This window comes from Streptomyces sp. ADI95-17, assembly GCF_003846175.1.
Classification (GTDB): domain Bacteria; phylum Actinomycetota; class Actinomycetes; order Streptomycetales; family Streptomycetaceae; genus Streptomyces; species Streptomyces sanglieri.
In genome coordinates, this window is the sequence record NZ_ML123044.1 from 1,647,427 (window position 1) to 1,734,426 (window position 87,000).

Consider the following 87,000-nt stretch of genomic DNA (forward strand, 5'->3'; position numbering starts at 1 on the left):
GGGCGGGGGAAGCCGGGGGCGGGGAAGCCGGGGCGCTGCCGGGCGTATTGCCCGGCGTACGGGGCGTGGCCGGGGAGGCCGGGGCGCCGCCCGCGCAGCCCGCGAGGACCGAGCCCGCGGCGAGTGCCACCACCGCGTGGCGCACCTTCACCGGGCGTCCCGCAGCCGTGCGGCGATGTCCGCGAAGCCGCGGCGCTCCGCGTGCTCCAGCGCGGTCGTCCCGTCGCCGTCCGGCAGGTCCACATCGGCACCGGCCGCCAGCAGGAGCTCGATGACCTCCTGGTGCGCGCGGCCGCCGTCGCCGAGGATCACGGCCTCCAGCAGGGCCGTCCAGCCCAGCCGGTTGACGTGGTCGACGTCGATGTCGGTGACCCGGAGCAGCTCCCGTACGTAGGCGGCGTGGCCGCGCTCGCTCGCCGGGATCAGCACGATGCCGCCGAAGCGGTTGCGGAGCTTCAGATCGGGGCCGGCCGGCAGCAGCACGTGCAGCATCCGAACGCTGCCGGTGACCCCGGTCGCCAGCCAGGGGCTCTCCTCGCGCCGGTCCTGGGCGTCGGGGTCCGCACCCGCCCCGACCAGCAGCCGGGCGGCCTCGACGTGGTCGCCGTGGACGGCGAGGAGCAGCGGGGTGCGCAACTCCTCGTCGCGGCAGTCGACCCGGGCGCCGCCCTCGATCGCGGACCGCACCCGGTGGGTGTCACCGGTGCGTGCGGCGTCGAGCAGTTGTCGATCGAGGGCGTTCATCTCGTACTCCTGTTGCGGGGCGTGCTCGACGGGGTGGACTGCCCGCTACCGGGCGAGGGAGGCGACGCCGGCCTGGGCGAACTTCTCGTCCAGGTCGCCCGACGGGGCGCCGGCCACACCGATGCCAGCGATCGGGGCGCCGCTGACCTGGACCGGGGCGCCGCCGGCGAGGAACAGGGTGCCGGGGATGTCCTTCAGGGTGGGGGCGTTGGCCAGGCGCTTGGCGAGCTCGGAGGTGGGGGCGTTCCAGGAGACGGCGGTGAACGCCTTCTTCTGGGCCGCTTCGTAGGACTGCGGGCCGGCGCCGTCGCCGCGCAGGGTGACGACGGTGTTGCCGTTGCGGTCGACGACTGCGACGGAGACCCGCTGGTTCTCCTTCTTCGCGGCGTCGAGGGTCGCCCGGGCGGCCTTGGTGGCGGCGGCCACGGTCAGGTGAGTGGTCTGCTGAAGGTTGTCGTTCGCGGCGTCGGCCTTGACGGCGGCGGCGGGGGCGGCGGCCGGGGTGGAGGCGTTGGCGGACATGGCGCCGAAGGTGCCCGCGCCGAGGGCGGCGACGGCGACGGCACCGGTCAGGACGCGGGTGCGCAGCGACAGCTTCTTCATGGTGGGCTCCTCAGCAGCGGTGGATCAGGGTGTGTGTGGGGCGGTGGACGAGCTTGTTCGGCCCCGGTTCCAATCCTCCGGCCGCGACCGGCACCGCACCGTCGACGGACCGGCTCGACGCCGCACGCGGGACGGTCGACGGCCCCATCAGCCGATCGGCTGATGCGGGGGTGGTCGTCCGGGGTGACCATGGGGACATCCGGGGTGACCATGAGGACATCCGTGCAGCTCGGCGGCGCCGCTGACGGTGAGGAGCGAGAGGTACGACGTGGAGCACCGAAGCCGACCGGCACCCGGCGCGGGCACGGACACGGGCCTGGCCCCGGAAGCGGGCAGAACGCCCGGGAACGCGGTCCGGGACCGGGCCGGCGACCCGGACGCCCGGTGGCTCACGGCTCTGATGCACGCCGCGTTCTTCCTGCTGCTCGGCGCCTCGCTCACCCGCTTCCTGCTGCGCCACCCCGGCGAGGCCCGCACCCCGTGGATCATCGCGCTCTCCGTCGCCATCGCCGTGCTGTACGTGATCGGGCCGGTGCTCGGCTCGCGCCCGACGCCACGCTCGCTGGTGTGGCTGGGGGTACTGGTCGCCGTGTGGATGGTGCTGGTCGTCCTCGCGCCGAGCTTCGCGTGGTGCGCGGTGCCGCTCTTCTTCACCGGGCTGCGCATCCTCCCGCCGCGCGCCGCACTCGCGCTGGTCGCCCTGCTCACGCTGTTCGTCGTGGCCGCCCAACTCCGGCTGGCCGAGGGCTTCGACCCGAATCTGGTGCTCGCCCCGCCCGCCGTCGCGGCGGTCGCCACGGCGGTCTTCGTCCATATGCAGCGCCAGGCCGTGCGCCAGCGCGAACTGTCCGAGCGGCAGCGCGAACTCATCGACGACCTGCTGCGCACCCGCCGCGAACTGGCCGCCACCGAACGCCGCGAGGGAACCCTCGCCGAACGCCAGCGGCTCTCCATGGAGATCCACGACACCCTCGCGCAGGGCCTGTCCAGCCAGCAGATGCTGCTCCAGGCCGCCGACCGCACCTGGGACGCCGACCCGGCGACCGCCCGCCGCCATGTCCGTACGGCCACCGGCATCGCGGAACGCAACCTGGCCGAGGCCCGCCGCTTCGTCCACGACCTCGCGCCGGCCGATCTCGCGGAGGGCGGCGGCCTGGAGGCGGCCCTGCACGCGCTGGCCGCCCGCGAGACGGCGCAGGGGCAGGGGCGGCTCACCGTCCGCTGCCATGTGGAGGGCGAGCGGCACACCGCGCTGCCGGACCGGGTGCAGTCCGCGCTGCTGCGCATCGCACAGGGCGCGCTGGCCAATGTGAAGGAGCACGCGAACGCGACGGAGGCGGCGCTGACGCTGACCCACCTCGACGACCGGGTCGTCCTGGACATCGCCGACAACGGGCAGGGCTTCGTACCCACCGGACGCACCGGGACCGCCGGCAGCGTGCGCGGTCACGGGCTGCCCGCCATCCGGGCCCGGCTGCACCAGCTCGGCGGCACACTGACGATCGAGTCGGTGCCGGGCGAGGGTACGGTGCTGTCCGCCGCCGTCCCCGTCACCGCCACCAGCCCGCCGACCCCCCCGGAGGACCTCGTATGACCGCGACGCCGCCCGTACGCATCCTGCTCTGCGACGACCACGTCGTCGTACGCGCCGGCCTCCTCGCCCTCCTCGGCAGCGAACCGGACATCGAGGTCGTCGGCGAGGCCGGCAGCGGTGAGGAGGCGGTCGCCCTGGCCGCCAAGCTCACCCCGGACGTCGTCCTGATGGACCTCCAGCTCGGCGAGGGCATCGACGGCGTGGAGGCCACCCGCCGCATCGCCGCCACCGGCGTCCACGTGCTGGTTCTCACCACGTACGACACGGACGCCGACATCACCCGGGCCATCGAGGCGGGCGCCACCGGCTATCTGCTGAAGGCCGAGCGCCCCGAGGAGCTCTTCGCCGCGATCCGCTCGGCGGCCCAGGGCCGCACGACGCTGTCCCCGCCGGTGGCCAGCCGGGTCATGGCCCGGATGCGCAAGCCCCTGCCCACCCTCACCGAACGCGAGCTCGACATCCTGGCCCAGCTCTCCCAGGGCCTGGGCAACCGCGACATCGCCCGCGCCCTGTTCATCAGCGAGGCCACGGTCAAGACCCACCTCGGCCGGATCTACGACAAGCTCGGCGTCGACACCCGGGCGGGCGCCGTGGCCGTGGCGAAGGAACAGCGGCTGCTGCCGTAGGGCCCGCAGCCCTCCCGGCGCGGCTGCTGCCGTAGGGCCCGCAGCCTCCCGGCGAGGCTGCTGCCGTGGGGGCCGAAGCCTCCCGGCGCGGGCGCGCCTTCGGGCATGACACCATCGAAGCGTGCTCGACATCGGCTACTCCCTCTCCCGACGCTTCCCCGATCCTCCGCAGACCGACTACCGCCGCGCGGACGTCCACGCCCTGCGGCACGATCTGTTCTCCGGGGACGTCTACCTCGCGGACACCAAGGAGGACCGCGAGGTGTCCACCGCCTGGGGATGGGTGCCGGTGCTCGACTTCGCGTGGGCGCTGTGCGACATCGTCGAGCAGATCGACCAGGACCCGCGCGGCAACCGCTCGCACCGACAGCAGTTCGCCGAGCTGGACTTCACCGAGTCGTCCGACCGGATGCTCTTCGAGCGCCGCTTCGGCTGGGTCGACGTCGAGGCCGACTGGATGCCCGGCGAGGAGCCCCCGCTCACCTTCAGCCACTCGCTGCTGCGCCGCGAGGCCCGCGACTTCCTGCACGACCTGATCGCCGACCTCGCCGACATGCACGAGGGTCTCGCCGACAACCCCGTGATCTGGGACCTCCAGGCCCGCTTCCCCCGTATCTGAACCCCGTATCCGGACCCCGCGTCCGGGTCGGCCCGGCGGGCTATGCCTCCACCCGCACCCCGATCTGCGCCGCGAACGCCGGCGCCAGCTCCATCAGCTGCGCCGGGCTGATCACCGCACCGGCCAGCCGCTCCACCCCACGCGCGATGTCCAGCTCGGCGACCGTGCGCAGGTCCACCGACTCCATCCGTACGGAGCTGAAGTCGGCCCGCTTCAGCACACAGTCGCGGAACTCCACCCGCACCAGCTGCGCGTCCCCGAAATCCGGCTCGGACAGCACACAGCCCTCGAAGACCACGTCCTTCAGCCGCGCCTTCCGCAGATTCAGGTAGTCGATCTTCCCGCCGCGCACCAGCACCCGCTCCAGCACCGCACCGTGCAGCTGCACCCCGCCCAGCCGTGCGTCCACCACCTCCACATCGCGCAGCGACGCCCCTGCGAGATCGGTGCCCACGCCCCGTACGCCAGTCAGCACCGAATCGATGAAACGGGCCCTGACCAGCTCCGTACGGTCAATCGCGCAGCCGTCCAGCGCGCAGTCCATGAACCGGGCCCCCGGACCCGACTCGTCCGCGAGATCGGCCCCGTCGAACCGCACACCGTCGTAGTCGCCGTCCGGCTCCAGCCCTCCCCCGTCGTACGGAACGAGCGGTGGGAGCCGCACCTGGGGCCGCCGGGCCGCCGCGATGGTGTCCGTCTTCCTGCTGCTGTTGCTGCGTGCCATGCCCTCCATCGTGACCCATGCCACTGACAACGCCCCCGGGCCGCTCCGCAGGCGAAGCGCCCGGCAGCTTCACGGACAGGGAGCAGCCTGGTCTCAAGCAGACGTGCGGCCGCCGGACGCACCGCCCAGCTCCGCCAACGCCCCGTCCGTCAGCCGGTACACCGTCCACTCGTCCTGCGGCCGCGCGCCCAGCGACTCGTAGAACGCGATGGACGGGGCGTTCCAGTTCAGCACCGACCACTCCAGACGCCCGTAGCCCCGCTCCGCACAGATCCGTGCCAGCTCGGCCAGCAGCGCCTTCCCGTGCCCGCCGCCGCGCCGCTCCGGACGCACGTACAGGTCCTCCAGGTAGATCCCGTGCACCCCGCGCCAGGTCGAGAAGTTCAGGAACCACAGCGCGAACCCGGCCACCTCGCCGTCGTCGGACTCCGCGATGTGCGCGTACGCGGCGGGCCGCTCGCCGAACAGCGCTTCATGCAGCTGCTCCTCGGTGGCCTCGGCCTCGTGCAGGGCCTTCTCGTATTCGGCCAGCTCACGAACCATGGCGTGGATGACGGGGACATCGGCGGGGGCAGCGGTACGAATCATGGGGGCAGCGTAAGCACCGGCCCGTACGCCGCCGACCCCGCCCCGTCCGGAATGTCGATCACGCCGACGACCACCGGGCCGTGCGTCAATCGGATATGACTCCGAGCAGCCCCGCACCGCCCACCCGGCAACGCACCACCGCCGGCTCGTGGCCCCGCAGCGTCGGATCATGGATCCGCAGCGCGCCCGGCACGTACATCTGGCTGGTCGCGCTCTTCGTCACCACGGTCATCGTCCACCAGATGTCACCGGACTTCGAAGAGGACTTCCTGCGCCAGCGCTCGACCAACATCCACGAGCTCACCCAGGACCCGCTGCGCGTCCTGGCCACCAGCGCGTTCTGGATCGACGGCGGCCGCTGGATCCCGTACGCCGTGCTGTACACCGTCTTCCACGCCCCCGCCGAGCGCTGGCTCGGCACCCTGCGCTGGCTCGCCGTCGTCGTACTGGCGCACGTCCTCGCCTCCCTCGTCAGCGAAGGCGTACTGGCCTGGGCGATCCGGCACGGGCACGTGCCCTGGTCGGCGGCGAACACCCTCGATGTCGGCGTCAGTTACGCGCTCGCGGGGGTCATCGCCGTGCTCACGTACCGCATCCCGCAGCCCTGGCGGTACGTGTACCTCTTCGCCGTACTCGTCTTCTACGGCATCCCGCTCGTCACCGGCCGCTCCTTCACCGACCTCGGCCACTTCACCGCCGTGCTCATCGGCCTCGCCTGTTACCCGCTGACACCGGCCAGGCCCCGGCACAGGACGGAAGCACCGAAGGCGCAGTAACGTCCCGGCACAGGACGGAAGCACCGAAGGCGCAGTAACGTCCCGCCGCAGGACAACGCAGTGAAAGCCGGGGACATCCCAGAGCCAGGGAAACCCCAGAGCCAGGAACACCCCAGAGCCAGGCCACACACCACAGGGCTTCACACCGGACAAAGCAGGGGCAACATGAGCACCGTCAGCACAGTCAACGGCGGCATATCGTTCTGGTACGCGGACCAAGGCACCCCGCTCGCCCGGGAGCCGCTGCCCGGCGACGCCACCGCCGATATCTGCATCGTCGGGGGCGGATACACCGGCCTGTGGACCGCCTACTACCTCAAGAAGGCCGTCCCCTTCCTCAACATCACCGTGCTGGAAGCCAAGTTCTGCGGATACGGCGCCTCCGGGCGCAACGGCGGCTGGCTCTACAACGGCATCGCGGGCCGTGACCGTTACGCGAAACTCCACGGCCACGAGGCGGCCGTCCGGCTCCAGCAGGCGATGAACGAGACGGTCGACGAGGTCGTCCGAGTGGCCGCCGAGGAGGACATCGACGCCGACATCCATCGGGGTGGCGTCCTCGAAGTCGCCTACACGCCCGCGCAGCTGGCCAGGCTCAAGGACTTCCACTCCGTCGAGATCGCCTTCGGCGAGACCGACCGCGTCCTGCGCGGCGCCCGCGAGACCTGCGAACGCGTCAACATCACGGGAGCCGTCGGCTCCAGCTGGACCCCGCACGGCGCCCGGCTGCACCCGGTCAAGCTCGTCAAGGGGCTCGCCGCGACCGTCGAGGCGCTCGGCGTCACCATCCACGAGTCGACACCCGTCACGGAGATCAAGCCCAAGCACGCGCACACCCCGTACGGCACCGTCCGCGCCCCGTACATCCTGCGCTGCACCGAGGGCTTCACCGCGAACCTCAAGGGCCAGCGGCGCACCTGGCTCCCCATGAACTCCTCGATGATCGCCACCGAACCGCTCCCCCGGTCCGTCTGGGACACCATCGGCTGGGACGGCCGCGAGACCCTCGGCGACATGGCCCACGCCTACATGTACGCCCAGCGCACCGCCGACGACCGCATCGCGCTCGGCGGCCGGGGCGTCCCCTACCGCTTCGGCTCGGGCACCGACAACGACGGCCGCACCCAGCCCGCCACCATCGAGGCCCTCCGCGACATCCTCGTCCGCCTCTTCCCCACCACCGCGGGTGCCCGCATCGACCACGCCTGGTCCGGGGTCCTCGGCGTCCCCCGCGACTGGTGCGCCACCGTCACCCTCGACCGCTCCACCGGGCTCGGCTGGGCGGGCGGCTACGTCGGCTCCGGCGTCGCCACCACCAACCTCGCCGCCCGCACCCTGCGCGACCTGATCCAGCAGGACTCCGGCCAGTCGGGGCCCACCGAACTGACCGCCCTCCCCTGGGTCGGCCACAAGGTCCGCCGCTGGGAACCGGAACCCTTCCGCTGGCTCGGCGTCCACAGCATGTACGCGGCCTACCGCGCCGCCGACCGCCGCGAACTCACCTCCCCGCGCCCCGGCACGGACCCCGTCGCGAAGGCCGCGGACCGGCTGGCCGGCCGCCACTGACCGGAAGCACGGACGGGCACCCGCCACCGGTTGGTGACGGGTGCCCGTGGTTCGTTCGGTCAGCTCCGAGGGAGCCGTGTCACTTCATGTGGCAGATGCTCTTGCCGTGACACGGCTTGGGCTTCGGCTTCGGCTTGCACTTCTTGTCGTGCTTGTCGTGCTTGTCGTGGCACGGCTTGGGCTTCGGCTTCGGCTTGGGCTTCGGCTTCGGCTTGCACTTCTTGTCGTACTTGTCGTGCTTGTCGTGGCACGGCTTGGGCTTCGGCTTGCACTTCTTGTCGTGCTTGCTGTCGCACGGCTTCTTCGCGTCCTTCGCGACAGAGATGCAGGCCTGGTCCTGGTTCGACCGCACGGTCCCGTTCTCGGCGGTGGCCACCGCCCGGTTGACGACCTCACCGCGCCGGGCGTCGGCGGCCGTGACCCGGTAGGTGCCGGTACAGGTGGTGCTGTCACCGGACCGCCCGGCGGGGGCGAGAGTGGTCGCCTCGCAGGTCACACCGGTCACCCGGTCGTCGGTGACCGAGACCCCCGTCAGCTCCTGCGAACCGGTGTTGGTGACGGTGTACGCGTACGTCACCTCGTCGCCCACCTCGTACTTGTGCGAGTCGTCCACCGTCTTCGTCAGCAGCAGCCCCGGCTCGGTCTCGGCCTCGGTCCGCAGCCGGACGCTGTCCGGCTCCGACTCCACCTCCCGGGAGCCGGACCGCCCGTGCGCGGCGGCCATGTTGACGACCGTCCCCCGCGCGGCGTCCGCCCTCCCACCGGCGTACGCATCCGAGTTACGGCCATCGGCCGGCCGTGGACCTCGGGGACTGCGGGGACTGCGGGGACTCCGGGGACGGGCGAACGGCGGAACGAGGGGCCGGGGGCCGGGGGCACGCACCGGACCGGTGATCCGCCAGTACCTCCCCGATCGCGTGCCGCGAGCGGGGCGGCGAGCCGGGGATCCGTGTGCCGGCAGCAGGGCAACTGGATCAACGCGACGAGCAGGCCGCAGGTGGGGTCACCGCGTCGGTGTCGATCGCCCCCGCCGGCGCGGCGATCGCGTGCAGGGCGGTGACGAACCCGGCCGGGTCGACGGCGACGCGGCGTGGACCGGCGATGCGCTCCACGTCTCGCCCGCCCCAGCGGCCCGTTCCGGCGCCCGCCTCAGCGGCCCGTCCCCGTGCCCGGCCGCTGCCCGTCCCCCCGTGCGCCGATCATGCCGAGTGCGTCGATCGTGGCCGGGGAGAGCATCGAGTCGTCCAGTCCGGCCAACGGCACCCAGGCGACGGCGCTCGTCGAGTCATCGGTCCTGGTGACGGCCGGCGGGCCGGGCCTGAGCTCGACACGGTAGAAGAGCCCCACCAGATTCCAGTCGCTCCCGAGCCGGTGGGCCGTGTACGCCCGCGCGTCCACCAGCCGGGCGTCGAGGAGTTCGAGGCCGGTCTCCTCGTACAGCTCGCGCTCCAATGTCTCCCGCGGCTGCTCACCCGGGTCGATCCCGCCACCGGGCAGGTGCCAGAGGCCGGGCTCGAAGACCGGGGAGGCCGCGGAGAGCCGGGTCAGCAGCAACTGCTCCTGCACGGTGGCGATCGCGTACGCAGATACGCGCGGACGGACATGGCTTTCCACGGTTCCTCCGGTCTCCGAGCCCTCGAACTGTCCCGGTCGGACTGCACGTTAAGCGAATCCGCCCGCCCTGGTGCGGCCGCGCGTCGCCTTCTTCCCAGACACAACGCGTGACGGCCGGTGTGCGGACGCCCTCAAGGGTGGGGCACCCGCACACCGGCCGTCCCGCCGGAATCAGGCGACGAGCCCGGGCTCCTCCTCCGCCGGAGCCGCGGCGGTCCCGGACTCGGCGCCGGGCTCGGGCCGGGTGTCGCGCATGACCAGGGCGGCCAGGACCGCGGCCGCGAGAACCTTGATCGCGCTGATGGTGAAGGGGGTCGACATCGAGGAGGTGAAGACGTCCCGGGCGGCCCGGATCAGGCCGGCTTCATCGCCCGCCTCCTGCCCGCCGCCCAGCAGGCCGCGGCCGAACACGACCACCTCGCCGACTCCTTCGCCACCCCTTCGGACACCGACCCCGAGGAGATCCGCGACGCGAAGTTCACCTACGGCCTGGAGGTCGTCCTGGACGGACTGGCGATGCGACTCCCGCCCCGGTAGCAACCCCGGCAACCGACCCGACCGCCACCCCGACGACCACCCCGGCAACGACCTCCGACAACTGAACAAAGGTTCAGTACCCGCGTGCATTGACACAGGCGGCCCCCACTCCAAATACTGACTACTCATTCAGTAAGGAGCCTGTGCAGTGCCTGGAGCCACCATGTCGGATTCCCTCGCCGACCCCACCGCCCCCACTCTGACCACCGGCGGGGAAGCCCTGGTCCGGGCGCTCGCCGCACACGGCGTGACCAGGGCGTTCGGCATCCCCGGCACCCACAACCTGGAGATCTACCGGCACCTGGCCGCGCACCGGATCGAGCACCTCAACCCCCGCCACGAGCAGGGCGCGGGCTACGCCGCCGACGCCTACGCCCGGGTCAGCGGCCGGCCCGGCGTGGCGATCACCACCACCGGACCGGCCCTGCTGAACATCGCGGCCGCCGTGGGCCAGGCGTACTCCGACAGCGTCCCGCTGCTCGTCGTCTCACCGGGCATGCCGCTGCGCCACCCCCGGCAGTCGACCGGCCTGCTGCACGAGATGCGCAGCCAGACCGAGGCGCTGCGGGGCATCGCGGCCGTCAGCCACCGGGTGTCCTCGGTCGAGGAGATCGGCGTGGCGGTCGCCCGCGCCTTCACCCTCTTCCGTTCGGGGCGCCCCCGCCCCGTGCACATCGAGGTCCCGCTGGACCTGCTCACCGCCGCGGAACCGGCCGGCCCGGTACGCACCGCCCCGCCGGCCTCCCCCGCGACGGCGGACCCGGACGCCCTCGCGGCGGCCGCCGAGGCACTGCGCTCGGCCGCCCGGCCCGTGATCATGCTCGGCGGCGGTGCGCGCGGCGCCGCCGACGAGTGCCTGCGGCTGGCCGAGAAACTGGGCGCCCCCGTGGTGACCTCCGCCAACGGCAAGGGGATCGTCGCGGAGACCCACCCGCTGTCGCTCGGCGTCTCGCTGCACAGCGGGGCCGTCCGGCGCCGGCTGGCCGAGTGCGACGTGCTGCTCGCCGTCGGCACGGAACTCGCCGAGTCCGACCTGTGGGAGCCCCTGCCCGCGCTCCCCGGCACGCTCGTCCGGGCCGACATCGATCCGGCCCAGATGTACGCGGGACCACCTGCGGACATCCCCCTGCTCGGCGACGCCCGCCACACCGTGCGCGCCCTCCTCGACGCCCTGCCGAGCGTCCCGGCGCCCGCCACCGACACCGTTCACCGGGCCGTCGCCGCACTGCGCGAGGAACGGAACGCCGAGACCCGCAGCGAGGACGCGCCCCTGCTGCCGTACCTGGCGGCCATCAGGGCGGTGCTCCCGGCGGACGCGGTGCTCACCTCCGACAGCGCCCAGTGCTGCTACTACGGCGCGATCCCGCACCTGCCCGTCGCCCCGGAGGGCCGCTATCTGCACCCGACGGGCTTCGGCACGCTCGGCTACGCGCTGCCCGCCGCCATCGGCGCGAAGACCGCGGACCCCGCCCGTCCGGTCGTCGCCCTGAGCGGCGACGGCGGCCTCCAGTTCTCCGTACAGGAACTGGCCACCGCCGTACAGCTGCGACTCCCCCTTCCGGTCGTGGTCTTCGACAACGGCGGCTACGGCGAGATCCGCGACGAGATGGTGTCCCGCGGCGACCACCCCACCGCGGTCGACCTGCCGCCGGTCGACCTGCCCGCCCTGGCCCGCGCCTACGGCGGCCACGGCGTACGGGCCGACTCGCCCGAGGCGCTCGCCGGGGCACTGCGCCACGCCCTGAACACCCCCGGCCCCACCCTCATCACCGTCCCCCTCACCCCCGCCCCCGTCCCCGCCTCCGAGGAGCTCCCCCGATGACCGCCTCCGCCAACGCCTCCACCACCACCCCTCCCCTGATCTCCCTCACCTGGACCGACCAGGAGACCGGACGCCAGGGGCACCTGGTCATCGACCGCCTGGTGCGCGGCGTCTCCAGCGGCGGACTGCGGATGCGCTCCGGCTGCACGCTGGAGGAGGTCACCGGCCTGGCCCGCGGCATGACGATGAAGGAGGCACTGCACTACGACCCGCAGGGCCGCTACATCCCGCTGGGCGGCGCCAAGGGCGGCATCGACTGCGACCCCCGCGACCCCGCCGCCTACGGCGTCCTCGTCCGCTACCTGCGCGCCGTACGCCCCTACATCGAGCACTTCTGGACCACCGGCGAGGACCTCGGCCTCACCCAGGACCTGGTCGACCGGGCGGCCGCCGAGGCGGGCCTGGTCTCGTCCATCCAGGCGGTCTACCCGCTCCTGGACGACGAGGAGGCCGCCCGGCGGCGCCTCGCCGACGCGTTCGCCATCGACGTGGACGGCATCGGCCTGGACGAGCTGGTCGGCGGCTGCGGCGTCGCCGAATCGGTGCTCACCGCCCTGGACCGGGCCGGCGTCGCCCACCGGGACACCCGCGTCGCGGTGCAGGGCCTCGGCACCATGGGCGGCGCCACCGCCCGCTTCCTGGCCCGCGCCGGGCTGCGCGTCGTCGCCGTCGCCGACATCAAGGGCACCATCGCCAACCCCGCGGGCCTGGACGTCGAGGCACTGCTCGCCGCCCGCGACGGCCACGGCACCGTGGACCGCGCCGCCCTGCGCGCCGAGGACCGCGAACTCCCGGCCGACGCCTGGCTGACCGCCGACGCCGAGGTCCTGGTGCCGGCCGCCGTCTCGTACGCCGTGGACGCCGCCAACCAGGCGGGCATCACCGCCCGTTGGATCGTCGAGGCCGCCAACATGCCGGTGGTTCCGGAGGCGGAGACGCTGCTGGCCGCCCGCGGCATCACCGTACTGCCGGACGTCGTCGTCAACTCCGGTACGAACGCCTGGTGGTGGTGGACCCTGTTCGGTGACATCGGCGCCGACGCCGACGAGGCGTTCGCCTACACCCGCCGGTCGATGCGCGCCCTGGTCGACCAGATGCTGGCCCGCGCCGAGGCCGGGAACAGCACCCCCCGGGCCGCCGCACACGCCCTGGCCGCCGACCGGCTCCCGGTCGTCACCGAACGCTTCGGACAGTTCCGCGAACAGTCCGCATACGCCAACTGAGGTCAGCGGGGGCGCGGTCCGGGGATACGGACGCCTGCGGCGCGGAGCCTGGCCTCGACGAGCGTGGCCAGCCGGGCCGCCGCAGGCGCCTCTTCCTCACCGTGACGGGCGATCATCTCGTACCGGGTCGCGGACTCGGTACGGGCCTGCAGGCCGGTCACGATCTTGAGCTGTGCGGGGCTGGCGAGATAGTGGTCGGCCATGGCGGTGGCGAGTTCGGCGATGCGGGGGTCATCGGGCTCCCAGGCCGCGCATTCGGCGGCGCGCTTGCTCAGGGCGACGAACCGGGGGTCCCGCAGGGCGTGTTCGACATGGGCGAGGTGGTCGTCGAAGCCCTCGGGAACCAGGGCCCTGGCGAGCACCAGGCCCTCCCGGGCGGCCGCCACCTCCTCCGCGGTGAAGCCGAGGCCGGGCATCCGCTCCAGCAGTGCCACGGCACGGTCGGGCAGCAGCGCCCGGTTGCCGTCGCCGAACCGGTGCAGCGTGTCGCGCCTAGCAGCCAACTCCTCTATCCGTTCGGTGAGTTGCCGTTCGACATCGACGAGCGCGGCGGCGAACCGCGCGGCGTCGGCATCGAGCAGCTCCCCGATCTCGGCCAGCGGGACCCCGGCGGCGGCCAGCGTGCGGGCCTGCACCAGTCGCAGCAAGTCGGCCGAGCCGTAGCGTCGATAGCCGGAGCTGTCGCGCTCCGGCTCCTCGACCAGGCCGAGCTTGTGGTAGTGCCGCACCGTCTTCACCGTGACGCCGACGAAGGCCGCCGCCTGCCCGATCGTGACTCCATTGCTCATCCGCCAAGCCTGCCTCGCGCCCGGACCCGGCGTGGCACGGATTCGCCTGCCGCCCGACGCGAGTCCGCGAGGAAACACCTCTCCAGGCTTACGGGGCACAGGTGTTCAGCCCGCCGGCCGAGCCGGATCGGCCGGCCCGTCGCAGAACACCTCGTCCACGAGCCGCTGCGTCGCCTGCTGGAATGCCACGGCGTGCGACAGCGCGGCATCGTCCACGTAGTTCAGCGTGCCGGTCAGGGTCCTGCTGCCGTCGGGCGTGCTGTACATCAGCGCCGCATGGCCGGCGGCGCCGCCGTTGTGGGTGATGACGGTGCCACCACGGCCCGTGTCCTGCACGAACACCCCCAGGCCGTACCCCATGCCCGGAATGGGCGTCGGGTGCGGCGTGCACATCTCGGCCAGCAGCTCGGCCGGCAGGAGCTTGCCGCTCACCAGCGCGGAGATGAACGTGTGCAGGTCCCGGGAGGTCGAGATCATGTCGCCACCGCTGGAGATCCAGGAGGGATTCAGGCTGGTGACGTCGACCGTCCGCTCCTCACCGGCGTCCTCGTACCGGTAGTAGGCGTGGGCGTGCGGCTCTGCGATCTCCGTTCCGGTGGTGGGCACCGCGGTGCCCGACAGCCCGAGCGGTCCCAGGATCAGCCGCCGCATCTCCTCGGTGACCGAGCGGCCGGTGGCCTGCTCGATCAGCAGCCTGGCCAGCACGTAGTTGGTGTTGGAGTAGCTCCAGTCCGCCCCCGGCTCGAACCGCGCCGGCCTGGACAGCGCCAGCCGCACCAGCTCCGCCGGCCGATAGGTCCTGAAGCGGTTGTCCACCCACTCCTTGCCCGCGGTGGTGGCCGGGATCCCCGCCACCACCGTCCCGTCCTCGTAGTACTCGCCGGTGAAGTTGAAGATCCCGCTGGTGTGCTGGAGCAGCATCCGCACCGTGATCCGCCCGTCCACCCCGAACCCGGGCAGACAACCGGCCACCGGGGCGTCCAGCTCGACCCTGCCCTCGGCCACCAGCCGCAGCACCAGGGCCGCGATGAAGGTCTTGGTGCTGCTGCCGATCCGGACGTACCCGTCCACCGGCGGCTTCGCGGGCCCGCCCAGCTCGCTCACTCCGGCGCTGCCGACCCACTCACCCCGCTCGTCGTGCACGCGCAGCGTGATCCCGGTGATACCTGAGTCGACGATCTCCTCCAGGACCTTCCGAAGCCCCGGCCGCTCCTGCCCGGCATCGGCATCGGCATCGGCATCGGCATCGGCATCGAGCGTGCTTCTGTTCTGGCCGGAAAGGTTGGTGGACATGGTGGTTGCTCCCTTGGATCCGCCGTACCCGGATCGGCGCCCGTAGCGGCCTGCCGATGCGCCGAGCGTCCACCCTGACCCGAGGTCAACCTCAACCGTGATCCGGCTCACACCCATGGGGTTCGGCCGAGGGACACAAAAAGGCCCAGGTCAGATGTGCTCTGTCCTGGGCCTTCATGGAGCCCCCTGTCGGATTCGAACCGACGACCTACGCATTACAAGTGCGTTGCTCTGGCCAACTGAGCTAAGGAGGCGTGCCGGAGCAGTGTAACCAACACCGCACCCGAGCGGTCCCGAAATTTCGCGGGCGTCGAACTACTGACAGATTCGAAATGGCCAGGTAGCGTCGCTGAAGGTTCGTTCAAGTGGACCAGACCACTCCCGCACTCGGATCGTCCGGCACGTTCCTGCCGGTGGAGGAGAAGATTCAGCATGGCCAGTGTCACGTTCGACAAGGCGTCCCGCGTCTACCCCGGCTCCACGAAGCCGGCCGTGGACCAGCTTGAGATCGACATCGCGGACGGTGAGTTCCTCGTCCTCGTCGGTCCTTCCGGTTGTGGCAAGTCGACCTCCCTGCGCATGCTCGCGGGTCTTGAGGACGTCAACGGCGGCGCGATCCGCATCGGTGACCGCGACGTCACGCACCTGCCCCCGAAGGACCGGGACATCGCCATGGTGTTCCAGAACTACGCGCTGTACCCGCACATGACCGTCGCGGACAACATGGGCTTCGCGCTCAAGATCGCCGGTGTCAACAAGACCGAGATCCGGGCGAAGGTCGAAGAGGCCGCCAAGATGCTGGACCTCACCGAGTACCTGGACCGCAAGCCGAAGGCGCTCTCCGGTGGTCAGCGCCAGCGTGTCGCGATGGGCCGTGCCATCGTCCGTGAGCCGCAGGTCTTCCTCATGGACGAGCCGCTGTCGAACCTCGACGCCAAGCTCCGTGTCTCCACCCGTACGCAGATCGCCTCGCTCCAGCGCCGCCTGGGCATCACGACCGTGTATGTCACGCACGACCAGGTCGAGGCCCTGACCATGGGCGACCGGGTCGCGGTCCTCAAGGACGGTCTGCTCCAGCAGGTCGACTCGCCGCGCAACATGTACGACAAGCCGGCGAACCTCTTCGTGGCCGGGTTCATCGGCTCCCCCGCCATGAACCTGATCGAGGTCCCGATCACCGACGGCGGTGTGAAGTTCGGCAACAGCGTCGTCCCGGTCTCCCGCGAGGCGCTCTCCGCCGCCGCGGACAAGGGTGACACCACCGTCACGGTCGGCATCCGTCCCGAGCACTTCGACATCGTCGAGCACGGCGGTGCCGCCGCGAAGTCCCTCTCGAAGGACAGCGCCGACGCCCCGGCCGGCCTCGCCGTCTCGGTCAACGTCGTCGAGGAGCTCGGCGCCGACGGCTTCGTCTACGGCTCGGCGCGGGTCGGCGGCGAGGACAAGGACCTGGTCGTCCGCGTCGGCGGCCGCGCCGTCCCGGAGAAGGGCACCAAGCTGCACGTCGTGCCGCGCCCGGACGAGCTGCACGTCTTCTCGACCTCGACGGGTGCCCGTCTCACCGACTGACGCCCCGCGCACCCGCACCACGGCGGCCCCGCACGTTCTTCGTGCGGGGCCGTTCGCGCGCCACGGGACGCCCGGGGGTTTGGACCCGTACGGCGCCGGATTCCCCGGCACACCGGTCATTTCGGCTCGGTTCGTCAACGCCGAATTCGAAAAGCACCCTCGAACCATCCCTCTCAAGAGTGACGAATTGTCGCCATATCATCACTGCCCGCTACGCTCGCTGCGTGACCCACACTGCGCGCCGCATCGGCCGATCCCTCGCCTTCGTCCTGCCCGTCGTGATGGTCCTCTCCGGGACCCTCGCCGTCACCAGCGTGCCGTGGGCAGCGCACGGCTCCGAGCCGCAGGTGCTGACCGCTTCGGCCCACGACATCTCCAAGCGTGCCAAGACGCGCACCCCGCAGGACGCCCTCCGCGACCGGCTGCTCCTGGAGCTCCGGGAGAAGGACCCGACGGTCGCGCTCACCGACCTCCAGCGCTCCGTCGAGGGCCGCCCCTCGCTCGCCCGGCACTGCATGTCGATCGCCAAAGCACTGGGCCGCGCCGCCGTCGAGAAGTACGGCCCCACCCACGCCCACCGCTTCTCGCGCCCCGTCTGCGACACGTCCTTCGCCTCGGGCGTCGCCCAGTTCAGCTGACCGACCGCTCCGGGCACCGCATATCGTGCCTGGCATGCATACGTATCCGACGCAGGCCGTGGTCCTGGCAGGTGGCCAGGGGTCGCGGCTGCGCCCGTACACCGATGACCGCCCCAAGCCGATGGTCGAGATCCCGGGCACCGGGACGCCGATCATCGGCCATCAGCTTTCCTGGCTGGCCGCCGAAGGCGTGACCGACGCCGTGGTGTCGTGCGGTCATCTCGCCGAGGTGCTGCAGGAGTGGCTGGACTCGGCGGTGCTGCCGCTGCGCGTGACGACCGTCGTGGAGTCCGAGCCGCTGGGCCGCGGCGGCGGGCTGAAGTACGCCGCCGCCCGGCTCCCCGACCCCGAACAGCCCTGGTACGCCACCAACGGCGACATCTGGACGCGCTTCTCCCTGCGCGAGATGGCCGCGTTCCACACCGAACGCGATGCGACCGCCACCCTGGCCCTGGCCCGTCCCCGCATCCCCTGGGGTGCCGTGGAGACCGACGCGTTCGGGCACATCACCGACTTCATCGAGTCGCCGCCGTCGCCGTATCTGATCAACGCCGGCGTGTACGTCTTCTCCCCGGAATTCACGACGCTGCTGCCGGACCTGGGCGACCACGAGCGGACGACGTTCCCCCGGCTGGCCCGCGAGCGCAGGCTGGCCGGGTACCCGCTCCCGCACGGCGCCTACTGGCGGGCCATCGACACGGCGAAGGACCTCACCGAGGCCGCCAAGGAACTCGGGCAGTAGCACCACGGCACCACGCTTCGCAGCGGAAGGGGCGGTCACCGGTACGGGGATACCGGTGACCGCCCCTTCCGTCCCGTACGGCCGGCGGCTCAGCCGAGCAGGCCGCCGATGGGGTTCTGCCCGCCGCCCGACGTGCCGCCGGACGTACCGTCGCCGTCCGAGCCGCCGGTGGAGCCGCCGCCCGTGCCGGTGGAACCGGACGACGACGGGCCGGAGCTGCTGGACGGGGGCGGCTGCGGGGCCGTCTGCTGCGGGACCTGCCGCCCGGTGCCCTGGGTCTGGCTGGGCTGGCCGGCGCCGGCCGCCTGACCGGACTCGCGGACGGTGCCCGCGGCGGGCGTGGACGGCGCGGTGGACGGCGTCGTGGCGGCGCTGCTCCGGGACGGCACGGGGCGCTGCCCCTCCGGGGAGTGCGAGGCCCGGCCGCCGCGGGACTCCTGCGGGAGCGGGGAGCCGGGGAGCTGGTTGGTCGGGTCGGTGTTCGGGCCGGGCACGGTGACCACCCCGGAGGACCGGACCGCGCCACCGAGCACCGCGCCCACCAGCAGGGTGAGACCGACGACGACGGAGGCGACCACGGCGCCCCGGCGCAGCACCCGGCGGCGCAGGTCCCAGATCGCCGAGCGCGGGCCGAGCCTGCGCCAGGCCTCGCCGGCGAGCCGTCCGTCGACGGAGTAGACGGGCGCGCCCGCGATGATCAGCGGGCTCCAGGCGGCGAGGTAGATGATGTCGGGCGCGTCGTAGGCGGCGACGGTGCGCCAGCTCACGGTGACCAGCAGGGCGGCGGACAGCAGCGCGCCGAACGAGGCGGCGACCCGCTGCCAGAGGCCGAGGACGGTGAGGACGCCGACGACGACCTGGAGGAAGGCGACGGTGAGTCCGGCGCCGACGGGGTGGGAGAGCGCGAAGTCGCGCAGCGGCTCGGCCAGCGCCCAGGGGTGCAGCGAGTTCAGCCACTTGACCATGGAGCCGCGGTCGCCGCCGTCGAAGTAGACCGGGTCGCACAGCTTGCCCATGCCGGCGTAGATGGAGATGAAGCCGAGGAAGACGCGCAGCGGGAGCAGCACGACGCCGAGGTTCATCCGGCGGCCGGGGTAGTACGCGTGCCGGACCGAGTCGGTGCTCTGGCGCCCGCTCCGGGCCTCGCTCTCCTCGTCGAACCCGTCCTCGTCGTCGTACGCCTCCGGTGCGTACGGCGCGCCGTAGTCGTCGAAGGCGCCGACCGCCCGGCGCATGGGCGGCAGCAGCGGTCCGTTGCCGTAGTGGCCCGGCTGGTGGGGGGCGGTGACGACGGGGTTGGGCTGGGTCTCTTCGAGGAGGTCCATGAGCTGGGTGCCGCCCGTGCCGGGGCCGCCGTCGCGCTCCGGGGCCGCGTAGGGGTCGTACCCGGCCGGGGCCGGGCGGCCCGCGGTGGAGTTCCGCATGGCCTGGAGGAGCCCGGTGGCGCCGGGGTCGCCGGGGGCGGACCTGCCGCTCCACACGACGGGCGAGCGCCTGCCGCGGGCCGCTCCTGCTCCGCTCATGGCGGGGATCCTGGGCGCGCCGGCGGGGGCCGGACCGCGCAGCCGCGGGCGCTGGCCCGGTGCGAGCTGCACCCGGAAGCTGGCGTGGTTGACGATGACCTGCGCAGGGTCGCAGTCCACCTTGGTCATGCTCAGGGGGGGTTGTTCGTCGAACCGAGGCGTTCTGGTGTCCACACTCATCTAACCGAGTGATCTGTGTTTAGGACACTGCCTTGACGGGCCCGATGTGTCCGAGGCCCGTCAATGGGGTCCGGCGGGGGGAGGCTCCACTCGGCCGCCCCCCGGCCGGGTGGACTTTCAGGCCCGGCGCCGCGCGACCTCGTACAGCACGATCCCGGCCGCGACACCCGCGTTCAGCGACTCCGCGCCGCCCGGCATCGAGATGCGGACCCGGTAGTCGCAGGTCTCGCCGACCAGGCGGCCGAGGCCCTTGCCCTCGCTGCCGATGACGATGACGACGGGCCCGGCGAGCTCCGCCAGGTCCTCGACGGTGTGCTCGCCGTCGGCGGCCAGGCCGACGACCGTGAGACCGGCCTTCTGGTAGCCCTCCAGCGCCCGGGTCAGGTTGGTCACCCGGGAGACCGGCGTACGGGCCGCCGTACCGGCCGAGGACTTCCAGGCGCCCGCCGTCATCCCGGCCGCACGCCGCTCGGGCACGACCACGCCGTGGCCGCCGAACGCGGAGACGGACCGGACGATCGCACCCAGGTTGCGCGGGTCGGTGACGCCGTCGAGGGCCACGATCAGCGGGTCCTCGCCGTTGTCGTACGCGGCGGCGGTGAGGTCCTCGGGGTGCGCGTACTCGTACGGCGGGACCTGGAGGACGAGGCCCTGGTGGTTCAGGCCGTTCGTCATCCGGTCCAGCTCGGGGCGCGGGGCCTCCATCAGGTTGATGTTGCCGCGCGCGCCGGCGAGCTGGAGCGCCTCGCGGACCCGCTCGTCGTTGTCGATGTACTGCTGGACGTACAGGGTCGTCGCCGGGACGCCGTCGCGCAGGGCCTCGTAGACCGGGTTGCGGCCGACGACCATCTCGGACGTGCCCTTGACGCCGCCGCGCCGGGGGGCGGGGCGGCGGTTGGCGGCCTGCTTGGCCTTGGCGGTCGCGATGCGGTTCTTCTTGTGCTTCTTGCGGGCCTCGGCGGGCGGCGTCGGTCCCTTGCCTTCGAGGCCACGGCGTCGCTGCCCGCCGCTGCCGACCTGCATGCCCTTCTTGTTGGACGTGCGGCGGTTCCTGCGCTGGCTGTTCCCGGCCATGACCTACCTGTTTCGTTGCTTCTCAGACATGCGTACGTAAGTGAAGTGTGCCGCCCGGAACGCCGGGCGGCACACGGTGGGGACTACTGGCGGGGGCCGAGTGTCCACCGCGGTCCGGTGGGGCTGTCCTCGATGACGAGTCCGGACTGGTTGAGCTGGTCGCGGATGGCGTCGGCGGCGGGCCAGTCCTTGCGCTCGCGGGCCGACTGGCGCTGGTCGAGGACGAGGCGTACGAGCGTGTCGACGACCCCGTGCAGATCGTCGCCGCGGTCGCTCTCGCCCGCCCAGTGCTCGTCGAGCGGGTCGAGGCCGAGGACGCCGAGCATCGCGCGGACCTCGGCGAGCCGGGCGACGGCGGCTTCCTTGTCGTCGGCGGCCAGTGCGGAATTGCCCTGGCGGACCGTGGTGTGGACGATCGCGAGCGCCTGCGGGACGCCCAGGTCGTCGTCCATCGCCTCGGCGAAGGCCGGCGGCACCTCGGTGGCGGGCTCGACCGTCTCGCCCGCCTTCTCGGTGACGCGCTGGACGAAGCCCTCGATCCGCGCGAACGCCGACTCGGCCTCGCGCAGGGCCTCCTCGCTGTACTCGATCATCGACCGGTAGTGCGGGGTGCCGAGGTAGTAGCGCAGCACGATCGGACGCCACGCCTTGACCATCTCGCTGACCAGCACCGAGTTGCCCAGCGACTTCGACATCTTCTCGCCGGACATGGTGACCCAGCCGTTGTGCACCCAGTACTTCGCGAACTCGTCGCCGTACGCCTTGGCCTGGGCGATCTCGTTCTCGTGGTGCGGGAAGATCAGGTCGATGCCGCCGCCGTGGATGTCGAAGGCGGTGCCGAGGTACTTGTGCGCCATGGCGGAGCACTCCAGGTGCCAGCCGGGGCGGCCGCGGCCCCACGGGGTCTCCCAGCTGGGCTCGCCCGGCTTGGTCGCCTTCCACATCGCGAAGTCGCGCTGGTCGCGCTTGCCGGTCTCGCCGTCGCCGGACGGCTGGCGCAGATCGTCCAGGTCCTGGTTGGAGAGCTCCAGGTAGCCGGGGAACGAGCGCACGTCGAAGTAGACGTTGCCGTCGGCCGCGTAGGCGTGACCGCGTTCGATCAGGCCCCGCATCATCTCGATCATCTCGGGGACGTGGCCGGTGGCGCGGGGCTCGTAGGTGACCGGGAGGCAGCCGAGCGCGTCGTAGCCGGCGTTGAACGCCCGCTCGTTCTCGTAGCCGATGGCCCACCACGGGCGGCCCTGCTCCGCCGACTTCGCGATGATCTTGTCGTCGATGTCGGTGACGTTCCGGACGAAGGTGACGTCGTAGCCGCGGTACGCGAACCAGCGGCGCATGATGTCGAAGTTCAGCCCGGACCGGATGTGCCCGATGTGCGGGGCGGCCTGGACGGTCGCGCCACAGAGGTAGATCGAGACACAGCCCGCTGTGAGCGGTACGAAGTCACGGATCTGCCGGGCGCTGGTGTCGTACAGGCGAATAGTCACGCCTCAAGGGTAGTGGGCGCGCACCAGTGCCCCGCGACCCCTTGGGGATCGCGGGGACAACTTTGTTACAGCGGGTCGCTTCCGCCTGCGTCGAGGGGTCCTCCGAGGGGGTGTTTTTCAGACGCGTCCGACGACCTTGCGCGGGGTGATCCGGACGACCACCCGCTCGGCGTCGTCGAGGGAGGGGTTGAACTCCGCGAACTTCTTGCCGGTGTACTTCACGGACAGCTCGTCCATGAGCTCGTCGCCGCCCTCGGTGGTCAGGGTGGCGGTGCCGCGGATCTCGGCGTACGTGTACGGGGCGTCGAAGGGCTGCACGACCACGGAGACCCGCGGGTCACGGCGCAGGTTCTGCTCCTTGCGGCGGCCGACCGACGTCGAGACGAGCAGGTCGTCGCCGTCGCGCTTCACCCAGACCGGGGAGACCTGGGGGCTGCCGTCGGGCTGGACGGTGGCGACGGTGACGAAGACGGGGCTGTCGAGAAGCGCCTTGAGTTCTGCGGGGAGTGCGGCGGGCATGGCGTACGTCCTCCAGTGGGTTCGGTGGTGCCTCTACGTATCCCCAACCCCGGCCCGGCGCTCCCGCTTCCCGTTCCCGCCCACCGGAAGGGTGAGGGCGAGCGCGGCACCCGCCAGCGGCACGGCGGCGAGCACCGCCCACCGGACCGGTCCGGGTGCCTGGAGCAGCGCCCCGGTGGCGGCGCTGCCGCCGAGCACGGCCAGCCCGGAGACGGAGGAGAGCGCCCCGGTGGCGAGCCCGAGCCGCCGGTCGTCGACGAGATCCGGTACGAGCCCGCGCGCGGCCGGGACCAGCAGCATCTGCCCGAGGGTCAGCAGAACTACGAGGGTGGCGCCGGGCAGCAGTCCGGCGGGGCCGCCGGGGGTGAGCGGTACGGCGGCGAACCCGGCGGCGACGATCCCGAGGCCGGTGACGAGCGCGGTGCGCGGGGCGACGCGGCGGGCGGCCCAGCGGGTCAGGGGCAGTTGGGCGCAGACCACGAGGAGCGAGGAGAGCGCGAACAGCCAGCCGAGCGCGGCCTGCCCGCCGGTGGCCTCCGCCACCTCGGCCGGCAACGAGAGGTAGAGCTGGTTGTACGCGATCAGGTAGCTGCTGTACGCGAGGCAGAGCAGGAGGAAGGGCCGGTTCCCGAACACCTCGCGAACGGAGCCGCGGGACTCGGCCGTCCGAGTGACGGGAGCCCGGCGCGGCATCAGCCGGGCGTGTCCGGCGAGGACCCCGACGAAGACCAGCGCACCGGCGAGGCAGGCCGCCCGGAATCCGGCACCGAGCAGCAGGAGCAGCGAGCCGAGCAGCGGCCCGATGAAGGCGCCGGCCTGCCCGGCGGCGGAGAACACGGCCAGCACCTGGGCACGCGGGGTCCCGGTGTCCTGCTCGTACCGGACGGACTCGCGGGCGGTCTCGGACTCCACGGCCGGCGAGAACAGCGCGGCGGCGAACCCGATGAGGACCACCGCACCGATGACGCTCACGGTGGACCCGGCGAAGGCCAGCCACCCGAAGCCGGCGATCCGCAGGGCGCAGCCGACGAGGACGACGGGCCGGGGCCCGTACCGGTCGGTGAGGGCGCCGCCGACGACGAAGAGCCCCTGCTGGCTGAACGTACGCAGACCGAGCACGAGCCCGACGAGCCATCCGGCCATGCCGAGGCCGGTGCCGAGATGGGTCGCGAGGTAGGGCAGCACGGCGTAGAAGCCGATGTTGAAGGCGAACTGGGTGGCGGTGAGGAGCCGCAGGTAGGGCGTGGTCCTCGTCGCGGCCACGAGGGTGGGTGCGGCGGGGGTCACGGGGTCACCCCGCCGACGGGTTTCGGCGGGGTGGTCCGGGGCCCCTCCGGGGCGTCTCCTCGAACGACGAACGTTCCGCGGGTACGCGGGAGAACCCGGGTATCCGTTCGTCGTCCTGCGGGGACTCCCCTGCACGGCCCCGGACCGGGCCGTCGTGCGTCCTCGGGCGTGCGGGAGTGGCGGTGGGGCCGTGCCCGGAGGGGGCCCGTCCCGGTACGCGATTCCGTCTCGGTGCGCCCGTTCGTGCCCGTGCCGGGACGCGGTCCGGTCTCGGTACGCCCGTTCGTGCCCGTGCCGGGACGCGGTCCGGTCTCGGTACGCCCGTTCGAGGCCGTCCTGGTACGCCTGTCCGCCGTACTGGTACGCCCGTTCATGCCGTGCCTGCCCTGGTGCGGGCACGCCCCCGCACCGCTGCCGCCGTGAGGACGGCCAGTGCGCCCAGGGCGGCGAGCGCGGCGGCGGGAGCCAGTACGGACCAGGGGGCCCGTTCCGCGTACGGCATGTTCTCCGAGAGCATCCGGCCCCACTCCGGCGCCGGTGCCTGTGTGCCCAGGCCGAGGAAGCCGAGCGAGGCGAGGGCCAGCGCGACGGCCGGGATCCGCAGGACCGCGTGGCGCAGGACCGGGGGCACGACGGCGGGCAGCAGGTGGCGCCGGGCCAGGTGCCACCGCCCGGCGCCCATCGAACGGGCCGCCGCGATGTGCGGTGCGGCGCGCTCCTGCGCGTACAGGGCCGAGGTGTGCGCGGCGAGCGGCGCCCAGGCGACGGCCGCCACGGCGGCCGCGGCACCCAGGGGGCCGGGGCCCGCGATGCCCGCGACGACCAGGCCGCAGAGGATCGCCGGCAGAGCGTTCGCGGTCTCGGTGAGCGCCCCGGCCCGTACCGCTCCGAGGACCAGGCCGAGCAGCAGCGTCACGGCGGAGACGGCGATCGCGGTCAGCACCGTACGGGCCGCTCCGTGGCCGAGGCGGGCCAGCACGTCACGGCCGAGGGAGTCCGTGCCGAAGGGATGCGCGGCGGAAGGACCGGCGAGGCGGGCCGCGGCGTCGACGTGCAGCGGGTCGCGCAGCAGCCCGGCGACGGTCACGGCCACGAAGAGCACGGCGAGCACCACCGCACCGGCGGTGAGCAGCCGGCGGGCGGGCAGGGCCGGGGGCACCAGGGCCGGGAGGGCCCCGTCGGCCAGGGCGGGCCCGAGCAGGGCGCGGCCGGCCAGGCGGGCCGCGATGCCCGCGGCCACGCCCAGGAGCAGCAGGAACAGCACGCACGCCTGGAGCACCGGGAGGTCCTGCGCGAGGGCCGCGGCCAGCGCCGTACCGCCGAGCCCGGGGACGGCGTACAGCGTCTCGACGGCGACGGCGCCGCCGGTGAGGCCGACCACGACCAGGCCGAGCTGCGGCAGCAGTCCGGGCAGGGTGCGGCGCAGCGCGTGCGGCACGATGCGACGTCCCGGCAGTCCGCCCGCGACGGCGGCCTTCGCCCACGGTTCGGCGAACGCGGCGGGCAGCGCGTCGTCCAGCAGCCGGCCGAGCAGGGCGCCCGCGGGGATGCCCATGGCGAGCGCGGGCAGCACCATCTGTTCGGGCCCGCCCCAGCCGAGCGCCGGGAGCCAGCCCAGCTGCACGGCGACGACGGCGGCCAGGACGGCGGCGAGCAGGAACTCCGGCAGTGCGGCGAGGACGGCGGCGCTCACCCCGGCCCGTGCGGTGACGATCCGGCGCCGCGCCCCGCGCCGCAGCGTGCCCGCGCAGAGCACGGCGGCCAGCAGCACGGCGACCGCGAGCGAGGCGCCCATCAGGGTCAGGGAGACGCCGAGCGCGGCCGTCACATCGGGGGCGACGGGCTGTCCGGAGACCCAGGAGGTGCCGAGGTCGCCGTGGAGGAGCCCGCCCAGCCAGTCGCCCAGGACGTGCGCGGCCCCGCCGTCGAGCCCGGTCTCGGCGCGGATCGCGTCGAGGGTCTCGGGGGTGGGCGGCCGGTCGGCGTACCGGGCGTGCAGGATCGTGAGCGCCGGGTCGGTCCGGGTCAGGGTGGGCAGCAGCCCGATGACGGCGAGGACCGCGAGGAGCGTGCCGAGCCGCCCCGCCAGGTGCTTCACCCGGTCACCCGACGCGGGTGTCGGCGGTGATCAGGGTGCGTTCCATCGGGTCGAGCGAGACGCCGTGGACGCGGCTGTCGTCGTAGCCCTGGACGAAGCGTTCGTGGAGCAGCGGTACGAGGGCGTCGGTGCCGAGGATGCCGGCCTCGGCGGCCGTCTCGGCGCGGTGGCGGGCGGTGGTGTCGGCGAGGCCGGCGGCCTTGTCCACGGCGGCGTCGACCCGCTCGTCGCAGAGCTGGGAGATGTTGAAGCTGCCGTCGCAGGTGAAGTCGGACGCGAGGTAGGAGACCGGGTCCGCGGTGTCCAGGAGGGTGTTGCGGGCCTGGATGAACGCGTCGTACTTGCCGGCCAGTGCGTCGGCCTCCAGCTGGGCGTAGTCGCGTACGACCTGCTTGACGGTGAAGCCGCGCGCGGTGAGCTGCTGCTGGACGACGGTGGCGACCTCGGGCAGCTCGGGCCGGTTGGTGTACGTGGCGAGGACGATCTGCTTCGTCTTCGCGACCTGCGCCTTTGCGGCGGCCTTCGCCCGGTTCGTGGGGGCGGTGCGCTCGGCGGCGGCCCAGGGCACGCCGGGGCCGAGGAGGCCCTTCGCGGTGTCGGCGCGGCCCTCGTAGACGCCCTTGACCAGGGCGGCCGAGTCGATGGCCTCGCGGGCGGCGGCACGCATCGCCGGGTCGGCGAAGACCCCGTGCCGGGTGTTGAGGGAGAGGCCGTTGGTGCGGGCGGAGGGGAATTCGTGGACGAGCCCGTCACCGAGGAGGGACGCCTGGGAGATGGGTACGTACTCGGCGACGTCGACGGTCTTCGTGCGCAGCGCGTTGGCGCGCGCGGTGCCGTCGGCGACGAACTTCACGTCGACGCCGGGGGCCTTCGCCTTGTCACCCCAGTAGCTGTCGTTGCGCTGGAGCGTGGCGCTGAGCGCGCCGTTCACCTTCGTCAGGGTGAAGGGTCCGGTGGCGTGCCCGGCGGGGTTCACCCTGCCGCCCTTGTACGCGCCCTCGGACAGGATCGTGAGCGAGGGGTTGGCCAGGCGCTGGGGCAGCAGCGGGTCGGGGGTCCGGGTGGATATCCGTACGGTCCTGGCGTCCGGCGTGGTGACGTCGAGACGGGTGTCGCTGAGGACCCGGGGCTTGGGGGACGCCTCCTCGGCGGCGCGCAGCGAGCGCGCGACATCGGCGGACCCGACCTTCTTGCCGTCCTGGAAGGCGGCGTCGCGCAGCGTGAAGGTCCAGGTGCGGTCGTTGTCGCGCTTCCAGGAGGTGGCGAGCGCGGGCTTGGCGTCGCCGTTCCTGTCGAGGGTGGTGAGGCCCTCGATAACGGCGAGGCGGCTGAGGGTGACGGCGTCGTCGCCGTACGGGGACATGGCCTGGGCGGGCGGGAAGGCCATGACGACCCGGAGCCGCTGCCCGTCCGCGGAGCCGCCCGAGCCGTCCGATGAGGAACAGGCGGTGGCGAGCGGTACGAGGAGGGCGGCCGCGGAGAGCGTCAGGGGCAGCGCGGGGCGACGGCGACGGGGCGAGGACATGACTGCGACCTTATATGAAAACGATTGTCATCTAGCGGGCGGGGGTGGTGGGCACCGGCATCGGCAGTTCGAAGTGGACGATGCCCTGACCGCCGCCCGGCAACGCGCGCTCGTCGCACACCTCGTCCGCCAGCGACCGCCAGAACGGCTCGGCGCCGGACACGGCCGGGTCGGTGTGCAGGTAGACCGCCTCGTACCCGCCGGCCGCCGCGACGAAGTCGCACAGCTCCCGCACCAGCCGCCGGGCCAGCCCGCGCCTGCGGTGGCCGGGCGCGACATAGATCCGGCAGAGCTGGGCGGTGGTCCCGGACGGGAAGCGGTCCGCGACCCACTGCGGATTGGGCGGCGCCTGGGGCCCGCGGTCGCGCACCGCGCCGGTGGCGACGATCTCGCCGTCGCACTCGACGACCAGCAGGGTGCAGCGGTCCGGGCGCAGATAGGCGGTCTCGGGATCGATGATGTCGGCGTGCCAGCGCGGTACGTAACCGGACCGCAGGTCGCGGTAGACGGTGTCGAGCATCACGGCCCGCGCCCCGCCGAGATCGGCGGGGGTGGCGGTGCGCAGTACGTATCCGTCGGTTCCGGCCCGTACCGGCGCCACCGTCGTCGTGCTCATCCGTGAGCCCACCGTCCTCGTACGACACATCGCTTGCCGTACCAGCGTACGTGCAAGCGTTGTGCAACAAGGTCGTGGCCCCGGAGGTCCCAGCAGGTCAGGGCCGGGTGCGGGTCAGCCGGTGCGGTAGACCAGCGCGGTCGCGATCCCGGCGATGCCCTCGCCCCGGCCGGTGAAGCCGAGACCGTCGGAGGTGGCCGCGGAGAGCGAGACGGGCGCCCCCACGGCGGCCGACAGCACCTTCTGCGCCTCGTCCCGCCGCTTGCCGATCTTCGGCCGCACGCCGACGACCTGGACGGCGACATTGCCGATCTCGAAGCCCTCGGCCCGCACGATCCGGGCCGCCTCGGTCAGCAGGGTCACCCCGGCGGCGCCGGACCACTCGGGCCGCCCGGTGCCGAAGTGCTGCCCGAGGTCGCCGAGCCCGGCAGCCGAGAAGAGCGCGTTGCACGCGGCGTGCGCGACGACATCGGCGTCCGAGTGGCCGGCGAGCCCGGGCCCCTCGCCCTCCCAGAGCAGCCCCGCGCACCACAGCTCACGGCCCTCCTCGAAGGCGTGGATGTCGGTGCCGATCCCGACCTGCGGGATCACCGGCCCGGTCCGTTCCACGGGAGCCGTCGTTTCCTCAGAAGCCATCGTTCGCCCTCCTGCGTGCGAGTACCGCCTCGGCCAGCACCAGATCCAGCGGCCGGGTCACCTTGAACGCCTCTTCATGCCCGGGCACGACCACCACGGGCACCCCGAGCTGCTCCACCATGCCCGCGTCGTCCGTGGCACCCTCGCCGCTGACGGCGACGGCCCCGTGCGCCCGTACGAGCGTGTCGCGGTCGAAGCCCTGCGGGGTCTGCACGGCGCGCAGCCTGGCCCGCACGGGCGTGCCGAGCACCGGCTCCGGCTCCCCCGGCGCACCGGGCTCGACCTCCTTGACGGTGTCGGCCAGCGGCAGCGCGGGGACGACGGCGGGCGCCCCGTCCCGTACCGCCTCGATCACCGCGTCCACCGTGTCGACGGGCACCAGCGGGCGCGCCGCGTCGTGGACGAGGACGACGGAGACGTCCTCGGGCAGCGCGTCGATGCCGAGCCGCACCGACTCCTGGCGGGTGTCGCCGCCGGGCACGACGAGGTAGTCGGTGCGCTCGGGCAGGGCGTGCTCGTCGAGCAGGTTCTTGACCTCGTGGGCGCCGTCCGGCGGCGCGACGACCACGACCAGGGAGACGGCACGGGACGCCGCCATGGCCCGTACCGCGTGGATGAGCATGGGCGTGCCACCCAGCGCGCGGAGCGCCTTGGGGGCACCCGGCCCGAGCCGTACGCCGCGGCCGGCTGCGGGAATCACGGCGGCCGTGCGGTACGGACGCGATTGATCAGACATCGATTGCACTCCGGGGCTTCGGCATGTTTGTTTCCACAGCCGACGTGGGTATGGCCACAAGCGAGCCGGGCGCCGTGCCCTGACTCGACGGGACCCTTTCCGTGACACCCCGTCGAAGTCGGACAAGCCGCACCGGTGCTCGGGATCGGCTGCGCAAGATCGCGAGCAACGTATCGGGGGTATCACCGGTGAAGCCAACGCATCGGTGAGTCGGGACGCAATCCGGACAGGCTGTGCATTGATTCCAGCCACGCCGTGGCTGAATACAGACATGCCGCGGCGCCCGACGACATACCGTGAATACGATTGTCAGCGGGCACCGCGGCACATTGATTACGACCGGCGCGAGCCGGTTCAGGACGCGAGAACCTCGTCGAGCAGAGCCTCGGCCTTGTCTTCGTTCGTGTTCTCCGCGAGAGCGAGCTCGCTCACCAGAATCTGGCGAGCCTTGGCGAGCATGCGCTTCTCACCTGCGGAGAGTCCACGCTCGCGCTCACGACGCCACAGGTCGCGAACCACTTCGGCGACCTTGATGACATCGCCGGAGGCGAGCTTCTCGAGATTTGCCTTGTAGCGCCGGGACCAGTTCGTCGGCTCTTCGGCATACGGTGCGCGAAGCACCTCGAAGACCCGGTCCAGCCCCTCCTGCCCGACCACGTCGCGCACACCCACGAACTCCGCATTGTCCGCCGGCACACGAACCGTCAAGTCGCCCTGGGCGACCTTGAGCACCAAGTAGGTCTTGTCCACGCCTTTGATCTGGCGAGTTTCGATAGCCTCGATCAGCGCGGCCCCGTGATGGGGATAGACCACGGTGTCGCCAACCTTGAACGTCATGTGACAGGTACCCCTTCCGTGGCTATCAAGAGTAACACGAGAACTGCTTCTCCTGAATGACGTTTTCGCAGGTCAGGGCATATCTCGGGGCTTGACAACAGCAACACGCACGTGCTGCGGAAGGCTCACGGGGGACGGAATTCGCAGGTCGGAGCCGTTGTGCGGGCAGGGCGAAACACACACGTCTCACACATCCGGACCACTCTCCGCAGGGGTCGAACGTCCCGTTTTGCCTGATTCCGGATGCTGAAGTTTCCGTACTCCGTTCGGAGATCGATCACCCGTACGGAGGTAAGTGCCGTTGATCAACGGAATTGATCAACGGCCCGGCGTGATCGCTTATGCGCACGGAATGCGCCACGCTCCATGAATTGATCACCGGCGATATGTGAACGGCATGTGTCGGGCCGTTTCGGCAGCCGGCAAGGGCCGCAAACCATTGTCGGGCGGGAGCCTGCGAAGGCCATGGCCGCGGGAAGTTCCGGGAGAGGCCGGGAGGACCGAGATCACTCTCAGGGGCGGGTCGGGTGCGGGGCCGGGCGGGCGGCTCGGTAGCCTGAAGCCGCTGACACACCCTTAGGGCGGCTTTACGTCGCTCCCCATCCGTCCGCAGTCCGAACGTTCAAGGAGTTGCCGCCGCCGTGAGCCGCAGCCTTCGACACGGCGCCCTCGCCGCCACAGCCATCGTGTTCTCGATCGCCTCGCTCGCCGCGTGCGGCGCGGGCAATGACGCCGCGACGCTCAAGGTCAGGCCGGACAATGCTGCCACCACCATCGGTGACATCAGAATCCAGAACGCGAACATCGTCACCCAGCCCGAGCGCACCGCGACGGGCCCGGCGGTCGTCGTCGCGACGCTGTTCAACAACGGCACGAAGCCGCAGACCCTGGAAGCCGTCACGCTGCCGGGTTCGAGCTCCTCGGTGCAGCTGCACGCCGCCAAGGGCGCCGGACCGGTCGTCGTCCCGGCCGGCGGCGCGGTGCTGCTGGGCGGGCCCGGCAACGCCTCCGCCGTGATCGAGAGCGGCAGCGAGGCCGCCCGGGCGGGCAACGTGCAGGCGATCGTCTTCAAGTTCAGCAAGGCCGGCGAGGTCCCGCTCAGCGCGTTCGTCGTACCGGCGACGAGCTACTTCACGGGCTTCGGTCCGAGCACGCTGCCCGAGACGCCGGAGACGAAGCCGACCGGTTCCGCCACCGCCACCACCACCTCCGGGTCGGAGGGCGGTACCCCCTCGGAGTCGGAGAGCGACGAGGTCACCCCGACCGACTCCGCGTCCGCCTCCACACAGGCCCGCTGACCGCACCCGGACAGCGCCACGCGGACCCACTGCGAACGGCGGAGGGCGCCCCCTTTCGGGGGCGCCCTCCGCCGTTCGCACACCTGACGGTTTACGGCTCGAACTTGTAGCCCAGGCCCCGCACCGTCACCAGGAAGCGCGGCGCGCCCGGGTCGGGCTCGATCTTGGCGCGCAGGCGCTTGACGTGGACGTCGAGGGTCTTGGTGTCACCCACGTAGTCCGCGCCCCACACCCGGTCGATCAGCTGCATGCGGGTCAGGACCCGGCCCGCGTTGCGCAGCAGCATCTCCAGCAGGTCGAACTCCTTGAGCGGGAGGTCCACCTTGCCGCCGGCGACGGTGACGACGTGGCGGTCCACGTCCATCCGCACCGGGCCCGCCTCCAGGGCGGCCGGGGTGACCTCCTCGGGCTCGCCGCGGCGGCGCAGCACGGCGCGGATCCGGGCGACCAGTTCCCGCGAGGAGAACGGCTTGGTCACGTAGTCGTCGGCTCCTATTTCCAGGCCGACGACCTTGTCGATCTCGCTGTCCTTCGCCGTGACCATGATCACGGGGACATTGGACCGGCTGCGCAGCTGACGGCAGACCTCCGTGCCGGGCAGGCCGGGCAGCATCAGGTCGAGCAGTACGAGGTCGGCGCCGTTGCGCTCGAACTCGTCAAGCCCGTCCGGGCCCGTGGCCGCGATGGCGACCTCGAAGCCTTCCTTGCGGAGCATGTAGGACAGGGCGTCGCTGAAGGATTCCTCATCCTCGACGACGAGCACTCGGGTCACGGAAGGACCTCCGGGGCAGGGAATGGTTCAAGGGTGTCGGGGTGAGCGGGTCCATGGGAGCCGCCCTCGTCGCCGTTGACGACGGGCGGTCCGTCCGAGCTGCGGTCCCGTTCCCGTACGGACGCTTCGGGCAGCCGCAGGGTGAAGGTGGAGCCCTGGCCCTCCGAGCTCCAGACCGTGACCTCCCCGCCGTGCGAGGCGGCCACGTGTTTCACGATGGCGAGGCCGAGGCCGGTGCCACCGGTGGCCCGTGAGCGGGCCGGGTCGACGCGGTAGAAGCGTTCGAAGACCCGCTCGCGGTCCTTCTCCGAGATACCGATGCCCTGGTCGGTCACGGCTATCTCGATCTGGTCCCCGCCCGGCACGGACAGTCGCCTGGCGGCGATGCCCACTCGGGTGCGGGCGGGACTGTAGTTGACGGCGTTCTCGACGAGATTGCCGAGCGCCGCGGCGAGCTGGCCGCGGTTGCCCCAGATACGGAGCTCCGCGGTGCCGCCCGCCGCCATGGTGATCTGCTTCGAGCCGGCCTGCTGGCGGCAGCGGTCGATGGCCTCGGCCACCAGCTCGTCCACCCGGACCGGCTCGGCGTCCTCCAGCGGGTCGTCGTTCTGCACCCGCGAGAGGTCGATGATCTCCTGTACGAGGTTGGTCAGCCGGGTCGCCTCGATCTGCATCCGGCCCGCGAAGCGTTCCACCGCCTCCGGGTCGTCCGAGGCGTCCATCACCGCCTCGGAGAGCAGCGAGAGCGCACCGACCGGGGTCTTGAGCTCATGGCTGACGTTGGCGACGAAGTCGCGCCGTACCGCCTCTATCCGGCGGGCCTCGGTGAGGTCCTCGACCAGCAGGAGCACCAGCCGGGAGCCGAGCGGGGCGACCCGGGCGGAGACCGCGAGGGCCTCTCCGCGGCCCGTACCGCGCCGCGGAAGGTCCAGTTCCACCTGTCGTATCTCACCGTCGCGGCGGGTGTCCCTGGCCATGTTCAGCATCGCCTCGACGGCGAGCCGGCCGCCCCTGACCAGTCCCAGCGCATAGGCGGCGGAGCTGGCCTTGACGACGCTGTCGCTCTCGTCGAGCACCACCGCCGAGGAGCTGAGCACGGACAGGACCGTGTCCACCCCGGGCGGCAGGGGTGCGTTGCTGTCGGGCCGCATGGAGGTTCGCGTCGGCTTCTTCTGGTCGCGCTCGCTCCAGCGGAACGCAAGCATGGCGATCACGCCGGTACACGCACCGCCGATCGCCGCAGCTGCGGCGACTGCCGCGTTCACGTCCATACGTCAAGGTTATGCGGGTACCGGACGACTCTCCCAGCCATCCGGGTGCGTATCCGAACACTCGTCGCCCAGAGTTCACCGAGGAGCAAGGGTTGGTTCACTTGGGCGGCCGGAACCCGACGCGTACGCCACTCAGGGTGGCAGCGTGGGGTTCGAACCTGGCCCCGGCCTTACACAGAGGACTGGAGAGGGACTTCCATGCGTGACGCGTACCACGAGGAACTCGACTCGATCGGAGAAGGGCTGGTCGAGATGGCCCGGCTCGTCGGGTCGGCGATCGGCCGGGCGACGACGTCCATGCTCGATGCCGATCTCAAGCTCGCGGAGAGCGTGATCGCCGCGGACCAGAAGGTCGACGACCTTCAGCACGACCTGGAGGCGCGGGCCATCGCCCTGCTCGCGCGTCAGCAGCCCGTGGCGACGGACCTGCGCATCGTGGTCACCTCCCTGCGGATGAGCGCCGACCTGGAGCGCTCGGGCGACCTCGCCCAGCACGTCGCCAAGCTGGCCCGGCTGCGGTTCCCGCAGTCGGCGGTCCCGCACGACCTGCACGCCACCATCCTGGAGATGGGGCAGCTGGCGCAGCGCCTGATGGCCAAGGCCGCCGAGGTGATCATCACCAAGGACGTCGATCTGGCGCTCCAGCTGGAGCAGGACGACGACGAGATGGACCTGCTGCACCGCACGCTGTTCCAGCACCTGATGGACGACCGCTGGAAGCACGGCATCGAGACGGCCGTCGACGTGACGCTGCTCGGCCGCTACTACGAGCGCTTCGCGGACCACGCGGTGTCGGTCGCCAAGCGGGTCGTGTACCTGGTGACGGGCGAGCACGCCGACGAGATCCAGCAGCAGGCGTCGGTGGAGGGCGCGTAAGCGGAGACGCGTGACCAGGGCTCGTGTCTCGTAAACGGAGGCGCGTGACCAGGGCTCGTATCTCGTATACGGAGGCGCGTGACCAGGGCGCGTAACGGAGGCGCGTACGGGCGTGCGTGGGCGCATCGGGTCGCACAAGTGTTTCTGCGCATGTGCGCCGTTGATGCGCCCGCCGGGTTGGGCATGCAATGGGGTGGGGCGGCACGCCTTGTCCGTACCCCCCGGTCGTACGCGCGCTCTCGTGGCGTGCGGCCTGTCGTACGCCTTGAGGAGGAACCATGGCCGATTCCCCCACGACCGACCCACAGCAGGAGGCACCCGCCGAGGTGGTGCACCTGACCCTGCTCGGCGCCTGCGGCTGCGGCTCGGGCTGCGGCTGCGGCTGCCAGTCCGGGGCCCCGTGCCAGTGCGGTGGCTGCTCCGGCTGACCGGCTGCCACGGAATGCCGAATGCGCCCCGCGCGGAGCCGGACGGCTCCGCGCGGGGCGCCCCCGTGTGCGGGGCGCGGCGCTCAGCCCGTCCGCTCGACGGCGGGCCCGGTGCCGGCGGCCTCATCGGCCCCGGAAGCGACCGCGGCACCGCCCTCCGCCACCCGGCTGCCACCCTCGGGCGCCGCCACGTCCTCCCCCGGCAGGTTCCGCATCAGCAGCCAGTAGCCCAGCGCGGCCCCGGTCCCCAGGACGGCGCACGCGCTCCACAGCCACTGGGCCCCGAACCGGTCGATCACCAGGCCCGACATCAGCGGCGCGATCAGCGCGGCCGCGGACCACGACATCGTGTACATGCCCTGGTAGCGGCCCCGGCCCCGGGCGGGCGACAGCCGGACCACCAAGCTGCTCTGGATCGGCGCGTTGACGATCTCGGCGACCGTCCAGACGCAGATGGTCAGCGCGTAGACGGCGACCGACCCGGCGAACGCGGTCAGCCCGAACCCGTACCCCGCCAGCAGCGACGACACGATGAGCAGCCGGCGCGGATCGCGGTGCTGGATGAAGCGGGTGACGGGGATCTGGAGCACCACGATCAGCACCCCGTTGACGGCGACTGCGGTACCGAAGTCGGAGCTGGAGAACCCGTCCGCCCCCATGGCCACCGGGAGCCCCACGTACCCCTGCTGGAAGATCAGGGCGATGACGAAGGACAGGCCGACGACGCTCATGAACCGGCCGTCGCGCAGCACGGTGGAGAGCCGGACCTCGTCCGTGCCGTCGTCGACCACGCGTCCGGACACCACCGGCTTGTCGGGCCGCGACTCGGGCACCTTCATGAAGACCACGACGGCGCAGACCAGCGTCATCGCGGCCTCGCCGAGGAACCCGGCGAGATAGCTGTACTCGGCGACGAACCCGGCACCGGCCGAGGAGACGGCGAAGCCGAGGTTGATGGCCCAGTAGTTGAGCGAGAAGGCCCGCACCCGGTCCTCGGGCCGGACGATGTCGGCCATCATCGCCTGCACGGCGGGCCGCGACGCGTTGCTGGCCATGCCCACGAAGAAGGCGACCGTGGCGATCGCCACCGGGTGGACCATGAACCCGAGCACCGCCACCGACACGGCCGTCGACGTCTGCGCGATGAGCATGGTGGGCCGGCGGCCGAGCCGGTCGGTCATCACCCCCGCCCCGAGCGAGGAGACGACCCCGCCGAGCCCGTGCAGCGCGACGACCAGACCGGCGTACGAGGCCGAGTAGCCCCGGTCCAGGGTCAGGTAGAGCGCCATGAAGGTGGCGACGAACGCTCCGAGGCGGTTGACCAGCGTGCTGGTCCACAGCCACCAGAACTGCCTGGGGAGCCCGGACACTGATTCGCGTGCGGCCCGTCTGAGCCCGGCGACAGACATACGGAATCCCCCCAGGGAAGTACGGAACGGACAGCGCCGGTAAGTGGCCCGGCTGCTGTCCGAACGTTACGAATCCCGGATTCCGGTACGCCACTCAATTGACGCCTGCCGTCAATCGTCGCCGCTCCAGGCCGCCGGAGGGCCCGCTCTGTCGCCTCCGGGCCCGCCCGCTGTCCGCCCTGTGACCGGCCGCGCGGCGCCCGTACGGGTTCGATTACGCTCGGGCCCATGGCCGACGCACCGTACAAGCTGATCCTCCTCCGCCACGGCGAGAGCGAATGGAACGCGAAGAACCTGTTCACCGGCTGGGTGGACGTCAATCTCACGGAGAAGGGCGAGAAGGAGGCAGTCCGCGGCGGTGAGCTGCTCAAGGACGCCGGTCTGCTCCCCGATGTCCTGCACACCTCCCTCCAGAAGCGCGCCATCCGCACCGCGCAGCTCGCGCTGGAGTCCGCGGACCGCCACTGGATCCCGGTCCACCGCTCCTGGCGGCTGAACGAGCGCCACTACGGCGCCCTGCAGGGCAAGGACAAGGCGCAGACGCTCGCCGAGTTCGGCGAGGAGCAGTTCATGCTCTGGCGCCGCTCCTACGACACCCCGCCGCCCGCCCTTGAGGACGGCACCGAGTTCTCGCAGAGCGACGACCCGCGCTACGCGTCGATCCCGCCGGAGCTGCGCCCGCGCACCGAGTGCCTCAAGGACGTCGTCGACCGCATGCTGCCGTACTGGTACGACGACATCGTGCCGGACCTGCTCGACGGCCGGACCGTCCTGGTCGCCGCCCACGGCAACAGCCTCCGGGCCCTGGTCAAGCACCTCGACGGCATCTCCGACGCCGACATCGCGGGCCTGAACATCCCGACCGGCATCCCGCTCGTCTACGAACTGGACGCCGACTTCCGCCCGCTGAAGCCGGGCGGCACGTACCTCGACCCGGACGCGGCGAAGGCCGCCATCGAGGCCGTGAAGAACCAGGGCAAGAAGTAACGGGAAAAGCGATCATGCCTCCCACCTGCATTTTCCGTGCCGGTGGGAGGCATTTTCACGCCCCGGGTCCACTGTGGGCCCTCAGTGCGGCGGATCCTGCGACGGCCGAAGCGCTTGGCCAAGTGCCTTCCGGGCACGGTCCCGGCTGCTGGGCATGAGGTGCGCGTACACCTTCAGCGTCAACCCGGTGTCGGAGTGCCCGAGGTATTCACTAACGGCCTTGATGCTCTCGCCCGCGTCCAGGAGCACGGACGCGTAGAAGTGCCGGAGGGCGTGCATGCCGTGCTCCCGTGCGGCAGCGTGCTCCCGACTCTTGGCTTTCGGGATAACGCCCACGGACGCCAGGGCGGGCTTCCAGTGGTCCTCATTCAGCGACGTACGCCAGACGTGGCCACCGTTGGGCCCACTGAAGATCAGGCGCTTGGTCACGGGCTGGCCGTTCGACCGCATCCACGGCAACGTGATCTCTGCGGGCGGGAACCGCTCGATGTGCCCCTTGAGCGCTTCCGCCACCGGATCGGGCAGAGGTACGTCGCGAAGCTTGCCGCCCTTCGGAGGCGCGAACACGGGCTTGCTCAGGCTGAGTTTGAGCTGCTGCACCACATGCAGGGTGCCGCTGTCGAAGTCCACCTCATCGACACACAACCCGAGGATCTCGCCTTGCCGTAGCCCGCAGCCGGCGCCCACGTCGACCATGGGCCGGAAGCGTTCGGTCATGGCGGCCCGCACGGCGAAGACGCGTTCCGGCTGCCAGGGAACGACGCGGCGCGTGCCCATCTCGGGGAGCGTCACCGTGCACGAGTTGCACGGGTTCCGGCGAAGGTATCCGTCCTCCACGGCTGCGGAGAGCACGGCGCGGACGTTGGAGAAGATCACGCGGGCATACGCGCCGGACATGCCGGACGCTTCGAGCTGGGTCACGAACTCGCGGATGTGGCTGGGCTGGAAGGACCCGAGGGGGCGCGACCCGATACGCGGGAGGGCGTGCCGCGTGAGTTGGGACTGCATGGATGCGCGGGTGTTCGGATCCCCGCTCTGGCTCGCGAGCCATCCTTCCGCGAACTCCTGGAACGACGTACGAGAGGCGTTCGGGTCGATGTAGTCGCCGCGGGCCACGTCCGCCGTAACTTTGCTCAGCCACTGCTCAGCTAGCCGCTTCTGTCCGTCGGGGAACGACTTGCCCTTGCGCTTGCCGTCGGGCGCGAAGTAGCGGGCCCGGTAGCGCAGGCCGGTCCCATGGCGCTCGGTCTTGACGCGGACTGACTTGCCGTCCGCGTTGCTCTCGGTCCTGAACCAGCGGTCTTGGATGCTGCCTGCCATGTGGGCTGCGGCCTCTCGGTTGGTGGTGCCTGCCCTTGTCAGGGAGAGAGGCAGAGGGGGTGTCGTGGAAGTGGCTGTAGAGGGGGTTTCGGGGTGGCTGAGAAAGGTACCTCCCTGCCTCCCTGGATGGGGGTTTGCGCTGGTCACCGGCAGGGAGGCGGTCAGGGCGTTCTCCCTGACCGCCTCCCTCGGTCGGAGGGGCTGCCTCCCTGGCCTGCTGTCGTGTTCTTCACGGTCCGATGGGGAGGCAGGGCAGGGGGTGTGTTGGGCGGCTTTCCGCCGGGGTTCCGGGGGCTTTTGGTGGCGCCTCCCCGCCTCCCCGAATTGCTGTTTCCGCTGGTCGGTGTGGGGGAGGCAGCGCGGGGAGGCGGTTGGGGTGTTCTCCCCGCCTCCCCGCATGGCGAGGGTGTCCCTCCCCGTGCGTCCGGCCCCTCTGGACGGGGGCTTGACGCAGAGGCGCGGTACCCGCCTTTACCGCCCTTACCGCGCAGGTCAGAGGCCATTACCTACCCCTCTGCCGGGGTAAAGGGCCCCCTCTACCGGCCAGCGCCGGGTAGAGCCGTCGGCGACGGCCAGTTCGCGCGGTGGATCGGGGCCCGGGGTAGAGGGGGAGGCCTTTACCCCGGGGTGGATCAGCCGGCGTCGCATGCGGTCTGCTGGTCGACCCAGGCGCGGACGGCCGCAGGGTCGAAGCGCAGGTGCTTGCCGACCCGGAACCCCGGCGGCCCGATGTGCTTGCGGCGCCACTGGTAGACGGTCTCGACGCTCGGAAGGCTGAACATGATGACCAGGTCTTCGGGGGTGAGGTAGCGGTCCGGGAGTCCGGCACGGAGGGTCGCGCGGGGGTCGGTCGTCTTGGGCGGGATCATGCCGCCGGTCCTCCCGGCGGCATGCGGGTGCGGGGTGGCCGCGCAGGTGGCCGTGTGGCCACGGCGTATGAGCAGGTCACACCCCGGCCGTTCAGGCGATCGGGTGGCCGCGCGGGTGACTGCCAGGGGTGTACGAATGGGCGTGACGCGGGGTGTGACGCGGGTCGTCACGCTGGTCAAAGCTGGAAGCCCAAGCGGTGGGCCCGGATCGTCGCCTGGGCGTGGACCGGGCACAGCATGGCGGGCTGGTCGTTGCCCTCTTCGTAGACGGCGCGGATGCGGCGGGTACCCCTGCACGGGCAGTCGCCGTCGACTGCGGCGGTAGCGTTGCGGAGCCTCGTCTCCTCGCTCATGCCGTCACGGAAGACACTGTTCGACGCCTGCTGATCGGCCACAGCCAGCCGCCCCGTCTTCGGGAACCGCTGCTCGTGGCGCTGCAGGATCTGAACTCTGGACGCGGGTGAGCAAACGAAACGCTCAGCACGAAGCGGATCCGAACTCGATCTTCTTCTCGGAGAGCGACCTGGCCCGCTACCGGACACGGTTCGTCCCGCCTCAGGATGATGAGCCTCACATCACCTATGGCGGTGACCCTAATTCGGTGCTGAAGGCTCTCGAAGAGGCCGGACTGAAAACTGAGTGCTAGACGCTAGGCCCCTGATCAGAGGGCCATTTGGCTGCTAGTGCCCCTGCTAGACCTAGCACCCGCCCCTGCTAGGTCTAGCAGGGGCGTTCAGCGGGTGTCCCGCCGGAAGGGTAAGACGCGTGTACTCCGAAGCGGGCCTACTTGGAGGTTCGCACCTGTCCAAGGACTGGATTTCTGCGTCACCGCGTCATCTGCGTCGCGCATGGCCGCTGAGCTGCGGTTTTGTGGTGACGCAGGGGTGTGGGGGTGCGTCATCGGTGACGCAGGCGTGTGTCACCGATGACGCACGTGGTGACGCAGGTGACGCAGGATGACGCAGCCGAATCCGCTCTGCGTCACGCCTATCGCAGCAGCTCAGGGGCCGTTTCGGGTCTGCTGGTGACGCTGTGACGCAGACTTTCATTACTTAAGAAAAAAGAGAGGGTGTCTGTTGTAGTTCGGTGCGCCTCACAGCGTGAGGAAGGAGCCGCTGCGCGGCGCGACTACCGCCCGGCGTCCGCCGAACAGCAAGAGGAGCACGCCCGCCCGACGGGGTGCTCCTCTTGCTTGTGCGGGCCAACAGCCGCAGTCGCCATCCGGCGGAGCCCCCGGCGGCTGAGGCGCCGAAGGTCGTCCGCCGAAGGCGGTCCGCTCTGGGCCCTCTGTGGGACCTCCGGGAACGACCAACAACGACAGGCAACGGCCATCAACAACCGCTCGACCGCAGCTCAGCCGGGGTGCCCGCCGCTCCGACCAGGGGCGGAAAACGGGCCTGCCAGACCCACGTACCGATGAGGGCCCGTCATCGTGGACCGACCGCGTTGAATAGCTGGTCGAGGAAGCGGGCTTCCGAGGTAAAAACGCCTACAAATCCGGTGATGCCGCGACCGTGGCCTTCTGCCAGTGGTGGCCAGGAAAAACAGGCGGGCGGCCTGACATCAGCGGCCGACACCAACCGGCGTACACGTGCGCACAGCGGCTCACCGTTCGCACGATGAGTCCCGCGAGTGACCAGCTGGGTTCTCCAGACGGAGAGTGGTGATTACGGGGGCACGCCCACAAATTCTTATCAGAAAGGCGGTTCGTCGGGCCATTGCGAGATGCTGACCTGACTAGCAAGATCGGCGAGCCCATCATCTTTGAGAGCACCCGCGTATTCTGACCGCTTGGACCAAGGGATAGCTTCGAGCAGGACGCGGTGCATCCCAAACCGGTTATGACGGGATCCCGCTGAGTTACTCCTTCAGGCTGTCGTCATCGTCCTCAATTGGCGTGTCGGGAAACACCGCATGGTCGCCCCGTTACCGTGCGGGGGTCGACCACAAAGGACTGCCCGGCGGCTGGCGGGTAAGGGCTCCGCCAGCCGCGTAGCGGCGTAGCCCGATCGAGAGGATCTGGACCTTGAGCGATTTTTCCCGCCGCTACCTGCTCAGGGCGTCAGCGGCCGCCGGCGCCGGGGCGATCGTCATCCCGGGCCTTACGGCCGCGGGCGCGCCGGACATTGCGGCCGCGAGCACCTCGGGCCTTCTGGCCGCGAGCGACCCGACTAAAGGGTCGTCGGGATGTCCGCCGGCGAAGCTGACCGGTCGCGTCGTCCGCCCCGGTGACGCCTCGTACACGGATGATCGCATCGACTACGACCAGCTGTTCTCTCACTACCCGCTGGTCATCGTCTTCGCCCAGGAGACCCAGGACGTGGTGAACGCCCTCACCTGGGCGCGGCAGCACAACGTCGCACTGCGGGTACGCAGCGGCCGCCACGCCCTGGAGGGCTGGTCGAACATCGACAACGGCATCGTGATCGACGTCAGCCAGCTCAAGTCGGTCCACATCGACACCGACGCTCGTATCGCGACGGTCGGCGCCGGCCTGACCCAGTTGGAAGCGGTGACGGCGCTCGCCAAGCAGGACCTCGCGGTCACGACCGGAAGCGAGGGCAGCGTCGGCTTGGTCGGTGCGACGGTCGGCGGCGGCCTTGGCCCCCTCAACCGCTGGCTCGGCATGGCCTGTGACAGCCTGATCGGGACCGAGGTCGTCGTCCCGTCGGGTCGCGACTGCGCCGAGGTGATCCATGCCGACCTGAAGGACCACTCAGACCTGCTCTGGGCGCTCCGTGGGGCGGGAAACGGCAACTTCGGAATCGTCACGCAACTCACCTACAAGGTGCACCCGCTCAAGCGCATCGCCTATGTGCAGGCGACCTGGGACGGCCTTACGGACCTGCATGGGATCTTCGATGCATGGCAGCGTACGGTACCGTTCGCCGACAACCGCCTCGGATCCGAAGTCGAGATCCACAAGTCCCAGATCCTGCTGTTCGCGTGGCTCGCGGAGGGCACGGCGGCAGAGGCCAGAAAGATGCTGGCCCCGATCCTGTCGATCGGCACGCCCGATGTGAAGATGCAGGTCGGTAACTGGGGCCCCATCTTTGCCGGAGCCCAGGTCCCGCGCTCGCAGGAGCCCGCCAACGTGAAGTTCTTCTCACAGTTCGCCAAGAAGCTGTTCCCGAAGAAGGCGATCGACGTCATCGGCTACTACATGCGAAACGCTCCCACGGAGGACAGCAACTACTTCGTCGATGCCTTCGGCGGGGCAATCAAGAAGGAGCCCCGCGGCGGCACCGCTTTCGTGCACCGCAACGCGATTTTCTACGGCGAGATCGGCGCAGCCTGGGGGACTCCTTCAACGACACCAGGCGTCTGCGACCCGCTCACCTCGACGTGCCAGGCCTGGACCGCCGAATTCAGCCAGGCGATGCGCAGCTTCGTGGACGGCGCCTACGTCAATGTGCCGAACGTCGGCATGCAGGAGTGGGAGACCGCCTACTGGGGGAGACGCCACTTCGAGCGGCTGCGCGAGATCAAGGCGAAGTACGACCCCTGCAACGTCTTCCAGTACGAGCAGAGCATCCCGCCCGCGTCACGCTGATCGACAGTTCGCCGTCGGGGCCCGGCCCCGGTCAGGCTCGGCCTTTCACGCAGAAGGGACCGACGCAGTCGAAGGGGTGTCGTTAGCCTCGATCTTGCATGAGGGATCGTCAGCTTGCTGACGATCCCTTTGCTCGTTCAGAGTGAAGATTTCTGCTTGCGGGCAGGGCTGATGGTCCGGCTGTCGTGCCGGGTGGGCGCCGGGTTCCACGGCTCCGGTTGTGATGGTGCTGGTAGCAGGTATGGGATGCTGCTGGTCAGCCAGGGTTGGGCAGAGCTTCGAGCCGGTCGAGGGCGATCTGGATGATCTCCAGCCAGATCTGGCTCTGGGGCGTGTCGTGCAGGGCAGGTTGCGCAGGCCGGTGGAACGGGCGGCGCGGATGCGGTCCTCGGCGCGGACGCGCGGTGCTGACATCAGCAGCTGACATCGACAAGCACGGACAGCGGTGCATAGTCACGGACGGTTACCTGAAGCAAGGTGCGACGTTGATGCATTGGATGGCTTCTGCGACTTGATCGACTGCGACCTGCACGCGCCTACGGATCAGAAGGTTGCAGGTTCGAATCCCTGCCGAGTGCAAACAGACAAGAGGCCCCGGAGAGATCCGGAGCCTCTTGCGTTTCCCGGCGGGCGGAGGGGGCCGTGCTCGCAAGCCCGGTGGGAGGCTGCTCCTCTTCGTGAGTGAGGGTCCGGGGCGACACCGCCGGGCCCTCACTGGGCCCTCTCTGGGCCCTCCGAGGAGGACCAACGACGACAGACAACGGCCACCAACGACCGCCCAAACGAAGGTCAGTTGGGGCGCACACCTCTCTGACCAGCGGCGAAATACGGGCCCGCCAGGCCCAGGGCAAGAAGTAGCCCCGAACGGTCGAGCCCCCTGCCTGCGGATTTGCCCGCGAGCAGGGGGCTTGTCGCTGTCCCGGGACCGCCGTATCGAGGACGGCGGCAGGTCTGTCGGGGGACTCTTCCAAGAGACCCTGTCGGGAAACTCCGTCAGGAGACGAGGATGGAGATGCCGTCTCCGAGCAGCTTCAGCCCGAGAACGAAGAACAGGACGGCCATCACCGCGACATTGTGCTGAGCTGCCCAGTCCTTCCAGTTGCCGAGCGTGGTCTTGGCCCGTTCTCCGCCGAGCAGGAAGACCCCCAGCGGGGCCAGCAGGCCGAGGGTCGCGATCAGGACGAAGATCGCCAGCGATGCGATCTGCTGCCCGACCGGCAGTCCCGCCGAGCCGATCGCGGCGCCCGCGGCGATGGTCAGTGGGGCGTTCTTGGCGTTGAGCGCGGCCAGGGCCAGCCCGAGGGCGAAGACCTTGACCGGCGTGAGGCGGTCGATCGCGCTCATCCATTTCGGCAGCTGGGCCTGCGAGGGGTCCTTGGGGCGCCGATGCCATTGCCGGGCACCGAAGAGGACGAGGAACAGGCCCAGAGCGAGCTTGAGGGCTCCCACCCAGGTGGCCGGCTGGTTGTGGGCGGAGGCGCCTGCGGGGGAAGCGATCGCCAGCATCACCGCACCCAGCGCCGAGAGTCCCAGGATCCAGCCGATGGTGAACAGGACTCCGTTGAGACGTCCGCGGGGCGTGGCGAGGATGAGGATGACGGCGATGATCGGGAGCGGGCTGACCGCCACGGCGGCCGAGAAGCCCAGTACGTCACCGAGAACTTCGCCCATGGTTGCCTCCGTACGGGAGTCAGGGTGGCGAAAGGGGCTGCTAGGAGTGGTGACGCATACGCACCCGGCATGTCCCGGTTCCATCTTCCTGCGCCCGGCCCGATCTGTCCTCGGGAGCCCGATCGCGTTCCGTGCCGCGTCCGCCCCAGGAGCCCGACGTGCGAGGCAGCGCATCCGTGGTGAGGATTGATGTGTGAGGGCGATGGCGCCCCGTGACCGGGCGCTTGGCGACCCTCGCATCGATCCGTGGCAGGAGAATCTCACGATGACTGCGGCGACAGGTGCAGCCCGGACGGCTCACCCCGAACGGCCCGGCAGGTCGGACGGGGTCAGCAGCGAGTTCACCGTCTTCACCAGGATCAAGCCGGGCGAGGCCGATGCGCTGCGTGAGGATCTCGCCGCCCTCTCCGACGCGGCGGACGACGAGAGGGTCCACGCAGCGGTGCGCCAGATCGGCACCCTGCACGACGCACGGCATGTGATCTTCGACGACGACACCCGGTTCATGTTCGCCAGTGTGTTCGACGGCTCCTGGGACACCTACATCGACGACTTCGCCCAGACGGTGGTCGGGTCCCGCTTCGACAAGGTCTTCTCGCACAGCGAAGGGTTCCCCGGCGTCGCGGATCCGGGAGCCAAGGACTGGTTCGTGGCCCATCAGGCGCCCGCGGGAGTCTTCGTCAGCGCCTACCCCGATCTGACCGTTCAGCAGATCTACAAGGACCAGCGCGTGGACGAGGCGTTCCAGGACGTGCTGGACACCGACGAGTTCCGGGCAGCGCTGGACAACCCGGCGAACGCCGAGCTGGTGGCCACCCCGGCCTTCCAGAAGCTGCTGGCGGAAGCCTCGGCCTAGAACCAGGACACAACCAACTCTCAGAGCCGACCCCACATCCGTGGACCGCGTCGGCGGGCGCGGACCGGTCGCTGCCGGGGTTTTCCGGGCGGAGACCGATGTGGAGGCACAAGAAATCATGAATGCGACAGGAAGCAGCGGCCCGGCCGACGTGCGTGTCGAGATCGACGACGTCCAGAGCGGGGCACTGCGCCCACGGCCCGTGCCCTACGAGGGAGAGTTCATCTTCCTGCGGGTCGACGACCGTCACGCCGGACGCGCCCTGCTGAGGCGGCTGCTCCCGGTGACCTCGGGCGGTCTGCCCGGCGCGGACCGGAGCCAGGACGCCTGGGTGGCCGTGGCATTCACCTACCAGGGGCTGAAGGCCCTGGGAGTGCCCCAGGATTCGCTGGACAGTTTTCCGCGGGCGTTCCGTGAGGGCATGGCCGCCCGGGCGGAGATGATCGGCGACGTGGGCGAGAGCGCACCGGCCCATTGGGAGGCACCGTTCGGAACGGGCGAGGTCCACATCGCGTTGAGCGCCCTCTCCTCGGACACGGCCCAGCTGGCCAGGGAACTGGAGCGGGCCCGGGTCGCCTACGAGGACACCCCCGGCGTCCGGGTGGTCTGGCAGCAGGAAGTACATCAGCTCCCGACCGGGCGTACCACCTTCGGCTTCCGTGACGGCATCAGCCATCCGAACATCGAGGGCGTCGGACTGCCCGGCTCCAACCCGCAGGAGACGCCCATCAAGGCCGGCGAGTTCATCCTCGGCTACCCCGACGAGACCGGCAGCCTGCCGCCCATGCCCAGCCCCGACGTGCTGGGGCGCAACGGGACCTACGTGGCCGTTCGCAAGGTCCGCACCGATGTGGCGGCCTGGCGCCGGTACCTGCGCGCCAACAGCTCCGGCGCCGAGGAGGAGGCGCTCCTGGCGGCGAAGATGGTCGGGCGCTGGCCCAGCGGTGCGCCCCTGACACTGGCGCCGGAGCACGATGATCCGGAGCTGGCGGCAGATCCGCACCGCGTCAACAACTTCCTGTACCGGGAGAACGACGATCGCGGCTACCGGTGCCCCGCCGGTGCGCACATCCGGCGCACCAACCCCCGCGACTCCACCATCATCGGCGACGCGCGGATGCACCGTCTCATCCGTCGCGGCACCACCTACGGGCCGCCGCTGCCCGAGGGCGTGCTGGAGGACGACGGTGCCGACCGCGGCCTGGTCGGAGCCTTCATCGGGGCCCACCTGGAACGGCAGTTCGAGTTCATCAAGGCCGAGTGGGTCAACGACGGCAACTTCATCGGCTACCCCGGCGAGAAGGACCCGGTGGCCGGGCATCACGGCGGAACCGGCAGCGTCACCATCCCCGAGAAGCCGGTCCGGCGCCGCCTGCAGAACCTGCCCAGTTTCGTGGTCACCCGTGGCGGCGAGTACTGCTTCCTGCCGGGTCTGCGTGCCTTGCGCTGGCTCGCCGAACTGGAGGACTGACGGCGATTCCCACCCCCTGAGATCCGTTCACGCTCTCCGAGGAGAGGCCGAGGTCATGCCAGCACAGTTCGTCCGCTACACGCCCGATGTCGAAGACGACGATCCACACTTCGACCAGAACCTGCGGACGGTGATCGAGAAGACCGAGAGCTACATCGCCGAGTCGGTCGAGGCCGGCGGTACCGGACGGGCACTGCGCGACGCCCACGCCAAGGGCTACGGGCTGGTCCGGGGGGAAGTGGAGATCCTGGACGGGCTGCCACCCGAGTACGCCCAGGGGATCTACGCGACTCCGGGAACCCACGACGCGCTGATCCGCTTCTCCAACGGCTCGCCGCACGCCGGAGCCGACGCGCGGCTGGGCGCCGCCACCGGACTGGCGCTGAAGATCTTCGGCATTCCCGGCCCGACCCTGCTGGAAGACGAACCGGACACAGGCACATTCGACTACGCCAACATCAACGGCCCGGTCTTCTTCTGCAACACGGTCGAGCACTACCTGTTCATCCAGGAGCTGTTCCTGAACGCGCCGTCCTACTTCGCCCAGGGCCGACCCGGCGCACGTCGCTTCTTCACCGATTTCGTGACCGGAAAGGGAACCCTCGACCAGAACGACTGGGCGTGGGACGAGTTCCTGGCCTTCCTGCGTCTGTCGAAAACTCCTCCGGCGAACCTGCTGCTGTCGAGCTACTGGACGATGGGCGCGGTCCGGCACGGGAAGTACATCGCCAAGGTCCGTATCACCCCCGACCCGTCCGCCGCCGCCGCGGTGGTCCGGCGGAACATCGACCCGGCCTCCGCGCAGGAGGTCTTCCGGCCGGCCCTGCAGGCCGAACTGCTGGAGCGGCCCTACACCTTCGACATCCAGGTCCAGCTCTGCACCGATCTGGAGCGCATGCCGGTGGAGGACACCACCGTGGAGTGGCCCGAGCAGCTCTCACCGTCCACCACCGTGGCGAAACTGCGGCTGCCGCGGCAGGACATCTCCGGCCCGGAGAACCTGGAGAAGATGGACGCGTTGTCCTTCACGCCCTGGCGGGTCACCGCCGAACACGCGCCCCTCGGCAACATCATGCGGGCCCGCAAGGAGGTCTACCGGCGATCCTCCATCGAGCGCCACAAGCTCAACCAGCAGCCGCGCACGGAACCCCGCAGCGCCGACGAGGTACTCGGCCCACCCCGATGAGGCCGGACGGCGGCCGGACGGCCCCCCTCACCCGTCCTGTTCGCCCGGGGTGTCGCAGAGGCCGCCCGGTTCGGCGGCGAGTGCCTCGTCCCGCATGCCCGGCAGGGCGTAGCCCTCGGTCTCGTCCCATGGGACGTCGAGGTCGTCCATGTGGACGTGCCACTGTGCTCCCCCGACGGCGCGGCGCAGCTCGGTGACGGAGTCGAGCACATGGGCCGTCACCGGCAGCCACCGACCGGGGTCGCCGCCCGGCAGCTTCGTGGAACCGGCGATGATCCCGTCGTCGTCGCCCGGGCCGTACAGATACAGGCCCTCCTCGTCGTCGTACGGGAACGACTCCGCTCGCGCGGCGACCACGCGCTCGACGGCGGCCGACTCGGCGCCGGTCAGCGGCTGTGCCCGGCGGGCTGTGTAGTAGAGGGAAACACTCATGGTCCGAGCCTACGGCCGGGGTCCGACATCGTCGGCCCGTCCTGCCCCAACGCCCGTTCCACGCGCCCCGCGAGGCCGTCCCAGGGGCGGCACTCGACCACCGGCAGTCCGTGCCGGGCCGCCTGGTCGGCGAGCCAGTGCGAGTACGCGGCGCTGACCTCCGCACGGTGCCGCTGTTCGCCGCTGGCGGGTTCCCGGGCGGCGTAGTTGGCGGTGATCCGGTCCGGGTCGCCCTCGTGCAGGAACACCGCCCGCACCCGGCGACCGGCCGCCCGTCCCTCCCGGATCGCTGCCGCCGCGGCGGCCGGGGTGAGGTAGTCGCCCTCGATCACGGCGGGTACGTCGACGGTCAGGCGGTTGCGGACCACGCCCAGCACCGCGGGTTCGAGGGCCCTGGCGGTGGCGATCTGGAGGTCCAGCACCCGGTCGACGCCGAGCCGCGCCGTGTCGGTGATGCCGTCGAAGTGGTGGAGTGCGGGGTGGTGTTCGGGCGTCGTCATGGCCTCGACGGCGCTGACGACGTCGTCGAACTCGACCACGAACCCCTTCGATTCACCTGGTTCTCCGGCCAGTTGGGCGGCCGCCCGGCTCTTGCCGACGCCCGAAGCCCCACCGATCAGCAATATGTCCCATGATGTCGCTGTCACGGGGCGAACGTATCGCGTGGGGTTGCGTGTTCGTCGTCGGCACTGGCGCTACGGTGTCCCGAGCACCGGCCCGCGCGACGGCGGAACCGACCGTACGGGCCGTGCGGAGGAAGCAAGGAGAGCGGGGAGAGCAATCATGGGCGAGCCCCTGAAGACCTTCGTCGGCGGCGCCGAGGTCGACGTGCCCAACAGCATTCCGGCCATCCGTGCCGCACTGCCCGAGGAGAGACGCGAGGAGTTCGACCGCGCCATCAACGACGCGGGTGTGGGCGAGATCCAGGCGGTCATGCGGCACTGGATGCTGGAGGCCGTACCCGATCCGGAGGCCGAGAAGATCCTGGACCGACTGGCGCAGGACGAGGCCGAGAGGCGGAGCGTCGCTTGAGCTTCCGCATCTCCTACGCACCGCCCGCCGACGACTCCCTGGCCAAGATGCGCGACGGCGAGACCTTCCGCACCGAGATGGCGCGCACCCTGGGCCTCGACCCGTACGGACACGGCTCGTCGGCCGTCAAGAGCGAGCGCGACCGCCGCGAGGCGACCGTGGCCGGGGCGATCGTGCTCTACTACGTGTCCGGGTCCGTCCTGATCGTCACCGTGGTGAGGCTCGTCCCACTGCCCTGAACCGCCGGCGGCCCGACTCCTAGGAACCGGCCGGGACTTCGATGATCCGGCCGTCCTTGTCCACGCTGTGGGTCCGCCAGTACACGTCCCACTTGTCGTCCACGTGCTCGGGGACCTTGCCCTTCGGGTACCGGACGTACCCCTTCGGCGGGTCCTCGTCGTCGGACACGCAGGCCGATCCGGTGGCCCCGATCGTCATGACCGGGTACTCGCCGCCGCCGCAGATCGCGTCCTGCATCGAGCAGCCCGTGGCCAGTACCGCCGTGGTCACGGCGGCCAGGGCGAGCCCCGCCGCGGAACGGCTCGCGCGACGCCCGCGCCTCGCGGACGCCGCCCGGCTGATTCGGCTGATCCCGTACATGGTTGCTCCTCGCTGCTGACTGGTACTACCAGCCTGCCCGGAGCGCGAAACACCGATCATGAGTACGAATACTCACGTGCGGGGCGCCCGATACTCGCGCGCGCCCCGCACCCGGCCCTACGCCAGCTTCGCGGCCTGCGCCTCGACCACCGCGGTCGGCAGCTCGAAGTCCCCGCCACCGCCCATCGCGGCCAGGTTCATCGAGGAGAACGAGGCGAACGAGGCGCCCTGGCGCATGGCCACGAGCTTGAACTCGACCTTCTCCCCGCCCTGCTCCATCTGAACGGTCCAGGCGGCCGCCTCCTCGCCGCCCTTGACCTGCTCCTCGGTGATCTTGGCGACCTTCTGCTTCTCACCGGCCGCGGTGAACTCGAAGCCGCCGGCGCACTCGGTGGCCGCGGTGCGCAGCGAGGCGACCGACTCCTGGGCGCCCTTGCCGTCGTACGAACCGAGGGCCAGCTGCGTCGTCGTGATGTCGAACGCGGCCTTGAACGCCTCCTCGGCGTCCCCGCTGTCCTGCTTCGCCAGGTCGCCCTTCTTCGGCTCACTGACGACCGTGCGCTTGGTGAACGCGCCCGGCTCGCCGACCTGCGCGCCCATCAGCGCATGGGCGAACGGGGCGCAGACCGTCTTCCCGGTCTTGATGTCGTCGACGGCGATCGTGTCCTTGGCCGCGGCCTTGGAGATCTTGTGGCCCTTGACGTCGCCCTGGGCCAGCGCGGCCTTCTCCAGCTCGGCGGCGCTCAGCGCCTTGGCCGCGGGAGCGGCGGCCGCGGACTCCTTGCCCTTGGCACCCGCCGCCTTGTCCCCCTTGTCGGAGGAACCGGAGTCCGAACCGCCGCATGCGGTGGCGAACAGGGCCAGGGACACCGCGGTGGCGGCAACAGCGGTACGGCGTATGGCGGTGGAACGCATTGGTCCGGTCCGTCTCTATGAGCAGGTGTTCGGTTTTGCTCACTCTATGAGCAGAAATTGGTTTGATGATCAATCAAGTCGGTCACGGGATGTGATCGTGACGGCGCTGTGATCATCCTGTGAAGGCGTCGTCCGTGGCCGCCGGGCTCCACACCGGAACCCGGCGCGGGGACACAATCGCTTCCATGCAGACAGACGGAACAACCTCGGCCGTTCTCCGCTCCGTTGGCCTGACGGAGGACCGGATCGCCCGATGCGCGCCGCTCACCGGAGGCACGTTCAACACGGTCTCCCGGGTGACTCTCACCGACGGCGCCGACTGGGTGGTGAAGATACCGCCGCCCACGACCCCCGGAACCCTGATGGGCTACGAACGCGATCTGCTGGTCAACGAGGCCACGTTCTACACCTGCGCGGCCGGCTCGGCACCGGTCCCCCGCGTCCTGCACAGCGAGCTCGACCCGGCCGCGCCGACCGGCCCGTACGTGATCATGTCGGCCTGTCCGGGGCGGCCGTGGAGCGAGTTCACCGCCGACTCGCTGCCGGCCGCGGAAGGGCGCCGGCTCCGCGAGGACCTGGGGCGGATCGTCGCCCGGCTGCACACCGTCACCAACCCGGCCGGCTTCGGCTATCCCTCCCTGGCGGTGGGCCCGTTGGCCCCGTCCTGGCGTCAGGCGTTCACCGCGATGACCGACGCCGTCCTGGACGACGCGGACACCTACCGGGCCCGGCTGCCGCGCCCGGCTGCCGGAATCCGCGCCCTGCTCGCCGCCGCGTCGCCGGTGCTCGACGACGTCGTACGACCCGCCCTGGTCCACTTCGACCTGTGGCAGGGCAACCTCCTCGTCGACGGCGGGCCCGGTGCGCGGACCATCGGCGGGATCGTCGACGGCGAGCGGATGTTCTGGGGCGACCCGGTCGCCGACTTCGTATCGCTCGCCCTGTTCGGGAACATGGCGGAGGACGAGGACTTCCTCGCCGGGTACGCGGACGGCGGCGGGCGGCCGGTGGAGTTCGACGCGTCGGTGCGGCTGCGGCTCGCGCTCTACCGCTGCTACCTCTACCTGATCATGCTGGTGGAGACCGTCCCGCGCCGCGCTCCCCAGGAGGATCTGGACTGGGCGTGGACGCAGGTAGCCCCGCAGCTCGAATCGGCCCTGGCGGACGTGGAGTCGGCGCTGCGGGCGGGGGGCTGAGCCGCGGACCGGGTCTGAGCCGCGGGCCGGGGACTGAGTCCCCCGCCCGCCGCCCGTCGTCCTCAGCCGGCCAGGGCCCGCTGGGCCTCGTACAGATTGGGCGGCCACACCGCCTCCGGGGTGCCGTACGCCTCCAGCCTGGTGTGCAGATCGCCGGTGAAGTCGGGGACGTCGATCTGGTCGAACTCCGTGACCTCGCTGATGCCGACCGTCGCGCTGTACGGGGCGAGTCCGTCGATCCGCATCAGGCCCGCCCGGCCGTTGGTGACCCGGATGTTCCAGTGCGTGAAGCGGGCGCCGAAGAGCGGCCCCGCGCTCGCGTCGCCGCCGTGCCGCCCGTTGTTCTCGACGGTGATGTCGGTGCGGACGTCGGCGAACGGCATGCCCCGGTGCGAGTCGAACGTCCCCATCTCCATCAGCCCGCGCGACCAGACGTTGTGGCTGGACAGGCCCTCGACGTTGATGCCGTGCAGCTGCGTCCCGGCGGGCGCCGGTACGGTGCGCCGCTCGACGGTGAAGTCCTCGATCAGGTTGTCGTGCGAACCCTCGCGGCAGTAGTACGGATGGTGCGAGCCGCGGCCCGCGACCCGGGTGCGGCGCAGGGTGCAGGCGGAGGCGGCGATCAGGCCGAAGCCGTTGTCGACGTGGCGGACGGTGATGTCGTCGGCCCAGCAGTCGTACGCGCACTGGAACGCGACCCCGTTGTACCCCTTGTCGAGCAGATGCGGCGACTGCGGCGTCTCGACCGCTTCGAGCGTGAGGCCCTCGACGCCGGAGCCGGTGAGCGGGGTGACGAGGGTGGTCAGCCGCGGATCCCACTCGGGGCGGACGTCGAGCGGGAGCGGGCGCTCCAGCGTGACCCGGTGGCCGCGTACGGAGATGACGCGGACCGGCCACTCGTAGGGGACGTACGAGGTCAGCTTGGTCTTGTCGTCCCAGTGGTACGCCTCGGGGCCGGGGCCGCCGCCCGCCATGTGCTCCAGGAGCGTGTGGCCGTCGTCGTCGGCGAGGCGGAGCAGTACGAGTGCGCCGCGCCGCAGCCCCGTCGTGTCGTCGACGGTGATCGAGCGGTCGCCCCGGCGGGCGGGGGCGACGGTGGTCAGGGTGCGCCACTCGTCGCGCCGGTTGCCGGTCCAGCCCTCGAAGGGCCAGGCCTTCGCCCGGATCGCGTCGGTGAGCGAGGCCCAACGATCCTGCGGGCAGAGCCAGATGAGGCCGCCGGCCCAGGACCAGCTGGACTTGTCGCCGCCGTACCGGCTGCCGTACGTCCCGATCAGCTCGGTGAGGTTCCTGGTCGCGTACAGCTTGGTGCGCCCGCTGCCCGCGCCGCGCACCACCACGTCGCTGTGGCCGATCCGGATGATGTCGTCGATCCGGTACGTGCCCTCGGGGATGAGCACCGTGCCGCCGCCGCGCTCTCCCACTGCGGCGATGGCGCGGTTGATCGCGGGGGCGGCGTCGGCGGAGCCGTCGGGCTTCGCGCCGTGGCGCCGGACGTCGACGACGAAGCCGCGGCCGGTGCGGCGGGGCAGGCGGGAGCCGCCGCGGTGGCCGGCCCGGCCGATGAACGGGATCTGCGGGTGGGTGAACGGGGCGGCGGCGAACTCCCGCCAGAGCGGGGTGGCCGCTCGCGGGGCACCGGCCGCGGTCGCCCGGGCGGTGGCGGACGCCGGGCCGCTGCCGGCGGCGGTGGTGCCGATCGCCGTCGCGGCGACCGCCACGGCACCGGCCAGCAGCCCGCGCCTGCTGATGCTCCCCTTGTTGTTCTCGATGAATCCGATCGCCATGAATCCGAGCCGCCTTTCATCCATGTGAACGACGTTCATATCTGCGTCGGCGGCGAGCATGCCACGGCCCCCGGGCATGCCGAAAGAGGCGTGCACCGGGGAATCTTCGGGCGTTAATCCTCGGTCGGCGGTGCGGTGACGGGCGGTCGGTAATGGGCAGGCGGGCCGGTCAGCCGGTCCGGTCGGCCGGACGCTGGGTCAGATGCGTGAACGCGTCCAGGTTCCGCGTGGACTCGCCGCGCGACACCCGCCACTCGTACTCCTTGCGGATCGCGCTCGCGAAGCCCAGCTCCAGCAGGGTGTTGAAGGAACCGTCGGCCGCTTCGAGGACCGTGCCGAGCAGTCGGTCCAGCTCCTGCGGGGTGACCACGGAGAGCGGCAGCTTGCCGACGAGATAGATGTCGCCGAGCGGGTCGATCGCGTAACTCACGCCGAAGAGACGGAGGTTGCGCTCCAGCAGCCAGCGGTGGACCGCGGCGTCGTTCTCGTCCGGATGCCGGACGACGAAGGCGTTGAGGGAGAGCGAGTGCCTGCCGACCCGCAGCGAGCAGGTGGTGGACAGCTTGCGCGTGCCGGGCAGCTTGACGACGTAATCGCCCGGCTCGGGGCTCTCCCATTCGAGCCCGGCGTCCTTCAGGGTCGCCTCGATGACCTGCGCGGCCCGCACCGTCGCCGCTTCGGACGGTGCCGCTCCATCGGGTACGCCATCGGGTACGTCAGCCATGGTTCGAGCGTACGCGACGGCGGTGTTCGTGCATCGCGGCCGTGTACACGTCGGCCGTCGCCGACGCCGCGGTGTCCCAGCCGAAGCCCTGGGCGTGCGCGGCGGCCGCCGCACCCATCCGGGCGACCAGCTCCGGCGCGTCGACGAACCGGGCCAGCGCCTGTGCGTACGCCTGCGGGTCGTGCCCGGGTATCAGGAAGCCGCTGACCCCGTCCCGCACCGCCACCGGCAGTCCGCCCACGGCCGCCGCGACGACGGGGGTGCCCGCCGCCTGCGCCTCAATGGCGACCAGGCCGAAGGACTCGCTGTGCGAGGGCATGACCAGCACCGAAGCGGCCCGGAACCAGTCGGCGAGCTGCTCCTGCCCGACCGGCGGCTGGAACCGTACGACGTCGGCGATGCCCAGCCGTGCCGCCAGCTTCTGCAGCCCCTCCGGCTTGGCGAGCCCGCTGCCGCTGGGGCCGCCGACGACCGGTACGACCATCCGGGAGCGCAGCGTGGGGTCGCGGTCCAGCAGGACGGCGACCGCCCGCAGCAGCACGTCCGGGGCCTTCAGCGGCTGGATGCGGCCCGCGAAGAGCGGGATCAGGGCGTCCTTCGGCAGCCCGAGGCGCGCCCGCGCGGCGGCCCGCCCGTCGGCGGGGCTGAAGCGGTCCAGGTTGACCCCGGGGTGGACGACGGCGACGGACCCGGGATCGGCCTCGTAGAAGCGGATCAGCTCGTCCGCCTCCCCGGTGGTGTTGGCGATCAGCCGGTCCGCCGCGCTGACGATCTGGGTCTCGCCGATGACGCGGGCCGCCGGCTCGGGGGTGTCGCCCTCCGCGAGCGCCGCGTTCTTGACCTTCGCCATGGTGTGCATGGCGTGGACGAGCGGGACGCCCCAGCGCTGGGCGGCGAGCCAGCCGACGTGGCCGGAGAGCCAGTAGTGGGAGTGGACGAGGTCGTAGTAGCCGGGGCGCTGGCCGGCCCACGCCTGCATCACGCCGTGCGTGAAGGCGCAGAGCTGGGCGGGCAGCTCCTCCTTGGCCAGACCCTCGTACGGCCCCGCGTCGACGTGCCGGACCAGGACGCCGGGGGCCAGCTCGACCGCCGGGGGCAGCCCGCCGGTGGTGGACCGGGTGAAGATCTCGACCTCGATGTTGATCGCGGCGAGCCGCCTGGCCAGCTCCACGATGTAGACGTTCATGCCGCCCGCGTCCCCGGTGCCCGGCTGGTGCAGCGGTGAGGTGTGCACGGAGAGCATCGCGATGCGTCGGGGTTTGCGGTGGCCGCCGGGGAACGCGGCGGGGAATCTGAGGCGCGGTGCGACCCGGCTGCTGCCGAGCCGGGAGACGTACTGACTCACGTCGTCCGGTCCTCCTCACTCAGGGCATGACGGCTGAGGGACCTGAGCCCCTGCGAACGGCTGCAACAGCGGAATCTCTCCTTTCATTTCCGCTTTACCAAATCATTACGGTGCGGGTGCCGCACTCCGGCGCCCGCAGGTACCGCACTCCGGCACCCGCGGGCGCGCGCCACCCGCCGCCACGAGATCGTTACGCTCACTGTCATGCGCCCCATCGGCACCGCGACCCGCGGGACCACCAACCCGAACCGGCTCCGCCGCATGGACCGCTGGATCGCCGCCACCCACGGTCCGGCCCTGCGCCGCGCCGACCGTCCCGTGGCCGTCGACCTCGGATACGGCGCCGCGCCCTGGACCGCCGTCGAGCTGCTGCACCGGCTGCGCACCGCCGAGCCGCGCACGGCCGTGGTCGGCATCGAGATCGACCCGGAGCGGGTCGCGGCGGCGAAGCCGTACGAGCGCGAGGGCCTGACCTTCCGGCACGGCGGGTTCGAGATCCCGCTCCCCGAGCGCCCCGACCTCATCCGGGCGGCGAACGTGCTGCGCCAGTACGACGAGGGCGAGGTCGCGGCGGTCTGGCGGCGGCTGTGTGCCCGTCTCGCGCCGGGCGGGCTCCTGGTGGAGGGCACCTGCGACGAGATCGGGCGCCGGCACGTCTGGGTGGCGCTCGGGCCGGAGGGTCCGCGCACGGTCACCTTCGCGACCCGGCTCGCCTCCCTGGACCGCCCCTCCGACCTCGCGGAACGCCTGCCCAAGGCGCTGATCCACCGCAATGTTCCGGGCGAACCGGTCCACGCCTTCCTGCGGGACTTCGACCGGGCATGGGCCGCCGCGGCCCCGTACGCCTCACTGGGCGCCCGGCAGCGCTGGATCACGGCGGTGCGGGCGCTGTCGGGCGACTGGCCGCTGGCCGACGGGGTACGGCGGTGGCGCCAGGGCGAAGTCACGGTGAAATGGGCGGCCCTCCAGCCCAACCCATAGCCCAACTCGCGCTGAACAGACGCGGGGAGACCGGGCACGGGGAGGCGGACGGGAACGCGGACGGGGCATCGTTCGTCCAGAGAGAGGGAAGCCGGGGAGGCGAGGAGCGCCGATCCGCGTGTGCGACCGTCAGGACGGAGGCCGTGCGCCCCTGTTGCTTTTCGGTACGGCATGGCACGATCTCGACATCGGCGAAAAGTTACTGACGGTAAATCAGATTCATTCGGGGGGAATCTCGTGAACCGACGTCACTGTGCCTCGGCCGCGATCACTCTGGTCTGCGCGCTGACCGTGCTCATCACTCCGGTCCAGGCCTTCGCCGAGCCCGCGCCGCCATCCCCCTCCGACGCGAAGTCCGCCGCCTCCAAGGCGCCGAAGAAGAGCCTCGAAGAGGTGCGCAAGGAGATCGACGACCTCTACCGCAAGGCGGGGGCGGCCACCGACGCGTACAACCTCGCCGAGGAGAAGGCCGAGAAGCAGTCCGGCGAGATCGTGAAGCTGGCCCGCGCGATAGTCGTGGGCCAGTCGAAGATCGCCGAGCTCAAGAGCCAGGCGGGCGCCCAGGCCCGCGAGCAGTACCGCACGGGCGGGCTGCCGCCCGGCGCCCAGTTGATGCTCAGCGACGACCCACAGTTGTTCCTGGACGGGGTGAACCGGGTCCGGGAGGGCCAGCAGGCCGCGCAGGGCGTGCTCGGCGAACTGACCAGGACCCAGCAGGACCTGGAGACGTACACCAAGGACGCGAGCACCAACTGGAAGAAGCTCGAAGCCAACCGGGTCAAGCAGGCCAAGGCCAAGAAGAAGATCAACGCGCAGATCGCCGCGGCGAAGAAGCTGGAGTCCCGGCTGAAGAAGGAGGAGCGGGCCCGCCTCCTCAAGCTGGAGCAGGAGGCGGAGTACCAGCAGCAGACCGCCTGGCTCAGCTCCGGCGCCCTGAAGGACATCAACCGCGAGGCGAGCGCCCGCGGCAAGAAGGCGGTGGCCTTCGCGACCGCGCAGATCGGCAAGCCGTACGGCTGGGGGGACGAGGGCCCCAAGTCGTACGACTGCTCGGGGCTCACGTCACAGGCCTGGCTGGCGGCGGGGCGGCCGATCCCCCGCACCTCGCAGGAGCAGTGGCGGCTGCTGCCGCACATCGCGATCAAGGACATGCGCCCCGGCGACCTGATCATCTACCACAGTGACGCCAGTCACGTGGGCATGTACATCGGCGACGGCGCGATCGTGCACGCCCCGCGCCCCGGCCGCAACGTCACGCTGGCGGGCGCGGGTTCGATGCAGATACTCGGGGTCGTCCGCCCAGACAAGTAGGCACCGGGGGCGCGGGGTGCGCGGGGTGCGGGCGATGACCGGCGCAGGCTTCACGGGGCATCCGGGAGGTGCCCGCGGAGGCACTCCGCGCCCCGCCACGCGAGCGGCTCCGAACACCGCTCCGGACACCCCGCACCCGCACGGGCGTGACCCGCGCCACCCGCCGTCCACCGCCCGCGTGACCTTTGTCATGTCCGATACCCACCCGGGCCCGGCACATCTCGCCGGATCCGTGACCTGACGCGGCTTATGACTGTACATATGCCGGAGGCCCATCCCCGAGCGCCATTCCGTTCCACCGCCACGGCCCGCTATCGTCCCCGTCTGGCGGATCGTCGATCGTCGGTCCGCCGCGCCCTCGGGGGGAGGGAAGGAAACCCGAACCGATGCCCGTACCCGTACCGCAGCAACGCGCCGAAGCCGCTGCGGAGGCCTCCCACGGCGCCGACCTCACCCTCCTGGTGATCGAGGACGACCCGGCGGGCACCTTCACCGTCCCCGAGCTGCCGGCCGCGGCCGGCACGAAGGTGCGCATACGCACCGCCCGCAATCTCACCGAGGCGGGCCGGCTCCTCACGGACGACGTCGACTGCATACTGCTGGACCTGGCCCTGCCCACCGGCAGCGAGACCCGCGCCTCCGGGGCCGGGGACGCGGCCGGACCCGACGGGCTCGCCACCCTGCAACACGTCCTGCGGATCGCCCCGGGCCACGCCGTCCTCGCCCTCACGGCACAGGACGACACCGCACTGGCCGCCGAGGCGGTACGGGTCGGAGCCCAGGACTACCTCTTCCGCGACGAGCTCGACGGCCGGCTCCTCAGCCGCGCCATCCGGTACGCCGTCGAGCGCAAGCGCGCCGACGCGGCCCAGCTCCGGCTCACCGAGTCCGCCCTGCGCGCCCAGGAGAACGCCCGCCTCGAACGCGGCCTGCTCCCGACGCCGCTGCTCGAAGGCTCCGATCTGCGCTTCGCGGCCCGCTACCGCCCCGGCCGCAGCCGCGCGCTGCTCGGCGGGGACTTCTACGACACGGTCCGTACGCCCGACGGCACCGTCCACGCGATGATCGGCGACGTCTGCGGGCACGGCCCCGACGAGGCGGCGCTCGGCGTGGAACTGCGCATCGCGTGGCGGGCGCTGACCCTGGCCGGGCTCTGCGGCGACGAACTGCTCTCCACCCTCCAGCAGGTCCTGGAGCACGAGCGGGAGAGCGAGGAGATCTTCGCGACGCTCTGCACCGTCGACATCGCCCCTGACGGCCGGCGCGCCGGCCTCTGCCTGGCGGGCCACCCCGCCCCGCTGATCGCCCGGCAGGGACGGGCCGCGCACCTGCTCCCGTACGAGGACGGCGGCCCGGCCCTCGGCCTGCTGCCGCGCGCCCGGTGGCCGCGCCGGCAGGTGGATCTCGGCGGCACCTGGAGCCTGATGATGTACACGGACGGGCTGATCGAAGGGCGCGTCGGCCCGGTCGGCACCCAGCGGCTGGGCCAGGACGGCATGGTCGCGATGATCAACCGGCAGCTGGCGGAGGGGCTGGCCGGCGAGGATCTCCTGGAGGCCGCGGTCGCCCAGGTGCGGGAGCTGAACGGCGGCGAACTGACCGACGACGTGGCGGTCCTCCTGCTCGACCGCGACCAGAACGCCGTCCGCCGCCGGACCCCGGACGGCGAACGGGGCCGGAACGTCCTCCGGCCCCGCGCCGCGAACCCCGCGAGGGCTCAGCGCCCGCCGTTGTAGGGCCCGTACGGCCCGTCGCTGCTGGAGCCGCCGCGCCGGCCGCTGCCGCCGCCCGAGACCGCCCGCAGCGCGGGCCGTACGTCCACCAGGAAGACGATGGACGCGACCACGCCCGCGATCTGCAGGAACAGCACCGACATGTAGAGGCCCAATACGTTCACGCCGACGGCGAGGCCGAGGATGAGCAGCCAGAAGGACTTCTTCTGCTTGTCCGCGGCCCGGTAGGCGTCCTCACGGGCCACCGCGGCCATGACCAGCGCGACCACCGCCAGCACCATCATGCCCACGTAGAGCAGCAGGACGAATTTGTTGAATCCTGTGAGCAACATGGTGTGCACCGCCTAATAAATGGATGAGCGCCTCGCGGCCAAGGTACCGGGAGAACGAGCCGGGTACCCGTACGGTGCCCGGCCCCCGCCCTGCCACACGCCTGTCGGCGCCACAGCTCCGCCGTGGGGTGCCGTGACGCCGACAGTCTCCTGCTTCTGCTTCTACTGCCCCTGCTGCTTCTACTTCGCGCTCGGCGGAGTGGTCTTCTTCGCGACGGGCTTGCGCGCGGGCGCCTTCTTGGCGGGCGCGGCCGGGGCCTTGTTCTCCGGCTTGGCGGCCCTGGGCGCGGGCTTCGGCGCCGGTGCGGCCTTCGCCGGACCGGGCTTGGCGGCCGGCTGGGTCCTCGCGGTGCCGGTCGGCTTCGACTCCTTGCGCGGCTCCACGACGACGGCGATCTCGACGATCTCCTCGGCCGTCTCGCCCCGCCAGTTCTTCACGGTCTGCTCGCCGCGCTCGGCGACCTTCTCGTACGTCTCCCGGGCCCGCACCGCGTACTCCGCGGCCACGCCCAGGCTCCGCAGCGCCAGGTCCTGCGCGTTCTCGCCCAGCTTCCGCAGGTCGCTGTCGAACGACCCGATCACCTCGGTGACCTTGGCCTGCATGGTGGCCTGCGCCTCCTTGGCCTGCGAGGTCACCTTCTCCTGCACGGCCTTGGGGTCGGTGTTGCGCACGGCCTCGATACGCTCCGGCGCCTCGGCACGCAGCTGCTCGATCAGCGCCGGGACCTTGCGCGCCTGCTCGACGGCGAGGTCGGCCGTACCGGCGGCGAAGTAGAGGGGGGTCGGGTCGGTGAGGGTCTTGCGCAGGTCATCGGTGATGGCCATGACTGTGGTCCTCCCGGATCATCAGACTCAGTTTGAGGGTTTCTCAGGCTTTGAAGGCGCGGAGGGTGTTGAGGGCGCGGAGGGTATGGAAGACGTCGAACGCTCCGAAGGCGTCGAGGACTCCTCAGCCGCGCCGGCACCGCCGCCGTCCGCACCGGCGTCGGGCCCTGACTCGTCGCCGGTCTCCGATCCGGCGGCGATGCCGGATTCCGGTCCGGGCTCGAACCCGTTCTCCTTGCGGAAGGAGTCGTAGATCTGCAGCAGCACGCTCTTCTGCCGCTCGTTGATGGACGGATCGGCCAGAATCACCGCCCGCGTCTCCAGATCCTCCCGCTCCCGCTCGTCCAGAATCCCGGCCCTTACGTAAAGGGTCTCGGCGGAGATCCGCAGCGCCTTGGCGACCTGCTGCAGCACCTCGGCGCTCGGCTTGCGCAGCCCGCGCTCGATCTGGCTGAGGTAGGGATTGGACACCCCGGCGGCATCGGCGAGCTGCCGCAGCGACAGCTGCGCGTTGCGCCGCTGCTCGCGCAGGTACTCACCGAGATTGCCGACGTTGAGGGATGCCATACCCCGATGGTGCGCCACCCTTGCTAACTTTTGCAAGCAGACGCTTGCAAAAGTGCGCCACGCCACTCGCACGGCCCTGCGCGGAACGGGTGTCCGCTGTCCGTTCCCAGTGCTTGTGAGGGTTTCCCGCTGGATCTGCTCGGCGAAGTGATCGAGTCCCGATCAATCTGCGCGGCGAATGTCCTGTCTCGCTGAAGCCGAAGCAGTCTCGGTCGATGTGAGGCATCGGGCTGTACGTCTCGCTCAATCTCGGGCAACTGCCCCTGTGTCTCGCGTGTCAGCCCGGCGTGTCCATCAGGGCGGTGACATAGGCATCCAGCCGCTCCTCCACAGCTCGCGTCGTCAGCTCTGTTCTCCCGGCCTCCCGCCACGGCTGCGACACCGACTGCACTTCCTCCGAGGCGGCCAGCGCGTCCCGCACCCGCCAGTACAGCCGCTCGCTCACGCTCGCAGCCAGCACACCGCCGGCCTCCTCGTACGCCTCGGCGAACCGCAGCCCCCAAGCCGGGCCGTGCAGCAGCGCGAGATTGACGGAGCAGTGCGCCACATCGAGATCGGCCGGGCCCCAGGAGGCTCCTGCCCAGTCGATGACGCCGGTGATCCGAGCGCCTTCCGGGTTCGAAGGCGACACGTCGAACAGCACGTTGCCGGGTTGGAAGTCCCGGTGCAGGAAGCGCCCTTCATAGGGTGGCGCGGGTCTGCGGATCACTTCGATAGCCGCGGCCCATACGGCCGCGTCGGCGCCTTTGGGAACCACGACGGTGTCGGCGGTCGTCAACGTCGTATATTCCCCGGGCCGCTCAGCGGGGTACACCGCGTGGATCGCGACAAGTTGACGGGCCAGCAGGCGCACACGCGCCTCCACTCCCATGTCGTCAAGGACCGTCCGGCCCGCCAGATGGGTCATCAGGAGCGACGGATACTCGCACTGCGCGGCGGTCGGATCAACCGCGACCAGTGAAGGAGCCGGCACGGCGGTCCCCGCGAGCAAGGTCAGAGCGCCGGCCTCCCCAATCAGCCCGTCCTCGGCGTTCTCCATGTAAAACGGGTCGACGTAGCTCCGCAGCACCAGGTCACGGGTGCCTCCGTCCCGTGTGCCGATGATCAGCCTCCGCATCTCGGCGGTGATGCCGCCGTGCAGCGCCTCGGCTTTGACGATCCGTTCGCCGGCTTCCAGGTGCCGACTCACCCAAACCAGCGTCAACGGTCGAACGGTCGCGGTCTCATCGTGGTTCATCACCGTGCCACCTCATCATCCGGGCGGCGGCACGGGCGAAGGCTTTTGCAGGTACCGACGGCCGTGCGGCTCAGTCCTTCCAGCAAGCCTGGATCCGGACGCAGATGCTCTAAGAGGCGCAAGTCAGACGTCAGTTGGGCGAGGCAGACGGACACTCGGCATCTCACTCAACCTGAGACACACCAGGTCAGACGGCCGCCGTGCCTCAGCTCCAGCGAGGCGGGACAGCGAAGTCTCCCGTGGGCTGAGCTACGGACGTCGCGCGACGAAGACGAACTCCTTGCCTGGCCGGTCAGGAGCGTCGCGTACGTCCTCCACCGGTGTCCTTGCGCAAGGTCGCCGCCCGCCTGGACGCCGGCCCGATGCGGCTGTACAGATACATCTCCACCAAGGAGGAGCTGTTCGACCTCATGGTGGACGAGATCCAGGCCGGGATCCTCCCCGAAGAACAGCCCGGTGACTGGCGGGAGGCGCTGAGCATCCTCGCCCACCGCACCAGGCAGGCCGCTCTCCGTCATGCCTGGCCCCCTGGTTGACCTTCACCCTGGGGGAAGCCACAGCATCGGTGGGGCCGGGCGAGGTGCTCGGCACGAGGAGGAGAGCGGGCATGGGGCTGCTGACCATCGGGGCGTTCGCGAAGGCGTCCCGGCTGTCGCCGAAGGCGCTGCGTCTCTACGACGAGCTCGGTCTGCTGCCCCCCGCTCGCGTCGACCCGGTGACCGGCTACCGGCTCTACGCCCCGGAACAGCTGGAGCAGGCCCGGCTGGTCGCCTGGCTCCGGCGCCTGGGGATGCCCCTGGCCCGCATCCGGCACGTCTGCACGCTGGAGGCGGGCCCGGCGGCCCAGGAGGTCCGCACGTACTGGGCCCAGGTCGAGGCCGAAACCGCCGCACGGCGGGATCTCGCTTCCTTCCTCATCGGCCATCTGTCCTGGAAGGACCCCGCCATGTCTCCGAACACCAAGCCTCTGGGCATCCGTTACGCCGCTCTGTCCGACAAGGGCCTGGTCCGCGAGAGCAACCAGGACACCGCCTACGCCGGATCCCGCCTGCTCGCTGTCGCCGACGGCTTCGGCCCTCAGGGAGCGCCCGCCGGCGCGGCCGCCGTCGACGCGCTCAAGTGCCTCGAAACGGACAGCATCCCGGCAGGCGGTCTCCTCAACGTCCTCGAAGACGCGATCGACCGGGCCGGGCAAGCCGTGCGCGGCATCGCCGGGACCGGCCCCTCTCCCGAAGAGGCCGGCACGACACTCACCGCGATGCTCTGGACCGGATCACAGCTGGCCCTCGTCCACATCGGCGACTCACGCGTCTACCTCCTGCGCGACGGGGAGCTGTTCCAGATCACGCAGGACCACACCATGGTGCAGTCGATGGTCGACGAAGGACGTCTCAGCCCGGAAGAGGCCGCCTCCCACCCCCAACGGTCGCTGCTGATACGAGCCCTGGGCCGAGGAGCCGACGGCACCCCCGACGTACGCCTCCACGACGCCCGGCAGGGAGACCGCTACCTGCTCTGCTCCGACGGCCTGTCGACTGTCGTACCGGCGGAAGAAATCCGCCGCGTGCTCACCGGCACCGGGGAGCCCGAGCAGGCCACCCGCGAACTCATCGCCCTCGCCAACGGCTCCGGCGGTCCCGACAACACCAGTTGCGTGGTCGCCGACATCGTGGAGCTCCAGCAGTAGGAACGAGCGGCATGTGCTTCGAGTCGTACCGACTCCATGGCGCCTGCCGTCATGGCGCCCGTCCAAGCGCACGCCACAAGGCATCCCTGGCGGGCGTCGCCGACGCGGCGGCCGCGATCGGCTGTCCCTACGCGGCCGGCCCGGTTTCCTGACCCGGGCCTGCCGGACAGGCTTCGCGGGCGCGGAACGCACGTGCCGGACAGGCTTCGCGGGCGCGGAACGCACGTGGCGGAGACCGTCTCGACCGGCCGTCACGATGTGTCCGCGTCGTGATCGACGAGGGGCATCCCGGATGCCAGGGCGCGGGCGGTGTCGGCGAAGTACTGCTCGTCGGCGCCAGGGGCCAGGCCGAGAGGGATGCCCTGGCCGAGGCCGACGAACAGTGCCCTGAGCGCCGTGGTCAGGGCTTGCGCCTGTTGCGACGTCACGGTGCTTCCGTTGTGCCGCCTTCCGGTGAACAGCGCGATCAGATGGTTCTCCTGCTCCCGGATGGACCCGGCGAGCCGGGACCTCAGGTCCGGGTCATGCAGGGCCATGTCCAGCAAGGTGATCTGGAGGGACAGACGCGGCAGCGCGTCCGGGGCGTCACAGCCGCGCCGGTAGTGCCGGGCGAAGGCGTCCACCGCTTCCAGCAGATCGAGTCCGGCGGGAACCGCCTGCTCGATCTCTTCGTAGTACGGCCGCAGATGGTCGGCGACCACCGCGACCACCAGGCCGTTCTTGCTCCCGAACAGTGAGTAGATGGCGCCGGTGGTCACATCCGCGCGTTCGGCGATCTCCTCAAGCCTGGCCCGGTACCCGTCCCGGGAGACGACCTGGAACGCAGCATCCAGCAAGGCGCGGCGGTTGCGCTCCTTGGCCTCTGCTCTCGTCATTCTCATAATTTCATTATTGCCGTAATCTCATTACGGAACCAGTCGGGGCAAGTTTCGAGGAGGACGCTCATGGCCCGGATCGTGGCCCAGCTCGTGGCATCGCGGGTGACCCGCCGGACGGTGGGCGCCGTCGCCGACGGCGCCTTCAAGGTGCTGCTCGGCGCTGCCGGCATCGCCGGCGCTGCCCCGCTCGGCCGGTTACTCGGCACGCCGGCCTGGCTGATGGCCGTCTCCGGCGTGGCCCTGCTGATCGGCGGCGGCATCGAGATCGGATACACGCGCAGCCGGTCGATGCGCACGTACACGCGGCTCATGATCGCCTACGACAGTGGCTGGGTATCGGCGGCCCTGGCCGGCCTCCTGATGGCGCGGCAGGGCAGCGGCGCCGGGGGCGAAGTCTGGGTAGGGTACCAGACAGCCGCCCCCATCCTGTTCGCCGCACTGCTGATCGCCGCTGCCCCGGTCCGGATGACCTCGGACGCCCGCGCGGAGAACACCGCCCCATGACAGTGGGGTTGATCGGCGGCGCACACCGAGACACCCCGGGTCAGGGTCAGCCGCGACGGAACTGGGTGCGAAGAGCTACGCGTCTCTCTGACGTACGAGATCACGGATGGCGACGGAGACACGTGACATGACGGACACAGCCGCTCGGTACCTTTACCTCGCCCGGCACGGGGAGGCGTCGGAAGATGAGACGACCCTGACGGAGAACGGCCGGCGCCAGGCCGTTCTGCTCGGTGAACGGCTCCGGAGCACCCCGCTCTCGGTGATCCACCACGGGCCGCTGCCCCGGGCGCAGCAGACGGCCGAGCTGATCGGCGCGCAGCTCGACGGCGTCCCGCTGCACCGGTCGGAGCCGGCCGGCGACTACGTCCCCTATCTGCCGACGAAGGAGGAGCTGCCGCCGGACGCGGCCGACGTCTTGCTCGGCTTCCTGGCCCAGGTTCCGGAGGAGGAGCGCGATCCCGGTCCGGCGCTGGCCCGGAGAGCACTCGCGGAATTCACCGGCCCGGTCGAAGGGGACCGTCCCCGCCATGAACTGGTCGTCACGCACAACTTCCTCATCGGCTGGCTGGTCCGGGCCGCCCTCGACGCGCCCGAGTGGCGCTGGCTGGGCCTCAACCACAGCAACGCGGCTCTGACGGTGATCCGTTACGCACCCGGCAGGCCGTCCTCCGTGCTGTTCCACAACGACATGGGGCACCTGCCCGCGGAACTGCGCTGGACCGACTTCCCGCCCGAACTCCACGCCTGACCCGGCTGCCGGGCGGTCGGCCTGTCGGGATGTCGGCCGTCAGGAATCTTTGGTGGCGGCACCGAGTTGCTTGCTACTACAGCGATTACGACGAGGGAGCCGGAGCCGATGAGCCTTCGTCAGTTCGAGTACGCCCTGGCCGTTGCCGAGGAGGGCTCGGTGACGGCGGCCGCGGAGTTGCTGCACGTCGCTCAGCCATCGGTGTCCCAGCAGATCCGCGGACTGGAGGGGGAGTTGGGCGTGGAGCTGTTCGCCCGTACGCCGACCGGGCTGGTGCCCACCGTGGTCGGCCGCGCGTTCCTCCGGGAGGCCGAGGCCGCGGTGAGCGCGGCACGGCGGGCGAGGGCGACGGCGCGGGCCGGCGCCGACGAGCTGGTGGGCGAGCTGGTGGTCGCCGTCCAGATGGGCTTCGGTACCCGGCAACTGCCGGGAGCGCTCGGCGCGTTGCGTCGCCGCTTCCCGCGGCTGGAGGTCACCGTCTTCGAGGAGCCGAGCTCCGCCGAGCTGGAGCGGCTGTGCCGCCGGGGCCTGCTGGGGCTCGCCCTGATGGCGGCGTGCGAGCGGAGCCCCGCCGACGCCCACCACCTCGGCGACGAGGAGTTCGTCGTGGTGGTGGGCGCCGGACACCGGCAGCTCGCCGCGGACCGGGTCGAGCTGCGCGAACTGGACGGGGAGCCGTGGGTGCGGTTCGACCGCGACAGCGCGCTCGACGGCGTGCTGCGGAACGTACTGCGGGAGAACGGTCTGGCCCCGGTCACGGCCGCCCGCGCGTCCCAGACGGCGACGGCCGTGCGCTGGGCCGCCCACGGGCTGGGGGTGACGCTCGTCCCGGCCTCCGCGGTGCCCCACGGTCACGAGCACCTGGTGCGCCCGGTGCTCCCGGCCGTGTCCCAGCCCGTCATCGCCGTGCTCCAGGCCGGCGCGGGCCCGGCGGAGACGGCCCTGCTCGAACTTCTGCGCAAGGAGACCTGGTCCGGTTCCGATTTCCCCTCGCCGGCCTCCTGAGGTCCGGAAAAGGGACGGGCGCCGTCGCCGCCGCATTTCCCCGGTAATCCACGTAATCTCTTCGGGAATTACGTCAGCCCCTCGGGAATTCACCGCCGTCCACGACGAGATTGCTCCCGGTCAGCCAGCCCGCCCGGTCGGACACGAGGAACAGCACCGCGTCCGCGATGTCGTCGGGCCGGCCGTCGCGCCCCAGCGGGACGGTGGCGTCGGCGCTGGTCCGGCCCGGCGCCGGGTCCAGGCGCGCCCACTGCTCCCGCGTCTCTTCTCCTCCGGGGGTGGCGACCCTGCCGGGAGTCACGGTGTTGACCCGGATTCCGGACGGGGCCAGTTCCAGGGACAGCCCCCGGCTGTACGTCTCCAGCGCCGCCTTCGCCGCCACGTAGTGCAGGAACGGTCCTACGGGGGTGAGGACCGCGGCCGAGGAGACGTGCACGATCGTCCCCGAACGCCGCTCCCGCATCCCCGGGACCAGCAGCGAGTCCAGCCGTACCGACGCCAGGTAGTTCAGGTCCAGCGCGTCCTGCCACTCCTCGTCGGGGATGGCCAGGGCGCCTGCGTGGGGCCGCGCCCCGCCCGCGTTGTGGACCAGGATGTCCACCCCGCCGAGGCTCTCCCGCACGGCCGCGGCGACCGTGTCCGCTCCGGCCCGGGTCCGCACGTCGGCCGCCACGAAGGTGGCCCCCTCGGGCACCGTGCTCGTCGCCGACCTGGCGGTCGTGAGCACCTCGGCGCCCGCGTCCAGCAGCTGGCGCACGACGGCCGCTCCGATACCGCGGGAACCACCTGTGACCAGGGCCCGCTTTCCCGTGAATTCCCGCGTTCCCGATCCGTTTCCGATTGTGGGCATGCCACCGGTCCTCTCGATCGCGTAGTCGTCCACCCGGCGGAATGAGGAAAATAACCGCCTCGCCGAGCTGTTTCACGGTACGTACGGAAAAGAGCGAGAGGCAAAGACGAAATACCAGCAGGCGCCATAGGGAATTCCTATGGGCGTCCCGTGCACAGCGGACGCCGCTTGACCTTGACACTGTGACAGGGCCTTCACTGCTTGCCGAGGAGGTGGTCTCGATGACGGTCACGGGACAGGACACGGATGTGGTGCGGGCGCGCGGGGCGCTGGAGGACGGTCGTGCGTCGGTGCGACTGCGGGCCGCCATGGCGGTCGGTACGACGCCCGACCCGCGTTTCGTCGACAAGCTCGTCGAACGATGCGCGGTGGAGCCCGAGTTCTTCGTCCGCGACATGCTGACCTGGGCACTCACCCGCCACCCGGTGTCCCTGACGCTCCCCCCGCTGGTCCGCGAAGTCCGCTCGGAGCATGCGCAGGCACGGAGCCAGGCGCTGCACACGCTGTCCAAGATCGGGGACCGGCGGGCTTGGCCGGTGATCACACGGGCACTGCTGACCGACGCCGACGACGAGGTGGCACGGAGCGCCTGGCGGACCGCGGTCCTGCTCGTACCGGAAGGCGAGGAGTCCGCCCTGGCCGTGGTGCTGGCGACACAGCTCGGGCGCGGCGAGCGGGAGACGCAGCTGAGTCTCAGCCGGGCGCTGGTCGCGCTCGGCGAAGTGATCGTGCCGGCCCTGCACGCGGCGACGTCGTCCCCCGACCCGGGCACGCACGCGCACGCGCTCGCCACCCGACGGCTGCTGCGCGACCCGGACACCGGGTTCGAGTTCGCCATCGAGGAGGCGAAGCGCGTCGTGGCCCTCGGCGGGTCCGGCCGGGAGGGACGATGAGGCGTGTTGATCGGTGAGGTGGCGCGGCGGTCCGGGGTCAGTGCCCGCATGCTCAGGCATTACGAGTCGCTCGGCCTGGTGCGGCCTTCGGGCCGTACCGGCTCCGGGTACCGGGAGTACTCCGAGGAGGACATCCGGCGGATCTTCCATGTCGAGAGCCTGCGGTCGCTGGGGCTGACGCTCCGTGAGATCGGGCGTGCGCTCGACGATCCCGGCTTCGTACCCTCGGCGCTCGTCGGCGACCTCATCCGTCAGACACACGAGCGCATCGCGGCCGAGACCGAACTGCTCACGCGGCTCCGCCGGATCGATGCCGCGGACCCGGCCGGCTGGGAGGACGTCCTCCAGGTCGTCGCGCTCCTCCAGGCGCTGGGGTCGAAGAGCCCCGACGCGCGCCAGCGCGCGGCCCTCTCCTCGGTCGACGAGACCCCGGTGCCGGTGGAGGCCCTGGTCGAGGCGGCGTTGAGCGAGACGGAGCCGAACGTCGCCGGAGCCATTCGGTGGGCGCTGGCCCGATCGGGCGGCGGCGGCCCAGCACTGCTGGCGAAGGGCCTCGGCTCACCGGTGGCCGCGGTGCGGGAACGTGCTGTTCGGTCCCTCGCCGAGATGCCCGGCGGCGAGGCTGCCGCGCTGCTGCGGGAGGCCCTCACGCACCCCGATGCCGTGGTCCGCGGGTACGCGGCTCTGGCACTCGGGACACGAGGCGCGGCCGATGCGGTCCCGACGCTCATCGACATGATCGCGGTGGGAAGGAACGACACCGACGCGGCCGATGCGCTGAGCGTGCTGGCGGCGGACGGCACCGCGACGGCGGACCGGATCGCGACCGGGCTCGTCGACCGCCTCGCCCACGGCACCGGCGAGGCACCTGCACGCGGACGGCTGACCCAGGCGCTCGCGGGCATCCCTGGGCCGACGGCGTCACGCGCCCTCGTGGAGCTGTCGCACGACGAGGACCGCGCCGTCGCGCTGACCGCGACGTACCTGCTTCGGCTGCGCGACCCTTGTGCAGGGCCGCCGGACGGCAGCCGAAGGTAACGACAGGGCAGGGCAGGGCGTCAGGAGACCGGTTCCGTCCGCCGAGGGCATCGGCGCCGGGTTCCTCCGGGTCACCGAGCCGCTGCGGAAGAAATGGATGTGGCAATCCGGCCCCACGGGCGCGATGCTGCCCCCCATGACCTCCTCATCTGCCGAACCGGCCCCGGACTCCGGTCCCACCTCCCCCACCAGCACCACCACCAGCAGCACCGACAGCACTTCGGGCCCCGGCGTCTTCGAACTGGGCGGCACCGTCACCGTCCCGCGGCTCGGCTTCGGGGCGATGCAGCTGCCGGGGCGGTGGAGCGGACCGGCCGGCGACACGGAGAAGGCCGTGGCCGTGACGCGGCGCGCCGTCGAACTGGGGGCGCGGTACATCGACACCGCCGCCTTCTACTTCTCCCCCACCCATCGGGCCAACGACCTGCTCCGCGAGGCCCTGTACCCGTACGCCTCCGACGTCACCATCGCCACCAAGGTCGGCCCGCTGCGGGACGAGACCGGCGAGATGTACGCCGAGGCCCGCCCCGATCAGCTGCGCGCGGAGGTGGAGCGGAATCTGGAGGACCTGGGGGTCGACACCCTCGACCTGGTGCATCTGCGGGTCGGCCGGCTGGGCGGCGGCGTCGTCGAGTCGCTCGGTGAGCGCTTCGCCGTACTGGCTGCGCTGCGCGAGGAGGGGCTGATCCGGCAGCTGGGCGTCAGCAATGTGACGAGCGGGCAGCTCGCGGAGGCCCGTTCGATCGCACCGGTCGCCGCCGTGCAGAACCGCTTCGGCGTGCTCGACCAGGGCGATGCCGCGCTCGTCGACGAGTGCGCGGACGCCGGTATCGCGTACATGCCGTTCTTCGCGCTCGGCGGCGGTCACACCGACCTCGGTCAGGAGAACCTCCGGAAGGTGGGCGAGCGGCACGGCGCGACGGTGCACCAGGTGGCCATCGCGTGGGGCCTGGCCCGCTCGCCCTCGATCGTCCAGATCCCCGGCACCGCCTCGCTCGCCCACCTGAAGGAGAACATGGCCGCCGGACGCCTGGTCCTCGACGAGGACGACATGGCACTGCTCGGGCGTCACGGCTGAGGACCGTACCGCCGCGGCGGCACTCCCGCCGGACCGTGCCGGGCTCATGCGTCCCGGTACGGTCCGGCGGGGGCGCGCCACTTCTTCAGCCGCTCCCCCGGCTCCTCGGCGCACATCAGCACGGGCAGCACGTCATGGAGGGTCCGCAGGATGCTCACGGGGAGACCGGGGCCAACCGCACGCCCCGGCACGGGAGACGCGGCTCCCGGTCCCCCGCTTCGGCCTGCGATCCTTTACGAACTCACCGATAGAGAGGCGGACATCGCATGAAGGTCCTGATCGCCGGAGGCGCGGGATACATCGGCAGCACGGTCGCGTCCGCCTGCGCGGACGCCGGCATCACTCCCGTCGTCCTCGACAACCTGGTCACGGGCAGGCGGGAGTTCACCGAGGGCCGCCCCTTCTACGAGGGCGACATCGCGGACGGTCCCCTGATCGACCGGGTCTTCGCCGAGCATCCGGACATCGATGCCGTGGTCCACTGCGCGGCGCTGATCGTGGTCCCGGAATCGGTCGCCGACCCGGTCGGCTACTACCGGGCGAACGTGGCCAAGAGCCTGGAGTTCGCGGACCATCTGCTGCGCAACGGCTGCACCCGCATGATCTTCAGCTCCTCCGCCTCCATCTACGCCGCCGGTGCGGATCTGACGGTCGACGAGGACTCCCCGCTCGCCCCGCAGAGCCCGTACGCGCGCACCAAGGCGGTGTGCGAGGCGATGTTCGCCGACATCGCCGCCGGCCGGCCGCTCCGGGTGGTGTCCCTGCGCTACTTCAACCCGGTCGGCGCGGACCCGAAGCTGCGCACGGGTCTTCAGCTGCGGCACCCGAGCCACGCCCTGGGCAAGATGATCCAGGCCCGGGAGGAGGGTGTCCCGTTCCAGGTCACCGGGACCGACTACCCGACGCGCGACGGCTCCGGCATCCGGGACTACATCCACGTCTGGGACCTGGCCGCCGCACACGTGGCCGCGCTGCACTCCTTCGACACCCTCCTGCCCGAAGGGGGCGAGGAGCCGGGGTCCGGCTCCATGGTCATCAACCTGGGCACCGGCACGGGCACCACCGTGCGCGAACTCCTGGACGCCTTCAACGAGGTGACCGGCACCCCCGTCCCGGCGGTCGAGGCGGCGGCGCGGCCGGGCGACGCGGCGGGGGCGTACACCCGGAGCGACCGGGCGGAACGGCTGCTGGGATGGCGTCCGCGCCACTCACTGACGGAGGGCATCCGCCACTCCCTGGAATGGGCCGCGGTACGCGAGGACGTACTCGGGGGAACGGCCCGACAGCGAACGGTGACGGAACGAAGCGGACAGCAGTCCGACCACGGTCCCAGCGCCTCTCGTTAGGATCCCGCCCATGGCTATCGACCCCGGCTACATCTGCTCCCGCTGCGGCGAACACCACGCGGAACTCCCGATGGGGTACTCGACCATGGCACCCGACGTCTGGGACGCGAGTCTGGAGAGCGACCCCGACAGCATGCTCTCCTCCGACCAGTGCATCGTCAGACACGAGCACTACTTCATCAAGGGCCTGATCGAGATACCCGTGTCCGGCAGCGAAGAGCCCTTCTCCTGGGGCGTCTGGGTCTCGCTCAGCCGGGAGAACTTCGGCCGCGCCCTCGATGTGTGGGAGACCCCCGGCCGCGAGTCCGAGCAGCCGTACTTCGGCTGGCTGAGCACCGAGCTGGGGCTGTACTCGCCCCGCACGACCAACCTGCGGACCAACGCCCACACCCGCCCGATCGGCCGCCGCCCCAGCATCGAGCTGGAGCACACCGACCACCCCCTCGCCGTGGAACAGCGCACCGGCATCACCCGGGACCGGGTGCGGGAGATCGCCGAAGCGGTGCTGCACGCCGAGGACGGCCGGGTCTCCTGAGCTACCGCTGCTCCCCGAGCCCCGACCGCAGCTGCGCGAAGGCGAGTTCGGCCGCCTCGACCGCGTCCGCGTACACCTGCCGCGCGCTCTCCCCCGCGTCGATCCGCCGCCAGTTCTCCAGGGCGAGGATGCGCAGTACGGCCACGATCTGGCCCGCCGCCAGCCGGTCCGCCACCCGGTCGCCCAGCGCACGGGCGAGCGCCGCCTCCGAGCGGCTCTGGTAGCCGTACAGGCGGGCCACCAGGGACGGCGTCCCGTACAGCAGCCGCTGGAACGCCAGCACCTGCGGCACATCGCAGAGCCCGGTCACCGGGTCGCCCCGCTCCAGCCCGTCCAGGAAGTTGCGGCGCAGCGCGTCCAGCGGGGATTCGTTCTCCGCCCGGGTGGCGACCACGCGGGCGGACTCGTCCTCGTGGTCGGCGAACCGGTGCAGGACCAGGTCCTCCTTGGCCGGGAAGTACCGGAAGAGCGTCGGCTTCGAGATGTCGGCGGCCGCCGCCACCTCGGCCACCGACACCTTGTCGAAGCCCCGGTCCAGGAACATCGCGATCGCGGCCTCGGAGACCGCCTGGTAGGTCAGCCGCTTCTTCCGCTCCCGCAGGCTCATCTGCTCGTTCCCGGGCTTCTCTCCGTCCATGACCACGAAGCGTACGCTCCCGGCCTCAACCGGACTTGACCTCGGGAAGCGGCCGCACCCGCCTTCCGGCCGGCTCGGCCCGCACCTCCACCAGCGCCTCGATCCCGTCCAGCACCCGCTCCAGCCCGAAGGCGAACTCCTCGTCGGGACCGCGCGGTGCCCCCAGCACCCCGGAGTCCAGTACCCGGGAGAGCGACGGATGGCGTACGGGGTCGACGAGCCGGTTCAGGGTGCGGGTGTGCCCGTCCGCCACCTCCTGCGCCGGAATGCCGCGCGCCTCGACGGCGGCCGCGAGATCACTCATCAGCAGCGCCTCGTTCCGTACGAACCCGTTGACGAGCAGGATGACGGAGACCTCGTCGCGCGCGTCCAGACCGGTGCCTTCGAGGGCCCTCAGACCCTGTTCCCACCAGGCGACGGAGTTCGGACTGGCGGGCGGGCCCGAGACCGGGATGCGGAGCATCCACAGATTGCGGTGGAACACCCGGCGCTGCGCCCACGCCCACCGGGAGAGCGCCTCCCGCCAGCCGCCGCCCGTCGGCGCGGGCAGCGGGGGCGGTGGGCCCATCGCCGCCTCCTGCATCAGTACGTACAGCTCACCCTTGGCGGACACGTACCGGTAGAGCGACATCGTCGACGCCCCCAGGTCCTTGGCGACCCGCCCCATCGACACCCTGCCGAGCCCCTCGGACGCGGCCACCGCCACCGCGGCGTCCACGATGCGGGCCAGACTCAGCCCCGGCTTCGGGCCCTTGACCGGCCGCGCCCGCAGCCCCCAGGCGGCCTCGATGCTGGCCGGCAGGCCCGTACCGCCCGACGAGCCCTTCTCCTCAGTCACCTGAACCCCATTTTCCGGGTGGTGCCCATCGCCGCCCGGCCCACGAGCCCCCGCCCGTGCGACGTCCCGCCCTCGACCTCCATCCTAGTTTCGTGGATCACTCGTGCGGCTGCTCCGGCTCAGAACACATCCGGGCACCAGGCCCGCCGCCCCGCCCGGAACATCCCCTCCGCCGTCGCGACCGCACCCGGCGTGAGCTCCTCGATCCGGCCCAGGGCGGCCAGCCGGAACGGTGATTCGTCGCCCAGGTAGAGGGTGCCCAACTCCCTTACGTCCAGGGCGAGATCGGCACCGGCCGTGGTGGGGGTGCAGCTCGCGCCGGCCGGGGTGGCCTCCAGGCGGTAACGGCCGGCGGTCAGGCCCGTGGTGTCGTGGACATCGAGGGTGAGCGTGCCGGGGACCGCGTAGGTGCGGGCCTCCAGGGCGCGTACGACGTCCAGCAGCCGCACCCACAGCCAGTCCGCCTGGGTGACGACGCGGGCCGCGCGCGGGTCCGGAAGGAACAGCGGCAGCAGGTCGTCGGGGGCGCGGTGGCCGGAGCGGACCGTGGTGATCCAGTCGATCGAGCAGACGAAGTGCCAGAGCGCGCGCTCGGCGGCCGGGGTGACGGCGATCTGGCTGACCACGGTGGCCCGGTTCATCGGCTGCTTGGAGTCGCCCCAGCTGCCGTCGGCGCGGTAGACGGTCAGGCCGTCCACCTCGCCGGCGGCGTTGCTGTAGACCGCGTAGAAGGGCTCCGCCCAGGCCCCGGAACCCGGCGCCCCGGGGCCCGGCTGGGCCTCTCCGGTGTTCACGGCCCACCAGCGCGCGTCGCGGTCGATCACACCGTGCTGCCGGGCGCGCAGCCGTTCGTGGAGGGCCGGGCCCAGCTTGCGTACGTCGGCGCCGCTCACCAGGTCGATCCGGCCACCGTCCTGTCCCGAGGGGCCCGACCAGCGCGGATCGAGGCCCGCCCGCGGTACGTCGATCTCCCACTCGGTGGTCCAGGTCGCCGGGCCGAAGCCGTACCGGCCGTAGATCGGGTACTCGGCGGCGATCAGCGTGGCGACCACCTCGCCGCGTTCCTTCGCCGCCGCCAGGTCCGTGGCCATCATCCGGTTGAGCAGCCCGCGGCGGCGGTGCGTGGGCGACACCGTGACGTTGGAGACCGCGTCGGCCGGCACCGCGGCGCCGCCGACGACCGTGAGCTCCTGGGCGAAGGAGCGGAACGTGGCCACGCACCGCCCGCCGTCGAACGCGCCCTGCGTCCGGGAGAGGTCCGTGTGCGGAAGGCGACGTTCCGCTTCTTCCTCCGTGCTCGTCTGCGGGCGCAGGAAGCCGGTGTGCTTGGCGCGCAGCCAGTCGGGGAATTCGGCGGTGGTGACCGTGCGGATGTCGAGAGCCATACGAGCCACGCTATGCACACGGATCACGGGATGTCGCCCAGTTTTCCGCCGCCTTCCGAGACCTTCCGCGGCCTGCTGCCGTCCTCCGCCGCCGTGGGACGGACGGGTCAGAAGGCCGCCCGGATCTCGCCGACCTCGCCGCCGCCGCCCAGCAGCGGCGCGTGCCCGATCCTGGCGACCACCGGGGCGTCGATGCCGAGCAGCCGCAGCGCGCGGGCCAGCACCGGACCGAGCGCCCGCGTCGCACCGTCGTCGACCTTGAAGGCCAGCGCCCGGCCGTCCGCCAGCGCCACCGCCTGCACCGCCTCGGCACCCATCTTGGAGAGCGCGCCCGGCACCTCCCGCATCAGCCAGGTGTCGGGTCGGCGCGTCCCGGCCACGTACTCGGGGTGGGCCCGCATCGCGTCACCGACCCGGCGCTCCGCCGTCCCCGGCTCCGCCAGTACGAAGGTGCGGAAGGCCCGCGCCAGGCCCACCAGGCTGATCGCCATCAGCGGCGCCCCGCACCCGTCCGTGCCGACCGCCGTGACCGGCTCGCCGGCCGCCTCCTCGACGACCTGGTGGACCAGCTGCTGGAGCGGGTGCGCCGGGTCGAGGTAGGACGCCCGGTCCCAGCCGTTGGCCGCGCACACCGCGAGCATCGCGGCGTGCTTGCCGGAACAGTTCATGGTGATCCGCTCCCGGACGTGGCCCGCGGCGAGATAGGTCTCCGCCTCGACCGGGTCCAGCGGCAGATCGGGCGGGGTCTGCAGATCGGCGGGCGTCAGTCCGTGCTCGGCGAGCATCGTGCGGACGAGTTCGAGGTGGAAGCCCTCGCCGGAGTGGCTCGCGGCGGCCAGGGCCAGCCGCTCCCCGGACAGATCGAGCCCGGCCCGCAGCACGGCCGCGGCCTGCATCGGCTTGTTGGAGGAGCGTGGGAAGACCGGTGCCGCCGGATCGCCCAGGGACCGTTCCACGCTGCCGTCGGCGGTCAGCACGACCAGCGAGCCCCGGTGGTGGCCCTCCACGAAGCCGGACCGTACGACCTCGGCCAGGACGGGGAGAGCGGGGGGTATGACGGAGGGTGCGGCGGGGGCGGCGCTGGAGGTCATGGTGGCCTTCCGGGGACGGGCGGAACCCGCCCCCGGAAGGATCGCTTCAGGCGAGCAGGTCGTCTACTTGTGCTTCACCGTCACGGTACCTGCGGGCGATCTCCGCACTGCAATCGTCGGTGGTGCGTTGCAGCTGGTGACGGCGGCGGGAGACCTGCTGTTCGTAGCGGACCAGGCGCCCCATCGCGGTGTGCAGCTCTTCGTCCGTACGGGCGTCGAGGTCGGAGAGTTCGACCTCGGCGAGCGTCTCGGCGGCCAGCCGGCGGTACTCGTCGCTGCGGGGCGTGGTCAGCGTGACGTGCCGGGCGGAGGAGCGGTGCTGGGACGGGGTATCGGCGAGGATCTCCGAGAGCCGGTCCACCACCGGTGTCTCCGGGTCCAGCCGGCGGGCCAGTTCGGCCCGCAGGATGTCGATCCGGCCCTGGACGAGCCGCCGCACATAGCTGAGGTCGGCCTCGTCGCGCTGCGACTCGCGGCGCAGCGTGCGCAGCTCCGGCAGCCGCAGGGTGTCCAGCTCGGGCTGCGGGCCGGCGGACAGGCTGTCCTCCAGACCGTGACCGGTTCGCTGCACGGGTGGCCGCATGGTGCTGGTGCTGGTACTGGCGCCGGTTCGCGTGACCGGTACGGCGCCGGGGGACTGCCCGGTTCCATAGGTACTCATGCTTGTGTCCATCCCCTCGACCGGTGCGTCGGCACACCGCCTCCCGAGCATGGTGCCACTTGGGTGCGGCCCATGTGGATGCTCTGTACCCGTTCAGCCCAAGATAGGTTGGTCTGTATGCGTGCAGTGATACAGCGGGTGGACGGCGCGAGCGTCACGGTGGCCGACGGCGCGGACGGGGCGGGCGGCCCCGAGGTGGTCGGCGAGATCGTCGGCGAAGGACTGTGTGTGCTGGTGGGAGTCACCCACGGGGACACCCCGGAGAAGGCGGCGCAGCTCGCCCGCAAGCTCTGGTCGCTCCGCGTCCTGGAGGGCGAGAAGTCCTGCTCCGATGTGAATGCACCACTTCTGGTGATTTCACAGTTCACTCTCTACGGGGACGCCCGGAAGGGCCGCAGGCCCACCTGGAACGCGGCGGCGCCCGGCGACATCGCCGAACCGCTGGTCGACGAGGTGGTGAAGCAGCTGCGGGCGCTGGGCGCGCAGGTGGAGACGGGCCGGTTCGGAGCGGACATGCGGGTCTCGCTCACGAACCACGGCCCGTTCACCGTCGTCGTCGAGGTCTGAACCGGCCCGGTCCGGACCGCACCGGCCCTACGGCTCGACGACCGTCTCCTGGGCCGCGGCCGTGTCCCCGGCGAGCAGCTCGGCGTCCACCGCGACATTCCGCTTGACCAGGGCCAGCGCGATCGGCCCCAGTTCGTGGTGGCGGGCGGACGTGGTGATGAAGCCCAGCTGGCGCCCCTCGGCACCGTCCGCGGCGAGCCGCACCGGGGTGCCGTGTCCGGGCAGCAGGACCTCGCTGCCGTCGAGGTGCAGGAAGACCAGCCGACGCGGCGGCTTGCCCAGGTTCTGCACCCGGGCCACGGTCTCCTGGCCCCGGTAGCAGCCCTTCTGGAGGTGCACGGCGGTGCCGATCCAGCCCAGCTCGTGCGGGATGGTGCGGTGGTCGGTCTCGAAGCCGAGGCGCGGGCGGTGCGCCTCCACGCGCAGCGCCTCGTACGCCAGGATGCCGGCCACCGGGCCGTTCGCCGCCGCGTACGCCTCCAGATCGGCGCGGGGCAGGAACAGGTCCCGGCCGTACGCCGTCTCCCGTACCGTCGCACCGTCCGGGACCTCCGCGATGGAGCCGGCCGGCAGGTACACGACGGCGAAGTCCTCGGTGCGGTCGGCGACTTCGACCCGGTAGAAGAACTTCATGGACTCCAGATAGGCGATCAGGTCGCCCTGGGTGCCGGGTTCGGCGTGCATCCACACGGTCTCGCCGTCGTCGACGAGATAGAGCGCGTGCTCGATGTGGCCGTTGGCGGTGAGGATCAGGGCCTCGGTGGCCTGGCCCGGGGCGAGTTCGCTGACGTGCTGGGTGAGCAGCAGGTGCAGCCAGGCCAGCCGGTCGCTGCCGGTGACCGTAACGACGGCGCGGTGCGAGAGGTCGACGAGGCCGGAGCCGTCGGCGAGGGCGCGCTGCTCGCGGAACAGGTCGCCGTAGTGCGCGGCGACGCCTTCGTCGCGGCCTTCGGCGGGGACGGCGCCGGGCAGGGACAGCAAGGGGCTCTTCATGCGACCAGCGTACGACGCGGTGTGAATGGTACGACCGGAGAGGCCGGGCGCTAGGGCCGGCCGGCGTCCTTCGCACCCTCGGTGCTCGCCGCGCCCTCTGCCGCATTGGCCGCGTCCTCGGTGCTCTCGGCCGCGGCCTTCGCCGTGCACCCGGCACAGCGGCCGAAGATCGCGAAGTGCTTCATGTCCGTCTCGAACCCGAAGCCGTCCCGGAGCTTCGCGGTGAACTCCGCGACGACGGAGACATCGGCCTCGATGACGTCGGTGCAGTCCCGGCAGACCAGATGGATGTGGTGGTGACGGTCGGCCAGGTGGTACGTGGGTGCCCCGTGCCCCAGATGGGCGTGGCTGACGAGCCCGAGCTCCTCCAGGAGTTCGAGCGTCCGGTAGACGGTGGAGATGTTCACGCCGGACGCGGTCCTGCGCACCTCGCAGAGGATGTCGTCGGGTGTCGCGTGTTCCAGCGCGTCGACGGCTTCCAGGACGAGCTGGCGCTGCGGCGTCAGCCGATAGCCGCGCTGTCGGAGGTCGGACTTCCAGTCGGTGCTCACCACACGCCCAGTGTAGGACCGGGTGAGCACCTGCCCGCGGACTGCTTGAAGAAGGCGATCTACTTGAAGAAGGCGATGCCGTCGTCCGGGAGGTCGCCGAGGCTCTTCGCCATCTCCTCGACCTCTTCCGGGGTGACGACCTTCTTCAGGTGCGCCGACATGTACGGGCGCAGCTCCACCTCGGGGGTGGCCTTCTCGCCGACCCACATCAGGTCGCTCTTCACGTAGCCGTACAGACGCTTGCCACCGGTGTACGGGCCGGAGGCCGCGGTCCGCGCCACCGCGTCGGTGACCAGGTCGATCTGCGGCTTCTGATCGGCCAGCTCGCCGTACCAGATCTCGATGACGCCCTGGTCGCGGGCCATGACGACCTCGACCTTGCGGTCCTTGTCGATGCGCCAGTAGCCGGACTCGGACTCCAGCGGCCGGACCTTCTTGCCCTCGGAGTCGAGCACCCAGGTGTGCGAGACGTACTCCAGGAAGTCACGGCCGTCCTGGGTGAAGGAGACCTCCTGGCCGAAGTTGCACTGCTCGGCGCCGGGGAAGTCGGAGACGCCGGCGCCCGCCCAGTTGCCGAGGAGGAAGGCCAGCGGGACGAGGTCCGGGTGGAGGTCGGACGGAATCTCGATCATGAGCGGCTCAGACGATCTGTGAGGTGGGACAGGGGAGGTGTCAGCGCTGACCCTGGTACAGCTTCTTCACGGTCAGCCCGGCGAAGGCGAGAACGCCGACGCAGACCAGGACCAGCAGGGCGGAGAAGAATGCCTCAAGCACGGGAACTCCTTGCAACGAGCGTTATGGCAGCAGTACGGGGCCGGCCCCAGCCTAATGGGTTGGGGCCGGCCCCGCCGGTTCGGGGTTTGCCGGGGGCCGCCGGGGGACGGGTCAGCCCAGCAGCTGATTCTGCAGGATCACCGTCTGGTGGAACGGAACGCTCCGGGTGCCTTCCTTGCCCTTGCGGGACTGGACGACGAGGGCGAGCGTGTCGCCGGCGACCAGGTAGCCGTGGCGCACCTGCGCCTCGCCGTACGGCTTCGCCTCGTCGTACACGTAGGACGAGGTGCCCGGCACCTTGCCGCCGCCGTTCCAGTCCTCGTCGAGAACGGTCTCGGGCGCCCCGGCGAGCGGCACCGGTGATCCGCTGACGATGATCCCGTCCAGGAAGGACTGGGCGAAGGCCGTCGAGTTGAACCGGACGAGATAGATCCGGGTCGATGTGCCGTCCGGCATGGTCCAGCCGCGGGCGGCGACGTGCCGCGGGGCCGAGTCCTTCAGCGTCTGCGCGAGGTCGGAGCGCCCGCCCTTCGCGTACTCGGAGAGGTACCGCCCGGTGCTCACCCAGCCGCCGTCGAGCTTCTTGTCCACGACCGCTCCGGCCGGGGCGGGCAGCAGCAGGCGCCGCAGGTCGGCGTGGTGGATCTCGGCGACGTTGCCGTCGCTGTACGGGCGGGGCGAGCCGGCCGGGAGCGCGGGCAGGCCGAGCCGGGGGTAGTCCCAGCGGCCGTCGCTCTCGGTGGCCAGACCGGGCACGTCGGTGCGTTCCATCGAGGTGATCCCGAAGGCCGTACCGGCACCGAGCCCGCCGAGGACCAGGGCGGCGGCGGTCCACCGGGCGACGGCCCGCAGCACCCGCCGCGGCGGCTTCGGCGCCTGGGGCGGTACGGGGGTGGCCTCGGCGGGCACGGCGGGTGCGGCGGGCACGGCGGGTGCGGCGGGTGCGGCGGGCACAGCGGGTGCGGCGGGCACGGCCTGGGCCGGTGTTTCCGTCGTCTGCTCGGTCATACGTACTCCCCCGGGGACGCGATGTGGTTCAGCTGGTCCTTCAGGAGTTCGGCGACGGCCTTCCGGTCGAACGGCCTGGTGCCGGACGCCGAGAGGCCGATGCTCAGCTCGCCGTCGTACGCCAGGCAGTTCATCGACTCGATGGCGTCCTTGCTGTCCTTGCTGTCCTTGCGCAGGACGTAGCACCTGGCGTTCCGCGTGTGCCCCTTGATCTTCGGCTCCGTGCGGAAGATGCCGATGGACTCGAAGAGGCCCGTCCTGAAGGTGTAGAGGTTCCGGACGGCCCTCTTGTCCTTCATCCGCATGATCTCGGTGCTGATCGTCAGGTTGTTGGCGTCCACGGTGTAGGAACGGGCGGCGATGCCCTCGATACGGAGCTTGTCGATCCGCTTCTCGTAGGCCCGGCGCTCCCTGCCCGCGAGACCGCGGGCGTTCTGCTTCATGGCGGCGGTCGCCTTCTTGCCGCTCTGCTCGCCGTCGTTGCCCAGCTCCCCGTTGTCGGGGCCGAGCCGGTAGCCGGCCGGGACGGGCAGCAGCAGCTTGCTGAGCGCGGTGGAGGCCCGGCCCCGGGTCACGTCACCGGCCGGGTCCTTGCCCGGCTCGTGCTCGGGCTCCGCCACGAGGCGGGTCCTGACGCTGCGGTCGGCGCCGTCCACCGAGTTCTTGGTGTACACGGCCGCGCCCGCGACCGCGGCGACCACCAGCACGACGGGAAGCGCCGTGAGGACCGCCCGGCGCGGACGGCCGGAGGCAGCGGTCCCGGCGGCGTCGGCGTTCACGTCGGCGTTCACGTCGGGAGCGGTCGTCTGCGTGGTCACGTCGTTCACAGGCGCTCCAGCTGTCTCTCGGCCAACGTCCGGATGTCCTTCTTGCTGATCGGTACGGTGTCGTAGAGGTGGATGTCGGCCACGATGTCGCCCCGGTACACGGTGGCCCTGGCCTGGTACGACGGCAGATAGCCCGGCTTCCGCTCGACCTCGTAGAGGAAGTAGCGGCCGTTGCCGCTGCCCTTGATCGGATCGCCGCTGTTGCCCGCGCCGATCTCGGTTCCGGGCATGTACCCGAGCTGGCCCTCGGCGAATTCCTGGGCTCCCGGGAAGGTCGACGAGCCGAACTGCACGAGATTGATCTCGGCGGTGCGGTACTGCCCACGCTTCCAGGCCGCGCTCGCGATCCGGCGTATGTCGGTCTCCAGGAAGTACTCGTACATGGAGCCCTCCTCCTTGAAGGAACGGGCGTAGACGTCCGGGCGCAGCCAGCCGTCGCCGATGCCCGGCACCGAGCTGTCGTCGTCGCTCCAGCCCGCGGGCCGGTCGACGATCAGCTTGCGCAGGTCGCCGTCCGTCCTGACCTGGTGGTCCTGGGATGCGGGCAGCGGGTCGGGGGCCTTGCCCGGCGGCAGTGCTTTCGCCGGATACGCCAGATCGGGCTGGGCCAGGGCGGGCAGCGGGGTCGGGGCCCGCTTGGCCTGCACGTCGTAGCCCACGGCGGTGCCGCCCGCGATGCCGAGCACCGCGGCAGCGGCGATGAGCAGCGCCGTACGACCGCGCGGGCGCTTCGCGACGGGCGCGGCGGCCATCGGCGTGGCGGCCGGTGTGACGGGCGGCGCGGCAGGCGGTGTGACGGCCGGTGCGACGTCGGGCTCGGCCACGGGATCGGGCTCGACCTCGGGCGCCGGCCCGTCAGAAATGGTGTCTTTCGTTTCCAATTGGGGTCCCCCCACGAGACCAGAAGCGCTGATTCCGTTATCCGCGCACCTACCCGACTGCCACCGATAAGAGGAGGTTGCCCGCTCGACGATTACAGTTCGGCATATGCCGAAGAAGCTCGTGATCAAGGTGACCGCAGGTGCCGACTCCGCCGAGCGCTGCTCGCAGGCGTTCACGGTGGCCGCGGTCGCCGTCGCCAGCGGGGTCGAGGTCTCGCTCTGGCTGACCGGGGAGTCCTCGTGGTTCGCACTGCCGGGGCGCGCCGCCGAATTCGAACTGCCGCACGCCGCGCCGCTGCCGGATCTGATCGAGTCGATCCAGGCGGGCGGCCGGATCACCCTGTGCACGCAGTGCGCGGCCCGTCGTGACATCACCGAGCAGGACGTCCTGGAGGGCGTACGGATCGCCGGTGCCCAGGTCTTCGTCAGCGAGATCATGGCCGACGGCGTCCAGGCCCTCGTCTACTGACGCGAAAGCGCCGGGAACCCCTTACCGCCGCTTCTTGCCGTCGAGTTCGTCCCACCACTCGTCGGACTTCGGGTCGCCGGACGGATCGTCCCACCAGCGGTCCTCCGGCCCCCGCCGGTTGGCGACCATGGCCGCGATGGGCGGGATCACCATCGCGACGAGGCACATCGCTATCGCGGCGGGCATCGACCACAGCCTGACAAAGGCCCAGGCCGATACGAACAGGACGATGCAACCGCCCATCATCAGGAAATAGCCACGCCGGCGTCGGGCGTACATACCTCCAGCGTAGGCCCGCCCCGGCCCATGGCGCAGGCCCGGTTTCCGCCCGTGCGAACGGCACGAAGGGCCGTACCCCGTTCAGGAAGGCGTCCAACCCCCTGGGGTACGGCCCTTCGGCCGATCCGTGTCGCGGTGCGCGAGGCGCTAGACCGCGATCGCGACCTCGGAGAGGCCGCCGGTCTGTGCCACGACCGTGCGGTCGGCGCTGCCGCCGGGGACGAGGGCGCGCAGCGTCCAGGTGCCCTCGGCCGCGTAGAAGCGGAACTGTCCGGTCGCCGAGGTCGGGACCTCGGCGGTGAACTCGCCGGTCGAGTCCAGCAGGCGGACGTAGCCGGTGACGGGCTCGCCGTCGCGGGTCACGCTGCCCTGGATGGTGGTCTCACCGGGCTTGATGGTCGAAGCGTCGGGGCCGCCGGCCTTTGCTCCACACATGGTGTTCTGTCCTTCTGGTCGGGGGTCGTGCCGGTCCGGGTCGTGCGGGGTTACTTGTTGGCGCCGAGCTCGATCGGCACGCCCACGAGGGAGCCGTACTCGGTCCACGAACCGTCGTAGTTCTTGACGTTCTCCTGGCCGAGCAGCTCGTGCAGCACGAACCAGGTGAGCGCGGAGCGCTCGCCGATGCGGCAGTACGCGATGGTGTCCTTCGCCAGGTCGACCTGCTCGGCCTCGTAGAGGGCCTTGAGCTCGTCGTCCGACTTGAAGGTGCCGTCGTCGTTGGCGTTCTTCGACCACGGGATGTTGCGGGCGCTCGGCACGTGGCCGGGGCGCTGGGACTGCTCCTGCGGGAGGTGCGCCGGGGCGAGCAGCTTGCCGCTGAACTCGTCGGGCGAACGCACGTCGACCAGGTTCTGGTTGCCGATCGCCTCCACGACGTCGTCGCGGTAGGCGCGGATCGACTCGTCCTGCGGCTGGGCCTTGTACTCGGTGGCCGGGCGGGACGGGATCTGGTCGCCGTCGACCAGGTCGCGGGAGTCGAGCTCCCACTTCTTGCGGCCGCCGTCGAGCAGGCGGACGTCCTGGTGACCGTAGAGCTTGAAGTACCAGAACGCGTAGGACGCGAACCAGTTGTTGTTGCCGCCGTACAGGACGACCGTGGTGTCGTTGCCGATGCCCTTCTCGGACAGCAGCTTCTCGAACCCGGCCTGGTCGATGAAGTCACGGCGGACCGGGTCCTGGAGGTCCTTGGTCCAGTCGATCCGGATCGCGTTCTTGATGTGGTTCTTCTCGTACGCCGAGGTGTCCTCGTCGACCTCGACGAGAGCGACCTTCGGGTCGTCGATGTGGGCCTCGACCCAGTCGGCGTCTACCAGGACGTCACTGCGGCTCATTCTGTTCTCCTCCGGGGCAGTCTGCGGCGAGATGATGCGAGACGGTGCGTGATGCGGATGTACGCCGGCGCGGCGTGCGGCGCACATACAGCGGCGATCGGGATGGGCCCTGACTTCGGTCGAAGGGCCGGGGGGAACGCGGGGTGCCGAAGGCTCCCGCTCAGACAGTGCGACAGAGCATGGCGGCGACGCGGCACAGGTCCACTGCCCGCCGCTTCGTGAGATCCGCCCGTCCCCGCTGTGGGAGACCGCCAATAGAGCACTGCATGGGACCGATCGTAGGGAGGTGCGGGCGGACATGTCACCGCCGTGTCGCATCCTGAGACACGATCGTCCGCAATGCGGGACGTGAGTGGGGGCGAATCACCCCTCACGCCACTCCCGCATCATGGGCGGGCACCGGCCATCTACGGATCGGACACAGCCGTCTCAATATGTGGCGCGACGTTGCGTGGTGTTGCGTGGCGTTGCCGTGGTGCTGCGTACGAGGCATGCGGGGGTGCCGGCCGAGCACGGGGAGGCCGGGGACCTGCGGCAATGGGCCGAACGAGAGGCCCTAAGGGCTGTCCCGCAAA

At 71.2% G+C, this 87,000-nt stretch carries 90 protein-coding genes, 1 tRNA gene and 2 pseudogenes; 36 read left to right on the forward strand and 57 right to left on the reverse strand.

All coding sequences use genetic code 11. The annotated features are described in order from the left end of the window. Window positions 1-147 precede the first annotated feature (147 nt). Together EES42_RS07465 and EES42_RS07470 are read right to left on the reverse strand one after the other, a co-directional pair. Complete coding sequence (locus EES42_RS07465; RefSeq protein ID WP_124717223.1) at window positions 148-744, reverse strand: ankyrin repeat domain-containing protein; 597 nt, start codon at window positions 742-744, stop codon at window positions 148-150. 45 nt (window positions 745-789) lie between these two features. Continuing rightward, window positions 790-1,347, reverse strand: a complete 558-nt coding sequence (locus EES42_RS07470; RefSeq protein ID WP_124717224.1) for a GlcG/HbpS family heme-binding protein — start codon at window positions 1,345-1,347, stop codon at window positions 790-792. A 316-nt stretch (window positions 1,348-1,663) separates the two neighbouring features. Between EES42_RS07470 and EES42_RS07475 the strand changes: the two genes are divergently transcribed. The 3 genes from EES42_RS07475 to EES42_RS07485 all read left to right on the forward strand — a co-directional run bounded on the left by EES42_RS07475 (window position 1,664) and on the right by EES42_RS07485 (window position 4,186). Then, window positions 1,664-2,941 (forward strand): sensor histidine kinase, encoded by a 1,278-nt coding sequence (locus EES42_RS07475; RefSeq protein ID WP_241196302.1) that lies wholly within the window; start codon window positions 1,664-1,666, stop codon window positions 2,939-2,941. Continuing rightward, entirely contained in the window at window positions 2,938-3,567 is a 630-nt protein-coding gene (locus tag EES42_RS07480; RefSeq protein WP_124717225.1) for a response regulator, read from the forward strand. The genes EES42_RS07475 and EES42_RS07480 overlap by 4 nt, the downstream gene beginning before the upstream one ends. Window positions 3,568-3,688: 121 nt before the next feature. Then, window positions 3,689-4,186: a hypothetical protein gene (locus EES42_RS07485; protein WP_124717226.1), complete on the forward strand. Its 498-nt coding sequence runs from the start codon at window positions 3,689-3,691 to the stop codon at window positions 4,184-4,186. A gap of 40 nt (window positions 4,187-4,226) precedes the next feature. On the opposite strand, the gene EES42_RS07490 is transcribed toward EES42_RS07485, so the two are convergent. Beyond that, complete coding sequence (locus tag EES42_RS07490) at window positions 4,227-4,910, reverse strand: pentapeptide repeat-containing protein (RefSeq protein WP_206433386.1); 684 nt, start codon at window positions 4,908-4,910, stop codon at window positions 4,227-4,229. 93 nt (window positions 4,911-5,003) lie between these two features. After that, the gene (locus EES42_RS07495; protein WP_124717227.1) at window positions 5,004-5,498 is read right to left on the reverse strand and encodes a GNAT family N-acetyltransferase; all 495 of its coding nucleotides are present in this window, start codon (window positions 5,496-5,498) and stop codon (window positions 5,004-5,006) included. A 95-nt stretch (window positions 5,499-5,593) separates the two neighbouring features. Here EES42_RS07495 and EES42_RS07500 point away from each other — a divergent pair, with 95 nt between their 5' ends. Continuing rightward, complete coding sequence (locus EES42_RS07500; RefSeq protein ID WP_124717228.1) at window positions 5,594-6,274, forward strand: rhomboid-like protein; 681 nt, start codon at window positions 5,594-5,596, stop codon at window positions 6,272-6,274. A gap of 165 nt (window positions 6,275-6,439) precedes the next feature. Further along, window positions 6,440-7,840, forward strand: coding sequence for an NAD(P)/FAD-dependent oxidoreductase (locus EES42_RS07505; protein ID WP_124717229.1), 1,401 nt, complete (start codon window positions 6,440-6,442; stop codon window positions 7,838-7,840). Window positions 7,841-7,919: 79 nt separating this feature from the next. Here the strand turns inward: EES42_RS07505 and EES42_RS45575 are convergent, their stop codons facing one another. The 4 genes from EES42_RS45575 to EES42_RS07520 form a co-directional block, all read right to left on the reverse strand. Then, the gene (locus tag EES42_RS45575; RefSeq protein WP_206433387.1) at window positions 7,920-8,564 is read right to left on the reverse strand and encodes a DUF7507 domain-containing protein; all 645 of its coding nucleotides are present in this window, start codon (window positions 8,562-8,564) and stop codon (window positions 7,920-7,922) included. Window positions 8,565-8,814: 250 nt separating this feature from the next. Beyond that, complete coding sequence (locus EES42_RS44610; RefSeq protein WP_164495176.1) at window positions 8,815-8,952, reverse strand: hypothetical protein; 138 nt, start codon at window positions 8,950-8,952, stop codon at window positions 8,815-8,817. Between the two features lie 37 nt (window positions 8,953-8,989). Further along, window positions 8,990-9,454, reverse strand: coding sequence for an NUDIX hydrolase (locus tag EES42_RS07515; RefSeq protein ID WP_124717230.1), 465 nt, complete (start codon window positions 9,452-9,454; stop codon window positions 8,990-8,992). 171 nt (window positions 9,455-9,625) lie between these two features. Further along, a complete protein-coding gene (locus EES42_RS07520; RefSeq protein WP_241196267.1) occupies window positions 9,626-9,871 on the reverse strand; it encodes a hypothetical protein in 246 nt (81 codons plus the stop codon). A gap of 283 nt (window positions 9,872-10,154) precedes the next feature. Between EES42_RS07520 and EES42_RS07530 the strand changes: the two genes are divergently transcribed. Together EES42_RS07530 and EES42_RS07535 are read left to right on the forward strand one after the other, a co-directional pair. Continuing rightward, window positions 10,155-11,813: a 5-guanidino-2-oxopentanoate decarboxylase gene (locus EES42_RS07530; protein WP_124717231.1), complete on the forward strand. Its 1,659-nt coding sequence runs from the start codon at window positions 10,155-10,157 to the stop codon at window positions 11,811-11,813. Beyond that, complete coding sequence (locus tag EES42_RS07535) at window positions 11,810-13,036, forward strand: Glu/Leu/Phe/Val dehydrogenase dimerization domain-containing protein (protein WP_124717232.1); 1,227 nt, start codon at window positions 11,810-11,812, stop codon at window positions 13,034-13,036. Before EES42_RS07530 ends, EES42_RS07535 begins: the two co-directional genes overlap by 4 nt. Before the next feature lie 2 nt (window positions 13,037-13,038). On the opposite strand, the gene EES42_RS07540 is transcribed toward EES42_RS07535, so the two are convergent. From EES42_RS07540 to EES42_RS07550, 3 genes are all read right to left on the reverse strand, one after another. After that, window positions 13,039-13,824, reverse strand: a complete 786-nt coding sequence (locus EES42_RS07540; protein WP_124717233.1) for a MerR family transcriptional regulator — start codon at window positions 13,822-13,824, stop codon at window positions 13,039-13,041. Between the two features lie 105 nt (window positions 13,825-13,929). After that, window positions 13,930-15,117 carry a serine hydrolase domain-containing protein gene (locus EES42_RS07545; RefSeq protein WP_124717234.1) on the reverse strand — a complete coding sequence of 396 codons (1,188 nt, stop codon included), beginning with the start codon at window positions 15,115-15,117 and terminating at the stop codon, window positions 13,930-13,932. Between the two features lie 177 nt (window positions 15,118-15,294). Next, window positions 15,295-15,371 (reverse strand) — tRNA-Thr (locus EES42_RS07550). 178 nt (window positions 15,372-15,549) lie between these two features. Here EES42_RS07550 and ugpC point away from each other — a divergent pair. From ugpC to EES42_RS07565, 3 genes are all read left to right on the forward strand, one after another. After that, window positions 15,550-16,686, forward strand: a complete 1,137-nt coding sequence (gene ugpC / locus EES42_RS07555) for an ABC transporter ATP-binding protein (RefSeq protein WP_093540284.1) — start codon at window positions 15,550-15,552, stop codon at window positions 16,684-16,686. Window positions 16,687-16,910: 224 nt separating this feature from the next. After that, entirely contained in the window at window positions 16,911-17,324 is a 414-nt protein-coding gene (locus EES42_RS07560; protein WP_124717235.1) for a hypothetical protein, read from the forward strand. A 34-nt stretch (window positions 17,325-17,358) separates the two neighbouring features. Next, window positions 17,359-18,066 (forward strand): nucleotidyltransferase family protein, encoded by a 708-nt coding sequence (locus EES42_RS07565; protein WP_124717236.1) that lies wholly within the window; start codon window positions 17,359-17,361, stop codon window positions 18,064-18,066. Window positions 18,067-18,155: 89 nt separating this feature from the next. Here EES42_RS07565 and EES42_RS07570 read toward each other — a convergent pair whose 3' ends face one another. The 11 genes from EES42_RS07570 to EES42_RS07620 form a co-directional block, all read right to left on the reverse strand. Further along, window positions 18,156-19,718: a DoxX family membrane protein gene (locus EES42_RS07570; RefSeq protein ID WP_124717237.1), complete on the reverse strand. Its 1,563-nt coding sequence runs from the start codon at window positions 19,716-19,718 to the stop codon at window positions 18,156-18,158. A 168-nt stretch (window positions 19,719-19,886) separates the two neighbouring features. Beyond that, window positions 19,887-20,843, reverse strand: coding sequence for a 23S rRNA (guanosine(2251)-2'-O)-methyltransferase RlmB (rlmB, locus tag EES42_RS07575; RefSeq protein ID WP_124717238.1), 957 nt, complete (start codon window positions 20,841-20,843; stop codon window positions 19,887-19,889). Between the two features lie 83 nt (window positions 20,844-20,926). Then, window positions 20,927-22,330: a cysteine--tRNA ligase gene (gene cysS, locus EES42_RS07580; protein ID WP_124717239.1), complete on the reverse strand. Its 1,404-nt coding sequence runs from the start codon at window positions 22,328-22,330 to the stop codon at window positions 20,927-20,929. A gap of 117 nt (window positions 22,331-22,447) precedes the next feature. Next, window positions 22,448-22,849: a PPOX class F420-dependent oxidoreductase gene (locus tag EES42_RS07585; RefSeq protein ID WP_124717240.1), complete on the reverse strand. Its 402-nt coding sequence runs from the start codon at window positions 22,847-22,849 to the stop codon at window positions 22,448-22,450. Window positions 22,850-22,882: 33 nt separating this feature from the next. Beyond that, window positions 22,883-24,136, reverse strand: coding sequence for an MFS transporter (locus tag EES42_RS07590; protein WP_241196268.1), 1,254 nt, complete (start codon window positions 24,134-24,136; stop codon window positions 22,883-22,885). A gap of 370 nt (window positions 24,137-24,506) precedes the next feature. Further along, the gene (locus EES42_RS07595; protein WP_124717242.1) at window positions 24,507-26,234 is read right to left on the reverse strand and encodes an ABC transporter permease subunit; all 1,728 of its coding nucleotides are present in this window, start codon (window positions 26,232-26,234) and stop codon (window positions 24,507-24,509) included. A 4-nt stretch (window positions 26,235-26,238) separates the two neighbouring features. Continuing rightward, window positions 26,239-27,759: an ABC transporter substrate-binding protein gene (locus EES42_RS07600; protein WP_124717243.1), complete on the reverse strand. Its 1,521-nt coding sequence runs from the start codon at window positions 27,757-27,759 to the stop codon at window positions 26,239-26,241. Window positions 27,760-27,790: 31 nt separating this feature from the next. Beyond that, window positions 27,791-28,375, reverse strand: coding sequence for a GNAT family N-acetyltransferase (locus tag EES42_RS07605; protein ID WP_124717244.1), 585 nt, complete (start codon window positions 28,373-28,375; stop codon window positions 27,791-27,793). Between the two features lie 114 nt (window positions 28,376-28,489). Beyond that, window positions 28,490-29,011, reverse strand: coding sequence for a 2-C-methyl-D-erythritol 2,4-cyclodiphosphate synthase (ispF, locus tag EES42_RS07610; protein ID WP_124717245.1), 522 nt, complete (start codon window positions 29,009-29,011; stop codon window positions 28,490-28,492). Continuing rightward, complete coding sequence (gene ispD / locus EES42_RS07615; protein WP_124717246.1) at window positions 29,001-29,747, reverse strand: 2-C-methyl-D-erythritol 4-phosphate cytidylyltransferase; 747 nt, start codon at window positions 29,745-29,747, stop codon at window positions 29,001-29,003. The genes ispF and ispD overlap by 11 nt, the downstream gene beginning before the upstream one ends. A 354-nt stretch (window positions 29,748-30,101) precedes the next feature. Beyond that, window positions 30,102-30,584, reverse strand: a complete 483-nt coding sequence (locus EES42_RS07620; protein WP_006380568.1) for a CarD family transcriptional regulator — start codon at window positions 30,582-30,584, stop codon at window positions 30,102-30,104. Window positions 30,585-31,225: 641 nt separating this feature from the next. Here EES42_RS07620 and EES42_RS07630 point away from each other — a divergent pair. Then, entirely contained in the window at window positions 31,226-31,882 is a 657-nt protein-coding gene (locus EES42_RS07630; RefSeq protein ID WP_124717247.1) for a copper chaperone PCu(A)C, read from the forward strand. A 91-nt stretch (window positions 31,883-31,973) separates the two neighbouring features. Here the strand turns inward: EES42_RS07630 and EES42_RS07635 are convergent, their stop codons facing one another. Both EES42_RS07635 and EES42_RS07640 read right to left on the reverse strand, forming a co-directional pair. Further along, a complete protein-coding gene (locus EES42_RS07635; protein WP_072487966.1) occupies window positions 31,974-32,654 on the reverse strand; it encodes a response regulator transcription factor in 681 nt (226 codons plus the stop codon). Further along, entirely contained in the window at window positions 32,651-33,925 is a 1,275-nt protein-coding gene (locus EES42_RS07640) for a sensor histidine kinase (RefSeq protein WP_124717248.1), read from the reverse strand. The genes EES42_RS07635 and EES42_RS07640 overlap by 4 nt, the downstream gene beginning before the upstream one ends. 198 nt (window positions 33,926-34,123) lie before the next feature. On the opposite strand from EES42_RS07640, the gene phoU reads away from it, so the two are divergent. Beyond that, the gene (gene phoU / locus EES42_RS07645) at window positions 34,124-34,801 is read left to right on the forward strand and encodes a phosphate signaling complex protein PhoU (protein WP_124717249.1); all 678 of its coding nucleotides are present in this window, start codon (window positions 34,124-34,126) and stop codon (window positions 34,799-34,801) included. Between the two features lie 278 nt (window positions 34,802-35,079). After that, window positions 35,080-35,229, forward strand: a complete 150-nt coding sequence (locus EES42_RS44615; protein WP_164495177.1) for a hypothetical protein — start codon at window positions 35,080-35,082, stop codon at window positions 35,227-35,229. An 83-nt stretch (window positions 35,230-35,312) separates the two neighbouring features. On the opposite strand, the gene EES42_RS07650 is transcribed toward EES42_RS44615, so the two are convergent. Beyond that, window positions 35,313-36,638, reverse strand: coding sequence for an MDR family MFS transporter (locus EES42_RS07650; RefSeq protein ID WP_124717250.1), 1,326 nt, complete (start codon window positions 36,636-36,638; stop codon window positions 35,313-35,315). A gap of 228 nt (window positions 36,639-36,866) precedes the next feature. On the opposite strand from EES42_RS07650, the gene EES42_RS07655 reads away from it, so the two are divergent. Further along, complete coding sequence (locus EES42_RS07655) at window positions 36,867-37,625, forward strand: phosphoglyceromutase (RefSeq protein ID WP_124717251.1); 759 nt, start codon at window positions 36,867-36,869, stop codon at window positions 37,623-37,625. Window positions 37,626-37,706: 81 nt separating this feature from the next. On the opposite strand, the gene EES42_RS07660 is transcribed toward EES42_RS07655, so the two are convergent. From EES42_RS07660 to EES42_RS44620, 3 genes are all read right to left on the reverse strand, one after another. Further along, window positions 37,707-38,945, reverse strand: a complete 1,239-nt coding sequence (locus EES42_RS07660) for a tyrosine-type recombinase/integrase (protein ID WP_124717252.1) — start codon at window positions 38,943-38,945, stop codon at window positions 37,707-37,709. A 632-nt stretch (window positions 38,946-39,577) separates the two neighbouring features. After that, window positions 39,578-39,814, reverse strand: coding sequence for a helix-turn-helix transcriptional regulator (locus tag EES42_RS07665; RefSeq protein WP_124717253.1), 237 nt, complete (start codon window positions 39,812-39,814; stop codon window positions 39,578-39,580). 176 nt (window positions 39,815-39,990) lie between these two features. Beyond that, complete coding sequence (locus EES42_RS44620; RefSeq protein ID WP_164495178.1) at window positions 39,991-40,167, reverse strand: hypothetical protein; 177 nt, start codon at window positions 40,165-40,167, stop codon at window positions 39,991-39,993. 1,673 nt (window positions 40,168-41,840) lie between these two features. Here EES42_RS44620 and EES42_RS07675 point away from each other — a divergent pair. After that, window positions 41,841-43,367, forward strand: coding sequence for an FAD-binding oxidoreductase (locus EES42_RS07675; protein ID WP_124717254.1), 1,527 nt, complete (start codon window positions 41,841-41,843; stop codon window positions 43,365-43,367). A gap of 268 nt (window positions 43,368-43,635) precedes the next feature. Here EES42_RS07675 and EES42_RS46025 read toward each other — a convergent pair. Then, window positions 43,636-43,769 (reverse strand): annotated as a pseudogene (locus EES42_RS46025) (IS1380 family transposase); the annotation flags it as partial. A 591-nt stretch (window positions 43,770-44,360) separates the two neighbouring features. After that, the gene (locus tag EES42_RS07685) at window positions 44,361-45,038 is read right to left on the reverse strand and encodes a GAP family protein (protein ID WP_124717255.1); all 678 of its coding nucleotides are present in this window, start codon (window positions 45,036-45,038) and stop codon (window positions 44,361-44,363) included. A 265-nt stretch (window positions 45,039-45,303) separates the two neighbouring features. On the opposite strand from EES42_RS07685, the gene EES42_RS07690 reads away from it, so the two are divergent. The 3 genes from EES42_RS07690 (at window position 45,304) to EES42_RS07700 (ending at window position 48,551) form a co-directional block, all read left to right on the forward strand. Then, a complete protein-coding gene (locus EES42_RS07690) occupies window positions 45,304-45,894 on the forward strand; it encodes a hypothetical protein (protein ID WP_241196269.1) in 591 nt (196 codons plus the stop codon). Window positions 45,895-46,012: 118 nt separating this feature from the next. Continuing rightward, the gene (locus EES42_RS07695; RefSeq protein WP_124717257.1) at window positions 46,013-47,365 is read left to right on the forward strand and encodes a Dyp-type peroxidase; all 1,353 of its coding nucleotides are present in this window, start codon (window positions 46,013-46,015) and stop codon (window positions 47,363-47,365) included. Between the two features lie 55 nt (window positions 47,366-47,420). Then, window positions 47,421-48,551 (forward strand): catalase family protein, encoded by a 1,131-nt coding sequence (locus tag EES42_RS07700; RefSeq protein WP_124717258.1) that lies wholly within the window; start codon window positions 47,421-47,423, stop codon window positions 48,549-48,551. A 27-nt stretch (window positions 48,552-48,578) separates the two neighbouring features. Here the strand turns inward: EES42_RS07700 and EES42_RS07705 are convergent, their stop codons facing one another. After that, window positions 48,579-48,983, reverse strand: a complete 405-nt coding sequence (locus EES42_RS07705) for a hypothetical protein (RefSeq protein WP_124717259.1) — start codon at window positions 48,981-48,983, stop codon at window positions 48,579-48,581. Beyond that, complete coding sequence (locus EES42_RS07710) at window positions 48,980-49,630, reverse strand: AAA family ATPase (protein ID WP_124717260.1); 651 nt, start codon at window positions 49,628-49,630, stop codon at window positions 48,980-48,982. The genes EES42_RS07705 and EES42_RS07710 overlap by 4 nt, the downstream gene beginning before the upstream one ends. 136 nt (window positions 49,631-49,766) lie before the next feature. On the opposite strand from EES42_RS07710, the gene EES42_RS07715 reads away from it, so the two are divergent. Both EES42_RS07715 and EES42_RS07720 read left to right on the forward strand, forming a co-directional pair. Continuing rightward, window positions 49,767-50,015, forward strand: a complete 249-nt coding sequence (locus EES42_RS07715; RefSeq protein ID WP_124717261.1) for a hypothetical protein — start codon at window positions 49,767-49,769, stop codon at window positions 50,013-50,015. Further along, window positions 50,012-50,254: a hypothetical protein gene (locus tag EES42_RS07720; RefSeq protein WP_124717262.1), complete on the forward strand. Its 243-nt coding sequence runs from the start codon at window positions 50,012-50,014 to the stop codon at window positions 50,252-50,254. Before EES42_RS07715 ends, EES42_RS07720 begins: the two co-directional genes overlap by 4 nt. 19 nt (window positions 50,255-50,273) lie before the next feature. Here EES42_RS07720 and EES42_RS07725 read toward each other — a convergent pair whose 3' ends face one another. Both EES42_RS07725 and EES42_RS07730 read right to left on the reverse strand, forming a co-directional pair. Continuing rightward, a complete protein-coding gene (locus tag EES42_RS07725) occupies window positions 50,274-50,615 on the reverse strand; it encodes an SCO0607 family lipoprotein (protein WP_124717263.1) in 342 nt (113 codons plus the stop codon). 117 nt (window positions 50,616-50,732) lie between these two features. Next, window positions 50,733-51,530 (reverse strand): hypothetical protein, encoded by a 798-nt coding sequence (locus tag EES42_RS07730; protein WP_124717264.1) that lies wholly within the window; start codon window positions 51,528-51,530, stop codon window positions 50,733-50,735. Window positions 51,531-51,715: 185 nt separating this feature from the next. On the opposite strand from EES42_RS07730, the gene EES42_RS07735 reads away from it, so the two are divergent. Continuing rightward, on the forward strand, window positions 51,716-52,726 hold the full coding sequence (locus tag EES42_RS07735; RefSeq protein ID WP_124717265.1) for a phosphotransferase family protein: 1,011 nt from the start codon (window positions 51,716-51,718) through the stop codon (window positions 52,724-52,726). 62 nt (window positions 52,727-52,788) lie between these two features. Here the strand turns inward: EES42_RS07735 and EES42_RS07740 are convergent, their stop codons facing one another. The 3 genes from EES42_RS07740 to mshA form a co-directional block, all read right to left on the reverse strand. Further along, entirely contained in the window at window positions 52,789-54,537 is a 1,749-nt protein-coding gene (locus EES42_RS07740) for a glycoside hydrolase family 55 protein (RefSeq protein WP_241196270.1), read from the reverse strand. Window positions 54,538-54,682: 145 nt separating this feature from the next. Next, window positions 54,683-55,237, reverse strand: a complete 555-nt coding sequence (locus EES42_RS07745) for a type III secretion system chaperone family protein (RefSeq protein WP_124717266.1) — start codon at window positions 55,235-55,237, stop codon at window positions 54,683-54,685. Beyond that, window positions 55,230-56,582 carry a D-inositol-3-phosphate glycosyltransferase gene (gene mshA / locus EES42_RS07750; RefSeq protein WP_124717267.1) on the reverse strand — a complete coding sequence of 451 codons (1,353 nt, stop codon included), beginning with the start codon at window positions 56,580-56,582 and terminating at the stop codon, window positions 55,230-55,232. The genes EES42_RS07745 and mshA overlap by 8 nt, the downstream gene beginning before the upstream one ends. A 204-nt stretch (window positions 56,583-56,786) precedes the next feature. Here mshA and EES42_RS07755 point away from each other — a divergent pair, with 204 nt between their 5' ends. The 3 genes from EES42_RS07755 (at window position 56,787) to EES42_RS07765 (ending at window position 60,610) form a co-directional block, all read left to right on the forward strand. After that, a complete protein-coding gene (locus tag EES42_RS07755) occupies window positions 56,787-57,563 on the forward strand; it encodes a class I SAM-dependent methyltransferase (RefSeq protein ID WP_124717268.1) in 777 nt (258 codons plus the stop codon). Between the two features lie 237 nt (window positions 57,564-57,800). Beyond that, the gene (locus EES42_RS07760) at window positions 57,801-58,874 is read left to right on the forward strand and encodes a C40 family peptidase (protein WP_124717269.1); all 1,074 of its coding nucleotides are present in this window, start codon (window positions 57,801-57,803) and stop codon (window positions 58,872-58,874) included. Between the two features lie 386 nt (window positions 58,875-59,260). Next, window positions 59,261-60,610 carry a PP2C family protein-serine/threonine phosphatase gene (locus EES42_RS07765; RefSeq protein WP_124717270.1) on the forward strand — a complete coding sequence of 450 codons (1,350 nt, stop codon included), beginning with the start codon at window positions 59,261-59,263 and terminating at the stop codon, window positions 60,608-60,610. On the opposite strand, the gene EES42_RS07770 is transcribed toward EES42_RS07765, so the two are convergent. From EES42_RS07770 to EES42_RS07785, 4 genes are all read right to left on the reverse strand, one after another. After that, on the reverse strand, window positions 60,592-60,939 hold the full coding sequence (locus tag EES42_RS07770; RefSeq protein WP_124717271.1) for a DUF2516 family protein: 348 nt from the start codon (window positions 60,937-60,939) through the stop codon (window positions 60,592-60,594). The genes EES42_RS07765 and EES42_RS07770 overlap by 19 nt on opposite strands. Before the next feature lie 180 nt (window positions 60,940-61,119). Then, window positions 61,120-61,764, reverse strand: coding sequence for a hypothetical protein (locus EES42_RS07775; protein ID WP_124717272.1), 645 nt, complete (start codon window positions 61,762-61,764; stop codon window positions 61,120-61,122). 27 nt (window positions 61,765-61,791) lie between these two features. Further along, window positions 61,792-62,331, reverse strand: coding sequence for a helix-turn-helix domain-containing protein (locus tag EES42_RS46030; RefSeq protein ID WP_241196271.1), 540 nt, complete (start codon window positions 62,329-62,331; stop codon window positions 61,792-61,794). 277 nt (window positions 62,332-62,608) lie between these two features. After that, window positions 62,609-63,568 carry a phosphotransferase family protein gene (locus EES42_RS07785; protein WP_206433389.1) on the reverse strand — a complete coding sequence of 320 codons (960 nt, stop codon included), beginning with the start codon at window positions 63,566-63,568 and terminating at the stop codon, window positions 62,609-62,611. Window positions 63,569-63,888: 320 nt separating this feature from the next. On the opposite strand from EES42_RS07785, the pseudogene EES42_RS07790 reads away from it, so the two are divergent. Together EES42_RS07790 and EES42_RS07795 are read left to right on the forward strand one after the other, a co-directional pair. Continuing rightward, window positions 63,889-64,135, forward strand: a pseudogene (locus EES42_RS07790) (TetR/AcrR family transcriptional regulator); the annotation flags it as partial. Between the two features lie 40 nt (window positions 64,136-64,175). Then, complete coding sequence (locus tag EES42_RS07795; RefSeq protein WP_124717274.1) at window positions 64,176-65,255, forward strand: MerR family transcriptional regulator; 1,080 nt, start codon at window positions 64,176-64,178, stop codon at window positions 65,253-65,255. A gap of 251 nt (window positions 65,256-65,506) precedes the next feature. Here the strand turns inward: EES42_RS07795 and EES42_RS07800 are convergent, their stop codons facing one another. Beyond that, entirely contained in the window at window positions 65,507-66,130 is a 624-nt protein-coding gene (locus EES42_RS07800; RefSeq protein WP_124717275.1) for a TetR/AcrR family transcriptional regulator, read from the reverse strand. Between the two features lie 69 nt (window positions 66,131-66,199). On the opposite strand from EES42_RS07800, the gene EES42_RS07805 reads away from it, so the two are divergent. From EES42_RS07805 to EES42_RS07815, 3 genes are all read left to right on the forward strand, one after another. Further along, window positions 66,200-66,637, forward strand: a complete 438-nt coding sequence (locus EES42_RS07805) for a hypothetical protein (RefSeq protein WP_206433390.1) — start codon at window positions 66,200-66,202, stop codon at window positions 66,635-66,637. A 127-nt stretch (window positions 66,638-66,764) separates the two neighbouring features. After that, window positions 66,765-67,388 carry a histidine phosphatase family protein gene (locus EES42_RS07810; protein ID WP_124717276.1) on the forward strand — a complete coding sequence of 208 codons (624 nt, stop codon included), beginning with the start codon at window positions 66,765-66,767 and terminating at the stop codon, window positions 67,386-67,388. A 108-nt stretch (window positions 67,389-67,496) separates the two neighbouring features. Continuing rightward, window positions 67,497-68,393 carry a LysR family transcriptional regulator gene (locus EES42_RS07815; protein WP_124717277.1) on the forward strand — a complete coding sequence of 299 codons (897 nt, stop codon included), beginning with the start codon at window positions 67,497-67,499 and terminating at the stop codon, window positions 68,391-68,393. Between the two features lie 73 nt (window positions 68,394-68,466). On the opposite strand, the gene EES42_RS07820 is transcribed toward EES42_RS07815, so the two are convergent. Next, on the reverse strand, window positions 68,467-69,243 hold the full coding sequence (locus EES42_RS07820; RefSeq protein ID WP_124717278.1) for an SDR family oxidoreductase: 777 nt from the start codon (window positions 69,241-69,243) through the stop codon (window positions 68,467-68,469). 221 nt (window positions 69,244-69,464) lie between these two features. Between EES42_RS07820 and EES42_RS07825 the strand changes: the two genes are divergently transcribed. From EES42_RS07825 to EES42_RS07845, 5 genes are all read left to right on the forward strand, one after another. After that, on the forward strand, window positions 69,465-70,136 hold the full coding sequence (locus EES42_RS07825; protein WP_124717279.1) for a HEAT repeat domain-containing protein: 672 nt from the start codon (window positions 69,465-69,467) through the stop codon (window positions 70,134-70,136). Window positions 70,137-70,139: 3 nt separating this feature from the next. Beyond that, complete coding sequence (locus EES42_RS07830) at window positions 70,140-71,174, forward strand: HEAT repeat domain-containing protein (RefSeq protein ID WP_124717280.1); 1,035 nt, start codon at window positions 70,140-70,142, stop codon at window positions 71,172-71,174. A gap of 136 nt (window positions 71,175-71,310) precedes the next feature. Continuing rightward, on the forward strand, window positions 71,311-72,252 hold the full coding sequence (locus EES42_RS07835) for an oxidoreductase (protein WP_124717281.1): 942 nt from the start codon (window positions 71,311-71,313) through the stop codon (window positions 72,250-72,252). Window positions 72,253-72,518: 266 nt separating this feature from the next. Then, window positions 72,519-73,598, forward strand: a complete 1,080-nt coding sequence (gene galE / locus EES42_RS07840; protein ID WP_124717282.1) for a UDP-glucose 4-epimerase GalE — start codon at window positions 72,519-72,521, stop codon at window positions 73,596-73,598. A gap of 70 nt (window positions 73,599-73,668) precedes the next feature. Further along, window positions 73,669-74,133, forward strand: a complete 465-nt coding sequence (locus tag EES42_RS07845; protein WP_241196305.1) for a DUF2199 domain-containing protein — start codon at window positions 73,669-73,671, stop codon at window positions 74,131-74,133. A gap of 1 nt (window position 74,134) precedes the next feature. On the opposite strand, the gene EES42_RS07850 is transcribed toward EES42_RS07845, so the two are convergent. From EES42_RS07850 to EES42_RS07870, 5 genes are all read right to left on the reverse strand, one after another. Beyond that, window positions 74,135-74,770 carry a TetR family transcriptional regulator gene (locus EES42_RS07850; RefSeq protein ID WP_124717284.1) on the reverse strand — a complete coding sequence of 212 codons (636 nt, stop codon included), beginning with the start codon at window positions 74,768-74,770 and terminating at the stop codon, window positions 74,135-74,137. Window positions 74,771-74,795: 25 nt separating this feature from the next. Beyond that, on the reverse strand, window positions 74,796-75,608 hold the full coding sequence (locus EES42_RS07855; protein WP_124717285.1) for a TetR/AcrR family transcriptional regulator: 813 nt from the start codon (window positions 75,606-75,608) through the stop codon (window positions 74,796-74,798). A 119-nt stretch (window positions 75,609-75,727) separates the two neighbouring features. Continuing rightward, entirely contained in the window at window positions 75,728-76,993 is a 1,266-nt protein-coding gene (locus EES42_RS07860) for a GNAT family N-acetyltransferase (RefSeq protein WP_124717286.1), read from the reverse strand. Between the two features lie 107 nt (window positions 76,994-77,100). Beyond that, entirely contained in the window at window positions 77,101-78,084 is a 984-nt protein-coding gene (locus EES42_RS07865; RefSeq protein ID WP_124717287.1) for an asparaginase, read from the reverse strand. 46 nt (window positions 78,085-78,130) lie between these two features. Then, complete coding sequence (locus EES42_RS07870) at window positions 78,131-78,745, reverse strand: RsiG family protein (RefSeq protein ID WP_206433391.1); 615 nt, start codon at window positions 78,743-78,745, stop codon at window positions 78,131-78,133. Window positions 78,746-78,862: 117 nt separating this feature from the next. Here EES42_RS07870 and dtd point away from each other — a divergent pair, with 117 nt between their 5' ends. After that, a complete protein-coding gene (dtd, locus tag EES42_RS07875) occupies window positions 78,863-79,312 on the forward strand; it encodes a D-aminoacyl-tRNA deacylase (RefSeq protein ID WP_124717288.1) in 450 nt (149 codons plus the stop codon). A 27-nt stretch (window positions 79,313-79,339) separates the two neighbouring features. Here dtd and EES42_RS07880 read toward each other — a convergent pair whose 3' ends face one another. The 6 genes from EES42_RS07880 to EES42_RS07910 form a co-directional block, all read right to left on the reverse strand. Beyond that, the gene (locus tag EES42_RS07880; protein ID WP_124717289.1) at window positions 79,340-80,305 is read right to left on the reverse strand and encodes a CAF17-like 4Fe-4S cluster assembly/insertion protein YgfZ; all 966 of its coding nucleotides are present in this window, start codon (window positions 80,303-80,305) and stop codon (window positions 79,340-79,342) included. Between the two features lie 50 nt (window positions 80,306-80,355). Beyond that, on the reverse strand, window positions 80,356-80,859 hold the full coding sequence (locus EES42_RS07885; RefSeq protein WP_124717290.1) for a Fur family transcriptional regulator: 504 nt from the start codon (window positions 80,857-80,859) through the stop codon (window positions 80,356-80,358). A 56-nt stretch (window positions 80,860-80,915) separates the two neighbouring features. Further along, window positions 80,916-81,488: a heme-binding beta-barrel domain-containing protein gene (locus tag EES42_RS07890; RefSeq protein ID WP_124717291.1), complete on the reverse strand. Its 573-nt coding sequence runs from the start codon at window positions 81,486-81,488 to the stop codon at window positions 80,916-80,918. A gap of 253 nt (window positions 81,489-81,741) precedes the next feature. Further along, a complete protein-coding gene (locus tag EES42_RS07900) occupies window positions 81,742-82,638 on the reverse strand; it encodes a hypothetical protein (protein ID WP_124717292.1) in 897 nt (298 codons plus the stop codon). After that, the gene (locus EES42_RS07905) at window positions 82,635-83,465 is read right to left on the reverse strand and encodes a hypothetical protein (RefSeq protein ID WP_326741821.1); all 831 of its coding nucleotides are present in this window, start codon (window positions 83,463-83,465) and stop codon (window positions 82,635-82,637) included. The genes EES42_RS07900 and EES42_RS07905 overlap by 4 nt, the downstream gene beginning before the upstream one ends. Further along, on the reverse strand, window positions 83,462-84,289 hold the full coding sequence (locus tag EES42_RS07910; protein WP_346775380.1) for a hypothetical protein: 828 nt from the start codon (window positions 84,287-84,289) through the stop codon (window positions 83,462-83,464). The genes EES42_RS07905 and EES42_RS07910 overlap by 4 nt, the downstream gene beginning before the upstream one ends. Window positions 84,290-84,452: 163 nt before the next feature. On the opposite strand from EES42_RS07910, the gene EES42_RS07915 reads away from it, so the two are divergent. Then, window positions 84,453-84,815 (forward strand): DsrE family protein, encoded by a 363-nt coding sequence (locus tag EES42_RS07915; protein WP_124717294.1) that lies wholly within the window; start codon window positions 84,453-84,455, stop codon window positions 84,813-84,815. Between the two features lie 21 nt (window positions 84,816-84,836). Here EES42_RS07915 and EES42_RS07920 read toward each other — a convergent pair whose 3' ends face one another. From EES42_RS07920 to EES42_RS07930, 3 genes are all read right to left on the reverse strand, one after another. Next, window positions 84,837-85,094 carry a DUF3099 domain-containing protein gene (locus tag EES42_RS07920; protein WP_124717295.1) on the reverse strand — a complete coding sequence of 86 codons (258 nt, stop codon included), beginning with the start codon at window positions 85,092-85,094 and terminating at the stop codon, window positions 84,837-84,839. A gap of 147 nt (window positions 85,095-85,241) precedes the next feature. Continuing rightward, entirely contained in the window at window positions 85,242-85,529 is a 288-nt protein-coding gene (locus EES42_RS07925; protein ID WP_018490348.1) for a DUF1416 domain-containing protein, read from the reverse strand. A 50-nt stretch (window positions 85,530-85,579) separates the two neighbouring features. Continuing rightward, window positions 85,580-86,425, reverse strand: coding sequence for a sulfurtransferase (locus EES42_RS07930; RefSeq protein ID WP_124717296.1), 846 nt, complete (start codon window positions 86,423-86,425; stop codon window positions 85,580-85,582). Between the last annotated feature and the right edge of the window lie 575 nt (window positions 86,426-87,000).

Bases quoted from the DNA above. Each gene is read 5' to 3' on its own strand.
- EES42_RS07465 (WP_124717223.1), bottom strand. From the start codon at position 744: ATGAACGCCCTCGATCGACAACTGCTCGACGCCGCACGCACCGGTGAC.
- EES42_RS07470 (WP_124717224.1), bottom strand. From the start codon at position 1,347: ATGAAGAAGCTGTCGCTGCGCACCCGCGTCCTGACCGGTGCCGTCGCC.
- EES42_RS07480 (WP_124717225.1), top strand. From the start codon at position 2,938: ATGACCGCGACGCCGCCCGTACGCATCCTGCTCTGCGACGACCACGTC.
- EES42_RS07490 (WP_206433386.1), bottom strand. From the start codon at position 4,910: ATGGCACGCAGCAACAGCAGCAGGAAGACGGACACCATCGCGGCGGCC.
- EES42_RS07495 (WP_124717227.1), bottom strand. From the start codon at position 5,498: ATGATTCGTACCGCTGCCCCCGCCGATGTCCCCGTCATCCACGCCATG.
- EES42_RS07500 (WP_124717228.1), top strand. From the start codon at position 5,594: ATGACTCCGAGCAGCCCCGCACCGCCCACCCGGCAACGCACCACCGCC.
- EES42_RS07505 (WP_124717229.1), top strand. From the start codon at position 6,440: ATGAGCACCGTCAGCACAGTCAACGGCGGCATATCGTTCTGGTACGCG.
- EES42_RS45575 (WP_206433387.1), bottom strand. From the start codon at position 8,564: ATGGCCGCCGCGCACGGGCGGTCCGGCTCCCGGGAGGTGGAGTCGGAG.
- EES42_RS07530 (WP_124717231.1), top strand. From the start codon at position 10,155: ATGTCGGATTCCCTCGCCGACCCCACCGCCCCCACTCTGACCACCGGC.
- EES42_RS07535 (WP_124717232.1), top strand. From the start codon at position 11,810: ATGACCGCCTCCGCCAACGCCTCCACCACCACCCCTCCCCTGATCTCC.
- EES42_RS07540 (WP_124717233.1), bottom strand. From the start codon at position 13,824: ATGAGCAATGGAGTCACGATCGGGCAGGCGGCGGCCTTCGTCGGCGTC.
- EES42_RS07545 (WP_124717234.1), bottom strand. From the start codon at position 15,117: ATGTCCACCAACCTTTCCGGCCAGAACAGAAGCACGCTCGATGCCGAT.
- ugpC (WP_093540284.1), top strand. From the start codon at position 15,550: ATGGCCAGTGTCACGTTCGACAAGGCGTCCCGCGTCTACCCCGGCTCC.
- EES42_RS07565 (WP_124717236.1), top strand. From the start codon at position 17,359: ATGCATACGTATCCGACGCAGGCCGTGGTCCTGGCAGGTGGCCAGGGG.
- EES42_RS07570 (WP_124717237.1), bottom strand. From the start codon at position 19,718: ATGACCAAGGTGGACTGCGACCCTGCGCAGGTCATCGTCAACCACGCC.
- rlmB (WP_124717238.1), bottom strand. From the start codon at position 20,843: ATGGCCGGGAACAGCCAGCGCAGGAACCGCCGCACGTCCAACAAGAAG.
- EES42_RS07585 (WP_124717240.1), bottom strand. From the start codon at position 22,849: ATGCCCGCCGCACTCCCCGCAGAACTCAAGGCGCTTCTCGACAGCCCC.
- EES42_RS07600 (WP_124717243.1), bottom strand. From the start codon at position 27,759: ATGTCCTCGCCCCGTCGCCGTCGCCCCGCGCTGCCCCTGACGCTCTCC.
- EES42_RS07605 (WP_124717244.1), bottom strand. From the start codon at position 28,375: ATGAGCACGACGACGGTGGCGCCGGTACGGGCCGGAACCGACGGATAC.
- ispF (WP_124717245.1), bottom strand. From the start codon at position 29,011: ATGGCTTCTGAGGAAACGACGGCTCCCGTGGAACGGACCGGGCCGGTG.
- ispD (WP_124717246.1), bottom strand. From the start codon at position 29,747: ATGTCTGATCAATCGCGTCCGTACCGCACGGCCGCCGTGATTCCCGCA.
- EES42_RS07620 (WP_006380568.1), bottom strand. From the start codon at position 30,584: ATGACGTTCAAGGTTGGCGACACCGTGGTCTATCCCCATCACGGGGCC.
- EES42_RS07640 (WP_124717248.1), bottom strand. From the start codon at position 33,925: ATGGACGTGAACGCGGCAGTCGCCGCAGCTGCGGCGATCGGCGGTGCG.
- phoU (WP_124717249.1), top strand. From the start codon at position 34,124: ATGCGTGACGCGTACCACGAGGAACTCGACTCGATCGGAGAAGGGCTG.
- EES42_RS44615 (WP_164495177.1), top strand. From the start codon at position 35,080: ATGGCCGATTCCCCCACGACCGACCCACAGCAGGAGGCACCCGCCGAG.
- EES42_RS07650 (WP_124717250.1), bottom strand. From the start codon at position 36,638: ATGTCTGTCGCCGGGCTCAGACGGGCCGCACGCGAATCAGTGTCCGGG.
- EES42_RS07655 (WP_124717251.1), top strand. From the start codon at position 36,867: ATGGCCGACGCACCGTACAAGCTGATCCTCCTCCGCCACGGCGAGAGC.
- EES42_RS07660 (WP_124717252.1), bottom strand. From the start codon at position 38,945: ATGGCAGGCAGCATCCAAGACCGCTGGTTCAGGACCGAGAGCAACGCG.
- EES42_RS07665 (WP_124717253.1), bottom strand. From the start codon at position 39,814: ATGATCCCGCCCAAGACGACCGACCCCCGCGCGACCCTCCGTGCCGGA.
- EES42_RS44620 (WP_164495178.1), bottom strand. From the start codon at position 40,167: ATGAGCGAGGAGACGAGGCTCCGCAACGCTACCGCCGCAGTCGACGGC.
- EES42_RS07685 (WP_124717255.1), bottom strand. From the start codon at position 45,038: ATGGGCGAAGTTCTCGGTGACGTACTGGGCTTCTCGGCCGCCGTGGCG.
- EES42_RS07690 (WP_241196269.1), top strand. From the start codon at position 45,304: ATGACTGCGGCGACAGGTGCAGCCCGGACGGCTCACCCCGAACGGCCC.
- EES42_RS07695 (WP_124717257.1), top strand. From the start codon at position 46,013: ATGAATGCGACAGGAAGCAGCGGCCCGGCCGACGTGCGTGTCGAGATC.
- EES42_RS07700 (WP_124717258.1), top strand. From the start codon at position 47,421: ATGCCAGCACAGTTCGTCCGCTACACGCCCGATGTCGAAGACGACGAT.
- EES42_RS07705 (WP_124717259.1), bottom strand. From the start codon at position 48,983: ATGAGTGTTTCCCTCTACTACACAGCCCGCCGGGCACAGCCGCTGACC.
- EES42_RS07715 (WP_124717261.1), top strand. From the start codon at position 49,767: ATGGGCGAGCCCCTGAAGACCTTCGTCGGCGGCGCCGAGGTCGACGTG.
- EES42_RS07725 (WP_124717263.1), bottom strand. From the start codon at position 50,615: ATGTACGGGATCAGCCGAATCAGCCGGGCGGCGTCCGCGAGGCGCGGG.
- EES42_RS07730 (WP_124717264.1), bottom strand. From the start codon at position 51,530: ATGCGTTCCACCGCCATACGCCGTACCGCTGTTGCCGCCACCGCGGTG.
- EES42_RS07735 (WP_124717265.1), top strand. From the start codon at position 51,716: ATGCAGACAGACGGAACAACCTCGGCCGTTCTCCGCTCCGTTGGCCTG.
- EES42_RS07740 (WP_241196270.1), bottom strand. From the start codon at position 54,537: ATGGATGAAAGGCGGCTCGGATTCATGGCGATCGGATTCATCGAGAAC.
- EES42_RS07745 (WP_124717266.1), bottom strand. From the start codon at position 55,237: ATGGCTGACGTACCCGATGGCGTACCCGATGGAGCGGCACCGTCCGAA.
- EES42_RS07755 (WP_124717268.1), top strand. From the start codon at position 56,787: ATGCGCCCCATCGGCACCGCGACCCGCGGGACCACCAACCCGAACCGG.
- EES42_RS07765 (WP_124717270.1), top strand. From the start codon at position 59,261: ATGCCCGTACCCGTACCGCAGCAACGCGCCGAAGCCGCTGCGGAGGCC.
- EES42_RS07770 (WP_124717271.1), bottom strand. From the start codon at position 60,939: ATGTTGCTCACAGGATTCAACAAATTCGTCCTGCTGCTCTACGTGGGC.
- EES42_RS07775 (WP_124717272.1), bottom strand. From the start codon at position 61,764: ATGGCCATCACCGATGACCTGCGCAAGACCCTCACCGACCCGACCCCC.
- EES42_RS46030 (WP_241196271.1), bottom strand. From the start codon at position 62,331: ATGGCATCCCTCAACGTCGGCAATCTCGGTGAGTACCTGCGCGAGCAG.
- EES42_RS07785 (WP_206433389.1), bottom strand. From the start codon at position 63,568: ATGAACCACGATGAGACCGCGACCGTTCGACCGTTGACGCTGGTTTGG.
- EES42_RS07795 (WP_124717274.1), top strand. From the start codon at position 64,176: ATGGGGCTGCTGACCATCGGGGCGTTCGCGAAGGCGTCCCGGCTGTCG.
- EES42_RS07800 (WP_124717275.1), bottom strand. From the start codon at position 66,130: ATGACGAGAGCAGAGGCCAAGGAGCGCAACCGCCGCGCCTTGCTGGAT.
- EES42_RS07805 (WP_206433390.1), top strand. From the start codon at position 66,200: ATGGCCCGGATCGTGGCCCAGCTCGTGGCATCGCGGGTGACCCGCCGG.
- EES42_RS07810 (WP_124717276.1), top strand. From the start codon at position 66,765: ATGACGGACACAGCCGCTCGGTACCTTTACCTCGCCCGGCACGGGGAG.
- EES42_RS07815 (WP_124717277.1), top strand. From the start codon at position 67,497: ATGAGCCTTCGTCAGTTCGAGTACGCCCTGGCCGTTGCCGAGGAGGGC.
- EES42_RS07820 (WP_124717278.1), bottom strand. From the start codon at position 69,243: ATGCCCACAATCGGAAACGGATCGGGAACGCGGGAATTCACGGGAAAG.
- EES42_RS07825 (WP_124717279.1), top strand. From the start codon at position 69,465: ATGACGGTCACGGGACAGGACACGGATGTGGTGCGGGCGCGCGGGGCG.
- EES42_RS07835 (WP_124717281.1), top strand. From the start codon at position 71,311: ATGACCTCCTCATCTGCCGAACCGGCCCCGGACTCCGGTCCCACCTCC.
- galE (WP_124717282.1), top strand. From the start codon at position 72,519: ATGAAGGTCCTGATCGCCGGAGGCGCGGGATACATCGGCAGCACGGTC.
- EES42_RS07845 (WP_241196305.1), top strand. From the start codon at position 73,669: ATGGGGTACTCGACCATGGCACCCGACGTCTGGGACGCGAGTCTGGAG.
- EES42_RS07850 (WP_124717284.1), bottom strand. From the start codon at position 74,770: ATGGACGGAGAGAAGCCCGGGAACGAGCAGATGAGCCTGCGGGAGCGG.
- EES42_RS07860 (WP_124717286.1), bottom strand. From the start codon at position 76,993: ATGGCTCTCGACATCCGCACGGTCACCACCGCCGAATTCCCCGACTGG.
- EES42_RS07865 (WP_124717287.1), bottom strand. From the start codon at position 78,084: ATGACCTCCAGCGCCGCCCCCGCCGCACCCTCCGTCATACCCCCCGCT.
- EES42_RS07870 (WP_206433391.1), bottom strand. From the start codon at position 78,745: ATGAGTACCTATGGAACCGGGCAGTCCCCCGGCGCCGTACCGGTCACG.
- dtd (WP_124717288.1), top strand. From the start codon at position 78,863: ATGCGTGCAGTGATACAGCGGGTGGACGGCGCGAGCGTCACGGTGGCC.
- EES42_RS07880 (WP_124717289.1), bottom strand. From the start codon at position 80,305: ATGAAGAGCCCCTTGCTGTCCCTGCCCGGCGCCGTCCCCGCCGAAGGC.
- EES42_RS07890 (WP_124717291.1), bottom strand. From the start codon at position 81,488: ATGATCGAGATTCCGTCCGACCTCCACCCGGACCTCGTCCCGCTGGCC.
- EES42_RS07900 (WP_124717292.1), bottom strand. From the start codon at position 82,638: ATGACCGAGCAGACGACGGAAACACCGGCCCAGGCCGTGCCCGCCGCA.
- EES42_RS07915 (WP_124717294.1), top strand. From the start codon at position 84,453: ATGCCGAAGAAGCTCGTGATCAAGGTGACCGCAGGTGCCGACTCCGCC.
- EES42_RS07920 (WP_124717295.1), bottom strand. From the start codon at position 85,094: ATGTACGCCCGACGCCGGCGTGGCTATTTCCTGATGATGGGCGGTTGC.
- EES42_RS07925 (WP_018490348.1), bottom strand. From the start codon at position 85,529: ATGTGTGGAGCAAAGGCCGGCGGCCCCGACGCTTCGACCATCAAGCCC.
- EES42_RS07930 (WP_124717296.1), bottom strand. From the start codon at position 86,425: ATGAGCCGCAGTGACGTCCTGGTAGACGCCGACTGGGTCGAGGCCCAC.